The organism is Variovorax sp. dw_954 (genome assembly GCF_018449755.1).
In the GTDB taxonomy this organism is placed as follows: Bacteria; Pseudomonadota; Gammaproteobacteria; order Burkholderiales; family Burkholderiaceae_C; genus Variovorax.
The window spans coordinates 224,064-338,607 of the sequence record NZ_JAAVVD010000002.1 but is presented as its reverse complement, the minus strand read 5'-3'; the positions used below and the strand labels follow the sequence as shown (position 1 = coordinate 338,607).

At 66.7% G+C, this 114,544-nt stretch carries 104 protein-coding genes and 2 riboswitches (2 of these 106 only partly in view); of the genes, 44 read left to right on the top strand and 60 right to left on the bottom strand.

What is annotated here, in order from left to right:
- Positions 1-305: the 5' end (the start) of an SDR family oxidoreductase gene (locus HB681_RS04710; protein ID WP_213953609.1), read on the bottom strand. The gene continues 460 nt to the left of window position 1, outside the view; 305 of the gene's 765 nt are visible here — the first part of the coding sequence; it begins with the start codon at positions 303-305; its stop codon lies beyond the left edge, outside the window.
- Between the two features lie 123 nt (positions 306-428).
- Here HB681_RS04710 and HB681_RS04705 point away from each other — a divergent pair, with 123 nt between their 5' ends.
- Positions 429-1,328 carry a LysR family transcriptional regulator gene (locus tag HB681_RS04705; protein ID WP_213953608.1) on the top strand — a complete coding sequence of 300 codons (900 nt, stop codon included), beginning with the start codon at positions 429-431 and terminating at the stop codon, positions 1,326-1,328.
- A 42-nt stretch (positions 1,329-1,370) separates the two neighbouring features.
- Here HB681_RS04705 and HB681_RS04700 read toward each other — a convergent pair whose 3' ends face one another.
- On the bottom strand, positions 1,371-2,312 hold the full coding sequence (locus tag HB681_RS04700) for a LysR substrate-binding domain-containing protein (protein WP_213953607.1): 942 nt from the start codon (positions 2,310-2,312) through the stop codon (positions 1,371-1,373).
- Positions 2,313-2,443: 131 nt separating this feature from the next.
- Between HB681_RS04700 and HB681_RS04695 the strand changes: the two genes are divergently transcribed.
- The gene (locus tag HB681_RS04695; protein ID WP_213953606.1) at positions 2,444-3,208 is read left to right on the top strand and encodes an SDR family oxidoreductase; all 765 of its coding nucleotides are present in this window, start codon (positions 2,444-2,446) and stop codon (positions 3,206-3,208) included.
- A 32-nt stretch (positions 3,209-3,240) separates the two neighbouring features.
- Positions 3,241-3,636 (top strand): nuclear transport factor 2 family protein, encoded by a 396-nt coding sequence (locus tag HB681_RS04690; RefSeq protein ID WP_213953605.1) that lies wholly within the window; start codon positions 3,241-3,243, stop codon positions 3,634-3,636.
- A gap of 89 nt (positions 3,637-3,725) precedes the next feature.
- Here the strand turns inward: HB681_RS04690 and HB681_RS04685 are convergent, their stop codons facing one another.
- Genes HB681_RS04685 through HB681_RS04675 form a run of 3 tightly spaced genes read right to left on the bottom strand, consistent with a single transcriptional unit; the run spans position 3,726 to position 5,832 of the window.
- Positions 3,726-4,154 (bottom strand): acyl-CoA thioesterase, encoded by a 429-nt coding sequence (locus HB681_RS04685; protein WP_213953604.1) that lies wholly within the window; start codon positions 4,152-4,154, stop codon positions 3,726-3,728.
- Positions 4,151-5,029: a DMT family transporter gene (locus HB681_RS04680; protein WP_345944631.1), complete on the bottom strand. Its 879-nt coding sequence runs from the start codon at positions 5,027-5,029 to the stop codon at positions 4,151-4,153. Before HB681_RS04680 ends, HB681_RS04685 begins: the two co-directional genes overlap by 4 nt.
- A 20-nt stretch (positions 5,030-5,049) precedes the next feature.
- Positions 5,050-5,832 (bottom strand): SDR family oxidoreductase, encoded by a 783-nt coding sequence (locus HB681_RS04675; RefSeq protein WP_213953603.1) that lies wholly within the window; start codon positions 5,830-5,832, stop codon positions 5,050-5,052.
- 138 nt (positions 5,833-5,970) lie between these two features.
- Here HB681_RS04675 and HB681_RS04670 point away from each other — a divergent pair, with 138 nt between their 5' ends.
- The 6 genes from HB681_RS04670 to HB681_RS04645 all read left to right on the top strand — a co-directional run bounded on the left by HB681_RS04670 (position 5,971) and on the right by HB681_RS04645 (position 14,497).
- The gene (locus HB681_RS04670; RefSeq protein WP_213953602.1) at positions 5,971-7,671 is read left to right on the top strand and encodes an electron transfer flavoprotein-ubiquinone oxidoreductase; all 1,701 of its coding nucleotides are present in this window, start codon (positions 5,971-5,973) and stop codon (positions 7,669-7,671) included.
- Between the two features lie 143 nt (positions 7,672-7,814).
- Positions 7,815-8,825, top strand: a complete 1,011-nt coding sequence (gene denD / locus HB681_RS04665) for a D-erythronate dehydrogenase (protein WP_213953601.1) — start codon at positions 7,815-7,817, stop codon at positions 8,823-8,825.
- A gap of 8 nt (positions 8,826-8,833) precedes the next feature.
- Positions 8,834-8,934: riboswitch (glycine riboswitch) on the top strand.
- 12 nt (positions 8,935-8,946) lie between these two features.
- A riboswitch (glycine riboswitch) is annotated at positions 8,947-9,049 on the top strand.
- A 47-nt stretch (positions 9,050-9,096) separates the two neighbouring features.
- Complete coding sequence (gene gcvT / locus HB681_RS04660) at positions 9,097-10,266, top strand: glycine cleavage system aminomethyltransferase GcvT (RefSeq protein WP_213953600.1); 1,170 nt, start codon at positions 9,097-9,099, stop codon at positions 10,264-10,266.
- Positions 10,267-10,308: 42 nt separating this feature from the next.
- A complete protein-coding gene (gene gcvH / locus HB681_RS04655) occupies positions 10,309-10,683 on the top strand; it encodes a glycine cleavage system protein GcvH (RefSeq protein WP_213953599.1) in 375 nt (124 codons plus the stop codon).
- Positions 10,684-10,886: 203 nt separating this feature from the next.
- Complete coding sequence (gene gcvP / locus HB681_RS04650) at positions 10,887-13,784, top strand: aminomethyl-transferring glycine dehydrogenase (protein ID WP_213953598.1); 2,898 nt, start codon at positions 10,887-10,889, stop codon at positions 13,782-13,784.
- Positions 13,785-13,900: 116 nt separating this feature from the next.
- Positions 13,901-14,497, top strand: coding sequence for an ORF6N domain-containing protein (locus HB681_RS04645; protein WP_213953597.1), 597 nt, complete (start codon positions 13,901-13,903; stop codon positions 14,495-14,497).
- 59 nt (positions 14,498-14,556) lie between these two features.
- Here HB681_RS04645 and HB681_RS04640 read toward each other — a convergent pair whose 3' ends face one another.
- Positions 14,557-15,447: a DUF3014 domain-containing protein gene (locus HB681_RS04640; protein WP_213953596.1), complete on the bottom strand. Its 891-nt coding sequence runs from the start codon at positions 15,445-15,447 to the stop codon at positions 14,557-14,559.
- A 103-nt stretch (positions 15,448-15,550) separates the two neighbouring features.
- On the opposite strand from HB681_RS04640, the gene HB681_RS04635 reads away from it, so the two are divergent.
- Positions 15,551-16,180, top strand: a complete 630-nt coding sequence (locus HB681_RS04635; protein WP_213953595.1) for a flavin reductase family protein — start codon at positions 15,551-15,553, stop codon at positions 16,178-16,180.
- Here HB681_RS04635 and HB681_RS04630 read toward each other — a convergent pair.
- From HB681_RS04630 to HB681_RS04595, 8 genes are all read right to left on the bottom strand, one after another.
- Positions 16,177-16,869: a dienelactone hydrolase family protein gene (locus tag HB681_RS04630; protein ID WP_213953594.1), complete on the bottom strand. Its 693-nt coding sequence runs from the start codon at positions 16,867-16,869 to the stop codon at positions 16,177-16,179. The genes HB681_RS04635 and HB681_RS04630 overlap by 4 nt on opposite strands.
- 9 nt (positions 16,870-16,878) lie before the next feature.
- Positions 16,879-18,087 carry a DUF1501 domain-containing protein gene (locus HB681_RS04625; RefSeq protein WP_213953593.1) on the bottom strand — a complete coding sequence of 403 codons (1,209 nt, stop codon included), beginning with the start codon at positions 18,085-18,087 and terminating at the stop codon, positions 16,879-16,881.
- 9 nt (positions 18,088-18,096) lie between these two features.
- Positions 18,097-19,665 carry a DUF1800 domain-containing protein gene (locus tag HB681_RS04620; protein ID WP_213953592.1) on the bottom strand — a complete coding sequence of 523 codons (1,569 nt, stop codon included), beginning with the start codon at positions 19,663-19,665 and terminating at the stop codon, positions 18,097-18,099.
- A gap of 112 nt (positions 19,666-19,777) precedes the next feature.
- Positions 19,778-20,452 carry a DsbA family oxidoreductase gene (locus HB681_RS04615; protein ID WP_213953591.1) on the bottom strand — a complete coding sequence of 225 codons (675 nt, stop codon included), beginning with the start codon at positions 20,450-20,452 and terminating at the stop codon, positions 19,778-19,780.
- A 99-nt stretch (positions 20,453-20,551) separates the two neighbouring features.
- Positions 20,552-21,322 carry an alpha/beta fold hydrolase gene (locus HB681_RS04610; RefSeq protein ID WP_213953590.1) on the bottom strand — a complete coding sequence of 257 codons (771 nt, stop codon included), beginning with the start codon at positions 21,320-21,322 and terminating at the stop codon, positions 20,552-20,554.
- A 9-nt stretch (positions 21,323-21,331) separates the two neighbouring features.
- Positions 21,332-21,769 (bottom strand): carboxymuconolactone decarboxylase family protein, encoded by a 438-nt coding sequence (locus HB681_RS04605; RefSeq protein WP_213953589.1) that lies wholly within the window; start codon positions 21,767-21,769, stop codon positions 21,332-21,334.
- Positions 21,769-22,980, bottom strand: a complete 1,212-nt coding sequence (gene pcaB, locus HB681_RS04600) for a 3-carboxy-cis,cis-muconate cycloisomerase (RefSeq protein ID WP_213953588.1) — start codon at positions 22,978-22,980, stop codon at positions 21,769-21,771. Before pcaB ends, HB681_RS04605 begins: the two co-directional genes overlap by 1 nt.
- A gap of 18 nt (positions 22,981-22,998) precedes the next feature.
- Entirely contained in the window at positions 22,999-23,919 is a 921-nt protein-coding gene (locus tag HB681_RS04595; protein ID WP_213953587.1) for a shikimate dehydrogenase, read from the bottom strand.
- A gap of 165 nt (positions 23,920-24,084) precedes the next feature.
- On the opposite strand from HB681_RS04595, the gene HB681_RS04590 reads away from it, so the two are divergent.
- Complete coding sequence (locus HB681_RS04590; RefSeq protein ID WP_213953586.1) at positions 24,085-24,870, top strand: IclR family transcriptional regulator C-terminal domain-containing protein; 786 nt, start codon at positions 24,085-24,087, stop codon at positions 24,868-24,870.
- Positions 24,871-24,886: 16 nt separating this feature from the next.
- Here HB681_RS04590 and HB681_RS04585 read toward each other — a convergent pair whose 3' ends face one another.
- The 3 genes from HB681_RS04585 to aroC form a co-directional block, all read right to left on the bottom strand.
- Positions 24,887-25,711 carry a phytochelatin synthase family protein gene (locus tag HB681_RS04585; protein WP_213953585.1) on the bottom strand — a complete coding sequence of 275 codons (825 nt, stop codon included), beginning with the start codon at positions 25,709-25,711 and terminating at the stop codon, positions 24,887-24,889.
- An 89-nt stretch (positions 25,712-25,800) separates the two neighbouring features.
- Positions 25,801-26,991: an MFS transporter gene (locus HB681_RS04580; RefSeq protein ID WP_213953584.1), complete on the bottom strand. Its 1,191-nt coding sequence runs from the start codon at positions 26,989-26,991 to the stop codon at positions 25,801-25,803.
- A 6-nt stretch (positions 26,992-26,997) separates the two neighbouring features.
- Complete coding sequence (gene aroC / locus HB681_RS04575) at positions 26,998-28,116, bottom strand: chorismate synthase (protein ID WP_213953583.1); 1,119 nt, start codon at positions 28,114-28,116, stop codon at positions 26,998-27,000.
- 383 nt (positions 28,117-28,499) lie between these two features.
- Here aroC and HB681_RS04570 point away from each other — a divergent pair, with 383 nt between their 5' ends.
- The 5 genes from HB681_RS04570 (at position 28,500) to HB681_RS04550 (ending at position 31,406) form a co-directional block, all read left to right on the top strand.
- Positions 28,500-28,694 carry a hypothetical protein gene (locus HB681_RS04570; protein WP_213953582.1) on the top strand — a complete coding sequence of 65 codons (195 nt, stop codon included), beginning with the start codon at positions 28,500-28,502 and terminating at the stop codon, positions 28,692-28,694.
- Positions 28,695-28,810: 116 nt separating this feature from the next.
- Entirely contained in the window at positions 28,811-29,122 is a 312-nt protein-coding gene (locus HB681_RS04565; RefSeq protein ID WP_213953581.1) for a hypothetical protein, read from the top strand.
- An 82-nt stretch (positions 29,123-29,204) separates the two neighbouring features.
- The gene (locus HB681_RS04560) at positions 29,205-29,627 is read left to right on the top strand and encodes a cupin domain-containing protein (RefSeq protein ID WP_213953580.1); all 423 of its coding nucleotides are present in this window, start codon (positions 29,205-29,207) and stop codon (positions 29,625-29,627) included.
- 164 nt (positions 29,628-29,791) lie between these two features.
- Positions 29,792-30,682 (top strand): DUF2167 domain-containing protein, encoded by an 891-nt coding sequence (locus tag HB681_RS04555; RefSeq protein WP_213953579.1) that lies wholly within the window; start codon positions 29,792-29,794, stop codon positions 30,680-30,682.
- Positions 30,683-30,689: 7 nt separating this feature from the next.
- Positions 30,690-31,406: a site-2 protease family protein gene (locus tag HB681_RS04550; RefSeq protein WP_213953578.1), complete on the top strand. Its 717-nt coding sequence runs from the start codon at positions 30,690-30,692 to the stop codon at positions 31,404-31,406.
- A 90-nt stretch (positions 31,407-31,496) separates the two neighbouring features.
- On the opposite strand, the gene HB681_RS04545 is transcribed toward HB681_RS04550, so the two are convergent.
- Entirely contained in the window at positions 31,497-32,771 is a 1,275-nt protein-coding gene (locus tag HB681_RS04545; protein WP_213953577.1) for a porin, read from the bottom strand.
- Between the two features lie 373 nt (positions 32,772-33,144).
- Here HB681_RS04545 and HB681_RS04540 point away from each other — a divergent pair, with 373 nt between their 5' ends.
- Positions 33,145-35,055, top strand: coding sequence for an adenylate/guanylate cyclase domain-containing protein (locus HB681_RS04540; protein WP_213953576.1), 1,911 nt, complete (start codon positions 33,145-33,147; stop codon positions 35,053-35,055).
- On the top strand, positions 35,052-36,077 hold the full coding sequence (locus HB681_RS04535; protein WP_213953575.1) for a dienelactone hydrolase family protein: 1,026 nt from the start codon (positions 35,052-35,054) through the stop codon (positions 36,075-36,077). Before HB681_RS04540 ends, HB681_RS04535 begins: the two co-directional genes overlap by 4 nt.
- A 50-nt stretch (positions 36,078-36,127) precedes the next feature.
- Here the strand turns inward: HB681_RS04535 and cydX are convergent, their stop codons facing one another.
- The 12 genes from cydX to HB681_RS04475 all read right to left on the bottom strand — a co-directional run bounded on the left by cydX (position 36,128) and on the right by HB681_RS04475 (position 50,892).
- Positions 36,128-36,274 carry a cytochrome bd-I oxidase subunit CydX gene (gene cydX / locus HB681_RS04530; RefSeq protein ID WP_213953574.1) on the bottom strand — a complete coding sequence of 49 codons (147 nt, stop codon included), beginning with the start codon at positions 36,272-36,274 and terminating at the stop codon, positions 36,128-36,130.
- An 18-nt stretch (positions 36,275-36,292) separates the two neighbouring features.
- Positions 36,293-37,447, bottom strand: coding sequence for a cytochrome d ubiquinol oxidase subunit II (gene cydB, locus HB681_RS04525; RefSeq protein ID WP_213953573.1), 1,155 nt, complete (start codon positions 37,445-37,447; stop codon positions 36,293-36,295).
- A gap of 3 nt (positions 37,448-37,450) precedes the next feature.
- Entirely contained in the window at positions 37,451-39,052 is a 1,602-nt protein-coding gene (locus tag HB681_RS04520) for a cytochrome ubiquinol oxidase subunit I (RefSeq protein ID WP_213953572.1), read from the bottom strand.
- Positions 39,053-39,091: 39 nt separating this feature from the next.
- On the bottom strand, positions 39,092-40,789 hold the full coding sequence (locus HB681_RS04515) for an ATP-binding cassette domain-containing protein (protein WP_213953571.1): 1,698 nt from the start codon (positions 40,787-40,789) through the stop codon (positions 39,092-39,094).
- Positions 40,786-42,510, bottom strand: coding sequence for a thiol reductant ABC exporter subunit CydD (cydD, locus tag HB681_RS04510; RefSeq protein WP_256734813.1), 1,725 nt, complete (start codon positions 42,508-42,510; stop codon positions 40,786-40,788). The genes HB681_RS04515 and cydD overlap by 4 nt, the downstream gene beginning before the upstream one ends.
- 161 nt (positions 42,511-42,671) lie before the next feature.
- Positions 42,672-43,817 (bottom strand): acyltransferase, encoded by a 1,146-nt coding sequence (locus HB681_RS04505; protein WP_345944619.1) that lies wholly within the window; start codon positions 43,815-43,817, stop codon positions 42,672-42,674.
- A 14-nt stretch (positions 43,818-43,831) separates the two neighbouring features.
- The gene (locus HB681_RS04500) at positions 43,832-44,794 is read right to left on the bottom strand and encodes a nitronate monooxygenase family protein (protein ID WP_213953569.1); all 963 of its coding nucleotides are present in this window, start codon (positions 44,792-44,794) and stop codon (positions 43,832-43,834) included.
- A gap of 167 nt (positions 44,795-44,961) precedes the next feature.
- Positions 44,962-46,752 carry an acyl-CoA dehydrogenase gene (locus HB681_RS04495; RefSeq protein WP_213953568.1) on the bottom strand — a complete coding sequence of 597 codons (1,791 nt, stop codon included), beginning with the start codon at positions 46,750-46,752 and terminating at the stop codon, positions 44,962-44,964.
- A 75-nt stretch (positions 46,753-46,827) separates the two neighbouring features.
- Positions 46,828-47,760 (bottom strand): FAD-binding protein, encoded by a 933-nt coding sequence (locus tag HB681_RS04490; protein ID WP_213953567.1) that lies wholly within the window; start codon positions 47,758-47,760, stop codon positions 46,828-46,830.
- 14 nt (positions 47,761-47,774) lie between these two features.
- Positions 47,775-48,524: an electron transfer flavoprotein subunit beta/FixA family protein gene (locus tag HB681_RS04485; RefSeq protein ID WP_213953566.1), complete on the bottom strand. Its 750-nt coding sequence runs from the start codon at positions 48,522-48,524 to the stop codon at positions 47,775-47,777.
- Positions 48,525-48,636: 112 nt separating this feature from the next.
- A complete protein-coding gene (locus HB681_RS04480; protein ID WP_213953565.1) occupies positions 48,637-49,911 on the bottom strand; it encodes a mechanosensitive ion channel domain-containing protein in 1,275 nt (424 codons plus the stop codon).
- A gap of 27 nt (positions 49,912-49,938) precedes the next feature.
- Positions 49,939-50,892: a histone deacetylase family protein gene (locus tag HB681_RS04475; RefSeq protein ID WP_213953564.1), complete on the bottom strand. Its 954-nt coding sequence runs from the start codon at positions 50,890-50,892 to the stop codon at positions 49,939-49,941.
- Positions 50,893-50,960: 68 nt separating this feature from the next.
- On the opposite strand from HB681_RS04475, the gene HB681_RS04470 reads away from it, so the two are divergent.
- From HB681_RS04470 to mltB, 4 genes are read left to right on the top strand one after another with little or no spacing between them, the layout of a single operon-like run.
- Positions 50,961-51,881: a MoxR family ATPase gene (locus tag HB681_RS04470; RefSeq protein WP_213953563.1), complete on the top strand. Its 921-nt coding sequence runs from the start codon at positions 50,961-50,963 to the stop codon at positions 51,879-51,881.
- A gap of 10 nt (positions 51,882-51,891) precedes the next feature.
- On the top strand, positions 51,892-52,866 hold the full coding sequence (locus HB681_RS04465; RefSeq protein ID WP_213953562.1) for a DUF58 domain-containing protein: 975 nt from the start codon (positions 51,892-51,894) through the stop codon (positions 52,864-52,866).
- Positions 52,860-54,848, top strand: coding sequence for a DUF3488 and transglutaminase-like domain-containing protein (locus HB681_RS04460; protein WP_213953561.1), 1,989 nt, complete (start codon positions 52,860-52,862; stop codon positions 54,846-54,848). The genes HB681_RS04465 and HB681_RS04460 overlap by 7 nt, the downstream gene beginning before the upstream one ends.
- Positions 54,849-54,905: 57 nt before the next feature.
- Positions 54,906-56,015, top strand: a complete 1,110-nt coding sequence (gene mltB / locus HB681_RS04455) for a lytic murein transglycosylase B (RefSeq protein WP_213953560.1) — start codon at positions 54,906-54,908, stop codon at positions 56,013-56,015.
- Here the strand turns inward: mltB and HB681_RS04450 are convergent.
- Positions 55,993-56,922: a DMT family transporter gene (locus tag HB681_RS04450; RefSeq protein ID WP_213953559.1), complete on the bottom strand. Its 930-nt coding sequence runs from the start codon at positions 56,920-56,922 to the stop codon at positions 55,993-55,995. The genes mltB and HB681_RS04450 overlap by 23 nt on opposite strands.
- 85 nt (positions 56,923-57,007) lie before the next feature.
- Here HB681_RS04450 and HB681_RS04445 point away from each other — a divergent pair, with 85 nt between their 5' ends.
- Complete coding sequence (locus HB681_RS04445; protein WP_213953558.1) at positions 57,008-57,955, top strand: LysR family transcriptional regulator; 948 nt, start codon at positions 57,008-57,010, stop codon at positions 57,953-57,955.
- Complete coding sequence (locus HB681_RS04440) at positions 57,948-59,225, top strand: tetratricopeptide repeat protein (protein WP_213953557.1); 1,278 nt, start codon at positions 57,948-57,950, stop codon at positions 59,223-59,225. The genes HB681_RS04445 and HB681_RS04440 overlap by 8 nt, the downstream gene beginning before the upstream one ends.
- Positions 59,226-59,229: 4 nt before the next feature.
- On the opposite strand, the gene HB681_RS04435 is transcribed toward HB681_RS04440, so the two are convergent.
- The 8 genes from HB681_RS04435 to glpD form a co-directional block, all read right to left on the bottom strand.
- Positions 59,230-59,934, bottom strand: coding sequence for a hypothetical protein (locus HB681_RS04435; RefSeq protein WP_213953556.1), 705 nt, complete (start codon positions 59,932-59,934; stop codon positions 59,230-59,232).
- Positions 59,935-60,012: 78 nt separating this feature from the next.
- Positions 60,013-61,743 carry an ABC transporter substrate-binding protein gene (locus HB681_RS04430; protein WP_213953555.1) on the bottom strand — a complete coding sequence of 577 codons (1,731 nt, stop codon included), beginning with the start codon at positions 61,741-61,743 and terminating at the stop codon, positions 60,013-60,015.
- Positions 61,744-61,831: 88 nt separating this feature from the next.
- On the bottom strand, positions 61,832-62,140 hold the full coding sequence (locus HB681_RS04425) for a DUF2160 domain-containing protein (RefSeq protein ID WP_213953554.1): 309 nt from the start codon (positions 62,138-62,140) through the stop codon (positions 61,832-61,834).
- Between the two features lie 11 nt (positions 62,141-62,151).
- A complete protein-coding gene (locus HB681_RS04420; protein WP_213953553.1) occupies positions 62,152-62,964 on the bottom strand; it encodes a carbohydrate ABC transporter permease in 813 nt (270 codons plus the stop codon).
- Between the two features lie 382 nt (positions 62,965-63,346).
- Entirely contained in the window at positions 63,347-64,237 is an 891-nt protein-coding gene (locus HB681_RS04415) for a sugar ABC transporter permease (RefSeq protein WP_213953552.1), read from the bottom strand.
- 10 nt (positions 64,238-64,247) lie between these two features.
- Positions 64,248-65,318, bottom strand: a complete 1,071-nt coding sequence (locus HB681_RS04410) for an ABC transporter ATP-binding protein (protein WP_213953551.1) — start codon at positions 65,316-65,318, stop codon at positions 64,248-64,250.
- 13 nt (positions 65,319-65,331) lie between these two features.
- Positions 65,332-66,414, bottom strand: a complete 1,083-nt coding sequence (locus tag HB681_RS04405) for an ABC transporter ATP-binding protein (RefSeq protein WP_213953550.1) — start codon at positions 66,412-66,414, stop codon at positions 65,332-65,334.
- Positions 66,405-68,006, bottom strand: a complete 1,602-nt coding sequence (glpD, locus tag HB681_RS04400) for a glycerol-3-phosphate dehydrogenase (protein ID WP_213953549.1) — start codon at positions 68,004-68,006, stop codon at positions 66,405-66,407. Before glpD ends, HB681_RS04405 begins: the two co-directional genes overlap by 10 nt.
- A gap of 109 nt (positions 68,007-68,115) precedes the next feature.
- Between glpD and HB681_RS04395 the strand changes: the two genes are divergently transcribed.
- The gene (locus tag HB681_RS04395) at positions 68,116-68,883 is read left to right on the top strand and encodes a DeoR/GlpR family DNA-binding transcription regulator (RefSeq protein ID WP_213953548.1); all 768 of its coding nucleotides are present in this window, start codon (positions 68,116-68,118) and stop codon (positions 68,881-68,883) included.
- Entirely contained in the window at positions 68,880-70,376 is a 1,497-nt protein-coding gene (gene glpK / locus HB681_RS04390; RefSeq protein WP_213953547.1) for a glycerol kinase GlpK, read from the top strand. The genes HB681_RS04395 and glpK overlap by 4 nt, the downstream gene beginning before the upstream one ends.
- Before the next feature lie 184 nt (positions 70,377-70,560).
- Here the strand turns inward: glpK and HB681_RS04385 are convergent, their stop codons facing one another.
- The 3 genes from HB681_RS04385 to HB681_RS04375 all read right to left on the bottom strand — a co-directional run bounded on the left by HB681_RS04385 (position 70,561) and on the right by HB681_RS04375 (position 75,578).
- The gene (locus HB681_RS04385; RefSeq protein WP_213953546.1) at positions 70,561-71,514 is read right to left on the bottom strand and encodes an alpha-E domain-containing protein; all 954 of its coding nucleotides are present in this window, start codon (positions 71,512-71,514) and stop codon (positions 70,561-70,563) included.
- A gap of 21 nt (positions 71,515-71,535) precedes the next feature.
- Complete coding sequence (locus HB681_RS04380; protein ID WP_213953545.1) at positions 71,536-73,038, bottom strand: circularly permuted type 2 ATP-grasp protein; 1,503 nt, start codon at positions 73,036-73,038, stop codon at positions 71,536-71,538.
- A gap of 77 nt (positions 73,039-73,115) precedes the next feature.
- Positions 73,116-75,578, bottom strand: coding sequence for a DNA internalization-related competence protein ComEC/Rec2 (locus HB681_RS04375; protein WP_256734812.1), 2,463 nt, complete (start codon positions 75,576-75,578; stop codon positions 73,116-73,118).
- A 117-nt stretch (positions 75,579-75,695) separates the two neighbouring features.
- Between HB681_RS04375 and HB681_RS04370 the strand changes: the two genes are divergently transcribed.
- Positions 75,696-79,274, top strand: coding sequence for a transglutaminase family protein (locus HB681_RS04370; protein ID WP_213953544.1), 3,579 nt, complete (start codon positions 75,696-75,698; stop codon positions 79,272-79,274).
- A gap of 72 nt (positions 79,275-79,346) precedes the next feature.
- Complete coding sequence (locus HB681_RS04365) at positions 79,347-82,037, top strand: circularly permuted type 2 ATP-grasp protein (protein WP_213953543.1); 2,691 nt, start codon at positions 79,347-79,349, stop codon at positions 82,035-82,037.
- Here the strand turns inward: HB681_RS04365 and HB681_RS04360 are convergent, their stop codons facing one another.
- The gene (locus HB681_RS04360) at positions 82,038-82,199 is read right to left on the bottom strand and encodes a hypothetical protein (protein WP_213953542.1); all 162 of its coding nucleotides are present in this window, start codon (positions 82,197-82,199) and stop codon (positions 82,038-82,040) included.
- Positions 82,200-82,517: 318 nt separating this feature from the next.
- Between HB681_RS04360 and HB681_RS04355 the strand changes: the two genes are divergently transcribed.
- From HB681_RS04355 to HB681_RS04340, 4 genes are all read left to right on the top strand, one after another.
- On the top strand, positions 82,518-83,522 hold the full coding sequence (locus tag HB681_RS04355) for a transglutaminase family protein (RefSeq protein ID WP_213953541.1): 1,005 nt from the start codon (positions 82,518-82,520) through the stop codon (positions 83,520-83,522).
- A 77-nt stretch (positions 83,523-83,599) separates the two neighbouring features.
- Entirely contained in the window at positions 83,600-84,058 is a 459-nt protein-coding gene (locus HB681_RS04350) for a RidA family protein (protein ID WP_213953540.1), read from the top strand.
- A gap of 329 nt (positions 84,059-84,387) precedes the next feature.
- Positions 84,388-86,037 carry a hypothetical protein gene (locus tag HB681_RS04345; RefSeq protein WP_213953539.1) on the top strand — a complete coding sequence of 550 codons (1,650 nt, stop codon included), beginning with the start codon at positions 84,388-84,390 and terminating at the stop codon, positions 86,035-86,037.
- Between the two features lie 198 nt (positions 86,038-86,235).
- Positions 86,236-87,039, top strand: a complete 804-nt coding sequence (locus HB681_RS04340; protein WP_213953538.1) for a methyltransferase domain-containing protein — start codon at positions 86,236-86,238, stop codon at positions 87,037-87,039.
- 21 nt (positions 87,040-87,060) lie between these two features.
- Here the strand turns inward: HB681_RS04340 and HB681_RS04335 are convergent, their stop codons facing one another.
- The 10 genes from HB681_RS04335 to HB681_RS04290 all read right to left on the bottom strand — a co-directional run bounded on the left by HB681_RS04335 (position 87,061) and on the right by HB681_RS04290 (position 95,742).
- Positions 87,061-88,278, bottom strand: coding sequence for an ROK family transcriptional regulator (locus tag HB681_RS04335; protein WP_213953537.1), 1,218 nt, complete (start codon positions 88,276-88,278; stop codon positions 87,061-87,063).
- Complete coding sequence (locus HB681_RS04330) at positions 88,275-88,730, bottom strand: RbsD/FucU domain-containing protein (RefSeq protein WP_213953536.1); 456 nt, start codon at positions 88,728-88,730, stop codon at positions 88,275-88,277. Before HB681_RS04330 ends, HB681_RS04335 begins: the two co-directional genes overlap by 4 nt.
- Positions 88,731-88,755: 25 nt before the next feature.
- Positions 88,756-89,559, bottom strand: coding sequence for an ATP-binding cassette domain-containing protein (locus tag HB681_RS04325; RefSeq protein ID WP_213953535.1), 804 nt, complete (start codon positions 89,557-89,559; stop codon positions 88,756-88,758).
- Between the two features lie 2 nt (positions 89,560-89,561).
- Positions 89,562-90,524, bottom strand: coding sequence for an ABC transporter permease (locus tag HB681_RS04320; protein ID WP_213953534.1), 963 nt, complete (start codon positions 90,522-90,524; stop codon positions 89,562-89,564).
- Positions 90,525-90,575: 51 nt separating this feature from the next.
- The gene (locus tag HB681_RS04315; RefSeq protein ID WP_213953533.1) at positions 90,576-91,583 is read right to left on the bottom strand and encodes a sugar ABC transporter substrate-binding protein; all 1,008 of its coding nucleotides are present in this window, start codon (positions 91,581-91,583) and stop codon (positions 90,576-90,578) included.
- A 397-nt stretch (positions 91,584-91,980) separates the two neighbouring features.
- Positions 91,981-92,643, bottom strand: a complete 663-nt coding sequence (locus tag HB681_RS04310; protein WP_213953532.1) for a zinc ribbon domain-containing protein — start codon at positions 92,641-92,643, stop codon at positions 91,981-91,983.
- 8 nt (positions 92,644-92,651) lie between these two features.
- Positions 92,652-93,464 carry a hypothetical protein gene (locus HB681_RS04305; RefSeq protein ID WP_213953531.1) on the bottom strand — a complete coding sequence of 271 codons (813 nt, stop codon included), beginning with the start codon at positions 93,462-93,464 and terminating at the stop codon, positions 92,652-92,654.
- Positions 93,465-93,661: 197 nt separating this feature from the next.
- Positions 93,662-94,321: a UdgX family uracil-DNA binding protein gene (locus HB681_RS04300; RefSeq protein ID WP_213953530.1), complete on the bottom strand. Its 660-nt coding sequence runs from the start codon at positions 94,319-94,321 to the stop codon at positions 93,662-93,664.
- A 29-nt stretch (positions 94,322-94,350) separates the two neighbouring features.
- On the bottom strand, positions 94,351-94,599 hold the full coding sequence (locus tag HB681_RS04295) for a hypothetical protein (protein WP_213953529.1): 249 nt from the start codon (positions 94,597-94,599) through the stop codon (positions 94,351-94,353).
- A 123-nt stretch (positions 94,600-94,722) separates the two neighbouring features.
- Positions 94,723-95,742: a tripartite tricarboxylate transporter substrate-binding protein gene (locus HB681_RS04290; RefSeq protein ID WP_213953528.1), complete on the bottom strand. Its 1,020-nt coding sequence runs from the start codon at positions 95,740-95,742 to the stop codon at positions 94,723-94,725.
- Positions 95,743-95,845: 103 nt separating this feature from the next.
- Here HB681_RS04290 and HB681_RS04285 point away from each other — a divergent pair, with 103 nt between their 5' ends.
- A complete protein-coding gene (locus HB681_RS04285; RefSeq protein WP_213953527.1) occupies positions 95,846-96,739 on the top strand; it encodes a LysR family transcriptional regulator in 894 nt (297 codons plus the stop codon).
- A gap of 15 nt (positions 96,740-96,754) precedes the next feature.
- On the opposite strand, the gene HB681_RS04280 is transcribed toward HB681_RS04285, so the two are convergent.
- Genes HB681_RS04280 through HB681_RS04265 form a run of 4 tightly spaced genes read right to left on the bottom strand, consistent with a single transcriptional unit; the run spans position 96,755 to position 101,224 of the window.
- On the bottom strand, positions 96,755-97,741 hold the full coding sequence (locus HB681_RS04280) for an ABC transporter permease (protein ID WP_213953526.1): 987 nt from the start codon (positions 97,739-97,741) through the stop codon (positions 96,755-96,757).
- Entirely contained in the window at positions 97,741-98,742 is a 1,002-nt protein-coding gene (locus tag HB681_RS04275) for an ABC transporter permease (RefSeq protein ID WP_213953525.1), read from the bottom strand. Before HB681_RS04275 ends, HB681_RS04280 begins: the two co-directional genes overlap by 1 nt.
- A complete protein-coding gene (locus HB681_RS04270; RefSeq protein WP_213953524.1) occupies positions 98,735-100,219 on the bottom strand; it encodes a sugar ABC transporter ATP-binding protein in 1,485 nt (494 codons plus the stop codon). The genes HB681_RS04275 and HB681_RS04270 overlap by 8 nt, the downstream gene beginning before the upstream one ends.
- 3 nt (positions 100,220-100,222) lie before the next feature.
- Entirely contained in the window at positions 100,223-101,224 is a 1,002-nt protein-coding gene (locus tag HB681_RS04265) for an autoinducer 2 ABC transporter substrate-binding protein (RefSeq protein ID WP_345944618.1), read from the bottom strand.
- Positions 101,225-101,502: 278 nt separating this feature from the next.
- On the opposite strand from HB681_RS04265, the gene HB681_RS04260 reads away from it, so the two are divergent.
- Together HB681_RS04260 and HB681_RS04255 are read left to right on the top strand one after the other, a co-directional pair.
- Complete coding sequence (locus HB681_RS04260) at positions 101,503-101,931, top strand: acetylacetone-cleaving protein (protein ID WP_213953523.1); 429 nt, start codon at positions 101,503-101,505, stop codon at positions 101,929-101,931.
- A gap of 148 nt (positions 101,932-102,079) precedes the next feature.
- The gene (locus tag HB681_RS04255) at positions 102,080-102,982 is read left to right on the top strand and encodes an ABC transporter substrate-binding protein (RefSeq protein WP_213953522.1); all 903 of its coding nucleotides are present in this window, start codon (positions 102,080-102,082) and stop codon (positions 102,980-102,982) included.
- Between the two features lie 3 nt (positions 102,983-102,985).
- Here the strand turns inward: HB681_RS04255 and HB681_RS04250 are convergent, their stop codons facing one another.
- Positions 102,986-104,017, bottom strand: coding sequence for an aldo/keto reductase (locus tag HB681_RS04250; RefSeq protein WP_213953521.1), 1,032 nt, complete (start codon positions 104,015-104,017; stop codon positions 102,986-102,988).
- A 140-nt stretch (positions 104,018-104,157) separates the two neighbouring features.
- On the opposite strand from HB681_RS04250, the gene HB681_RS04245 reads away from it, so the two are divergent.
- The 9 genes from HB681_RS04245 to HB681_RS04205 all read left to right on the top strand — a co-directional run bounded on the left by HB681_RS04245 (position 104,158) and on the right by HB681_RS04205 (position 112,156).
- Positions 104,158-104,496: a c-type cytochrome gene (locus HB681_RS04245; protein ID WP_256354116.1), complete on the top strand. Its 339-nt coding sequence runs from the start codon at positions 104,158-104,160 to the stop codon at positions 104,494-104,496.
- A 117-nt stretch (positions 104,497-104,613) separates the two neighbouring features.
- Complete coding sequence (locus tag HB681_RS04240) at positions 104,614-105,237, top strand: twin-arginine translocation signal domain-containing protein (protein ID WP_213953520.1); 624 nt, start codon at positions 104,614-104,616, stop codon at positions 105,235-105,237.
- A gap of 51 nt (positions 105,238-105,288) precedes the next feature.
- Positions 105,289-106,857, top strand: a complete 1,569-nt coding sequence (locus HB681_RS04235; RefSeq protein WP_213953519.1) for a GMC family oxidoreductase — start codon at positions 105,289-105,291, stop codon at positions 106,855-106,857.
- A 41-nt stretch (positions 106,858-106,898) separates the two neighbouring features.
- Entirely contained in the window at positions 106,899-107,246 is a 348-nt protein-coding gene (locus HB681_RS04230; protein ID WP_213953518.1) for a ribbon-helix-helix domain-containing protein, read from the top strand.
- On the top strand, positions 107,243-107,779 hold the full coding sequence (gloA, locus tag HB681_RS04225; protein WP_213953517.1) for a lactoylglutathione lyase: 537 nt from the start codon (positions 107,243-107,245) through the stop codon (positions 107,777-107,779). The genes HB681_RS04230 and gloA overlap by 4 nt, the downstream gene beginning before the upstream one ends.
- A 50-nt stretch (positions 107,780-107,829) precedes the next feature.
- A complete protein-coding gene (locus HB681_RS04220; protein WP_213953516.1) occupies positions 107,830-109,341 on the top strand; it encodes an FGGY family carbohydrate kinase in 1,512 nt (503 codons plus the stop codon).
- 42 nt (positions 109,342-109,383) lie between these two features.
- Entirely contained in the window at positions 109,384-110,271 is an 888-nt protein-coding gene (locus tag HB681_RS04215; protein ID WP_213953515.1) for a sugar phosphate isomerase/epimerase family protein, read from the top strand.
- Positions 110,272-110,363: 92 nt separating this feature from the next.
- Positions 110,364-111,116, top strand: a complete 753-nt coding sequence (locus tag HB681_RS04210; RefSeq protein ID WP_213953514.1) for a carbonic anhydrase family protein — start codon at positions 110,364-110,366, stop codon at positions 111,114-111,116.
- 68 nt (positions 111,117-111,184) lie between these two features.
- Entirely contained in the window at positions 111,185-112,156 is a 972-nt protein-coding gene (locus HB681_RS04205) for a hypothetical protein (protein WP_213953513.1), read from the top strand.
- 315 nt (positions 112,157-112,471) lie between these two features.
- Here the strand turns inward: HB681_RS04205 and HB681_RS04200 are convergent, their stop codons facing one another.
- Entirely contained in the window at positions 112,472-114,469 is a 1,998-nt protein-coding gene (locus tag HB681_RS04200; RefSeq protein WP_213953512.1) for a hypothetical protein, read from the bottom strand.
- Between the two features lie 44 nt (positions 114,470-114,513).
- Positions 114,514-114,544, bottom strand: the 3' end of a protein-coding gene (locus HB681_RS04195; protein ID WP_213953511.1) for an SDR family oxidoreductase. 731 nt of this gene lie beyond the right edge of the window; the window shows 31 of its 762 coding nt (coding positions 732-762); the start codon falls outside the window, past its right edge; the stop codon is at positions 114,514-114,516.

Here is a 114,544-nt window from a genome sequence, read left to right as displayed (position 1 = left end):
TCGGTGCTCGCCCCGCCCTCACCCAGGGTGCCAGCATTGTTGAAGGCGATATCGAGCCGCCCGAAGCGCTGCACAGCCAGTTCGACCAGGGCCTTGGCATAGTCCTCCGAGCGCACGTCGCCAGCCAGCGCAGTGGCTTCGCCGCCGCCGCGCTGGATCTCGTCGACCAGATCGTTCAGCTCGCCCTGACGCCGCGCGCCGACGACCACCTTGGCGCCTTCGGCCGCGAAGAGCTTGGCGGTGGCATGGCCGATGCCCGAGCTCGCGCCGGTGACGACAGCAACTTTTCCAGATAAACGTCCCATGATTGACTCCGATTGGATGGTCCGGCGAACGGTGTCCGCCTTCAGACATGACTCAGTGTGGAGACGAGGGACTGTTCGCAGTAGATTGCAAACATCTGATCTACCTTCCGGGAAAGTCGAACAATGCTCAAGCTAGACGGCATCGCCAGCTTTGCGGCCATCGCGGAATCGGGCTCGATCAGCGAGGCAGCACGGCGCCTGCACCTGTCCAAATCGATCGTCAGCGAGCGCCTCGCCGACCTGGAGCGCAGCCTCGGCGCCGCGCTGCTGCACCGCACGACGCGCAAGCTGAGCCTGACCGAGGACGGCAACGCCTTTCTGGAGCGCGCGACGCGCATCCTGCGCGAGGTCGAGGACGCAGCCTCGGACATGGCCGAGCGCCGCGGCAGCCTGGCCGGCCCGCTGCGCATCGCGGCGCCGGTGACCTTCGGCCGCATGCATCTGGGCCCGGCGCTCTACCCCTTCCTGGCGCAGCACCCAAGGCTGGCGCTGACGCTGGATCTCGATGACCGGCGTGTCGATGCCGCTGCAGATGGCTTTGACGCCGTGGTCCGCCACGGACCGCTGGAAGACTCCCGGCTGGTGGCCTGGCAGTTGGCCCCGAGCCGCCGCCTGCTGGTGGCCTCACCCGCCTACCTGGAGCGTCATGGCAGGCCCGATTCATTGGAGGCGTTGCAACGGCATCGTGGGATCTTCTATACCAACCGCGGCGTGGCCGACTGGCGTTTTCAGGGGCCGGACGGCGCCGTCGCGATCCGCGCCACCGTGGGTTTGCGCGTCAACAACGGCGACCTGATGCGGGATGCGGTTGCCGCCGGATTGGGCATCGCCCTGTTGCCGACCTTCATCGCCGGCCCGTCGATCCAGACGGGTGCCTTGCAGGTGCTCGACCTTGGCTTGCAGGCGGCGCCGGAGTCCGTCTATGTGGCGCATGCCGACGGGCGGCGCGTGTCAGCCAAGCTCCGGGCCTTTGTGCAGTGCCTCAGGGATGCGTTTGGGGATCCGCCGTATTGGGATCGGTGATATCCGACGCATACGCCAGTCCACTCCGGCCTTCGCATCTCTTCAACGATCATCGAACGGCGCAAACACCTCGGCCACCCAGTCCGCGAAGACCCGGGTCTTCGCGCTCAGATGCCGGCTGCTGGGATAGACCAGATGCAGCGGGTGCCGAGGCCGCGTCCATTCGCCCAGCACCGTGCGCAGATGCCCTGCGGCAAGATGAGGCGCGACCGCGAACTTGAATGTCTGTCCGATGCCGGCACCCGCGAGCAACGCGCTCAGATGCGCCGTGCTCTCGTTGACGGCCACGACTGGCTGCCCTTGCACCAGCAGGTGCTCCTCTCCCTTGCGGAACTCGAGAGGAAAGGCCCTGCCGGTAAGCGAAGAGAAATAGCCCGCGATGGCATGGCCTGGTACACGGGTCTTGTCCCCCGACGCGGGCTCGCTGGCTACGAGTTCCAACGGATGCCTGGGAGTGCCGCGCGCGCCCAGGTAGACGGGGCTGGCGCAGGTGACCCAATCGAGATCCGCAATGCGCCGGGCCACCATCGACGTGTCGGCCAGCTCGCCGCCGCGTATGACGCAATCGACGCCCTCGCCGATGAGATCCAGCGGGCGATCGCTGACGCCGAGATCGACATGCAGCTCGGGGTGGCGCGCCCGAAAGCCTGGCAGGGCCGGAATCAGGATCATGTTTGCCAGCACGGAGCCGACATCGACGCGAATGCGACCGCGGGGTTGGGCGCGCGCTCGCGTGGCACTTTCGTCCATGTCGTCGAGCTCGGCGATGAGACGCGTGGCGCGCTCGTAGTAGGCCGCGCCCTCCGGCGTCACGCTGACTTGCCGTGTCGTGCGCTGCAGCAGTTTGGCGCCCAGGTGGCGCTCGAGATCCTGGACGAGCTTGGTCACCGTCGGGCGCGGAATGTTCATCGAGTCGGCAGCCTTGGAAAACGCACCGGTCTCGGCGATTCGCGCGAACACGCGCAGGGCAAGCAGTTGGTCCATGGCTGGAGGGTTCGTGGTTTGGCTGGCCTCCATTATTCACAACCATGAAATAATAAATACTAATCCGCCCATTTATTCATTGACCTGAATTATCTAAGCTTCGCTCACCCTTTCATTCAACGGAGCGAAACATGGCCAACAAACTCACCGGCAAGGTCGCCGTCATCACTGGCGGCACGACGGGCATCGGCCTCGCAGCAGCGAAGGCCTTCGCGTCGGAAGGCGCGTTCGTCTACATCACCGGCCGCCGACAGGCCGAGCTGGATGCGGCCGTGGCGGCCAACGGCCCGAATGCAAGCGGGGTACGGGCCGACTCCACTCGCCTCGCCGACATCGACCGCCTCTACGACGCCGTCAAGGCCGGGCACGGGCGCATCGACGTGCTCTATGCCAATGCCGGCGGCGGCGCCATGCTGCCGCTCGGCGCCATCACCGAGGAACACTTCGACGAGACCTTCGACCGCAACGTCAAAGGCGTCGTGTTCACCGTGCAGAAGGCCCTGCCTCTGCTCGACAAGGCATTGAACGGCGCGTCGGTGATCCTCGCCGGCTCGACAACCGGCAGCACAGGCACCGCGAACTTCAGCATCTACAGCGCGACCAAGGCGGCCGTTCGCAATCTGGCGCGCAGCTGGGTCCTGGATCTGAAGGGGCACGCGATCCGCGTCAACACGCTGTCTCCGGGGCCAGTGCACACGCCAGGCCTGGTTGAACTCGCCGGTCCCGACGCGGTGAACCAGCAGGGCCTGCTCGACTACCTGACCTCGCAGGTCCCCATCGGTCGAATCGGACAGCCCGCAGACATTGCCAAGGCCGCCGTATTCCTGGCTTCCGAGGATTCATCCTTCGTCACGGGCGTCGAACTGTTCGTCGACGGTGGCAGCGCGCAAGTTTGAGCCAAGCCCCCCAGCACCCACAGCGAGGACCCATGAAAACAGCGACTGAACTACTCCAGGCTTATCTGGACCAGATCAGGGATCCGGCCGCGGCCGCCGCCCTGTTTGCCGAAGATGGCGTTATCGAACTTCCCTGGGTGAAGGTCCGCGCGCAGGGGCCCGCAGCGATCGAGAAGCTGATCGCGGGAATCCTCGTGAAGATGCCCGACTTCCGCTTCAAGAACATCAAGCTCTGGATCCAGACGCCTGACAAGGTTTTCGGTGAGTACGAGGTTGAGGCTGCCGTCGTCGATACGGGCAAGATCTACGCCCAGACCTACGCCGGCGTGCTGCTGGCGGAGGGCGGAAAGATCAAACTGCTCCGCGAAGCCCTTGATACCGCGGTCGCCGCCCGAGCCTTTGGCAAAGACTGCATGAACCACCCGTGAGCCGCGTGCCGAGCGTGGAGCCGCCCGGCAGATGAATGGCTCGACCCGGCGCAGGCGCCCACCCAAAAGCAAGGTCAGGACAGCCGCAGTCAGCCCTCGTCACTGACGAGCTTGCGCACCCAATCCGGCAACCCGATGGCCTTCTGCTTCGCATAGTCGACCCAGATCGCGGTCGCGCCTCCTGCCGCGCAGATGACATCTGGCGCCTCGGTCCGCGCCATCGTCGTCCAGGTCTCGAAGGTGGTGCGGCCCGGATCGCTGACGTGCACGCGCGTCAGCACCGTGCCCGGATATTCGAGCTGACGATAGAAGTTGCAGAAGGCATTGGCGATGACCATGCCTTCGCCGTTCGGATCGCTCGACGCGCCGAGCGAGTGATACCAGTCGATGCGCGCCGTCTCCATGAAGCGGAAGTAGCTGGCGTTGTTGAGATGGCGCATCGCGTCCATGTCGCCCCAGCGGATCGGGATGGTCATTTCGTAGACGAGCTTTTTCTTCTCGGGAATTTCGATCTTCATCGGTGTGCCTTGATGGACGCGAGGATGCCAAGGACGAACAATACCGCCGCCGCCCATTCGGCCACGTGCGGCCAGCGGCCGTCCCAGGCAAAGGAGTAGAGCAACGCGAACAGCGTTTCGCTCACGATCAGCTGGCCGCAGAGGCTGGCCGACAGGCGCTGGCTGGCCACGTTCCACAGCACCGTGGCCAGCCACGAGGAGCCCACGCCACCGGCCAGCGCGATGAGCCAGAACATCAGCACGTTGGGCTGCGCGCTGAACGCCGCCACGCCGGAACCGGCCACCCACCAGAGCAGCAGCGAGCCGAGCCCCGTGGCGATGCCGAGCCAGTTGGCCCAGTCGGCCGCCGCCACGTCGGAGTGCCTCCCCAGCCATGCGGCATTGAGCAAGCCGAAGGCCGTCCAGCTTGCCATGGCCAGCACCGCAAGCAGCAGGCCCGCGCCGAAGGACGGCGCACCCGCGCCGGATTCCGGCCAGGCAGTCGCCACCATCAGCGCGATGCCGGCCGCGGTCAGCGCCAGGCCGGGCAACAACGTCCGCAGGCGCAGGCCAGGGGGGCGCCCGAGCAGCATCATCCAGACCGGGATGGTGCCGATGACCAGGCTCGGCACCGCCGTGCCGGCCTGCTGGATGGCAAAGGCCAGCAACACGTAGTAGCCCGTGAAGCCCAGTACGCTGAGGGCCAGCGCCGCCCAGCCCTGGCGCATCGTGGGCCAGCGCTGCGCAGGCGGTCGTGTGAACACCATCAGCACCGAAGCCGCGCCAAACACCACGAAGCGCGCCGCCGCGATGTCGACCATGCCGAAGTTGCCGACCATGCGCGGCGCCACGAACACCAGGCCCCACAGCGCACCTGCCGCCAGGCCAGCGGCGATGCCGGGGAACGCGGGCGATTTCAGAGTGCGAACCCGTCGTCGGCCGCGATGACGGCGCCGTTCACGAAATGGCTCTGCGCGCTCGACAGCAGAACCACCAGCCCATCCAGGTCCTCGGGCTTGCCCACGCGCTTGCGCGGCAGCATGCCGACCAGCTTCTGGCCGCCGTCGGTGTCCCAGTGGTGCTGGTTGATCTCGGTCTCGATGTAGCCGGGGCATAGCGCGTTCACGTTGATGCCGAAGCGGCCCCACTCCAGCGCCATGGCCTTCGTCATCTGGACCACCGCCGCCTTGCTCATGCAGTACACGCCGATCTGCGGCAGCACCTTCAGCCCCGCCATCGATGCGATGTTGATGATGCGGCCACCCGTGTAGGTGCCCGGCGCGGCGCCGCGGGCGCGCTGGATCATGCGGCGCGCCACCTCCTGTGCCACGAAGAACGAGCCCTTGGCATTGGTGTCGAAGATGAAGTCGTAGTCGTCCTCGTCCACGTCGAGCAGGCGCTGCGTGGTGCTGACGCCCGAGTTGTTGACGAGGATGTCGATGGAACCGACCTCGGTCTCGGCGCGCGCCACGGCCGCCTTGATGCTCTGGCGATCGGTCACGTCCAGCTCCACCACATGCGCATCGCCACCCTCGCCTTCGATGCGGGCACGCAGCTCCTTGAGCTTGTCGATCCGGCGGCTGGCCAGCACCACGGCGGCGCCGGCGCGGGAGAGCGTTCGGGCGAATTGCGCGCCGAGCCCGCTCGACGCCCCCGTGACAAAGGCCACCCGGCCCGCGAGATCGATGCTGTATGTCATGGCGGGAGTCCCTCGTGCGTTGCGCGGGGCGACGCCACAGGCGGCATCGCCGAATGACAGGGGATGAGACCACGCGCCGCATAAAATGCCGTGCATCCCCGCTCCCCTGCAACCAAAAAACATTATCGGCCAGACCCCATGACCCACGACGAAATCCTCGCCCAGTTCGGCCCCCGCGAAGCCATGGAGTACGACGTCGTCGTAGTCGGTGGCGGCCCCGCGGGCCTGTCCACCGCGATCCGCCTGAAGCAGCTGGCGGCCAAGAACAACACCGAAGTCTCCGTCGTCGTGCTGGAAAAGGGCTCCGAGCCCGGCGCGCATATCCTCTCCGGCGCCATCATGGACCCGCGCGCGCTCAACGAGCTGCTGCCCGACTGGGCCGAACTTGGCGCCCCGTTGAACCAGCCCGTCACCGACGACGCCATGGTGTTCCTCAGCGAGAAGACCGGCTACCGCACGCCCAACTTCTTCCTGCCGGACTGCTTCCAGAACCACGGCAACTACATCATCAGCCTGGGCAACTTCACCAAGTGGCTGGCCCAGCAGGCCGAGAACCTCGGCGTCGAGATTTTCCCCGGCTTCCCCGCGGCGGAAGTGCTCTACAACGACGACGGCTCGGTGCGCGGCGTCGCTACCGGCAACATGGGCGTCGGCAAGGACGGCGAACCCACCGACAACTTCCAGCTCGGCATGGGACTGCACGGCAAGTACACGATCTTCGCGGAAGGTGCACGTGGCCACCTCGGCCGCCAGCTCATCAGCAAGTTCAAGCTCGACGCCGGCAAGGACCCGCAGGCCTATGGCCTCGGCGTGAAGGAAGTCTGGGAGATCGACCCCAAGCGGCACCAGCCCGGCTTCGTGCTGCACACGGCCGGCTGGCCGATGAAGAGCGACACCTACGGCGGCGCCTTCCTCTATCACATGGAGGACAACAAGGTCACGCTGGGCTTCATCACCGGGCTCGACTACAGCAACCCCTACCTCAGCCCCTTCGAGGAGATGCAGCGCTGGAAGACGCACCCGAACATCCGCTGGTACCTCGAAGGCGACGAGGCCCACGGCATCAAGCCGGCCAAGCGCATCGGCTACGGCGCACGCGCCATCACGGCCGGCGGCCTGATGTCGCTGCCGAAGACGGTGTTCCCGGGCGGCGCCCTGGTGGGTTGCGAGGCCGGCTACCTCAACGTGAGCCGCATCAAGGGCAGCCACGCGGCCATCAAGACCGGCATGCTGGCCGCCGAAGCGGCCTACGCCGCGCTGCAAGCGGGCCGCCAGCACGACGAACTCACGGCCTACCCTGCCGCGTTCGAGAAGAGTTGGCTCTACAAGGAGCTGTACAAGGCGCGCAACTTCAAGAGCTGGTTCAAGAAGGGCCTGGGTGTCGCAACGCTGATGAACGGCGTCGAGCAGTTCCTCCTGAAGGGCCACGTGCCATGGACCCTGCACCGCGACAAGCCCGATCACCTCGCGCTCAAGCCGGCTGCCGAGTGCGAGCCCATCGTCTACCCGAAGCCCGACGGCAAGCTCACCTTCGACCGCCTCTCCAGCGTGTTCATCAGCAACACCAACCACGAGGAGCACCAGCCGGCCCACCTGACGCTGAAGGACGCGTCAGTGCCGGTCAACGTCAATCTGGCCAAGTTCGCCGGCCCCGAGTCGCGCTACTGCCCCGCCGGCGTCTACGAGTTCGTGCCCGACGGTGACGCCGGCAAGCAGCGCCTGCAGATCAATGCGCAGAACTGCGTGCACTGCAAGACCTGCGACATCAAGGATCCGACCCAGAACATCGTCTGGGTCACGCCGGAAGGCGGCGGCGGACCCAACTACGTCGGCATGTAGTAGCTACCCCTCGCTCTCCCGCCAGAACGCGCCCGCACGGCGCGTTTTTTGTTTACATTTTGTATCGGCGTGTTTCCTGCTTCACAGAAGGGAGGCGATGCGCTATGACATCGTTTTAAGCTGGCAGGACAGGAGAACTACCGATGCAAATCGTGATCACCGGCGGCGCGGGCTTCCTCGGGGCGCGACTGGCGCGCAAGCTGCTGGCCAGGGGCTCCCTTGGCGTCGGCGGCGGCAAGGAGCATCGCCTCGGCACGCTCACGCTGGTCGACCGGGTGCAGCCACCGGACGACCTGGCGAGCCATCCCCGGGTGAACGTGATCGTCGGCGACCTGTGCGAGCTGCTGGCCCCGGACAGTCCGCAGCGCGCCCTTCCGCCGGAGACGGCGGTGGTGTTCCACCTGGCCGCCGCCGTGAGCGGCGAGTCCGAGGCCGACTTCGAACTCGGCATGCGCAGCAATTTCCTGGCGACCTATGCCCTGCTGGAGGCCTGCCGGGCCCAGCACACGCGGCCGCTGCTCGTGTACGCGAGTTCCCTGGCCGTGTACGGCGCGCCCCTGCCCCATGTGATCGAGGACGACACGCTGCCCACGCCGCAGACCAGCTACGGCACGCAGAAGTTCATCGGCGAGCAGCTCGTGGCCGACTACGGGCGCAAGGGCTACGTCCACGCGCGCAGCGTGCGCCTCATGACCGTGGCGGTGCGGCCGGGCGAGCCCAACGGCGCCGCGTCGGGCTTCCTCAGCGGCATGTTCCGCGAGCCGCTGGCCGGGCTGCCCTCGCGCTGCCCCGTGCCGCCGGAAACGATGGTGGCGCTCTCGTCGCCCGCACGCACCATCGAGGGGCTGATCTGCGCCGCGACCGCACCACACGCCAAATGGGGGCCACGCACCGCCGTCAACCTCCCATCCTTGTGCGTCAGCGTCGACGAGATGGTCCAGGCGCTGCACCGCATCGGCGGCGCCGCCGCCACCGACCTGCTGGACATGCGGCTCGACCGCACCATCACCGAGATCATCAGCGGCTGGCCGGGCCGCTTCGAATGGGTGCGCGCGCGCGACCTGGGCCTGTATGCCGACGAGAGCATCGACGCCATCCTGCGCGACTACGTCCGTGAAAATCCCGACGCGGTGATCCTGCCCGTGGCGGCCTGACAGTAGAATTCCGCCGGTCAGGAGAGCGCCCCGGCAACGGGACCGCCGAAGGCGCAGGCCCCCTAAAGAATGGGTCCGAACGCTCAGGCAAAAGGACTGACAAGGCGCCCGCTCCAACGGGCGTTTTCTTGCTGGAGAGAGACCGCGCAACCAGGCGGTCCACCGAAGGAGCAAACCCCGATCGTGGGGCGAATCTCTCAGGTAAAGCGGACAGCAGGAGTGCCCGTGGCATTTGCCATGGAACTCGACTGCCCCACCGGAACCAAGCCTCATGGCCACTCCATCCGACACCTCCGCTGAACTTCTCAAGACACCGCTGAACGACCTCCACGTCGAGCTTGGCGGGCGCATGGTGCCCTTCGCGGGCTACTCGATGCCGGTTCAATACCCGGCCGGCCTCATGGCCGAACACAAGCACACGCGCGAAGCCGCCGGCCTCTTCGACATCTCGCACATGGGGCAATTGCGGCTCGTCGGCCCGGACGCGGCGGCCGCCTTCGAGACGCTGATGCCGGTCGACGTGATCGGCCTGGCGCCGGGTAAGCAGCGCTACGGCCTGCTGCTCGACGACAACGGCGGAATCCTCGACGACCTGATGTTCTTCAACGAAGGCATGGACTCGCTCTTCGTGATCGTGAACGGGGCCTGCAAGGCAGCCGACATCGCGCACATCACGGCAAGGATCGGCGGGCGCTGCTCGGTGCAGCCGCTGCCCGACCACGCGCTGCTCGCGCTGCAAGGCCCGCAGGCCGCCGCCACGCTGGCGCGGCTGTCGCCGGGTGTCGAGCGCTACGTCTTCATGACCGGCGGCGCCGTGCAGATCGGCTCGATCCCGGCTTTCGTGACGCGCAGCGGCTACACCGGGGAAGACGGCTTCGAGATCTCGGTGGCCGCAAGCGACGCCGACGCACTCGCCCGCCTGTTGCTGGCGCAACCCGAGGTCAAGCCCATCGGCCTCGGCGCCCGCAATTCGCTGCGCCTCGAAGCCGGCCTGTGCCTCTACGGGAATGACATCGACACCACCACCACGCCGGTCGAGGCCTCGCTCAACTGGGCGATGCAGAAGGTGCGCCGCGCCGGGGGCACGCGCGAAGGCGGCTTTCCGGGAGCAGAGAAGATCCTCGCGCAGTTGGCCGTGGCCAGCGACCTGGCCGGCCACGTCGACCAGAAGACGCTCACGCGCAAGCGCGTCGGCCTGGTGGCGCTGGAGCGCGTACCGGTGCGCGACGGCACCGAGCTGCAATCCTTCGAAGGCCATCTCATCGGCAAGGTGACCAGCGGCCTGCTCGGCCCGACGGCCGACCGTCCGATCGCCATGGCCTACGTGGCCACGGCCTTTTCCGAGCCCGGCACCCGCATCCAGGCCATCGTGCGCGGCAAGCCCGTGCCGATGGAAGTGACCACCATGCCCTTCGTGCCGACGCGCTATTTCCGCGGCTGATTTCCCCAAGGTTCGCCAGATTTTTTTGCAGGAGCTTTCTTCATGACCGTCAAGTACACCCAGGACCATGAGTGGGTCCAATCCACCGGCGGCGATGCCGTCACCGTCGGCATCACCGTGCACGCGCAGGACGCGCTCGGCGACGTGGTGTTCGTCGACCTGCCCGAAGTTGGCAAGACCTTTGCGCAAGGCGAAGTGGCCGGCGTGGTCGAGTCGGTCAAGGCCGCTGCCGACGTGTTCATGCCCGTGTCGGGCGAGATCACCGAAGTCAACGAAGCCCTGCGCGCCGACCCGTCGCTCGCCAACACCGATCCGCTCGCGGCCGGCTGGTTCTTCAAGGTCAAGCTGAGCGATTCCTTGCAGCTGGATGCGCTTATGGATTCGACCGCCTACGACAAGTTTGCGGCGGAGGCTTGATCTACCGCCGCTGAATGCGGACGGCCGGACGCGAAAGACCCAACGCGGACAGCCGAACGCAGAAGTCGCAAAGGTTTCGCAAAGGTCGCAAAAGAAGACAGAGATTTTCCTGGAAGTCCTCTTGCGACTTCTGCGAAACCTTCGCGACCTCTGCGTTCGGTTCCCGTTCCCGCATTCCCCCGCCCCCTGACAAGAACACGCCAATGCCCAACGCCCTGCCCTCCCTGCGCCAACTCGAGAACGCCGAAGAGTTCGTCGCGCGCCACATCGGCATCGAAGCCGCCGACGAGGCGCGCATGCTGCCCGTCATCGGCCATGCCACGCGCGAGGAATTGATCGACGGCATCGTGCCGCCGGCCATCCGCCGCTCGGCGCCGATGGACCTGCCGCCCGCCATCACCGAGGCCGCCGCGCTGGCCGAACTCAAGGCCATGGCGTCGAAGAACAAGGTCGCACGCAACTTCATCGGGCAGGGCTACTACGGCACGCACACGCCGGGCGTGATCCTGCGCAACATCCTCGAGAACCCGGCCTGGTACACCGCCTATACGCCCTACCAGGCCGAAATCTCGCAGGGTCGCATGGAAGCGCTGCTGAACTTCCAGACCATGGTCTGCGACCTCACCGGCATGGCCATCGCCAATGCGTCGATGCTCGACGAAGCCACCGCCGCGGCCGAGGCCATGACGCTGGCCAAGCGCAGCGTCAGGAGCAAGAGCAACGTGTTCCTGGTGGCGGGTGACTGCCATCCGCAGACCATCGAGGTCATCAGGACGCGCGCCGCGCCGCTGGGCATCGAGATCAAGATCAGCACCGCGACCGAAACCCTGCCGCACCTGATGGCGAGCGGCGACTTCTTCGGTGTGCTGGCGCAATATCCCGGCACCACCGGCCAGGTGCATGACCTGCGCCCGCTGGCCGGCCACGCGCATGCCAACAATGCCGCGCTGTGCGTCGCGGCCGACCTGCTCGCGCTCACGCTGCTCGCGCCCCCCGGCGAATGGGATGCCGACATCGTCTGCGGCACCACGCAGCGCTTCGGCATGCCGATGTGCAACGGCGGCCCGCACGCGGCCTACCTGGCCTGCCGCGACGAATTCAAGCGCTCGCTGCCGGGCCGGCTGGTCGGCGTCAGCGTCGATGTGCATGGCGCGCCCGCCTACCGCCTCGCGCTGCAGACGCGCGAACAACACATCCGCCGTGAGAAGGCCACGTCGAACATCTGCACCGCGCAGGTGTTGCCGGCCGTGATCGCGAGCATGTACGCGGTCTACCACGGGCCCCAGGGCCTCATCCGCATCGCACAGCGCGTGGCCGCGTTGACGGCCGTGCTCGCCGAGGGCCTCGAAGAGATGGGCCGCGTGGTGGCCAACGCCACCGCCTTCGATTCGCTGACCATCCAGACCGGCGACGACACCCAGGCCATCCTCGACCGCGCCACTGCCGCCAACATCAACCTGCGCTGCCGGCTGCAGGGCCACCTCGGCATTTCGCTCGACGAGACCAGCACCTATGCCGACGTCGAAGACCTGTGGGCGCTCTTCGCGCCGAAGGACGCGCACCTGCCGCATTTCGAATTGCTGGCCGAAGGCGTCGCGCCGCGCATCCCCGAGGAGCTGCGCCGCACCAGCGACTTCCTCACGCACCCGGTGTTCAACACGCACAAGAGCGAGACCGGCATGCTGCGCTACATCCGCAGCCTGAGCGACAAGGACCTCGCGCTCGACCGCAGCATGATCCCGCTGGGCAGCTGCACGATGAAGCTCAACGCCACGAGCGAGATGATCCCGATCACCTGGCCAGAATTCGCCAACATCCACCCGTTCGCGCCGGCTGAGCAGCGCCAAGGCTATGCCGAGCTGGACCAGCAACTGCGCGACTGGCTCTGCGAAGCCACCGGCTATGCCGGCATCAGCCTGCAACCCAATGCCGGCTCGCAGGGCGAATACGCCGGCCTGCTGGCCATCAAGGCCTTCCATGCATCACGCGGCGAGGGCCAGCGCAACATCTGCCTGATTCCGTCATCGGCCCATGGCACCAATCCGGCCAGCGCACAGATGGTCGGCATGCAGGTCGTCGTGACGGCCTGCGACGCGCAGGGCAACGTCGACCTCGACGACCTCAAGCGTGCGTGCGAGAAGCACAGCGCCAACCTGGCCGCCGTGATGATCACCTACCCCAGCACGCACGGCGTGTTCGAAACCGGCGTGAAGGCGCTGTGCGAACTCGTGCATTCGCACGGCGGGCGCGTGTATGTCGACGGCGCCAACATGAACGCGCTGGTCGGCGTGGCTGCGCCGGGCGACTTCGGCGGCGACGTGAGCCACCTGAACCTGCACAAGACCTTCTGCATTCCGCACGGCGGCGGCGGACCGGGCGTGGGCCCGGTGTGCGTGGTGGAGGATCTGGTGCCCTTCCTGCCGGGCCATGCGACCGCAGGCATCGCGTCGCAAGGCCCCGGCGCGGTGTCCGCCGCGCCACTGGGCAATGCGGCCGTGCTGCCAATCAGCTGGATGTACTGCCGCATGATGGGCGCCGATGGCCTGAAGGCCGCCACGGAGGTCGCGATCCTCAGCGCCAACTACATCAGCTCGCGCCTGAAGGACCACTACCCCACGCTCTACGCCAGCCCCAACGGCCATGTCGCGCACGAATGCATCCTGGACCTGCGACCGCTCAAGGACACCAGCGGCGTCACCGCCGAAGACGTTGCCAAGCGCCTGATCGACTACGGCTTCCACGCGCCGACGCTGAGTTTCCCGGTGCCGGGCACGCTGATGGTCGAGCCGACCGAGAGCGAGCCGCTGGCCGAGCTGGACCGCTTCGTCGACGCGATGATCGCGATCCGAGGCGAGATCCGCCGCATCGAGGAAGGCGTCTGGCCGAAGGACGACAACCCGCTCAAGCATGCGCCGCACACGGCAGCGAGCCTGATGTCGGCTGAATGGGCCCACCCCTATTCGCGCGAACTCGGTGCCTTCCCGCTGGCGGCGCTCAAGCAGAACAAGTATTGGTCGCCGGTCGGCCGCGTCGACAACGTGTACGGCGACCGCAACCTGTTCTGCAGCTGCGTGCCGGTGGGCGAGTACGAGGAAGCGTAGGGGCCTCGCCGGGGCCGCGCGCGGAAGGCTCGCGGACAAGCCGGGGATCACGGTCTATCGGAAGAATCTCGGAGCTGGAGCCGGCAGGCGACTCTTGAGGAAGGGGAGGGAGAGATATGACGACAACAACCAGCAACGCGCTACTGCCACGCATCGAGGGGCGCATCCAGATCCTTCGCGGCATCAAGGTCATGATCGATGCGGATCTGGCGGAGTTTTACGGGGTGCCGACAAAGGCGCTGAACCAGGCAGTGAAGCGGAACCCCACGCGCTTTCCATCCGACTTCATGTTCCAGCTCACGGCGGCCGAGAAAGCCGAGGTGGTCTCAAACTGTGACCACCTCGCCAAGCTCAAATTCTCCAGAACACTGCCCTACGCCTTCACCGAGCACGGGGCCATCCAGGCCGCCAATGTGCTGGCTTCGCCGCAGGCCGTGGAAATGGGCATCTACGTCGTGCGCGTCTTCGTCCAATTGCGCCAAGCCAGCGCGCTGCATTCGGACCTGGCCAAGCGCCTGACCGATCTTGAAGAGAAAGTGGAGCGGCTCGAAATGCGCCACGACAACTTCGCCGAGAACACCCGCACTCAACTTCGGCAGATTTTCGACGTGCTGCGCGAACTCACGATGCCGCCCGACCCGCCCAAGCGGCCCATCGGCTTCGTCACGCCAGAGGAGAAGAAGCCGTCAAGGGCCAAGTCGCCCCGAAAGTGACTTGCGACGGGTCTGGATGCCCGCGGCCATGCCCACGGCCCCCTCAACCCCCCAACCCTTCAACCTTTCGGCACGACGCCCGCCGCCACGCCCTTGCGGAACTCCGCCAGCTTCGCCTTCAGCCGCTTCTCGTTGGCAGCCCCCATGCGGACCATCATCTTCTGCCCCGCCGACAGCGATTCGAGCTGCGGATCCGCGAACTCGTAGCGCGTCCAGGGCTGTGCGGACGGGTACTCGCCCTTCACTTCCGTGAGCTTCACCTGCGGCGGCGCAGCGGGTTCCGGCGCCTGCAGCAGATGGTCGAGCACCGCGACCAGCCGGTCGTTGAAATAGCCCTTCGGATAGCCCAGTTCCTCATAGGCCTGCTGGAAGCGCGGGTAGAGCTTGACGTACAGCGCCACGGCCTTGCGAGTATCGAGCGTCTCGGCAAATGCCACGAAGGGGGCATAGCGCTTCGCATTGTCCGCCGCGATGTGCTGCGATCCGCCCTCACCCGCGACCGAGAAGTGCTGCGGCGTCGGTTGCACCGGCCACATGCGCGTGGTGGCCTGCTCGCGCGTCAGGTTGTCGACCGTGGCGACCACCCGCCGCGTGAAACCGTCGACCTGCAGGAACGACGACACCGCCTGCTGGCCGAGCAACGCGTTCAGCAACTGGGTCATCTGCGCGTCGGGGTCGGCCGGCGGCGCCGCCTCGGCGGGCTGCGGCTCGATCGGGAACAGGGGGCCTGTCGCCACCTGCGCGGGAGGCTGCGCGGGCTCATCCTCCACCGGCGCCGCGGTGACGGCCGGCGTCGCGGCCACCGGGGCGGGCTGCTGCTGCCGCTGCGTGCTGTACCACCACCAGCCACCGGCTCCGATCGCCGCCGCGATCAGCACCCCCACGATGATGCGAGCGGCCGGCGATTCACGCTGGACTGGCCTGAAATCTGCTGTGTCCCATTCGGGCATCGACTTCTCTCCTTGTTGCACCTTGAATACATCGCTCATTGGAAACCCGTGATACAGCTTTCGGGGTAACGTACTGTGAGCCAACCCCGCACTTTCATCCCCCATGGACATCGATTTCGCCGCACTTACCGAGCACCAACGCTACAAACTGATGGCAAGCCTGATCGTGCCACGCCCGATCGCGCTGGTCACTACGCTCGGACCCGATGGCGTGGTCAACGCCGCGCCCTTCAGCATGTTCAACATGCTCGGCGAAGAGCCTCCCATCGTCATGATCAGCGTCAACCGACTGCAGGACGGCGTGCTGAAGGACACGGCCGCCAACATCGTTCGCACCGGCGAGTTCGTGGTGCACCTGCCCGACGAAGACACCGCCGAGCAGATGCACCGCTGCGGCGACCGCCATCCGCCCCATGTGAGCGAACTCGATGTGGTCGGCTTCACCGCCCTGCCCAGCAATGCCGTCAAGCCGCCGCGCATCGCGGAAGCCCCCGTCGCCTTCGAATGCACGCTGTGGGAGAAGCTGGAAACCACCAGCCGCCAGATCTTCATCGGCCAGGTGCGCTGGATGCACGCGCGCGACGAGCTGATCGACACCGAGACCTGGCGAGTGCGGTTGCAGAACTACTACCCCATCGGCCGCTTCGGCGCGAGCTTCTACGTGAAGACGCGCGAGCGTTATTCGCTCGCCGCGCAGGGGGCGACGCGCAGCACGTCGATCGACGAGATCTAGGCCGGCGGACCTTCCTGCGCGGCGAGGCCTGCCAGCCAGGCCACGGACTGTTCCAGTTCCGCCGGCCGGATCTCGTGGCCGCCCGGGAAGTCGGCGCCGGACAGTGCGACCGGCAACGTCGCGACAAACTCGCGGGCATGCTGCGCCGCCGCCGGCGGAATCACGTTGTCGGCCGTGCCGTGGCTGATCCACAGCGCCTTGCCGGCAATCGCCTCGGCGGGTGCCAGGTCGGGCTGCACCTCGGGCAGCAGGCGGCTGTGCCACACCATCGCGGCACGCAGTCTGGCTGGCTGGGTCAGCAGCAAGGACAGCGACATGATCCCGCCCTGGCTGAAACCGCCCACCACCGTGCGCCCGGGCGGGATGCCAAGCTGCTCGCACGCTGTCGCGACCAACTCGCCGACGACGAAGCGGCTTTCGCGCTCCTGCACCTTGTCGATGGTGCGCCGCCCATCGGCTGCGACATGGAACTGGAACCAGGCATAGGCATCCGGCGCCAGCACGTTGGGTGCGCGCAGGCTGACCACATGGAACTGCGGCGGCATCATCGGCGCCAATCCGAACAGGTCGCCCTCGTTGCTGCCGACGCCGTGCAGCAGCACCAGCAGCCAGGGTTCGCGAACGTCGTCGCGGGCCGGGCGTTCGAGGAACTTGAGCGGGAGGTGGAGTCTGGTCGTGGGCTGCGTCATCGCCGCATGCTAGACCAGCTGCAGATCTCGCGGCGTCACGCCGGCGAACACGCGGTCGAGCTGACTCGGCGACAGGCCGTACATCCGCGCGAAGAGCCCGGCGAACACCGCCCGGTATTCGTTGAGCACCGGCCAGTCGCGGTTCTGGAACAGCGCGGGCTGCGACACATCGACCTGCTCGCCGATGACGTGGCCACCGGCTTGCGCCGACAGGCTGCCGCCGAGCACCCAGTACACCGTGCCGTGCCCGTGGTCGGTGCCGCCGGTGCCGTTCTCGCGGAAGGTCCGGCCGAACTCGCTGATCACCACGACGACGGTGTTGCGCCAGGTGTCGTCGCCGATCTCCTGCGCAAAGCCGGCCACGCCGCGGCCCAGTTCCTCCAGGCGGCTGGCCAGGTAGCCGGTGCCTGCGCCCTGCCCCACATGCGTGTCCCAGCCGCCGACGTCCACGAAGGCGATGTCGAAGCGCTCCCGCATCAACCGCGCCATGCGACGCGCCACCAGCTCGAAGCCCTTGGCGGTCAGGGCATTGCGGCTGGCATCATCCATCTCCGCCTTGATCGAGCGCGCGATGGCGTCGCGCACTTCGAAGCCCTCGACCACTGCAGGGCCCAGCGGGGTGTCGCGGTACATCGCCTGGATGACCTTGCTCTGCCGGTCGTCGATCGCCGGCCGGCCGGCCGCATTGAGGGTCACGTTGGCGGCCTTCGCGTCGCCGCGCAGCACGATCGGCATCTGGCTGGTGAAGGCAATGGCTTCGGGCGTCGACCGGCCGTCATTCAACACCGTGGCGAGCCGGTTGAGGAAGCCGGAGCGGTAGTCCCGCCTGCCGAAAGGCGCCTGGCCGAATTCGATGGTGTCCTGCGTCTCGAAGTGGCTGCGGCTCAGGTCATCCGTGCCGGCAAAGGGCAGGAACGCCAGTTGCCCCTTCGCGTAGAGCGGCATCATGCTGTCAGCGAGCGCGGGATGCAGGCCCCAGCGTGCGTCCAGCGGCAGCGCGCCGTTGGGCGCGCCCGGCTTGGGCACGGCAATGCGGGGCCGAGCCTCGTAATAGAACGAGCTGGTATGCGGCACGAGCAGGCTGGCGCCGTCGTAGCCGCCGCGCAGGAAGACCAGCAGCAGCTTGTTGCCCTGCGCCGCAGGCGCCGCCATCAGTTGCCCGGCGGCGCCGGCCAGCGAGGCGGCGGCCAGGTGCTTCAGAAGTTCGCGGCGTTGCATGACGGCCCTCTATCGGTTCATGAATTCAGGCGACGCCAGCAGGTAGGTGTTCCAGTCCTGTGGCGACTTGGCATCGGCCAATGCCGCGCGCGTCGGCGCGCCGAAACGGCGCTCCAGCACCGCCACCACCTGCGACGCCGCCAGCGCCGGAAAGGCGGCCCCCGCCGGCTTCGAACGGTCGTCGCCGCGGAACAGGGTCCCGCCGCTGGCGCCCAGGGTGCGGGCGATTTCGAAGCGCGTGACCATCTGCCCGGGGCCCGACCAGGCCGCACGCGTCAACGAATAGCCATCCGGCGTTTCATGCCCGTACAGCGGCTCGCCCATGCGGTCGATCCAGCCAAGCACCGGATCGACGGTGCTCACCACGCGATCGTCATAGGCCAGCCGGACCCCGGCCACGACGTAGTGCAGCGGGTCGCGAAACTGGTGGCCGAGCGAGGCGGCAAACTCGGGCGTGGCGAACAGGGTCGCGAGCGTCGAGGCGATGTCGCCGTCGCTGCGCGTGAACGCCGCGGCCATGCGGGCGACCAGCGCGTCGGAAGGCTCGTCGGACACGAAGAACACCGCCAGCTTGCGCGAGATGAAGCGGGCCGTGGCCGGTGCGCGCGCCAGGCGGTCAAGCGCCTCGTCGATCTCAGCCAGCCCGCGTTTCGTGATCGGCTGGCCGAGCAGGGTCTTCGCGCCGTAGTCGTGCCGTATCGGGTTGAACTCGAACAGCCCTTGCCGTACATAGTCGGCGGCCAGCGCCGGCTTCAGGTTGGCGGGCGGACCAGGCTCGGGGCGCAGCGTGATGCCCACGCCGGTGAGCACCCGCGCCAGTTCCTGCACGTCGGCCTGCGTATAGCCACCATCGACGCCGAGCGTGTGCAGTTCCATCAGCTCGCGCGCGTAGTTTTCGTTGAGGCGGTTGCCGGCGTTCTGCGCGTTGTCGAGATAGCGCTGCATCGCCGGATGCCGCAGCGTCGCGCCCAGCAGTTCGCGGAACTTGCCGAGCGCATGCGGGCGAACCGCGTTCTCCTCATAGTCCGCGATTGCGCCGCGCAGATTGACCTTGCGGCTGCTGACGTTGAAGTGATTCATCCAGAACCAGGTCATCTGCTCCTGCAACTGGTTCGGCGAATACAGCGCGCGCAGTATGAAGCGCTGTTGCGTCTCGCGCGCCATGCGCGCTGAATCCTGCTGGTAGGGCAGCGTCGCCGCCCGCTTCTGCTCCGGGTCGGGCGCGGCGTCCTGGGCCTTGCGCTGCGCGTCCAGCGCCGCGGCGACCTGTTCGAGCGGCACGTTGGAGATCGTCATCGCATCGATCTGCGCCTGCGCCGCGGCCGGCAGCTTCGCCGGGCGCGCATTCAACTGCTGTTGCAGCCATGGCTCCAGCCCCAGCTTCGTCAACTCGGCCTGGCTGCTGGCGCTGGCGCCCCAGGTCAGCCGGTCGAGCCAGGCGAGCTGGGTATTCGGATCTTGCGCGGTCCGCTTCAGCACCGCGAGTTCGGGCCGCGGCACAGGCTGTACGCATCCCGCGAGCCAGAGAACGGTCGCTGGGAAGATTGCCACGAGACAGCGGCGACGGAAGACGTTCATGGGGTGGTCATTCAACCCACGCGCCCGGCGCGCGGTTGACGCATTTCAAACCCCACGAGTAAAGCTGGCGTGTCGGCGCTTGTAAATTGGCCGAGTGGCGCGCCGGGCCGCTTCAGGCCGTCGCCGTGGCCGACGGCTGCGCGCCGGCAATCTGCCGCAGCGCGCGCTCGAACACCTCGACCGGCTGGCCGCCCGAGATCAGGTGCTGGTTGTTGATGATGATCGCCGGCACCGAGTGGATGCCGGCATCCGTGTAGAGCTTTTCCCGCGAGCGCGTTTCGGCCGCGAATTCATTGCTGGCAAGGATCTCGCGGGCGCGCGTCACGTCGAGACCGACCTCGCCGACGACGCGCAGCAGCAATTCGTGGTCCGATGGGTTCTCGCCCTTCGTGAAGTAGGCCTCCAGCAGCGCCTTCTTCAGCGCGCGTTGTTTTGCTGCGCCTTCAAGTTCGGCCCAGTGCAGCAGGCGGTGCGCGTCGAAGGTGTTGTAGATGCGCTTGCGCAGCCCGACGCCGAATTCGAAGCCGACCGCCTCGCCGCGCTGGCGGATCATTTCGCGCATCTGCGCCTGTTGCTCGGGCGAGGAGCCGTACTTCTCGCGGATGTGCTCCTCGATGTCCTGGCCCTCGGGCACCATCCTCGGGTTCAACTCGAAGGGCTGGAAGCGCAATTCGGCCCGCACATCCGGCGCCACGCGGGCCAGCGCCGCCTCGAGCGCACCCAGCCCGATGGCGCACCAGGGGCAGGACACGTCGGACACGAAATCGATCTGGAGTTGGGCTGTCATTGCAGGGGTCTACCGGGATGAGTGAAAGAAGAAAACGACATTCTTCACTGTGGTGGCGACCCTCGGCGTTTCAAGGTCTTGGGGCTGGCGGGCTTTCGCTCAGAGGCTGCGCCAGAAGTCGATGAGCAGATTCGCGAAATCAGCCGGCCTCTCCACCGCGCTCAAGTGCGCCGCATTGATGGTGACGAGCCGCGCACGCGGAATCGCATCGGCCATCTCCTTCGACATCGCCAGGGGCGTGGCCTCGTCCTGCAGGCCGCCGATGACCAGCGTGGGCACCGCGATGCGCGGGTTGCTCTGCCGGAAGTCGATCGCCGCGACGGCATTGCAGCTGGCGATGTAGCCCGCCGCATCGGTCTTCTCCAGGGTGTCCTGCAGGGCCCGCGCGGCGGCCTCGCCTTCGAAGGTCGAGACCCATTCCGGCGTGAGCCAGCGAGACACCGCGCCCGGCGCAATCGCCGCGACGCCTTGCGATGCCACCGTCTGCACGCGCGCAGCCCACGGGGATTGGTCCGGGTAGAAGGCGGACGAGTTGGCGATGACCACGCTGCGCAGCAGGTCGGGCCGGCGGGCGGCCAGCGCCTGGGCCGTCATGCCGCCCATGGACAGGCCCACGAAATGGACCGTCTCGCCGACCGCCTCACGCTCGATCAGCCCAATCACGTCGTCGGCCAGCGTCTCGATGCCGAAGGCTTCGGTCGACTTTGCCGAGCCGCCATGGTTGCGGTGGTCGTAGCGCACCACGGTGTGCGCGCGAGCGAGCAGCGCGGCCACGCCGTCCCACATGTGCAGGTCGCAACCGAGCGCATGGCTCAGCACGACGATGGGGCCTTCGCCCTCGCGAACGACGTTCAACTGGATATTGCTCATGGTCTCTCCTTAGGCGGCCGGCGTCGCGGCGGGCAGCAGGCCCTTCTCGCGCAGAATCCCGGTCGCGATGCCGAAGGCGTGGTTGGCCACCGGCACGCCGCAATAGATGGCCGACATCATGATCACTTCCTTGATCTCGTCGGGCGTGAGCCGCGAATCGGCCGGCCCGTCCAGCGCGGCGCGTACGTGCATGGCGAACTCCTCGTAGGCATGCACGCCCAGCATCATCGACAGCACCATCAAGCGGCGCGTCTTGTCGCCCAATGCGGGCCGGCCCCAGATGTCGTTCCACGCATGGCGCGTGATCATTTCCTGGAACTCGCTGTTGAAGGCGTTGCGGTTGGCCAGCGCGCGGTCGACCCAGGCGTCGCCGAGCACGCGGCGGCGGTGCACCAGGCCTTGCGTGTAGTCGGCGTGGGGGGCCGCGGTGTCGTTGTCGTTGCTCATCAGATGCTTTCCTTGATCGGTGCGTCGATACCGCGCAGGCGCTCGACCTGCGCCAGCGCGAGGCGTCCGGCGTTCTGCGCCAGCGCGGGGTTGAACCATTCGTCGGCCGCTTCCTGCGGCAATTCGGCGCGCAGGCGGTCGATGTTGGCGCGCATGCGGGTCGCGTCGACCTGGAGTCCAGGCAAGGCGGTGGCCAGCGCGCGCACGCTGCCGTGCGCCGACATCAGCAGCTGCGGCCATTCGGCCAGTTCGGCCTGCCAGGCGCCGAGTGCGCGCTCATGCTCTTGCGGCATGGCGCCCAGCAAGGCGGCCACGCGTTGCGGCGCACGCTGGGCCGCCGCGAGCGCGACCATCGATGCGACCGGATTGCGCTTGTGCGGCATGGCCGAAGACCCGCCGCGGCCCGGCTCGGTCGGCTCCATGACCTCGGCCACCTCGTACTGGCCGAGCAGCGAGATGTCGAGCGCGATCTTGCCGAGCGCACCCACCATCAGCCCCAGCTCGCAGCCCAGCGCGACCCATTCGTCGCGTTGCGTGTGCCAGGTGGCGCCCGCATTGCCCAGTTCGAGTTCCCCGGCCATGCGCTGCATCACCTCGCCGCCCTTGCCGCCCATCTGCGCCAGCGTGCCGACCGCGCCACCGAGCTGGACCTTCAGCGCGTTGTCCTTCGCCACGCGCAGGCGGTGGCGGCTGCGCACCAGCGGCGCGACCCAGCCCGCGCACTTGAAGCCGAAACTGGTGACGGATGCCGGCTGCATCAGCGTGCGCGCCAGCATCGGCGTCGTCGCATGCTGGACCGCATGTTCCAGCAGCGCGTCGATGGCACGCGACAGATCGGCCTCGACCAGCGCCATCGCATTGCGCGTGACCTGCGCCATCGCGGTGTCGATCACGTCCTGGCTGGTGCTGCCGAAGTGCGTGTACGCGACCGCGTCGGCATTGAACAGGCCCACCGCCTCCTTCAAGGCCTTGACCAGCGGGATCGCCACGCTGCCGGCGCGGCCGCTGTCGCGCACGATGCGGGCCACGTCGAACAGCTCGACCTTGCAACTGTTGACGATCGAGTTCGCCGCCGATTCAGGGATCAGCCCGACCGCGGCCTGCGCGCGCGCCAGCGCGGCCTCGAAGCGCAGCATCGCGTCGACGAAGCTGCGGTCGTCGAACGCAGCCAGGGTCTCGGGGGTGGAAAGAAAACCTTCGAAGATGCTCATGGAATGGACCCTGTTGAACTAGGCCACGCTGGCCGAGTGATAGCGCAGCGGGGCGGAAATCTCGTCGCGCATGGCCTCGGGGTAGATCTGGTCGCGCAGGAAGCGCATGTCGTGCCGCACGGCGTTGGCGGCCGCGCCATAGCCGAAATAGTCCAGGTAGTTGGGCATCTGCTGGATCAGCATCTCGAAGCCTGCCTGCGCATTGAGCCCGCGCGCACGCACGGCCTGCACCAGGGGGGTCGGTTGCCCGCGCAGCAGGATGTCGAACAGCGCTGCTTGCGGCTCCATGCGCGACACGTCGCAGGCCAGCGGATCGCCGGGCTGCAGGCCGGCCTGAGAGGCGTTCACCACCAGGTCGTAGCCGGCCGGATCACTGGAATCGACCGACACCGCGGTGGCATCGAAGAAGGAATCCAGTTGCGTCGCCAGGCCGATGGCCTTGCCCGCCACCGGGTCGTAGAAGGCGATGTGCTCGGCGCCATCGACGGTGCCGCCTTCGGCCAGCGCCACGCCGATGGCCGCGGCACTCACGCCCGCGCCCAGCACCAGCACGCGCTTTCCGCGGAACGGGATGTTGTAGTAGTCGAGCGCATGCGCCAGACCTTCGCCGTCGAACAGGTCGCCTTCGAGCTCGCCGTTGTCCAGGCGCCGCACGATGTTCACGGAGCCCGCCACGCGCCCGAACAGGCCGCAGCCGTCCAGCAGGCTCACGATGAGCGGCTTGTGCGGCGGCGCGATCACCATGCCCTTGAGGTTCCTGGCCAGGAAGCTGGCCTTCAGGAACACCGCCAGGTCGCGCGCGGCGACCCGCGTGGGCACCATCACCGCATCGATGCCGAAACGCTCGAACACCGCATTGAACATGCGCGGCACGCGGACGTTGGCGATGGGGTCGCCCGGGATCAGGTAGAGGTCTGTGGTGCCGTTGATGGCCTGCATGTCACGCTTTCCGTTTTCGGGCATCGCTCGCGCCGCGAGGGGGTCTGCCCGGACTTTAACGGCTGGAAAGCGATGGTCATCCACTTTTCAATCCGTTCGTGCGATCATCGATCCGCCCTACGCGATCATCATCCGCTTGCCGGGGTTTCACCGAGGAGACGCTCGATGGCAAAAGAAGAAGACCAAGCCCCCGCCGGCCTCGAAAAACGCGACTGGATCGCCGGCCTCGAACGCGGCATCAGCGTGATCGAAGCCTTCGACGACGCCAACCCACGCCTCACCGCCAGCCAGGCCGGCCAGCGCACGGGCATGACCCGCACTGCCGCTCGCCGCTACCTGCTCACGCTGCAATACATGGGCTACGTGGCCAGCGACGGCAAGCTGTTCTGGCTCACGCCACGCGTGCTGCGGCTGGGCCAGTCGTACCTGGAATCGGCCCGCCTGCCCCGCATCGTGCAGCCCTTCCTGCAGCGCATTTCGGCCGGCACGCACGAGGTCGTCTACCTGAGCGTGATGGACGGCGACGAGGTGGTCTACATCGCCCGCAACGGGCCCAACCGCAACATGAGCACAGGCTATGTGCTGGGCGCACGCGTGCCGGCGCAGGTGACAGCCTCGGGCATGCTGATGCTGGCCTTGCGCAGCGACGCCGAGCTGGACAGCTGGCTTGCCACGCATGAACTGGCGGTGTTCACTTCGCACACCATCGCGAGCAAGGAGCGCATGCGGCTGGAACTGATGCGCATCCGGGCGCAGGGCTGGTCGCTGTCGGAGCAGCAGCTCGACCTCAACTCGCGCGGCATCGCGGTGCCGCTGCGCGACCGACGCGGCGACCTGGTCGGCGCGCTGAACATCACGATGCCGATGGGCCACGAGGGCAGCGAGGATGCGGTGAAGCGGGTGCTGCCGGTGCTGCGGGAGACAGCGCAGGCGATGCGGAACCTGATTTAGTGGCCTGCGGACAGTTTCAGGGCCCGTTGACCACCACGTAGCCGCGGTTCTCCACCGTATCGAAGGTGCGCATGGCCTTGACCAGCGTCGCCGTCGGTATCCAGGCCCAGCCCGCCGCGGCCGGATTGACATCGAGAACGAGGAAGGAATCCGACGCGGCGTCGTAGGCGCCCAGCGGCGAGATGTGGCCTCCGCCCTTCTGGCCCACGGCTTCGCGCCGGTAGTTCACGATCACATAGTCGCCGCTGCGCGCGAGGTTGCCGGCCATGTCGGCGCGGATGGACTGCTCTGGCAGCGAGTCGTCGACGACGACGGCCCGGGTGACGAGGCCGTTCCCGCGCAGCATCGCGTCGAACTGGCGCAGTTGGTAGCCGAAATCGCGCACCTCCTTGCCGCCCACCGTGACGGGCTCGCCGAGCACTTGCGCGCGCGTCTTCGAGCCCTTGTCGATCACGAGATCCTGCGTGAAGCGCGGCACGATCGGATCGGCGCCGGGCGGCATGAACTGCACATCGTCCTTGCGCAGGCGGGTGTGGTCCCGAGGCACATCGGCGCCGCGGCCGTTCACCGTGTTGAGCACGATCGCGGCCGAGGTGGGCCCGCAGAACGCGCTGTTGTACTGGGCTTCGAACTGGTTGGCGAGCGCCGCGAAATCCGCCTTGGCGCGCGAGCGGGCCAGTCGCGCCACGCCTTCGTCGGAGGCGAAGAGGACCAGCGCAGGTGATGCATTCGCCGAAGCACTCGTCGCGGCCGCGTTCGTCGCGACATCCGTGGCACAGGCCGACAGCAGCGCCGCGACGGAGAGCAATGCAGCACTGACGAGGGTTCTGATCCGGGACACGGCGGACTCCATGGTTTTGGGGCGGGCGGCCCATTGTCATGGACTGCGTCGCAGCGCGCACGAGCGGGGTGAATGCAGCCCGACGCCGGTCAGGCAAGCGCAGGGCTCGCCGACCGACGCTCGATGCGCTCCAATTGCCAGGCGCAGCCGGTGGCCAGCACGCACAGCAAGGTCGCGGCGCCGAACATCGCGTCAAAGCCGAACCGGCTCGCGATCGCGCCTCCCAGCAGCACCCCCGCCACGCCACCGATGCCGTAACCCACCACGGTGAACAGCGCCTGCCCCCGCCCGCGCAGCCGGCCAGGGAAAAAGTGCGTGACCATCGCGATGCAACTGGTGTGGTGCGCCGCAAAGCTCAGCGCATGCAGGGCCTGCGCCAGCGCGATGGCCCACAGCCACTGGCCGCCCGCACCGGTAATGGCCATGCGCAGCGCGCCCACGAAGCCGCAGACCACCAGCCAGCGCGCCATCGGCATGCGCGAAATGAACCGCCCCTGGCAGAAGAACCATGCGATCTCCCCCACCACCGACATGGCCCACAAGAGCCCGATCATGGCCTTGCTGTAGCCCAGCGAATCCAGGTACAGCGACAGGAAGCCATAGACCCCGAAGTGCGCCATGACATGCAGGCACAGCGAGGCCAGGAACCAGCGCACTGCCGGCTGCCGCAACACCGGCCCGATCGGCGGGCGCGCCTCGTGCGAGGCGGCCGGCGGCTCGCGCATGTCCGGCAGGCGCCAGGCCGACAGCAGCACCAGCGCCAGCGTCACCCCCGCCCATGCCGGAAAGTGCCGCATGCCGAAGCGCTCGAACCATTCGCCCGCGATGAACACCGTCACCAGGAATCCGGCCGAGCCCCACAGGCGGATGCGCCCGTAGCGCCCCCAATCGCCGGCCACCAGGTGCGCCATCGCCGCCTCGGTGAGCCCCATCATCGAACTGGTGTGCGTGAACAGCAGCAACAGCACCAGCGCGATCCACCATGCATTGCCCTGGAACCAGAGCCCGAAAGACACCGCCAGCGCGATCGCCGCGCTGATGCGCAGCAGCCGCACCCGTTCGCCCGTGTGGTCCGACAGCGCCCCCCATGCATACGGCGCGAACACCCGTGTGAACGACTGCACCGCCGCCAGCAGGCTGATCGTGAAGATCGGCAGCCCCTGATCCTTCAACCACAGCGGCAGATAGGGGTTGAAGAAGCCGATGTGCGCGAAATAGCTGGCCGACAAGGCCGCGAACGCCAGCAACTGGCCGCGGCTCGCGCCGCCCGGCGCCGTCACCGCCGCCTACAGGAGCGAGGATTGCGGCGCGGTCGCTTCGCTGGTCGCGGGCCTGTCGCTCGCGCCCACGTCGCCGTTCTGCGCGCGATTGCGCAGCGCATGCTCCATCACGACCAGCGCCAGCATGGCCTCGGCAATCGGCGTCGCACGGATGCCGACGCACGGGTCGTGCCGGCCCTTGGTGACGACTTCGACCGGCTGGTTGTTCACGTCGATGGACTTGCGCGGGCTGATGATCGAGCTGGTCGGCTTGATGGCGATGCTCACTTCGAGATCCTGCCCAGTGCTGATGCCGCCGAGCGTGCCGCCCGCGTTGTTGCTGTCGAAGCCCTCCGGCGTGATCGAGTCGCCGTGAACGGTGCCGCGCTGCGTCACGCTCCCGAAGCCGGCGCCGATCTCGACGCCCTTCACCGCGTTGATGCCCATCATGGCGTAGGCGATGTCGGCATCCATCTTGTCGAACAGCGGCTCGCCCAGTCCGACCGGCACCTTCGATGCGGTCACGCGGATGCGGGCACCGCAGGAGTCGCCGGCCTTGCGCAGCGCGTCCATGTAGGCCTCCAGTTGCGACACATCGGCAACGGGCGCGAAGAACGGGTTGTCGGGCACGTGCTCCCAGCTCTCGAACGGGATCACGATGTCGCCGATCTGGGCCATGCAGCCGCGAAACACGGTGCCGTACTTCTCGGCCAGCCACTTCTTGGCGACCGCGCCGGCCGCGACCATCGGCGCCGTGAGCCGTGCCGAGGAACGCCCGCCACCGCGGGGGTCGCGGATGCCGTACTTCTTCCAGTAGGTGAAGTCGGCGTGGCCGGGGCGGAACTGCTGGGCGATGTTGCCGTAGTCCTTGCTGCGCTGGTCGGTGTTCTGGATCAGCAATGCGATCGGCGTGCCGGTGGTCTTGCCTTCGTAGACGCCGGAGAGGATCTGCACCGCATCGGGCTCGTTGCGCTGCGTGACATGGCGGCTGGTGCCTGGGCGGCGGCGGTCCAGGTCGCCCTGGATGTCGGCCTCGCTCAGCGACATGCCGGGCGGGCAGCCATCGATGACGCACCCGATCGCAGGGCCATGGGATTCACCGAAATTGGTGACTGCGAAAAGGGTGCCGAAGGTGTTGCCGCTCATGGCGCGGGATTATCCCAACAAACGCCCTGCGCCCTCCTTCGACCGCGCGGCGGACCGCGAGCAGTCGCCGATGCAGCTTTCGCGCAACACAATTGCAAACCAAATAGTTAACAAAGAGTAACATCGCGTACTACTTTCAGTGCAATGGCGATGTAGGCGAATCGGCCGATCGAGGCATTGAAAGATGGCGGATCCCACCATAGGACGTTGAGACAAAGCACCCGGGCCCCCCCGGCAATCGAAGCGAAGTTGCCCGGCTCGAGCGACTCAAAACGTACGGATCAGTTGTTTAAAGTAGGTATCGCAGGGAGGCTCTGAGGCTGACAGAACCAGCAAATGGACGGCCAGCTAACGCCGCGAAGGCGGAAACGGATTGCTACGAAATGATGAGCGCTACCAGCGACATGGGCATTGCCTTCAGTCAATGGCAGGAATTGACGGATGCCTATGCCAGGCAGATCGACGCCCTGGCGCGCCGGATGCCCGGCGCAGCGGCGGAAGTTGCGCGGCTGGCCCAGGCCATGAAGCAGCACGAACTCGCGTTCCGCGAGTCGCCGTGGGCCCTGCTGCCCGCATAGAACGGCGCCAGTACGCTTGATCTAGGTGCGTGGCCATACGGCGTATGGACACGAATTCACCCCATGAATACCTTTGATATCGGTCGAATGACGACCGTCCTCGAAGGTATTCATTCATGCAACCCCATCTCCAGATCCGCTGCATTCGTCCCCAGGTCTATGCGTACAGCCTGAGCGCCAGCGCCGATTCGTTCCTGCACACCGAGACCACGCTCGAATCGCTCGAACGATGCCTCTGGGATGCTTGCGATGCGTTGGGCCACTACTTCTCCAGTGTGCAGATCAGCCTCGAAGGACAGCCGCTGGGCAGCTACGGTGTGGCATTGGTGCAGCGCAATGCACCCGCGCTGGCGCGACAGTTGCGCGAGCGCTTCGTCATGGCGCGCGAGCGCCAGGCCCGCCCTCTTTCGATCGTCGGCCAGGCATAGGCGCCCTCGATTCGGGCGTCCTCTCGGGAATGGTTTTTGCATGCTGCGGCGCAGCATCAACCATCTCCCAGAGGAGTGCCCCATGCTGGACCGAACCGCCACCAAGTTCTCGCACGTCAAGCCCGGTGACACGCAATTCGTCTCCGGCGGCTTGCGCGACTTCTTCCTGTACCGCGACCTCGGCGTGGCCGAGGCCACCAACGGCCAGGTCATCGCGCACCTGGTGAAGGCCAACATGCCACCGGAAGGCGGCACCGGTTGGCACCGACACGAGGCGGACTTCCAGATCGTCATCATGATCAAGGGCTGGGCGCGCTTCATGTACGAGGACAAGGAAACGCTGGTCGAGGCGGGCGACGTGGTGCACCAGCGTCCCGGCATCCGGCATTTCCTGTTCGACTACTCGCCGGACATGGAATACCTGGAGATCGTCTCGCCTGCGGATTTCAAGAGCATCGACGTCGAGCCTGCAGCCGCGGTGCCACCGTCGACGCCGTGGAAGTGACGCTTATTTTGCTATCAGTTTGATAGCTGTCTACCATTGTGTGACGGACTTCGCGGTCTTAATTCACGATCTAATGACAACGTATTCCCAAGGCTGATCCAGCCGCGGCGCAGGCCCCTAGACTCGGTGGCTGACACAACAACCGAGCACTCCGAGGGAACATCATGCGTCTGCACCCGACCCGCCTCGCCGCGGGTTTTCTTTTGACCTGCGCGGGCATCGCCTATGCCGCCGCCCCTGCCGCGAACACCAGCCCCGAGGCTGAACAAGAGGCTGCCTATGCCGCCGCCAAGGCGTCCAGGCAACTGGGCCCGGCCAACATCGGCGTGAGCAACCAGGCGCACCTCCAACTGCCTGCGGGCTACGTGTGGGTGCCGGTGCCGGCCGCCGCGCAACTGATGCGCAGCATGGGCAACCGCGTCGACGACAGCTTCCAGGGCCTGGTGTTTCCGGCCGAGCAGAGCGGATGGTTCGCCAGCGTGCGCTTCGTCAAGGAGGGCTACATCAAGGACGATGACGCGAAGGAATGGAACGCGGCCGACCTGCTCAAGAGCCTCAAGGAAGGCACCGAGGCAAGCAACGAGGACCGCGTGAAGCGCGGCATCACGCCGATGGAAGTCGTCGGCTGGGCGCAAGAGCCGAAATACGACGCAGGCACGCACCGCCTGGTGTGGTCCGCCCTGACCCGTGACAAGGGCGGCAGCACGCAGGACCAGGGTGTGAACTACAACACCTATGCGCTCGGCCGCGAGGGCTACATCAGCCTCAACCTTGTCACCGACGCGCGCGACATCGAAAAGCACAAGCCGGAGGCGAACAAGTTGCTGGGCGCGCTGCAATACGACGACGGCAAGAAATACGCCGACTTCAACGGCTCGACCGACAAGGTCGCGGCCTACGGCCTGGCCGCACTGGTCGCCGGCGCAGCGGCCAAGAAGCTCGGCTTGCTGGCGGTGCTCGCGGCCTTCGCAGCGAAGTTCGCCAAGGTCATCTTCGTGGCCGGCGGCGCCGCGCTCTGGGGCTTCACCAAGATGTTCCGCAAGAAGGAAGGCTGAGACAGTCGTGCTGAAGCTGCTGTTCCTGCTGCTGTCGGCCGGCAAGCTCAGCAAGGTGCTGCTCACCGGCGGCTCGATGCTGGTGTCTGTCATCGCCTATGCCTTCGTGTTCGGCTGGCGCTATGCGGCGGGCTTCGTCGGCCTGATCTTCGTGCACGAGATGGGCCACTACCTCGCGGCGCGCCAGCGCGGGCTCGAGGTGAGTGCGCCGACCTTCATTCCGTTCGTCGGCGCATGGATCGAGTTGAAGGACCAGCCGCATGATGTCGAGACCGAGGCATGGGTCGGCTTTGCCGGCCCGCTGCTCGGCAGCCTGGCCGCGCTGGGCTGCTACTTCGCGGCGCGCGAGACGGGCAGCCAGTTGCTGCTCGCCCTCGCCTATGCAGGCTTCTTCCTGAACCTGTTCAACCTGATCCCCCTGTCACCCTTCGATGGCGGACGCATCACCGCGGTGCTCACGCCGCGCGTGTGGCTGGTCGGCGTGCCGGTACTGGTCGCGATGTTCTTCTGGCGTCCGAGTCCGATGCTGATCCTGATTGCCGTGTTGGCCGCGTCGCAGGTGATGAAGGCCTGGAAGTACGACCCGAAAGACCCGGCCAACCAGCAGTACTACGGCGTCAGCACCGAGACCCGCCTGACCTACGGCCTCTACTACCTCGGCCTGCTGACCTTTCTGGCCATCATGGCGCACGACACCCACGACATGCTGGGCGCCATCCGTTGAGTTGATGCGCCGTCCGCGTGGGCGCTGATGGATTGGAGCTTCCGCGTGGAGATACGCTTCGAATTTCAGCGGGCGTTGGCCCGCGCAGGTTCAGAAGGCGTGACGGATACCGAAGTCGTAGCCCATCACGTGATCGGCCTTGTACCCGGAACCCGTGGTGAAGTAGTTGTTGGTGAAGAGAGGAAAAGAGTTGCCGACGGGAATGATGAACGCAGCACCGTTCTTTTCCTTGACATAGGCACCCGTCACGTAGAGTGCCGTGCGCAGCGACAGGTTGTGCACATAGCCGATCGCGAACTTGCCAGCCGCTGGGTCCGAACCAGTCGCGGCCAGGATCGCGGTGGTACCCGTCGGCGGCGACGTGAAGTTCAGCTTGACGTGCGAGTAGGCCACGCGGATAAGGCCAACGCCGACCGGCATGGTTGCGCCGAGCAGGTAGCCGTCGCCCTTGTAGTCGCCCGTTCCGACGGGCGGCGGGAACACGTACTCGTTCTTGTTCTGGGTGCGAGAAATCTCACCGAAGAGCTTGACGACGCCGAAGTCCCATGAAGCGCCGAGGTTGGTGGTCACTACATCGGTGGTGAGGCCCTGGTTGTAGTTGTCCCCGGTGGTGCTCTCGCTATAGGAGGCAGCCACGTCCAGCGGGCCGTAGCCATAGCCGAAGCGGCCGCCGACGTAGCGGCCAGCGCGTTGGGTGTTGGCCGCCGCAGGGGTCGTGTTGCCGGGGTCGTACTTGACGGCCTCGTTGAACGCGTACATCGCCTGGCCGTAGAAACCGCCGAGGTCCGGCGGCAGGAAGTAGCCGATGCTGTTCGACGCACGAGTGGCGTTGGGGTTGCCGAACAGGCCGCGGTTCAAGCCACCGAAAGAGACGGTGCGGGGACCGTTGTTCATCACGTAGACCTGACTGGCGCCAACGCCATTGGTGCCGAACGGACTGAACACATCGTCGTTCCAGAACGTGGGCACGTAGTCGCGGCCGAGGCGGATCTCTCCGAAGCTGCTGCTCAACAAGCTCACGGTCGAACGACGATTGAAGGCTGCAAGCCCGATAGCGCCATCGTCATTTGTCATGCCGGCTTCGAGCCAGAAGCCTATGGCGACGCCACCTCCGAGGTCTTCCGTCCCACGGAACCCGAGGCGGCTCGCGTTGTAGCCGCTGCTGGTCATGGACCACTGGCTCTGATGCTGGTCGGGCGCGCCAACGAAGTTGAGACCGGGCGTACCGGGAATGCCAACGAACGAACTCGTCGTCTGGATGTAGGTGACGGCCGTGTCGACCACACCGAACATGGTCAGGGACGACTGAGCCGAAGCGACTCCGGCAGCAGCCAGGGCGGCCAGGGACACCAGGGATTTTTTCATCGCAATCTCCTCCATGGTCAAACACAGCGCTCCGGCGCAAGGGGCTCAGCGTGACGCACCTCTTTTCTTGCGCTCCCCCGGACCTCGGGTCAACCTCCTCTTGGGGAGTTGCCGCTATTGCACCAGACGCGCCGCGTCAGGGCAAAAGATTTCGCGCCAAGTCGCCTGCTGTCCGGACGTTCTGTTGCCACATTGAAACCCTCTCGCGGAATCCATCCCTCGACGGCGTTTTGCGGCCAAGAGGGAGGCGCGCATATCCGCTCGCAGATTTCAGGTTTCCTCCCACGTTCTGGGGAGGAAAAGGCCACAGATTCCGGTCCATCGGTTGACAATGGCCCGCTAGTCCCTGGAGTTTGCCCGCCCGCGATCAGACATGCAGACCGACATCCGACATCGACTGTTGGCCATCCTGGCCGCGGATGCGGCCGGCTATTCGCGGTCGATGGCACTCGACGCGATGGGCACGCTGACCGCATTGGACGAGGCCCGCCAGGTCTTTCGCACGCATGTCGCGCTGATGGGCGGGCGCGTCGTGGACACCTCCGGCGATTCGGTGCTGGCCGTGTTCGACACGGCAGTGGGCGCGGTCCGCGCCGCCATCGCCGTCCAGGATGAACTCGCTTCCCGATCGAGCAGCCCGCCTGCGCAGCTCCAGCTGCAGTTCCGCATCGGCATCCACGTCGGCGACGTGATCGAGAAGCCCGACGGCACGGTCTACGGGGATGGCGTCAACATCGCGTCGCGCCTGCAGGCGCTGGCAGAACCCGGCGGGCTGGTCGTGTCGCACGCCGTCGAGGAACTCTCGTCCGACCAGACGCGCGCCAACTTCGAGGATATCGGCCTGCAGCAGGTGAAGAACATCACCAAGCCCGTGGGTGCATTTCGACTGGTGCATGCCACCGCGCCAGCGTCCAGCGCACCCGCAGCGCTGGCCACGCCGCGTCCGCGCGCTCCACGGCGCCACTGGCGCTGGATCGTCACCGGCATCGTGGTGGCCTGCGCCATCGGTGGCGCCACTGCAACGTGGCAATGGCAGCGGCATGCCATTCCGCCGATGAACATCGACGAAGAGGTCATCAACCGGCGCGCGCTCGCCGTGCTGGCCTTCAACGACCGGCGCGGCAAGACTGCCGGCTCCACGCTGGCTGACGACATGGCGGACGCCATTGGCGCTCAACTGGAGCGCGCGGGCGTGCGGGTCATCGAACGCGGCGCCACCCTGCAGCAGGATCCCGCTGCGCCGGAATTCGAGCGCATCGGCCGGGAGCAGTCGGTGCGGTTCGTGCTGGGCGGCCGTGTCGTGCGCGATGGCAGCACCGTTCGGGTGGCTGCCAACCTGACCGAAATCGCCACTGGCGCCGTCTACCGCCTGTACGAAGCCGAGTTCAAGAGCGATGAAGAAGCCGTGCGTTCTCCCTATGGGCGGGACGTCGCCAACGCGCTGACGGCGCGCTACTACGAGATCGAAGGCGTGCGGGCCAGGCTGCCCGGCCATGAGAAGGATCCCGTCGATGCCATCGTGCTGGCCTGGCACGACCTCGACCGCGGCAACACCGCCGAGGACCTGGAACGCGCGCGCGAGCGCTTCGAGTTCGCCGCGCGGGTCGACCCGAACTCCGTCGACGCCTGGATCGGCCTTGGCGTGACGCACCTCGTGGGCTTCTATAACTTCTTCAGCAAGTCCCCGCGCGACGAACTCGATATCACCGAAAAGGTACTCAAGCGGGCACTGGACCTCGGTCCGGCCAACTCCCAGAACCTGTCGGCGTGGGCCGAGATGCTGTCTCTGCGGCAGCGCCCCGACGAGGCGTTCTGGATCTGGCAACGCAGCTTCGAGGTCAGCCCCGACGACCCGGGTGCCCACCTGCGCATGGCCATCGCGCTGGTGCGGCAAGGCCGCTTCGCCGAAGCGCAGGAACACATGGCCAGGGCGTCCAGCCTCCAGGCCTACCAGACGCGGGCGAAGCAATGGCTCATCCAGTGCCGGGCCGACGCAGCCTTCGCACAGCAGCATGACGACGAAGCCTACGAGATCCTGCGCAACTGGGCGGCCGAGTTCCCCAACAACGGCCGACCCTATCTCATGCTCGCGGCGATCGATGCCTTGCATGGGCGCAAGGCATCGGCCGCAGCCAACATGTCAAGGCACCGCCAGTTGCAACCACTGAGCAATATCGCTTACGTGGTTCTCACCTATCCGTCGACGGACCCCGGCTTTCTCGCACAACGTGCGCGGCTGGTGGAGGGTCTTCGAATGGCAGGACTCCCGGAGGGCAGCAAATGACTCGGCTCCGTTCGACACTGCGCCATGCGGCAGCGCTGGCCATTGCGGCGCTCTTCTGCGTCGCGGCCTGCGCGCAACAAGAGCCGTTGGCGACTCCGCCGGGTCGACCCTCGCGCGCGTGGATGCAACTTCCGATGCCCTATGCGCAGCCACAAGGCGGCACCCTGGTCAGCTTCAAGTCCCCGCGCGCGGGCGGGCAGGAACTGGAGATCAAGGCCGTGGTCTTCAAGCCGCCTGGCGAAGCCAAGGCGGCAGTGGTCATCGTCAATGCCGCGGACGGCTGGAGCGACGTGCGCGAGGGCCACTACGCCCGGTCCATCAGTTCCGCCGGCTATACGGTGCTGGTGATCGACACCTACGGCGCGCGGAGCGTGAAGTCCACATCGAATGACAACACCGCCATCAGCCTCTACGAACAGATGCGCGACGCCTTCGCTGCCAAGCGCTACCTCGTCTCGCAGGGCTACCCCGCCGACCGGATGGCGCTCATGGGATCCGGTCGCGGTGGAACCGTGGCCTTGCTTGTCGCCGACCGAACATTCCTTCCTTCGGAAAAAGCCGACCGCTTTGCGCTCGTGATGGCCGTCGGGGCCACATGCTTTCTCCACCCGCGGCAGCCCAAGCCAAGCGCCCAGGTGTTCATCGCGATCGGTGACAAGGACGACGTGACAGGCGTCAAGCCATGCGAAACGCTCGGGAGCGAATACACGGCGGCAGGTGGCAGCAGCCTGGTCAAGGTCTACTCCGGTGCAACCACGGCATTCGACGGCGACCCGAAAGACCGCGTCATGTACCGCAACCCGACCATCGAAAGCCTGGCCAACTGCAACGTGGTGGTGGAACCCGACGGTCGCTTCAACTATGACGGCAAGACCTTTGCCGAAACCGACCCGGCCGTGCTGTTCCCCGAGATGCGAAAGAGCTGCATCAAGCCCGGCGCCTCGATCTACACCAACGTCACCCAGAAGGCCAACGTCACGCTCGACCTGATCGACTTTCTCGACGCCAATTTCCGCCACTGAACGGCCGCGTCAATTGCTGCCGTTGCGCTCAGCTCATTGCTTGCAGTCGACTACAGCCGCTCCTGCCCCTGCGGGCCTTCGGGCTCCAGCGTCGCCTTGCGGATCGCCTCGTCGTCCATCAACTCGTACCACATGGCATTGAGCACCGCGAAGGCCGCCGCCAGCGGCAGCCCGAGCATCCACGAGAAGTACCACATCAATCGTCCTTTCAGGGTTCAGTAGGCATGACCGCGCTCTTCGCGGATCGCATCCTCGTCCACCTTGCCCCACAGCACGTGATAGACCCAGCTCGTGTAGGCCAGGATGATCGGCAGGAAGATGCAGGTGGCCACCAGCATGATGAACAGCGTCAAGTGGCTCGATGAGGCGTCGAACACCATCAGGCTGGCGCGCGGCTCCAGGCTCGACGGCAGGATGAACGGAAACATCGACGCGCCCACGCTGAGGATGATGCCCGCGATGCCGAGCCCCGAGCACAGCAGCGCCAGCCCGCCGCGCCGCGCCATCAACGCGAGCAGCGAGCCGATGGCCCCCACGAAACCGAGCACCGGCGCGACCAGCGCCCAGGGGTGGGCCGCATAGTTCGCGAACCAGGCGCCGGCCTGCACCTGCGCCGTCTTGAGCATCGGGTTCGACGGCCCGAGCATGTCGACGGCGCTGGTGACGCGATAGCCGGTCATCACCGTCAGCAGCAGCACGCCGGCCAGCGCATACAGCGCCACCGTGAGCAGCGCGGCCAGCATGCCCAGCGAACGTGCGCGCTCGGCCACCGCGCCATCGGTCTTGAACACGATCCAGCCGGCGGCATGCATGGCCAGCATCGCGACCGACACCAGGCCGCACAGCAAGGCGAACGGATTGAGCAACGCGAAGAACGTGCCTTCGTAGAGGATGTGCATGTCGGCCGTGAACCGGAACGGCACGCCCTGCAGCACATTGCCGATGGCGACGCCGAAGATCAGCGAAGGCACCAGCCCGCAATAGAAAAGCACCCAGTCCCAGCGCGTGCGCCATGCGGGGTCGTCGCGCTTGCTGCGGAACTTGAAGGCCACCGGCCGCAGGATCAGCGCCGTGAGGATCACGAACATCGCCAGGTAGAAGCCCGAGAACGACACCGCGTAGAGCTGTGGCCAGGCCGCGAAGATGGCGCCGCCGCCCAGCACCAGCCACACCTGGTTGCCTTCCCACACCGGCCCCACGCTGTTGATGATCACGCGGCGCTCGATGTCGTCGCGCCCGGCGAAGGGCAACAGGATGCCCGTGCCCAGGTCGAAGCCGTCCGTCACCGCGAAGCCGACCAGCAGGATGCCCAGCAGCAACCACCAGATCATGCGCAGCGTGTCGTAGGCCAGGAGTTCGTGAAGGATCATGATTCAGCTCCCTGCGGCGAAAGGCCTGGACGGGTTGCGGCCGAAGCCGCGCATCACATCCCCCGCCAACGGCGGATGCTCGTCGAGCGGCCCCTTGCGGATCGCCTTGAACATCAGCTTCAACTCGATGACCAGCAGCACGGTGTAGATCGCGACGAAGCCCAGCAGCGTGATGAGCAGCGTCACGGCCCCGAGGTTCGATACCGCCAGGGCCGTCGGCAACACGCCTTCGATGATCCACGGCTGCCGCCCGAACTCGGCCACCATCCAGCCCGCCTCGGCGGCAATCCAGGGCAGCGGGATCGACCACAGCGCCACCTTGAGCAGCCATGCGTGCCGGTCCAGCCGCCGGCGCGCCGACAGCACGAAGAAGGTCGCCGTCAGCAGGATCAGGAACATGCCGATCCCGACCATCACGCGGAAGGTCCAGAACAGCGGCGCGACCTGCGGCACGGTGTCCCAGGCTGCCTGGCGGATCTGCTCGGGCGTGGCCTGGCGCGGGTCGTCGACGTAGCGCTTGAGCAGCAGCGCGTAGCCCATGTCCGGCCCGTTGAATTCGAATGCGTCGCGCACGCCCTGTGTCACCGCCGTCGTGCTGCCGGCGTCGCGGATCTGCTGCAGCGCCTCGTAGGCCTTGAGGCCCGCCGTGATGCGCACCTCGGCCCGCTTCACCAGTTCGTCGATGCCAGGAATCACGGTCGTGAGCGAGCGCGTGCCGATCAGGCCCATCACCGCCGGAATGTGCACCGCATAGTGCGTTTCGCGGGCCTCCTGGTCGGGGAAGCCGAAGGCGGTGAAATGCGCCGGCGCAGGCACGGTCGTCCACATCGCCTCGATGGCCGCGAGCTTCATCTTCTGGTGCTCGCTCGACTGGTAGCCGCTCTCGTCGCCCAGCAGCACCACCGACAGCGAGGCCGCGAGGCCGAAGGACGCGGCCACCGTCATCGAACGCTTCGCGATCTCCACATGCCGGTTGTGCACCAGGTACCAGGCCGACACACCCAGCACGAAGATCGACGCGCAGGCATAGCCCGCCGACACCGTGTGCACGAACTTGGCTTGCGCCACGGTGTTGGTCAGGATCTCGTAGAAGTCGCTGACCTCCATGCGCATCGTCTTCGGGTTGAACACCGCCCCGACCGGGTTCTGCATCCAGCCGTTGGCAATCAGGATCCACAACGCCGACAGGTTGGTGCCCATGGCCACCGCCCAGGTCGTGACCAGGTGGCCGACCTTCGACAGCTTGTCCCAGCCAAAGAAGAAGAGCCCGACGAAGGTCGCTTCCAGGAAGAAGGCCATCAAGCCTTCGATGGCCAGCGGCGCGCCGAAGATGTCGCCGACATAGTGGCTGTAGTAGCTCCAGTTCATGCCGAACTGGAACTCCATCACCACGCCCGTGGCCACGCCCATCGCGAAGTTGATGCCGAACAGCGTGCCCCAGAACTTGGTGATGTCGCGCCAGATCACGCGGCCCGTCATGACGTAGACCGTCTCCATGATGGCCAGCAGGATCGACAGGCCGATGGTCAGCGGCACGAACAGGAAGTGATAGAGCGCCGTGGCGCCGAACTGCAATCGCGAGAGTGCGACGATGTCCATGTCCATGGGACGCTCCTCGTTGACTTGTTGTTTGCCATTCGTCGATCAGTCGGGGCGCAACGCGTGAAGCGCAACGTCGAAGGCGTCCGTGCCGCGCATCAGGTCGGCAACGACGCAACCCTCCCTCAGGCAGAGCAGCCGATCCGCCAGCTCTGCCTCTCGACGCAGATGGGTGGCGATCAACAGGCTCTTGCCTGCGACATGGCCGGACAACCTGTTCAGCACGTCGCGTGCAGTGGCAGTGTCCAGCGCTTCGGTGGGTTCATCGAGAACCCACAGGGGCGTATTACGCAAGAAGAGTCGCGCGAGCGCAAGTCGTCTGGACTGGCCGCCAGACAGGCCTAGACCACCCTCGCCCAATGTGGTATCGAGCCCCGCGGACAGGGCCCTTACCTCGTCACCGAGACCCGCCGCATCGAGCGCGGACCACAGCTGCGCATCGCCGGCGCAAGGGTCTGCCAGCCGCAGGTTGTCGCGCAGGCTGTCGTGGAACAGTTCGGTGCGCTGGGTCAGCAGACACGCAGGTTGCCGTGCGACCGTGCCGGAGAAAGCCGTCATCTCGCCCGTGGCGAGCGCCAGCACCGTCGACTTGCCTGCACCGCTGGGGCCGACCAGCGCCACGCGCTCGCCTGCGGCCATGGCAAGGGACAAGTGGGCGAGCACGTGATCCTGCCCATCGGCATAGCGCGCGGACACATCGTCAAGCCGCAACGCAAGGGAGCTTGCAGGATCGATCGATGGCGCGGGCGCCTCCTCGTCGGCGACGGCCATCCGCGGGCCCAGGCGCTTCACCGCGAGCCAGGTACGCCCGGCATCGAGCGCGCCGCGCCGCAATGCGGCAAAGGGTTCGATCGCCGTCATCGCGATGAGCAATGCCAGCGCCGCTGCGGGCGCGCCAATGGCGCCCTCGCCCACCAGCCAGCCCACCGCCAACAGCGTTCCGACCAGGCTCAATGTGCCGGCCGCGCCATGGCCGAAAGCGGCAGCGGTCTCGAGCCGGTTCAGCGCGAGATCGGCCTTGGCAAGGCGCGCATCCGCAGCGGCGAGCGCATCGCGTTGCGCATCGAGGCGACCTGCCATCACGAGATCCGTCTGGCCCGCCACGAGATCGACCGCACGCGCACGCAAGGCCTCGATCGCGTGTCCACGCAGCACCGCGGGACGACGCGCACGACTCGCGATGGCCAATGCCATGCCCCACCCGCACACCACGAGCCAAAGTCCGAGCGCAAGGCCCACGCCCACGTGCATGAAGCCGACCGCGACGCCTGCCAGCATTGCCGCACCCCATGCCGCAGCCGCCGGCACCAGCAGGCGCAGGTAGAGCGACTCCAGTGCGTCGATGTCGGAAGTGAGGCGGAACAGCAGCCGTGACGGCTGCACCAACAGCGCCCGCGCGGCCCCGGCCCGCGCCCAGCCACGGAACAGCTGCACACGCAGCGCGGCCAGCACGCCGAAGGTCGCATCGTGCGTGACCAGCCGCTCTGCATAGCGCGAGGCCGTGCGCCCCAGCGCCAGCAAGCGGATGCCGGCGGACGGCGTGAACACGTCGAACACCATCGCCGTGGCGGCGCTCAAACCCGCCAGCGAAGCCGCCGTGATGAACCAGCCCGACAAGCCCAGCAAGGCCATGCCCGTCCATACCGTGAGCACGGCCATCACCGCTCCCCACAGCAGGGCCCGCGGCTGCGCGGCGAGAAAGGGCCGCAGCACGAGGCGGAGATCGCGCCAGGCGCGGGTCATTGGAGAACCTCCGCGCTGCGCGCCGGGTTGCGAGCGCCTTCGGGCGGCCGGGCGGCACGCTCCATCGCCCCGGCGTCCAGATCGACCACACGGCCGATGCGCGCAGCCAGCACCGGGTCGTGCGTGGCAACGATCAAGGTCTTGCCGCGGGCCAGCGCCAACAGCGCGTCGGCCACGTGCGCGGCGGTTTCGGTGTCGAGGTGCGCAGTGGGTTCGTCGGCCAGCAACAGGTCGGCGCCCGCGTGGGCGGCCATGCGCGCCAGCGCGAGCCTTGCCGCCTCGCCACCGGAAAGGCCCACGCCGCCTTCGCCCAATGCCACACCCGGATGCGCCTGCGCGACCGCCTCCAGCCGGGCCAGGCGCATTGCCGATGCCACCTCCGGCGCGCCGATGCCGGCCCGGCCCAAGGCGACGTTGGACGCCACCGAGCCCGCGAACACATGCGGCTTCTGCCCCATCCAGCCCATGCGCCCACGCAGTGCCGTGGCGTTGCGATCGGACATCGGCACGCCGTCGATCTCGATCTGGCCGCTCGCGGCGGGCAGCAAGCCCGCCAGCAGCGACAACAGCGCGGTCTTGCCCGACCCGCTCGCGCCCAGCAGCGCGACATGCTCGCCGGCTGCGATCCGAAGCTCGAGGCCGTCGAAAAGCGGCGACTCCCCGGGGTGCGCGAAGCGCAACTCGCGCACGATCACGGACGGGGCGGCGTGCGGGTGCGGTTGCGGTTGCGGCTGCGCGGCCACGGTGCCGACGACGGCGGGGCGCCCGCCCGGCAACGCAACCCCATGGCGTTCCATCTGCCCAAGCGCATTCAGGGCCGCCTCCCCGGCAGCACGGTCATGCCAGACCGCGGCCATGTCCCGCAACGGCTCGAAGAACGCCGGCGCCAGCAGCAGGATGAACAGGCCCTCGCCGAGGCTCAGGCGATTGCCCCAGGCGCCGAATGCCAGCGTCCCAAGCAGATGGAATCCCACATACGCCGCCACCATCGCAACGCCGAGCGCGGAGAACAGTTCCAGCACCGCGGACGACAGGAACGCGATGCGCAACACGGCCATCGTGCGCCGTCGCAAGGACTGCGCGGAATCACCCAGGCGCTGCGCGGTCGCGTCCACCGCATCCAGCGCACGCAAGGTGGCAAGTCCGCGCAGACGGTCCAGCAGGAAGGCATTCATGCTGCCCATCTCCAGCATCTGCGCCTTGCTCGCGGCCTGCGCCCGCATCCCGACGATGACCATGAACACCGGAATCAGCGGCGCCGCGACCAGCAGCACCAGCGCCGCGATCCATGAAAGGCAAGCCACCACGGCCGCGATGGCGAGCGGAACCACCATCACGCGCCAACGCGCCGGCTGATACCGCACCAGGTAGGGCACCACCGCTTCGGCCTGCTCGGCCAGCACACTGGCCGCCAGGCCCGAAGGCACCCGCGTGCGATCCGACGGCGAGCCCGCCGCCAGTGCCGCCACCGCATGCGCCCGCAAGGCCGTCAGGTGGGCGCGGGCCTGCAGGAAGACACGGCGCGCGCCCCAGGCTTCGCAAGCACTGCGCAGCAGGCCCAGCAGCAGGATCCCCCCGGCCGGCCATCCCACGGCCGCCAAGCCGCGGCCCGACGCGAGGCCGTCCACCGCCCAGGCCAGCAGCGCGGCCTGCGGCAGCCACAGCAAGGCCGCGACGCCCTGCACCACGCTGCCTAGGCCTTGCGCCGGGAGCGATTGCAAGTGTGGACGCTGCGATGGAGGCGGTGTCATCCGTCTGTGGGTTTGTTCACACCTCCGCAGCGTGCGCCCTCCGGACGGCGGGCGCAACAGGCCGTTCGCCCGGTTGCGCGAATCGCCCTGGATGCCCCAGGGCGCGACCTCACGGAGATCTCACGGAAACCTCACGGCGCTGTGAGCATCCCGCACACCACCAGGGCGCCGAACAGGAACAACAGCGCGCGCCACGTCGTCGGACGCAGCTCGACCTGGGCGTGAAGCACCGTCGCGGCCCCCAGCGACAACAGCACCGCCCCGGCCAGTCCGAGCGCGTCGCCCCAAGGCGTGCGCGGCGCCCACTGGCTGACCAGCGCATTGACCGCGAGGATCACCGAAAAGTGAATCAGGAACAGCGAGTAGGAGATCCGCCCCAATCGCAGGAGCGGCATCGCCATCGTGGGCCAGTGTTTCGGAGCCAGCCAGCCACGGCGGTCCGCCAGCACGATGGCGAGCGCCGTCACCAGGGCCACCACGATGCGGCTGCGCCATTCGACGGCCAGGGCCACCAGGCCCACCGTGCCCAGCAAGGCCACCGCGCTGCTCCAGGCGATACCGCGCGTCGCCCGGCCGAGCCAGAAGCCGAGCATCCCCAGCCCGTAGGCGCCGAAGAAATAGATGGCCGTGATGTCCAGCGAGGCTTGTCGGTTGAACACCAGCAGCGAGCCGACGACCAGGCCCCCGACAAGTACCGCGCCCACCCACCGCGCAGTGGCGGGCGACAGGCGCCCATGCCGCTGCATCGGCCCTGCGAGCCCGACCACCACGATGGCCAGTGCGAACAGCTGGAAGTCGATGGCCACATACCAGACGCCTGCCGACAGGGCGTCGTAGCCCAGCAGGTCCTGCAGCAGCAACCCATGCGCGATCAGTTGCGGCAGGCTCGGTGCACCCGGTACGGCTTCGTCGTGGAGCCAGGGCCTGACCGCCGCCGCCACCAGCACCGTGCATGTGAGCGCCGCCAGATAAGGCATGACCAGGCGCCCGTAGCGCTGGTAGAGGGCGCGCATGGCAGGCCGGTCGCTTCGCAGCAGGCCCGCGGGCGCAAGGCTTGCCGCCGCCAGGAAGCCGGCGATCACCAGGAAGACCTGCACCGCCAGCCGGCCATCCTCCGAGAGCCATTCGAACAGCCACGGCGCGAGTGGCGCCGCACCGTCGGCCAGCGGCCCATAGCGAACCAGGTGGTGCCCGACGATCAGCAGGCAGGCCACCCCCTTGGTGGCATCCAGAAGTGGCATCCGCCCGGCCGCGGACTGCTGCGGCAAGGCGGCCACTGCGCGCTTTTCCGTCAGAGCGCGAGGCGCTTGCGGGCGGCGAAGTATTCCGCCTTGAGTTTCTCGATGAAGGACGCGGCGCTCGACACTTCGGTCACGGCGCCGATGCCCTGGCCCGAGCCCCAGATGTCCTTCCAGGCCTTGGTCTTGGCGCCATCGCCACCGCCGAAGTTCATGGTCTTCAGGTCGCCCTCCGGCAGGTTGGCCGGATCCATGCCGGCCGCGATGATCGATGGCGCCAGGTAGTTGCCGTGCACGCCGGTGAACAGGTTCGAATAGACGATGTCGTCCGAGCTGCCCGCCACCACGGCCTGCTTGTACTCTTCGCTGGCGCGCGCTTCCTCGGTGGCGATGAAGGCAGTCCCGATGTAGGCGAAGTCGGCGCCCATCGCTTGCGCGGCCAGCACCGCGTCCCCGGTGGCGATGGAGCCCGACAGCGCGATCGGGCCGTCGAACCACTGGCGGATCTCCTGGACCAGCGCGAAGGGGCTCTTCACGCCCGCATGGCCGCCGGCACCGGCCGCCACGGCGATGATGCCGTCGGCGCCCTTCTCGATGGCCTTGCGCGCGAACTTGTTGTCGATCACGTCATGCAGCGTCACGCCGCCATAGCTGTGCACGGCCTCGTTCACATCGACGCGTGCACCGAGCGAAGTGATGACGATCGGCACCTTGTACTTCACGACCATCTCCATGTCGTGGTCGAGCCGGTCATTGCTCTTGTGCACGATCTGGTTGATGGCAAACGGCGCGGCGGGCTTGTCGGGATTGGCCTTGTTGTAGGCGGCCAGTTCCTCGGTGATCTCGGCCAGCCAGTCCTCGAGTTGCGCTGCGGGGCGTGCGTTGAGCGCGGGCATCGAACCGACGACCCCGGCCTTGCATTGGGCAATCACCAATTTCGGATTGCTGATGATGAACAGCGGCGAGCCGATGATCGGCAGCGGCAGCTTGGCGAGGACGGCGGGGAGCTTCGACATGGTCAGGGTGTCTCTTGATGCGGGTTGAATGCGGGATCGGACAGCCGAACGCAGAAGAAATACAAAAACTACGCAGAGGTCGCAAAGGAACTCATCTGGAATTTCCTTCTGCGACTTCTGCGCAATCTTTGCGACCTCTGCGTTCGGCTGCCCGCTTTCGGACTGCCTCAGTAGGCTTCGAGCGCCATCGCCGTGACGCTCTCTGCGCCCTCGACGATGCTGTCGCGGATGCCGGGCGCCTTGTTGAGGATGTGCTCCGCGTAGAAGCGCGCGGTCGCGACCTTGGCCGTCATGAAGGCGACGTCGTTGTTCTGCGAGGCGAGGTCTTCCGCGATGATCAACGAGCGCGCGAGTTGCCAGCCGGCGACCACATTGCCGGCGAGCATCAGGTACGGCACGCTGCCGGCGAACACGGCATTAGGCGAGCCCTTGGCCTGGCTCACGACGAAATCGACCACGTCGAGCAAGGCCTCGCGGCCGGCCTTGAGGCGCTTCAGCATCGATGCCGAAGCGGCGCTGCTGCGCTTGGCCAGTTCGGCCTCGGTCTTCTCGATCTGCGCAGCCATCGCCTTCGCGGTTGCGCCACCGTCGCGCATGGTCTTGCGACCCACCAGGTCGTTGGCCTGGATCGCCGTCGTGCCTTCGTAGATCGTCAGGATCTTGGCATCGCGCATGTATTGCGCCACGCCGGTTTCCTCGATGAAGCCCATGCCGCCGTGCACCTGAACGCCCAGCGAAGCCACTTCGAGGCTCATCTCGGTGCTGTAGCCCTTGACCAGCGGCACGAGGAAGTCATAGACCGCCTCGTTCTGCTTGCGTGCATCGGCGTCCGGATGCTTGTGCGCGGCATCGTAGGCGGCCGCTGCGACGCTGGCCATTGCGCGGCAGCCTTCGACGTAGGCACGCATCGTCATCAGCATGCGCTTGACGTCCGGGTGATGGATGATCGCCGCGCTGGCCTTGATGGAGCCATCGACCGGACGGCTCTGCACGCGTTCCTTCGCATAGGCCACTGCAGCCTGATAGGCCATCTCCGCCACCGCGATGCCCTGGACGCCGACGCCATAGCGCGCCACGTTCATCATGATGAACATGTACTCGAGGCCGCGGTTTTCCTCGCCGACGAGGTACCCCACCGCGCCGCCGTTGTCGCCGTACTGCAGCACCGCCGTCGGCGACGCCTTGATGCCCAGCTTGTGCTCGATGCTCACGCAGTGCACGTCGTTGCGATCGCCCAGCGAGCCGTCCTTGTTCACCATGAACTTGGGCACGATGAACAGGCTGATGCCCTTGACGCCTTCGGGCGCCCCGGTCACGCGCGCCAGCACCAGGTGGACGATGTTCTCGGCCATGTCGTGCTCGCCGTAGGTGATGAAGATCTTCGTGCCGAAGACCTTGTAGGTGCCGTCGGGCTGGGGCTCGGCGCGGCTGCGCACCAGCGCGAGATCGCTGCCGGCCTGCGGTTCGGTCAGGTTCATCGTGCCGGTCCATTCGCCTGCGATGAGTTTCTCGAGGTAGGTGGCCTTGAGTTCGTCGGAGCCGGCCATCAGCAGCGCTTCCGTGGCGCCATCACTCAGCAGCGGGCACAGCGCAAAGCTGATGTTGGCCGAATTGATCATCTCGGTGCAGGCCGCGCCGATGGTCTTGGGCAGGCCCTGGCCACCGAAGTCGGTGGGGTGCTGGATGCCTTGCCAACCGCCCGCGGCGTATTGCGCGTAGGCCTCCTTGAAGCCGGCAGTGGTCGTGACCTTGCCATCCTTGAACGTCGACGGGGCGCGGTCGCCCTCGACGTTCAATGGCGCGATCACGTCCTGGTTGAAGCGCGCGCACTCTTCGAGCACGGCTTGCGCGGTTTCGAGGCCTGCGTCTTCAAAGCCCGGTAGCTTGGCGACCTCGGCGATATCGGCCAGGTGCTCGATGTCGAACAGCATGTCCTTGAGGGGTGCGATGTAGCTCATGTTCTTGTCTCCATGCGAAAGATGTGAAAAGGGCATCGCGAACGATGCCCTGGGTGGCCAATCGGCGGTGGGGGCTCAGAGCGCCTTCACCAGTTCCGGCACGGCCGTGAACAGGTCGGCCACGAGGCCGTAGTCAGCCACCGAGAAGATCGGGGCTTCTTCGTCCTTGTTGATCGCGACGATCACCTTGGAGTCCTTCATGCCGGCCAGATGCTGGATGGCGCCCGAGATGCCCGCGGCGATGTAGAGCTGCGGGGCCACGATCTTGCCGGTCTGGCCCACTTGCCAGTCGTTCGGGGCGTAGCCCGCGTCGACGGCGGCGCGGCTGGCGCCCAGGCCTGCGTTGAGCTTGTCGGCCAGCGGCGCCATCACTTCCTGGAACTTCTCGGCGCTGCCCAGCGCACGGCCACCGGAGACGATGATCTTGGCGGCGGTCAGTTCGGGGCGTTCGCTCTTCGTGACTTCACGGCCGACGAAGCTCGACTTGCCGCTGTCAGCCACGCCTTCGGCGTTCTCGACCGTGGCGCTGCCACCCGTGGCGGCCGCGGCATCGAAGCCCGTGGTGCGCACGGTGATGACCTTGGTCGCATCGCTGCTCTGCACGGTGGCGATCGCGTTGCCGGCGTAGATCGGGCGCTCGAAGGTGTCGGCGCTCACGACCTTGGTGATGTCGGAGATCTGCGCCACGTCGAGCTTGGCGGCCACGCGCGGGGCGACGTTCTTGCCGTTGGCGGTCGAGGGGAACAGGATGTGGCTGTAGTTGCCGGCGATGGCCAGCACCTGGGCTGCAACGTTTTCAGCGAGGTTCTCGGCGAGCGACGGGCTGTCGGCGGCGATGACCTTGGAGACGCCGGCGATCTTGGCGGCAGCGGCAGCGGCTTCGGCGGCATTGGCGCCGGCCACCAGCACGTGGACATCGCCACCGCAAGCGAGCGCGGCGGTCACGGTGTTGAGGGTCGCCGGCTTGACGGTGGCGTGGTCGTGTTCGGCAATGACGAGTGCGGTCATGTTCTTGTGTCTCCTCAGATAACCTTGGCTTCGTTCTTGAGCTTGTCCACCAGCGTGGCGACGTCGGGCACCTTGATGCCGGCGCCGCGCTTGGGCGGCTCGCTGACCTTCAGGGTCTTCAGGCGCGGCTTGACGTCGACGCCGAGGTCTTCGGGCTTGAAGATGTCGAGTTGCTTCTTCTTGGCCTTCATGATGTTGGGCAGCGTGACGTAGCGCGGCTCGTTCAGGCGCAGGTCGGTCGTGATGACTGCAGGCAGGCTTACCGAGATGGTTTCGAGACCGCCGTCGACTTCACGCGTCACGTTGAGCTTGTCGCCGGCCAGTTCGACCTTCGATGCGAAGGTGGCTTGCGGCAGGTCTGCCAGTGCGGCCAGCATCTGGCCGGTCTGGTTGGCGTCGTCATCGATGGCTTGCTTGCCCAGGATGATCATCGAAGGCTGTTCCTTGTCGACCAGCGCCTTCAGCAGCTTGGCCACGGCCAGGGGTTGCAGCTCTTCGGTGGTCTCGACCAGGATGCCGCGATCTGCACCGATGGCCATGGCGGTGCGCAGGGTTTCCTGGCACTTGGCGTCGCCGCAGGAGACGGCGATGACTTCCGTCACGACGCCCTTCTCCTTCAAACGCACAGCCTCTTCGACGGCGATTTCGTCGAAGGGGTTCATGCTCATCTTGACGTTGGCGATATCGACGCCGGAACCATCGGACTTGACGCGGACCTTGACGTTGTAGTCAACGACCCGCTTGACCGCTACGAGAACCTTCATTGGACTGACCTCCAGGGGATTTGCGAAACCGGGGATTTACGGAGCAACCGCGCATTCTAGGCGGCTCGCTCTCAACAATCTTGTAAAAAAGAACGATCGTGCTTTTTAGTGATTATAGGCGAGTGTCTCCCGTTGGGGAAGCGTTATTTGGCAAGTTCTCGACGCGCAGTACACGCTGCCGTTGCGCGATCTCGATGCCTGCATTGCGCAGGCCGTCGAGGATCGCGATGTTGATCGCCGAGCGCAGGTTGTCCTTGCCCTTGTCCGGATCGGCGATCCAGAAGTTCAGCATGAACTCCAGTCCGTCCGGCGTGAAGTTCATGAGGAAGGCCACGGGCGCCGGGTCGCCGAGCACGCGCGCCTGCGCCGCGGCAGCACCCGTCATGATCGCCTGCACCTGCGACACATCGCTCTCATGACCCACGACGACGGTGGTCGTGAGATTGAAGCGGCGATCCGCCTGCGAGAGGTTCTCGACGCGGCTGGTAATGAGCGTTTCGTTCGGCACGATCGCTTCGCGGCCATTGCCCGCGCGCACCAGCGTATAGCGGGTCTTGATGTCGGTGATGCGGCCTTCGAAGTTGTCGACCTTGACGTTGTCGCCGATGCGGATCGAGCGCTCCAGCAGGATCACGAATCCGCTCACATAGTTGGCGGCCAGCTTCTGCAGGCCGAGACCGAGACCCACGCCAAGCGCCCCTCCCAGCACCGACAGCGCCGTCAAGTCCACGCCCACGGCCGACAGCGCAATCAGCAGGCCGATCAGCAAAAGGAACGCGCGAATCGCGTTCGAGGCGACCTTGCGCATCGACAGGTCGGTGACGGCTTCCTGCAGGATCCGCTTCTCGATGGTGGCCGCGATCCACAGCGAGATGACGAGCACGACGGATGCAGACAAGACGCCCTCGAAGATGGTTCGCACGCTCACGTGCGTCTTGCCGAAGGACAGGGTGATCTGGTCGAGTTCAGCCAGCACCGGCGGCAGCAGCCCGACGATCCACAGCGCCGCCCCGACCCAGGCAAGCCAGGAGATGGTGCGCTCGATCAGGCTGACCAGCGCGGACTGCGGAAACACCGTCTTGAGCACGCGCGCAAACAGGCGGATGGCCACCAACGACAGCAGCACCGGCACGGCGATTCGCAGCAGCACGGGCTGGAAACCGATCGCGGCGCGGCGTGCCAGGTCGGAGAACAGCAGCGCGAGCAGCGGGAACATCAGGCCGTCGACGGTGTGACTGCCAAACCAGATCGAATTCTTGGGCTGGTCGCGACCGAACCAGCGGCAAATGGCCCAGGCCAGCGCCAGGCAAGCGGCCAAGGCCGCGAGTTCTACCGAGACCGTGCGAAGGTGGACTTCGCTCAGCAACTGACTGAGGTCGCCGGACATCTACTGGAAACCAGGCCTGTTCACAGGCTAGAGATCAGCGAGCGTCCGCACATGCGCTTCCACGCTGCGCGCCAGTGCATCGAGGTTGTAGCCGCCCTCCAGCAGGGAAACGATGCGGCCGTCTGCATGCTGGCGCGCCACGGCGCGCACGCGGCTGGTGATCCAGGCGTAGTCGTTCTCGTTGAGGCGCAACTGGCCAAGGTCATCCTCGTAGTGCGCGTCGAAGCCCGCACTGAAGAAGATCATCTGCGGCTTGAACGACTCCAGGCGCGGTATCCACAGCATCTCGACCACTTCTCGAATGTCCATGCCCTTGGTGTAGGCCGGCACCGGGATGTTCAGCATGTTCGACGCCGGATGGTCGGCGCCGCTGAACGGGTAGAACGGGTGCTGGAAGAAGCTCACCATCAACACGCGCGGGTCGTTGGAGAGGATGTCTTCAGTGCCGTTGCCGTGGTGCACATCGAAATCGACGATGGCCACGCGCTCCAGGCCGTATGCCTCCAGCGCATGGCGGGCCGCGATGGCAACATTGTTGAAGAAACAGAAGCCCATGGCCTGGTCGCGACAGGCGTGATGGCCGGGAGGGCGCACCGCGCAGAAGGCGTTCTCGACCTCGCCGCGCATCACCGCATCGACCGCAGCAACGGCCGCACCCGCTGCACGGCGCGCGGCGAGCAAGGTGAACTTCATGAGCGAGGTGTCGGGATCGATCTGCGCATGGTCGGGCCCGGCGGCCGGTGCGTCGGCGACGAGCCGCTGGCTCAGTTCCTCGAGGTGTTCGAGATGCTCGACACTGTGCGCCAGCGTGATCTGCTGCAGCGTGGCAATGGGGACATCGATGCGCTGGAGCGCGTCGCCGACGCCCGAGAGCAGCAGGCGGTCCTCGATGGCGTCGAGGCGCGCGGGGCATTCCGGGTGCCCTTCGCCCATTTCATGCTTCCAGAAATCGCGATGTATCAGGTAACCGGTCTTGGCCATGTCTCTCGTCGACCTTTTACAGCCAAGGGCTGCCAGCCTTACGGTATGGTTTGCATATGGATACAAAAATGGACGTCGCAGCGAAGCTCGCCAGTTTGCTCGGTCAGCTTAACACGGTCATCGTCGGGAAAGAGGCGCAAGTACGCGATTGCGTGGCCTGTCTTCTGGCTGGTGGACACCTGCTGATCGAGGATGTGCCGGGGGTCGGAAAGACCACGCTGGCGCATGCGCTTTCGCACACCTTCGGGCTGCAGTTTTCACGGGTGCAATTCACCGCCGACCTGATGCCGGGAGATCTCTCCGGCGTGGCCATCTACGACCGCGGCCAGCAGGCGTTCGTGTTCCACCCCGGACCTATCTTTGCGCAGGTGCTGCTGGCCGACGAAATCAATCGCGCCAGTCCCAAGACCCAGAGCGCGCTGCTGGAGGCCATGGAGGAGAAGCAGGTGACCATCGAAGGCGAGACGCGGCCCTTGCCCACGCCTTTCTTCGTGATCGCCACGCAGAACCCGCACGACCAGCTGGGCACCTTCGCGCTGCCCGAATCGCAACTCGACCGCTTCCTGATGCGCATCTCGCTGGGCTATCCCGATCGCGCGGCCGAGCGCGAACTGCTGGCCGGAGCCGATCGGCGCGAGCTGCTCGCCACGCTTCCCGCCCTGTTGAGCGCCGAGGAACTGACCGCGCTGCAGCAGCGCGTGCAGCAGGTGCATGCGGCCGATCCGCTGCTCAACTACGTGCAGGACCTGGTCGCCGCCACGCGCAATGGCCGCTGGTTCCTGCAGGGCCTTTCGCCGCGCGCCGGCATCGCAGTGTTACGCGCGGCCAAGGCGCAGGCGCTGCTGGCAAACCGCGACTATGTGGCGCCCGATGACGTGCAGGCCGTGCTGCCGCAGACCGTGGCGCACCGCATGACACCGGTGGGCGATGCGGGCCGAGGCGCGGTCGAGCAGGTGCGCGCGATGATCGCGGCTGTGCCGATTCCCTGATCGGGCGACGATGAATCCCGCAGCGGCCCTGCGACGGCGCATCGACGGCTGGTTCCTCTCGCGCCGGCCGCCGTCGGACACGGTCGAACTCACGCAGCGCAACGTCTACATCGTGCCGTCGCGCGCGGGCTGGATGCTCGCCGCCACCTTGCTGGTGCTGCTGATCGGCTCAATCAACTACCAGCTCAACCTGGGCTACCTGCTGACCTTCTTGCTGGCCGGCAGCGTGGCTGTTGGCATGCATGTCTGCCATGCCACCCTGCGCGGGCTGGCGATGCACCTGATCGCGCCGGATCCCCAGTACGCGGGCGCTGCGGCGGTGTTTCGCGTGGTGCTGCACAACGCGCGGCGCGGCGTGCGCTACGGCATCGGGCTCAGCGTGCGCGGCAGCGGGCAATGGGCCTGGGCCGATGTGCCATCGCAAGGCAGCGAGACGGTCGAAGTGGCTTTCAAGCCGACGACGCGGGGACTGCACGCGGTACCGCCGCTCACCGCGGAGACGCGCTTTCCGCTCGGCACCTTTCGCGTGTGGACCGTCTGGCGTCCCGCCGCGAAGGTGCTGGTGTACCCGGCGCCAGAGTTGCATCCGCCACCGCTGCCGCCGGGCGAGCCGATCGCGGGCCAGGCGGCGTCGGCCGTCGTGGTGGCGCAGTTGGCCGGCGAATACGACGGGGTGCGAGCCTACAGGCGCGGCGATCCGTTGAAGCTGGTGGTCTGGAAGAAGGCCGCGCGCGCACAGGCCGCAGGCTCCAACGAACTGGTGAGCCGCGACACGCAGCAGGCGCAGCGGCAGGAACTGTGGCTCGACGTGCAAGCCGCCGCGCTGCCGGACACCGAGGCGCGCATGTCGCGGCTGTGCGCCTGGGTGCTGATGGCGGACCGGCTCGGCCTCGACTACGGCCTGCGTGTCGGTTCGCTCAGCGTGAAGCCCGCGCAGGGCGAGGCGCATCGACGGCGTTGCCTGGAGGTGCTGGCCACATGCTGAAGCCACTCCAACAACTGCGGGCCCTGCCCCGCGATGCACGCGACACGCTGTTCCTGCTGGCGGTGATCGCGCTGATCGTGCTGCCGCAAGTCGGCAACCTGCCGCTCTGGTGCAGCGGGCTGACGGCCGTGGTGCTGGTCTGGCGTGCAAGCCTTGCCGTGCAGGCCACGCCGTTGCCCAATCGTTGGTGGATCGGCACGCTGCTGGCCGTGACGCTGGCGGCGACCTTCGCGACGCACCGCACGCTTTTGGGGCGCGACGCCGGTGTGACGATGGTGGTGATCCTGCTGGCCCTCAAGACCCTGGAACTGCGCGCGAGACGCGATGCCTTCGTCGTCTTCTTCCTGGGCTTCTTCGCGATGCTCACCAACTTTTTCTATTCGCAATCATTGCTGACGGCGCTCGCGATGCTGCTCGCCTTGCTCGGCCTGCTGACCGCGCTGGTCAATGCCCACATGCCGGTCGGTCGGCCGCCGCTGCTCCAGGCAGCCCGCACCGCAGGTTGGATGGCGCTGCTCGGTGCACCAATCATGCTCGCGCTTTTCATGTTGTTCCCCCGGTTTGCACCGCTGTGGGGCACGCCGGGCGATGCGATGGCGGGACGCAGCGGGCTCTCTGCGTCGATGCGCGTGGGCACCATCGCGCAGTTGGCGCTCGATGATTCCATCGCGGCGCGGATCCGGTTCGAAGGCCCGCCACCGGCGCAGCGGGACATGTATTTCCGCGGGCCGGTGCTCGGTCGCTTCGACGGCCGCGAGTGGAGCGTGCTGGAACCCTGGGCACGAGGCTCGGTGCCTGCAAACCTGCGCGTGGAAGGCACGCCCGTGCGCTACGAGGTGACGCTGGAGGTCAGCAACAAGCCCTGGCTGCTGACGCTCGATGCCGTGCAAGCCAAGCCGGATGTGCCCGGCTACGAGGCCTTCAGCATGCCGGACTTGCAATGGTTGTTGAACCGGCCGGTCAACGACCTGTTGCGCTATCGCGCGGAGAGCTACACGCAGTACCGGAGCGGGCCGCTGCGGCGATCGGCAGGCTTGCAAACCTATCTCGGCCTGCCGCCCGGCTCCAATCCGCGGACTGTTGCACTGGCCGCAAACATGCGCAGCGAGATGCCCGGCGCCGACACGCGCGCCTTCGTCGAGGCCGCGCTGCAGCGTCTGCGCACCGGCGGCTACACCTACACCCTGGAACCTGGCATCTTCGGGGACAACACGGCCGACGAATTCTGGTTCGACCGCAAGGAAGGCTTCTGCGAACACATCGCGTCGTCCTTCGTGGTGCTGATGCGGGCGCTGGGCGTTCCCGCGCGCATCGTCACCGGTTACCAGGGCGGCGAAGCCAACCAGGTCGACAACTACTGGGTGATTCGCCAGAGCGACGCCCATGCCTGGGCCGAGGTGTGGCAGGAAGGCACGGGCTGGGTGCGCGTCGATCCCACGGGGGCGGTGTCGCCGGGCCGCATCGGTTCGCTCAACCGGCTGGCGCAGCAGCCGGGGTTCTTTGCGGGTGCTATCGGCACGATGAGCCCGACGCTGGTGCAGAACATCCGCGCCGCATGGGAAGCCATGAACAACGGCTGGAACCAGTGGGTGCTCAACTACACCCAGAGCCGGCAGCTCGCGCTGCTGAAGAACATCGGCTTCGACGCGCCAAGCCTGCAGGACCTGGCCACCGTGCTGATCTGGCTGCTCGTCATCGTGAGCATCGCCGGCGCCGGCTGGACGCTCTGGGAGCGCAGCCAGCATGACCCGTGGTTGCGCCTGCTCGGCAAGGCCCGCGCGCGCTTGAGGAAAGCCGGACTCGACCTGCCCGACGCTACGCCGCCGCGCCAGATGGCCGCTCGCGTGAGCGAGCGATTCGGTCCGGCCGGACAGGCAGTGCGCGACTGGCTGCTGCGACTCGAAGCGCAGCGCTACGCGAAGACGCCCATCACCGAGTTGTCGCGACTGCGCGCCGAATTTCGCCAGTTGGCATGGCCGTGACGAAACTAACGGCGACGGTCGTTGAGGAGAGCCGCCGCGCCCTCACAATCCTGCCTCATGCGACGACTGATCTCCCTTGCCCTGCCGACCGCTGTCTGCCTGGCCGTGGCCTGTGCCGCCCTCCCCGCGGTCGCCTCTCCCAAAGCCAAAGCCAGGGCCAACGCCAAGACCGCCGCCACTGAAAAGCAGTCGACCGCCGCGCGCGGTGGCCCGACCTACGCAACACGCGACGACGCGATGCAGTTCGCCGACGAAGTGGCCGCACGCCGCAAGCTCGACCCCGACTGGGTGCGCACCACCATCGGCGGCGCACGCATGCTGACGAACGTGCCGCGCCTGATGCTGCCGGCGCCCAAGGGCTCGCCGAAGAACTGGGCCGCGTACCGCGCGCGCTTCATCGACCCTGTGCGGATCGCAGCGGGCGTGCGCTTCTGGCGCAACAACGCCGACACGCTGGCGCGCGCCGAGGCGGACTTCGGCGTGCCGGCCGAGATCGTCGTCGGCATCATCGGCGTGGAAACGATCTATGGCCGCAACATGGGCAGCTTCCGCGTGATCGATGCGCTGTCGACACTGGCCTTCGACTTCCCGCAAGCCCATCCGCGGGCGGCGGAACGGCAGGCCTTCTTTCGCGATGAACTCGAAAGCTTCCTGAGCACCGAGAGCCGCACGCACGAAGACCCGATGCGCCCGCTCGGCAGCTACGCCGGCGCCATGGGCATGCCGCAGTTCATGCCGAGCAGCCTTGCCAAATACGCGGTGGACTACGACGGCGACGGCAGGATCGACCTGGTCAACAACCCAGTCGACGTGATCGGCTCGGTCGCCAACTACTTCAAGGCCTTCGGCTGGAAACGCGGCATGCCGTCGACCTTCCCGGTGCGCTTCGATGAGGCACGGCTGCAGAAGGCGACCCTGCTCGCACCGGACATCGTGCCGACCTTCGGCGCCGACAGCTTTGTCGCGGCGGGCGCGGTGCTCGACGGGGACGCCGCCAGCTACAAGGGCCTGCTCGCGCTGATCGAATTGCAGAACGGCGCCGATGCGCCGAACTACGTGGCCGGCACGCAAAACTTCTACGTGATCACGCGCTACAACTGGAGCAGCTACTACGCGATGTCGGTGCTCGACCTGGGCCGCGAGGTCAAGGCGGCGATGGAACAGTAGCGGCTGGCATCGGCCCGCGCTGCGGCAGCGTGACCCACCAGGCCGCGGCCACGATCAGCAGGCCGCCCACCCAGCCCAGCGGCCGGATGTCTTCCCCGAGCCAATGGACAGCCACCAGCGCGCCGAAGACGGGCTCGCTGCCCATGAGCAGGGAGACGCGGCTCGGGCTGGTTCGGGCCGCCGCATGGTTCTGCGCGAAGAAGGCGAAGACGGTGCAGAACATGACGAGGTACGCCATCGCCCACCAGAAGCCGGCGCCGCTCGGCAACGAGGCCAGCGCGCCCTTCGACCGCACGAGCGCAAGCACGAATGCGCCGATGGCGATCACGCCAGATTGCACGGCCGTCAACGTGAGCGCGGGCACGGCATGCCGCCTGGCCAGCCGCCTCGTGAGGCAGACCATCACGGCGCGCAGGAACGCGGCGAGCAGCATGAGCCCGTCGCCCCATCCCACGGACAGTTCGGCTGGCGACGTCAGCGACAGCATCGCGGCGCCGGACGCGGAGATGGCGGCCGCGCCGAACACCCGCTGTTGCGGTCGCTCGCCCAGCAGCCACCATTCGACCAGCGGCGTGAGGGCCACGCAAAGGCTGATGAGGAAAGCCGCGTTGCTTGCCGTGGTCAGCGACACGCCGAAGGTCTCGCACAGGAAGACGGCCAGGAGGTTCGCGCCGAGCATCCCGCCGACGGCCAGGCCGCTGCGCCCCTGGGCAGTGAACAAAGTCTTCAATGCGGGCAGCAACACGATGAAGGTCAGGCCGAACCGCAACGCGAGAAACTCCAGCACTGGCAACTGTTGCGTGGCCTGCTTGGCCACCGCATAGCTGCTCCCCCACACCGCGGCGACCATCAGGAGCATCAGCTCCCCGCTGCCGATGCCGCGCAACGGCGACTTCGCGAATCCCATTCGATGCCTTTCAGAATTGGAGATCGATTCTTCCGGGCAGGTCATTCGCTGAATAGACTGTGCGTCCGAACAAGACTTGTGCGCCATGGGAACGAATGATTTCTTGAGAGTGCTGCCGGAGATGGTGACCTTCGTGCGCGTGGCCGAGTTGGGAAGCTTCTCAGCGGCGTCCGGCATGCTGGGACTGACACCGTCCGCCGTGAGCCGCCAGGTCACGCGACTGGAGAAGGCGCTGCAGGTGCAATTGATCGTGCGCACGACGCGCCAGCTGCGTCTCACCGAACCGGGCATCGAAGCCTTCGCACGCTGCAGCGACCTGGTCAAGGCGGCGCAGGACACGATGGACATGGCGCAGCAGTACGCCAGCGCGCCGCGCGGCCTGGTGCGCATCAGCGCGCCCAAGGCCTTTGCCCGGCATGTGCTGCATCCGCACCTGCTGAACTTTCTCCATCACCACCCCGACGTCGACGTGCAGCTCATCGTCTCCGACCGCGATGTCGATCCGGTCCGCGAAGGCGTGGACCTGGTGGTGCGGCTGACCCAGGATCCGCCGCAAGGCCTGGCCTCCCGGCCGTTGATGGATGTGCAGACCATCCTCTGCGCCACGCCCGCCTACCTCGCGCGCGGCGAGGCGATCGGGCATCCGCACGACCTGGTCTCGCACAGCTGCCTGTCGCTCGGCGAACACGAGCGCGACAACCATTGGCGCTTCCGCAGGGGCGACGAAGACGCGGAGGTCGTCGTCCACGGGCGCTACGTCGCCAACCACAGCGAGATTCGCCTCGAAGGCGTGCTGGCGGGCCTGGGCATCGGCTGCCTGCCGGACTTCATGGCGCGACAGGCGCTGGACGAAGGTACTGTCGTGCGCGTGCTGCCCGAGTGGGCCTTCCAGTCGACCTACCAGGGACGGGCCTGCGTGCTCTATCCGCCGAATCGCTTCATGGTGCCGAAGTGCCGGGTCCTGATCGATCACCTGGCGGAGGCGCTTGCCGCGCCGCACCTTGCCGACGGAAGGAGACCAGGCCATGGATGAAGGCACCTTGCACGGACTGTGGATCGATGCGCTGGCCGAGGTCGGCGTCCCTGCCACGCCGCACACCGACGGGCTGTTTTCCGCGCTGGTCGCACGCTATCGCGAGGCGCATCGCGGGTATCACACGCTGCAGCACCTTGCCGAATGCCTGTCGCTGCTTGGCCTTCACCAGGCCGAAGCCGAACGCTCCGGCGAGGTGGCCCTCGCGCTGTGGTTCCATGACGCCATTTACGACGTGCGTGGCCATGACAACGAGCAGAAGAGCGCCGACTGGGCACGCGACGCGCTGGCCTCGGCAGGCTTGTCGCAAGACGCGGCCCTACGGGTGCACGCGCTGGTCATGGCGACGCGCCACGGCGCCGTGCCCGAGGGCAAGGACGCCCGCTTGCTGGTGGACATCGACCTGGCCATCCTCGGCGCGCCGGCGGCTCGTTTCTCCGAATACGAACGCCACATCCGCGTCGAATATGCGCACGTCCCGCCGGTGCTGTTCGAGCCGCGCCGGCATGCCATTCTTTCGGGTTTCCTTGCGCGCGAGCCGCTGTATCTGACGCAAGCGATCCGGGCCGAACGCGAGGCACAGGCACGCATCAACCTTCAAGCCGCCATCGACGCGACGGCAAGGACCACCGTGCCATCCGTCGAGGAATTGCTCGCGCTTGCCATCCAGCAGGTCAATGCCCGCGAGCGGGCACAGGCCAAAGCCCTCTGCGAGATCGCGCTGGCAGCGCATCCACCGCATCCCGCTGCCCACCAACTGTCGGCCTGGCTGCTCTTGCAACAGGGCGATGCGGTGGCAGCAAGGGAACAGGTCGAACACAGCCTCGCACTGCGGCCACAGCACGAGCAGACGCTGGTGCTTGCCGGCGAGATTGCACGTGCGTCCGCGCAGCCGGCAGTGGCCTTGCGCTACTTCGAGCGCGCGCACGGACTGGAGCCCGAGCGCCCGGAGCGTCGGCAACTCGTCGCCACGGTGTGGTTCGAACTCGCGCTCCAGCACCACGACGCCGGCGACCTTCAAGGCGCGGCCAGGGCATTGCGCGAGGCCTTGCGACTGATGCCGCGCTATGTCGAGGCAGAGGTGAACCTGGGCATCGTGCTGCAGGAAGCCGGCGACATGGACGGCGCCTTGCAAGCCTACGGCCGGGCCTATCGACTGCGCGACGACACCTTCGGCCGCATCGCGCACGCGCTGTCGACGCCGCGCAGCGGTCGCCTGTGGCTGAACCTGGACGAGCTGCGCGCCATGCTCGCCGCAACACCCGCCTGATCGATCACCCGATGCCGCGCCTGCGGTAGCCCTTGCGATAGACACCCGGCCCCGCCATGATCTTCGTGGCGACCGCTTCGTAATCCTTCACCTCGGCAGGCGACATCGGCGCGCAGGTCAGCGACAGCGGCTCGCGCACGACCGGATAGCACTGCGCCACCGGCGTGCCGCGCGGCAGGATGCCTTCAAAGGAAGGATCGACCCAGACCGCCGGGAAGTTGATGCCGACGTCATGGAAGCGATCCGCATCGACGAGGCCGGTCACGAGCCTGAACGGCAGGTCGTCGCGATGGACCGGGTGCACCGCCATCAGCGACCAGCCGGCCTCCAGTTCGATCGTCCAGAAGCTGTTGAACTTGATGGCCGACTGGCGGCCATGCGCCAGCGGCGAGCCCGCGATCTGCTCCGGCACATGAAAGCTCAGCGGCGCACGAGGATGCCCCGGCATCGCCAGGGCGGGCAGCGGCCAATCCCAGCTGAACTGCCCCGCCTTCACCGTCACGTCGCAGGGCAGGAGCACCATGAAGCCGTGCGTCATCGCGTCGACAAAGGGCGGGCATTGCTTGACCGTGCGGATGCTGCGCTGGTGCACGGTCGAAGGCACGCGCGGCGCCATTGCGCGCAACCAGTCCGGGAGCATGGCCCGGGCAGGCACGGGCCGCGGCAGCAGGTCGAAGAGCGAAGGGTCGCAACGAAAGATGATGTTCATGCAAATGACGAAGCGCCGGGGCAGGTCCTCGCGGAGTCTGCCACGGCGCTTCGTTCCAGGGCGCAGGGTTTCAACCTGTCAGCGCACGCGCCCTTCCTTCCAGGCGCCGACCAGCTTGTCGTAGTTGATGGTCTCGCCCTTCGGCTTTTCGTTGGCCAGCTTCTTCCATGGCGCGCCCTTGTCGCTCAGCCACTTGTCGGGCGAACTCTTCGGGTTGAGCTTGGGTGCGCAGTGCGCCATGCCGGCACGTTGCAGCCGCGCCATCACGTCGTCCATCTCGTTGGCCAGGTTGTCCATGGCCTGCTGCGGCGTCTTCTCGCCCGTCACGGCGACGGCCACGTTCTTCCACCAGAGCTGCGCGAGCTTCGGGTAGTCGGGCACGTTGTTGCCGGTCGGCGTCCACGCCACGCGCGCGGGGCTGCGATAGAACTCGATCAGGCCGCCGTACTTGGCCGCGTTCTGCGTAAAGAAGTCCGAGCGGATGTCGCTGTCGCGGATGAAAGTCAGGCCGACGATGGATTTCTTCAGCGACGTGGTCTTCGCCGTCACGAACTGTGCATAGAGCCACGCTGCCGTCGCGCGGTTCGGATCGTTCGACTTGAGGAAGGTCCAGGAGCCCACGTCCTGGTAGCCGTTCTGCATGCCCTGCTTCCAGTACGGGCCGTTCGGGCCCGGCGCCATGCGCCACTTCGGCGTGCCGTCCGCGTTCACGACCGGGAGGCCGGTCTTGATCATGTCGGCGGTAAAGGCCGTGTACCAGAAGATCTGCTGCGCGATCTGGCCCTGCGCCGGCACGGGACCCGACTCGCCGAAGGTCATGCCCATGGCTTCCTTGGGCGCGTACTTCTTCATCCAGTCGATGTACTTGGTCAAGGCGAAGACCGCCGCGGGCGAATTGGTGGCACCGCCACGCTCGACCGCTGCGCCCACCGGCGTGCACTTGTCGTCCGCCACGCGAATGCCCCATTCGTCCACCGGCAACCCGTTGGGAATGCCGATGTCCGCCTCGCCCGCCATCGACAGCCATGCGTCGGTGAAGCGCCAGCCGAGCGATGGGTCCTTCTTGCCGTAGTCCATGTGTCCGTAGATGGGCTTGCCATCGAGCGTCTTCACGTCTTCGCTGAAGAAGGCGGCGATGTCTTCATAGGCGCTCCAGTTGAGCGGCACGCCGAGGTCGTAGCCGTACTTGGCCTTGAACTTGTCCTGCAGGTCCTTGCGGGCGAACAGGTCGGCGCGGAACCAGTAGAGGTTGGCGAACTGCTGGTCGGGCAGCTGGTAGAGCTTGCCGTCCGGCGCCGTGGTGAAGCTGGTGCCGATGAAGTCCTTCAGGTCGAGGCCGGGGTTGGTGTATTCCTTCCACGGGCCGGCCATCTGGTCGGTGAGCGAGAGTGCCGTGCCGTAGCGGTAGTGCGTGCCGATGTGATCGGAGTCGTTGATCCAGCCGTCGTAGATCGACTTGCCCGACTGCATCGACGTCTGGAGCTTCTCGACGACGTCGCCTTCCTGGATGATGTCGTGCTTGACCTTGATGCCGGTGATTTCCTCGAAGGCCTTGGCCAGCGTCTTCGATTCGTATTCATGCGTGGTCAGCGTCTCGGAGACCACCGAGATCTCCTTGACGCCCTTGTCCTGCAGCTTCTTGGCGGCGTCGATGAACCACTTCATCTCGGCCATCTGCTGGTCCTTGTTGAGCGTCGACGGCTGGAACTCGCTGTCGATCCACTTCCTGGCCTCTGCTTCTCCGGCCCAGGCGCTCTGCATGGCGAGAGTCGCCGCTGCCAGTGCCAACGCTGTGTAGCGCATCTTCATGGTTGTCTCCTCGATGGAACTTCCCTGGTGTGTGCAGATGCCGGCTCCGGGAAGAGAAGAGCCGGCCGTTGTCGAACACAAACTGCGGTCAGCCCTTTCGCATGACCAATGCGAGCACGAGCATCGAGAGCACGAAGCTGATCCAGATCGATGGCTCTGCCTCGAGCTGCATCCACTCCTGGAACTTGCCGGCCAGGCCGATGAAGGCGAGGTTGATGTAGGCGGCGATGAGGAGGCCCATGAAGAGCCTGTCGCCGCGCGTGGTTTCCATCGGCAGCCAGCCCTTGCGCATGACGGTGGGCGACTTGAGCTCCCACACGGTCATGCCGACCAGCATCAGCGCGATGCAGCTGAAGAAAACGGCCACCGGGGTGGTCCAGACCATCCACTCGAACATTTGCCAGCCTCCTAGACTCTGCCCATCGCAAAGCCTTTTGCGATGTAGTGCCGCACGAACCAGATCACGATTGCCCCAGGCACGATGGTCAGCACGCCGGCTGCGGCCAGCGTCGCCCAGTCCATGCCCGCGGCGCTCACGGTGCGGGTCATGGTGGCCACGATGGGCTTGGCGTTCACGCTGGTGAGCGTGCGCGCCAGCAGGAGCTCGACCCAGCTGAACATGAAGCAGAAGAACGCCGCCACGCCCACGCCGGCCTTGATCAGCGGCAGGAAGATCGTGATGAAGAAGCGCGGGAACGAATAGCCGTCGATGTAGGCCGTCTCGTCGATTTCACGCGGGATGCCGCTCATGAAGCCCTCCAGGATCCAGACTGCGAGCGGCACGTTGAACAGCAGGTGTGCGAGCGCGACGCCGATGTGCGTGTCCATCAGGCCGACGGTGCTGTAGAGCTGGAAGAACGGCAGCAGGAACACGGCCGGCGGCGTCATGCGGTTGGTCAGCAGCCAGAAGAACACATGCTTGTCGCCGAGGAACGAATAGCGCGAGAACGCATAGGCCGCCGGCAGCGCCACGGTCAGCGAGATCACCGTGTTGATGCCCACGTAGATCAGGCTGTTGATGTAGCCGGAGTACCACGATTCGTCAGCGAAGATGCGAACGTAGTTGGCCCAGGTGAAGTGCTGCGGGAAGAACGAGAAGCTCGACAGGATCTCCTCGTTCGTCTTGAAGCTCATGTTGATCATCCAGTAGATGGGCAACAGCGCGAAGGCGACGTAGAGCAGCAGGAAGATGCTGCGCTTCCGGGACGTCTTTTCGGTCATGTCGCTTGCTCCTTCGTGTGCTGTGACGCTGGTGCTGCGTTGAGGCGCAAGTGAGACCGGGATGCGCGTCGTCTCAGGGCGTGTATCGACGGTGCGGGTATCCGGGCTGCAGGGATCCGGGGTGCGTGCCGGAGACACCGGGTATCTCCCTCCGCGAATGTCCCCCGGCCTGCGGCCTCCTCCTTTATTTCGCTGCGGGAGACACCCGATGTCCCCGGCACGTGGAACGGTCCGCGTTGGCACCGGTCGAGCGACCACTGCGCATCTGGATCACGTCGATGGTGTGCTCCACGCAGCGAAATGAAGGAGGAGGCCGCAGGCCGGGGGACATTCGCGGAGTGGAGTACGCCGTCGGCGTGATCACCCCCACAAAGGTAGCAAGTCATTTCTCGACCTCCACTTCCTGCGTCCCCACCCGCTGCATCCAGTTGTAGAGCACGAAGCACAGCAACAGGATGATCAGGAAGTAGATCAACGAGAAAGCAGCCGCCGGACCCAGGTCGAACTGCCCCACGGCCTTCTGCGTCAGGTACTGGCTGAGGAAGGTGGTCGCATTGCCAGGCCCGCCGCCCGTGAGCACGAAGGGCTCCGTGTAGATCATGAAGCTGTCCATGAAGCGCAACAGCACCGCGATCATCAGCACGCCGCGCATCTTCGGAAGCTGGATGTAGCGGAACACGGCGAACTTGCTCGCGCCGTCGATGCGCGCAGCCTGGTAGTAGGCATCGGGGATGGATCGCAGGCCCGCGTAGCACAGCAGCGCGACCAGCGGCGTCCAGTGCCACACGTCCATCAACAGCACCGTCAGCCACGCGTGCGTCGCGTTGCCGGTGTAGTTGTAGTCGACGCCCAGCCATTGCAGCGCGTAGCCAAAGAGGCCGATGTCCGCGCGGCCGAAGATCTGCCAGATGGTGCCAACGACGTTCCACGGGATCAGCAGTGACAGCGCGACGATCACCAGCACCGCGGAAGCTTTCCAGCCCGCGGCCGGCATCGACAGCGCCAGGCAGATGCCGAACGGGATCTCGATGGCCAGCACCGCAAACGAGAAACCGAGTTGCCGCAGCAGCGCTTCATGCAATTCACTGTCGCGCATCACCGAGGCAAACCATTCGGTGCCCACGAACACGCGGCGCTCGGGCGAGATGATGTCCTGCACCGAATAGTTCACCACCGTCATCAGCGGCACGATGGCCGAGAAGGCCACGCAGATCAGCACCGGCAGCACCAGCAGCCATGCTTTCTGGTTGATGGGTTTGGTGGTCGTGCTCATGTGCTTCCCCTTATGCGACCAGTTCTTCGTTCTGGTAGTAGCAGGTATGGTCGTCGACCACTTGCAGCCACGTGGTCTCGCCCACGGCCGGTGCCGGCGCATCGGAATGCAGGCGCACCTTGAGCAGCACCCCGCCTGCCTCGGCGGTCAGCATCAGGTGCGTGCCGACGTCCTGCACCAGCGTCACCCTGGCCGGCACGGCGCCGGGCGCTTGAGACGCCGCGAGCTTGACGTACTCCGGCCGGATGCCGACCTTGAGCGGACCGTCCGGCAGCTGGCGTGGCGCGCGCAAGCGCGTGCCTGCGACTTCGAGCAGGCCGGCCGCGCTGTGCGCCGCCAGGAAGTTCATGCCCGGCGAGCCGATGAAATGGCCGACGAAGGTATGCGCCGGCCGCTCGAACAAGGCCTCGGCGCTGCCGACCTGCACCGCCTTGCCGCGCGTCATCACCACCACTTCTTCGGCGAAGGTCAGCGCCTCCACCTGGTCGTGCGTGACGTAGATGAGCGTGAGTTTCAACTCGCGGTGGATCTGCTTGAGCTTGCGCCGCAGCTGCCACTTGAGGTGCGGATCGATCACGGTGAGCGGCTCGTCGAACAGCACTGCCGAGACATCGCTGCGCACCAGGCCGCGCCCCAGGGAGATCTTTTGCTTGGCATCCGCCGCGAGCCCTGCCGCGCGTTGGTTCAGCTGCCCGCTCATCTCCAGCATCTCCGCGATCTCGCCGACGCGCTTTTTGATCTGGTCTTCCGGCACCTTGCGGTTGCGCAGCGGAAAGGCCAGGTTCTGCGCCACGGTCATCGTGTCGTAGATCACCGGGAACTGGAACACCTGCGCGATGTTGCGGTCTTGCGGCGTGGCGTTGGTGACGTCACGGCCATCGAATGTCACCGTGCCCTGCGAGGGCTTGAGCAGGCCCGAGATGATGTTGAGCATCGTGGTCTTGCCGCAGCCGGAGGGGCCGAGCAGCGCATAGGCGCCGCCGTCGCGGAAGCTCATCTTCAGCGGCAGCAGCGCGTAGTCACTCTCTTGCCGGGGGTTGGGCCGGTAGGCGTGGGCGAGGTCTAGGTCGATGCGGGACATGGCTGCGTCTACCTCACTGCGCCCTGCGCCATGCAGGCGCCACGGACAGCTTGCCGGACCCGTCGAACACGTAGGCCTGGTTCGCGGTGAAATAGAGCGTGATCGCTTCGTTGAGGTCGAGCTTGTGCACGCCGGTGAGTTGCGCGACAAGCTCGCCGACCACGGTATGCACGTGGACGAAGGTGTCCGAGCCCGAGATCTCCGCCAGTTCCACCTTGCCCGACAGCGAGATGTCGCCCTCGCCCGCGTTCACGTTCAATGCGCTGGCGCGCAAGCCCACGGTGACTGTGCCCTCGCTACCCTCGGGTCGTGCGGGCAGCGTCAGCGGCAGCAAGGGCCCGCCTTCGAGCTGCACACCACCGCCCACCACGCGCCCTGCGAGCAGATTCATCGGCGGGTCGCTGAAGGCACGCGCCACGCGCAAGGACTGAGGCGCATGGAAGACTTCAGCGGTCGGTCCGTACTGGAGCAGTTCGCCGGCATCGAGCACGGCGGTGTAGCCGCCCAGCAGCAGTGCCTCGCCGGGTTCGGTGGTGGCATAGATCACGGTCGAGTCGCCGCTCGCGAAAAGCTGGGCGAGTTCTTCTCGCAGCCCCTCGCGCAGTTTGTAGTCGAGGTTGACCAGCGGTTCGTCGAGCAGCATCAGGGGCGCGTTCTTGGCGAGCGCGCGGGCCAGCGCCACGCGCTGCTGCTGCCCGCCCGACAGCTCCTGCGGGTAGCGGTCGAGGAACATGCCGATGTGCAGCTTGTCGGCCAGAGCCTTCACGCGCGTGAGGATGTCTTTTTCGCCGCGCAGCCTCAGCGGCGACGCGATGTTGTCGGCCACCGTAAGCGACGGATAGTTGATGAACTGCTGGTAGACCATGGCCACGTTGCGCTGGCGTACCGGCATGCCGGTCACGTCCGCGCCGTTGACAGTCACCTTGCCTTGGGTCGGCGCGTCGAGGCCCGCCATCAGGCGCATCAGGCTGGTCTTGCCCGATTGCGTGGCGCCCAACAGGACCGTGACGGCGCCCGTGGTCGGCGCAATGCTCTGCTCATAGAGCCATGTCTGTGCGCCGACCTTCTTGGTGACACGCTCCAGCTTCAGTTGCATGCGTTGATCCCCTCGGTTTTTATTCTGTCGAACCAGGCCTCGACCGAAGCGCGCTCCGCGGGGCTGTAATGCAGGCCCAGCTTGGACCGGCGCCACAGCACGTCCTGGGCAGTTGTCGCCCATTCGCTGGATTGCAGGTACCGCAGCTCGCGCTCATGAAGCCCCGGCGCCACTTCGGCGCCCATGTCGGACATCGACATCGCATCGCCCAGCACGAGAGCGAGGCGTGCACCATAAGCGCGGGCGAGCCGCCGGGCAAGCGCTGCCGGCAGCCATGCACGCTTCTGCTGCACCGCCGCCACGAATCGCTCGAAATCCGTATCTGGCTTCTCGGCTTTGCCGATCCATGACGAGAGATCGCCACCCGCGAGGAATGCGCCGTCGGTCCACGCCGGGCGCGCATCGCCCAGCATGCGGCTGACCTCGTCGGCAGCGTCTTCGGCCAGCTTGCGGAAGGTCGTGATCTTGCCGCCCCATACCGACATCAGCGGCGCCGCTTCGCTGTTGGGTTCCAGCAGGTAGTCGCGCGTCACGGCTGACGGGTCGCCGGAGTCGTCGTCGAGCAGCGGGCGCACGCCGGAGTAGCTCCAGGCCACATCGGCCGGCTCGATCGGCTTCTCGAAATAGCGGCTGGCCTGCGTGCACAGGTAGGCGATCTCGTCCTCGGTGATGTGCGCGCCGGCGGGGTCGTCGCCTTCGATCTCGATGTCGGTGGTGCCGATCAGCGTGAAGTCGCGCTCGTAGGGAATCGCGAAGATGATCCGCTTGTCGGGGTTCTGGAAGATGTAGGCATGGTCATGCGTGAACACGCGCGGCACCACGATGTGGCTGCCCTTCACCAGGCGCAGGCTCTTGGTGGCCAGCGTTTCGCCGCGCGCCGAATGGGCCACGCTGCGCAAGAACGATTCGGCCCACGGGCCGGCCGCGTTGACCACGGCCCTCGCCCGCACGGTACGCGAGCCATCGGCGCCTTCGAGCGTCGCGACCCAGCCGTCGCTGCCGCGCTGCGCCGCCACGCAACGCGTTCGCGTGAACACCTGCGCGCCGCGCTCCCGCGCATCGAGCGCGTTGAGCACCACCAGGCGCGCGTCGTCCACCCAGCCGTCGGAGTAGACGAAGCCGCGCTTGTAGCCCTTCTTCAGCGGCGCACCGGCCGCGTGCTGACGCAGCTGGATCGTGCGCGAGCCGGGCAGAACTTCACGTCTGGCAAGGTGGTCGTACATGAACAACCCGATCCGGATCATCCAGGCCGGTCGCATCGACGGATCGTGCGGCATGACGAAGCGCAGCGGCCACATGATGTGCGGCGCGCTCTTGAGCAGCACCTCGCGCTCTTGCAATGCCTTGCGCACAAGAGAAAACTCGTAGTACTCGAGATATCGCAGGCCGCCATGGATCAGCTTGGTGGAGGACGATGATGTGTGCGAGGCCAGGTCGTCTTTCTCGCAGAGGACCACGCGCCAGCCCCGGCCCGCCAGGTCCCGCGCAATGCCGCAACCATTGATGCCGCCGCCCACGATCAGCACGTCGCAATCGATGTCGCGACCCGGCTCGGATGAAGGATTGACGCTCACGGCTGGGGTGCATTGCATTTGCGAATTTGTTCATTCTTATTCCTTAATGCTCGCTTTTCGTGGGAGTTTTCCCTTAGAGGCATTCGTTTCTTTTCGTTTTATAAAGTTTTCACCCCACGCCAGCCACATGTCGTCCAACACCAACCCCCGGCAAATCCACCTCCTCGACACGGTGCGCGAGCGCGGTTCGGTCACGGTCGACGAGTTGGCGGAGATGCTCGACGTCACGCTGCAGACGGTGCGCCGCGACGTGCAGCGGCTGGCCGACGACGGCCTGCTGACGCGCTTCCACGGCGGCGTGCGCGTCCCGAGTTCGACCACCGAGAACATCGGCTACCAGCAGCGCGAGACGCTGCATGCGGACGGCAAGGCGCGCATCGCGCGCGCCGTCGCCGGCCAGGTGCCGAACAACTGCTCGCTGATCCTGAACATCGGCACCACGACGGAAGCCATCGCCAAGGCGCTGCTGCGCCACACCGGGCTGCGCGTGATCACCAACAACCTCAACGTGGCGGCCATCCTCAGCGACAACCCGCAGTGCGAGGTGATCGTGGCCGGCGGCTCGGTACGGCCGCGCGACCGCGCCATCGTGGGCGAAGCCACGGTCGATTTCATTCGCCAGTTCAAGGTCGACATCGCGCTGATCGGCGTGTCGAGCATCGAGTCCGACGGGTCGCTCCGCGACTTCGACCTGCGCGAGGTGAAGGTCGCGCAGACCATCATTGCGCAGGCGCGCGAGGTCTGGCTTGCCACCGATGTCAGCAAGTTCAACCGACCGGCGATGATCCAGCTGGGGCACCTCTCGCAGATCGACCGCCTGTTCACCGACGCGCCACCGCCAACGCCCTACCCCGACCTGCTGGCGCGCGCGCAAGTCCGCCTGGAAATCGCATGACCGCCTACTTGTTGGCCCTTGACCAGGGCACCTCCAGCTCACGCAGCATCGTGTTCGACCGCATCGGCCGCATCGTCTCGATGGCCCAGCGCGAACTGACGCAGATCTACCCCCAGCCCGGCTGGGTGGAGCACGACCCCAAGGAAATCTGGGAAAGCCAGGTCGCCACCGCGCGCGAGGCACTGCTCAAGGGCGGCTTGACGGCGAGGGACATCCATGCCGCCGGCATCACCAACCAGCGCGAAACCACTCTGCTGTGGAACCGCAAGACCGGCGAGCCGGCGCACAACGCCATCGTCTGGCAGGACCGCCGCGCCGAGCCCATGTGCGCGCGCCTGCGCGAGGAAGGCCTGACGGAGACCATCCGCGACAAGACCGGCCTCGTCATCGACGCCTACTTCTCCGGCACGAAGTTGCGCTGGCTGCTGGACAACGTTCCGGATGCGCGCGCGGCGGCCGATCGCGGCGACCTGGCTTTCGGCACCGTCGACAGCTGGCTCATCTGGCAGCTCACCGGCGGCAAGGTGCATGTCACCGACGTGAGCAACGCCTCGCGCACGATGCTCTTCAACGTGCACACCAACACCTGGGACGCCGAACTGCTCAAGGCGCTCGACATCCCCGAATCGCTGATGCCCGAGGTGAAGCCCTCAAGCGCCCATTTCGCCGATGTGGAGGTCGCGTCGCTGGGCCGCCCCATCCCGATCGGCGGCGTCGCCGGCGACCAGCAGAGCGCACTCTTCGGCCAAGCCTGCTTCGAGGCCGGCATGGCCAAGAACACCTATGGCACCGGCTGCTTCATGCTGATGCATACCGGCGCGGAGTTCCAGCCTTCGCACAACGGCCTGCTCGTGACCAGCGCCGCGCAGACCGGCACGACGCCGCAGTACGCGATGGAGGGCAGCGTGTTCGTGGGCGGCGCGGTGGTGCAATGGCTGCGCGACGGGCTCAAGGCCATCGAAGGCAGCGCACAGGTGCAAGCGCTGGCCGAAAGCGTGCCCGACGCGGGCGGCGTGATGATGGTGCCAGCCTTCACCGGCCTCGGTGCGCCCTACTGGAACGCGGACGCGCGCGGCACGATCACCGGCCTCACGCGCGGCACCACGCTCGGCCATGTGGCGCGCGCCGCGCTGGAAAGCATCGCCTACCAGAGCGCTGCACTGCTGCAGGCCATGAGCCGCGATGCGGTCGCGGCCGGCGGCATGCCGGTGGCCGAACTGCGCGTGGACGGCGGGGCCAGCGTCAACGATCTGCTGATGCAGTTCCAGGCGGACCTGCTGGGGATTCCGGTCGTGCGGCCGGAGATGACCGAGACGACGGCCCTGGGTGCCGCGTACCTTGCCGGCTTGTCGACCGGCATCTACAGCGACGTGTCGCAGCTCTCGAACCTGTGGAAGGTGGAGCGGCGCTTCCTGCCGACCTGGAGCCGCGCGCAAGCTGATGCGGCGATGGCACGGTGGGAGCACGCGGTGCGGCAGACGGTTGCACCGTGAACGACCGGCAATGAGTCCATGTTGGACACGACTGACAACGACGCGGCAGATGACGCGCGCAGAAGGTGTGAAGATTTCGTAGCGAGGGCGCCGAGGCCGGGTCAAGCACCGCAGCCGTACTTTGGTACGGCGAGGAGCGCAGGCCCGAGATCGGTGGCCGCAGTAGAAAGATTCACGCCTTCGGTCAGTGCGTCGGCACCAGGAAATCCTGGCTGATCCGCCACCCCAGCTCATTTACCCGATCCAGGAACTGCGTCAGGTACGCATGCAACCCCGTCGCCAGGATCTCGTCCACCCGCGCGTACTGCAAATCGGCCAGCAGCTTGCCCGCACGCCGCTGCGTCTCCGCACTTTGGTCGTTCGCCACCTTCGCCAGGTTCGCCACCACCTCCGCCAGGCTCGCATGCAATGAACGGGGCATGTCGGCGCGCAGGATCAGCAACTCGGCCACGCGCTCCGGCTTGATCACGTCACGGTACACCTTGCGGTACACCTCGAAGGCCGAGACGCTGCGCAGGATCGCGCTCCAGTGATAGAAGTCGTACTCCTGGTCGCTGGCGCCCTGGCCGAAGAACTCGCTGTTCATTGCATGGAACTTCACGTCGACCAGGCGCGCCGTGTTGTCGGCACGCTCCAGGAAGGTGCCCAGGCGCGAGAAGTAGAAGGCCTCGTCCTGCAGCATCGTGCCGAGCGTGACGCCGCGCGACAGGTGCGAGCGGAACTTGACCCATTCGAAGAACTGGCCCGGGTCGCGTTCGAAATCGCCCGCGCGCAGCATGCGGTTCACTTCCAGCCAGGTCGTGTTCTGCGTTTCCCAGGCTTCGGTGGTCAGCGCACCGCGCACGGCGCGCGCGTTCTCGCGGGCGGCGCGCAGGCAGGACAGGATCGACGACGGGTTGTCCTCGTCCTTGACCATGAACTCCATGACCTGTTGCGGAACGATCTGCTCGTGCGTCTTGCGATACGAAGGCAGCAGTTCGCTGATGGAGAGCAGGCCTTGCCAACCGTGCTGCGCGACTTCGGCCGACTGCGGCAGCAGCGAGGTCTGGTAGTTGACATCGAGCATGCGCGCGGTGTTCTCCGCGCGCTCGGTGTAGCGCGACATCCAGTAGAGGTGATCGGCGGTGCGAGACAGCATCTGTGAGCTTTCCGTTTGTCGTTATGCCGATTGCTTTTGCGATTGCGAAGGCGCCGCGGGCGCTGCGGCCGGGCGCCGGTCCGCTTCGAGCACCCAGGTGTCCTTGGTGCCGCCGCCCTGCGAGGAGTTGACCACCAGCGAGCCTTCCTTCAGCGCCACCCGGGTGAGGCCGCCCGGCACCATCTGCACTTCCTTGCCCGACAGCACGAAGGGCCGCAGGTCGATGTGGCGCGGCGCGATGCCGGCGTCGACGAAGGTGGGGGAACTGGAAAGGCTCAGCGTGGGCTGCGCGATGTAGCCGTCGGGCTTGGCCAGCACGGCCTTCTTGAAGTCCTCTATCTCGGCCTGCGTCGCGGCCGGGCCGATCAGCATGCCGTAACCGCCAGCGCCGTGCACTTCCTTCACGACCAGGTCCTTCATGTTCGAGATGACGTACTCCAGTTCGTCCTTGTTGCGGCACATGTAGGTGGGCACGTTCTTGAGGATCGGCTTTTCGTTCAGGTAGAACTCGATCATCTTCGGCACGTAGGGATAGATCGACTTGTCGTCGGCCACGCCGGTGCCCACGGCATTGGAGATGGCGACATTGCCGGCGCGGTAGGCGCGCATCAGGCCGGCGCAACCGAGCGTGGACGTGGGGCGGAACACCTCGGGGTCGAGGAAGTCGTCGTCGACGCGGCGGTAGATCACGTCGACCCGCCTCGGCCCCCGCGTGGTCCGCATGTAGACGAAGTCGTCCTTGACGAACAGGTCCTGTCCCTCGACCAGTTCCACGCCCATCTGCTGGGCCAGGAAGGCATGCTCGAAGTAGGCGCTGTTGTACATGCCGGGCGTGAGCACCACCACCGTGGGCTCGGGCGTGGCCGGCGGGGCGATGGCGCGCAGGGTTTCCAGCAGCAGGTCGGGGTAGTGCGCGACAGGCGCGACGCGGTTCTGGTTGAACAGCTCGGGGAAGAGCCGCATCATCATCTTGCGGTTCTCGAGCATGTAGCTCACGCCGCTGGGTACGCGCAGGTTGTCTTCGAGCACGTAGTACTCGCCGCTGCCGTTGGCGTCCGGGGCCCGCACGATGTCGATGCCGGCGATGCTCGAATAGACGTCGTGCGGCACATGCACGCCCATCATCTCGGGGCGGAATTGCGCGTTGTCCTTGATCTGCTCGGCGGGGATGATGCCGGCCTTGATGATTTCCTGGTCGTGGTAGACGTCGTGGATGAAGCGGTTGAGCGCATTGACGCGCTGCACCAGCCCCTTTTCCATCTCGGCCCATTCGTCGGCCGGGATGATGCGCGGCAGCAGGTCGAACGGGATCAGCCGCTCGGTGCCGGCGCCATCCTCGTCCTTGGCGCCATACACCGCGAAGGTGATGCCGACCCGGCGAAAAATCATCTCCGCCTCTTCGCGCCGCGAGCGCATCACCTCGCCCGGTTGCTTCGCCAGCCATTGGTCGTAGCGCTGGTAGTGGCTTCGGATCGCAGCGCCTGCGTAAGGCTGCGACTCGTACATCTCGTCAAATTTGTGCATAGAGCGACCAATCTCCTTCGCACATAGCTTAGCAAGTTCGAGGCCAATTGCCTGCCTTTGTCAACCCGATTGCGCGATCACCGCGGCACGTGCCGCCAATAGCGCCGGGCGACCGCGCGCTCGCACTCCCAGGCCGCGGGCGACGTGCTTTGCCAGGCGATCGCGCCGCAATGTGGCGAATCGACCACCGCGATGCCGCGCGCCTCGTAGCGCTTCGTCACCTCGTCGGCGGGATGGCCGAAGCGGTTGCGGTAGCCGGCCTGCACGAGTGCGATGCGCGGTTTCAGCGTATCGAGCAGCAACGCGCTCGACGAGGTCTTGCTGCCGTGGTGCGGCGCCAGCAGCACGTCGGCACGCAAGCCGGGATCGCGCTTCACCAGGGCGCTTTCCTGGTCGCGCTCGATGTCGCCGGCCAGCAGCGCGCTGGCGCGCCCGTTGTCGATGCGCAGCACGCACGAGATCGCGTTCGGCTTGGTGGCGCTTTCATAGTCGGCAGCCACCGGATGCAGGAACTCGAAGCGGACGCCGTCCCATTCCCAATGCTGGCCTGCCACGCACTTGTCCGAACGACGCAATTCCTGCAGGGGGTGCATTTCCTCGATCGAACTGCGCAGCGCCGCCTGCGGCTGCGTGGCCAGCACGGCCGGTGCACCGCCTGTGTGATCGGCATCGCGATGGCTCAGCACCACCGTGTCGAGGCGCACGTCCAGGGCCCGCAGCAAGGGCACCAGCACCCGCTGGCCGGCGTCGCTCTCCAGGCTGTAGCGGGGGCCGGTGTCGTACAGCAGGGCATGGTGCGCGGTGCGCACCAGCACGGCGTTGCCCTGGCCGATGTCCGCCGCCAACAGGTCGAACTCGCCAGGCTCGGGACGTCCCGGCTGCCAGAGCAAGGCCGACAACAGCAGCGGCAGTCCGAGCGCACGCATCGCCAATGGCAGCCGCATGGCCAACAGCACCCCGCCCGCAACCCCGCAGAGCGCCAGCCATGCGGGCGGCGCCCCGGTGGAAACGGTGGCCAGCGGCCAAGCTGCCAGCCATTGCAGGAAGTCGCCCAGGCCCTGCACGGTCCAGGCGGCGACATCCCACAAAGGTGGGATGGCCACGCCCAGCATCGCCAGCGGCGTCACCACCAGCGTCACCCATGGGATCGCGAAGGTGTTGGCCAGCAGCCCGACCAGCGAGACTTGCTGGAACAGCAGCAAGGTCAGCGGCGCCAGCGCGAGCGTGACCACCCATTGCTCGCGCAGCATGCGCAGTAGGCGCGCCACGAAGCTCGTCCTGCCGGCCGGCGACTCACCCGCATCGGTCGCGAACAGCACCCCCACCGCGACGAAGCTGAGCCAGAAGCCGGCCTGCGTCAAGGCCCAGGGGTCGAGCGCGACCACCACCGCGCAGGTGCAGAGCCACAGGTTCGGCGCCGGCCACCGCCGGCCGGTGAGGCGCAGCAGCGCCAGCGTCGCCAGCATGCTCACCGTGCGTTGCGACGGCACGCCCCAGCCGCTGAACAGCGCATACAGCGCGGCCAGCAGCACGCCGCCGACCAGCGCAACCTGCGGCGCGGGCCATAGCAGCATGCAGCGCGTGCTGCGCCGCCACAGCGCTCCCACCAGCGCCGCGGCCAGCCAGGCGAACATGGTGATGTGGAGTCCCGAGATGCTCATCAAGTGCGCCACGCCCGTCGCGCGGAAGATGTCCCAGTCGGCGCGGTCGATCGCGCTCTGGTCGCCGGTGATGAGCGCGGCGATGACGCCGGCCGATCGCTTGTCGGCCACCCGCTCGAAGACCGCGTCGCGCACCCACTCGCGGGCGCGTTCTACCGGGTGCTGCCACGTCATGCCCAGGCGCATGGGCGGCGCGTCGTTGCTGCCGGCACGCACATAGCCGGCGGCGCGAACGCCCTGCTCCCACATCAGCAACTCGTAGTCGAAGCCGTGCGGGTTGAGGTTGCCGTGCGGTGCACGCAGTCGAACCGTCATGCGCCAGCGTTCGCCCGCGTGCAGTTCAGCCGGCATCGAGGGCGCCGGGGCCTGGTTCTCGTCTCGCACGGGCCGGCCCCACAGGCCCGTGTTCTCGGCGTACCAGCCGAGCGCAAGTTTCGTGGGCCATCCAGCAGGCCCGGTCGAAGGCGCCTCCCTGCCCACCCAGCGTGCCGATTCGACATCGAGCCGAAAACGCAAGGCGCCCTCGCCCCGCTGCGGCATCTGCGCGACGACCCCGACCACTTCCACGTCGCGCCCCTCGATGTCCGGATCCAGCGCCCCATCGGCATACAGCACGGCTCGCGTACCGGCCAGGCCAAAGGCCAGGGCGGCCCCCAAGAGCAGCGCGAGCAGCCCGGTCGCACGGGCACCCCGATGGCGCAGGCGTTGCAAGACCCACAAGGCAAACAACGCTGCCAATGCCATCGCCGCATAAACCGCGAGCGCCCACAGTTCCCGCTGCTGCAGTTGCAGCGCGGCGCCCAGCACCGACCCGGCCATCGCGGCAAAGGCCCACGGGCGGCGCTGGCCGGTGTCTTGTTCCTCCCCGACGGCCTCCATCAACGTCTCTTCCGCCCCACGTTTCCCACTCCGTCCCTTCGCGCTTTGGCGCGTTAATTGCTTGCTTGTGGGCTAGTATGCGTGCGCCACTGGCGCCCCTTCACGACACTTCAAAACATGTCCATTCACGCCGCGCTCCACCACGTCACCCACTACAAATACGACCGCCCCGTGCAATTGGGGCCGCAGGTTGTGCGACTGCGGCCCGCGCCGCATTGCCGCAGCAACGTCATCTCGTATTCGCTGCAAGTCGAGCCAGCCGATCATTTCGTCAACTGGATGCAGGACCCGTTCGCCAACTACCAGGCACGGCTGGTCTTCCCGGAAAAGACGCGCGAGTTCAAGGTTACCGTCGACCTCGTCGTCGAGATGGCGGTCTACAACCCGTTCGACTTCTTTCTGGAGCCGCAAGCGGAAAACTTCCCGTTCAAGTACACGGAATCGCAGGCAGAAGAGCTCGCGCCTTACCTCGTCAAGGACGAACCCACGCCGCTGTTCAAGGCCTACCTCGCCAAGGTCGACCGCAAGGAACAGCGCACCATCGACTTCCTGGTCGGCATCAACCAGCAGGTCCAGAAGGACATCAACTACCTGATCCGCATGGAGCCCGGCGTGCAGACGCCGGAAGAAACGCTGACCAATGCCAGCGGCTCCTGCCGCGACTCCGGCTGGCTGCTGGTGCAACTGTTGCGCCATTGCGGCCTGGCCGCGCGCTTCGTCTCCGGCTACCTGATCCAGCTCACGCCGGACGTGAAGGCGCTCGACGGCCCCAGCGGCACCACCGTCGACTTCACCGATCTGCACGCCTGGTGCGAAGTATTCCTGCCGGGCGCCGGCTGGATCGGCCTCGACGCCACCTCCGGCCTGCTGGCCGGCGAAGGCCACATCCCTCTCGCCTGCACGCCCACACCATCGAGCGCCGCGCCCATCGAAGGCGTGGTCGACGATGCCGAGGTCGACTTCGGCCACGAGATGAAGGTCACGCGCATCTACGAATCGCCGCGCGTCACCCTGCCCTACACCGACGAGCAATGGGCCGATGTGCTCAAGCTCGGCGAGGCGGTCGACAAGCGCCTGGTCGACGGCGACGTGCGCCTGACCATGGGCGGCGAGCCCACCTACGTGGCCACCAGCGACCGCGACGCGCCCGAGTGGAACACCGACGCGCTCGGCCCCACGAAGCGCGGCTATGCCACCGAACTCGTGCACAAGCTGCGCGCCGAATACGGCGACGGCGGCTTCCTGCACTTCGGCCAGGGCAAGTGGTACCCGGGCGAGCAATTGCCGCGCTGGGCCCTGTCGATCTTCTGGCGCACCGACGGCCAGCGCCTGTGGCACGACCCCGAACTGTTCGCCGACGAGCGCGTGCCCACGCACTACACCAGCGAAGACGCACGCCGCTTCACCACCGTGCTGGCCCACAAGCTGGGCCTGACCGAGCGCTTCATCCAGCCCGGCTACGAAGACGTCTACTACTACCTCTGGCGCGAACGTCGCCTGCCGGTCAACGTCGACGTGTTCGAGTCCAAGCTCGAAGACGAGATGGAACGCGTGCGCCTGCGCCGCGTGTTCACGCAGAAGCTCGACGCGGTCATCGGCTACATGCTGCCGATCGAACCAGCCAGCGCGGAAAGCGATGCACCGCCGCTCGAAGGCCCCGGCTGGAAGACCGGCCCCTGGTTCCTGCGCGACGACCGCCTGTTCCTCATTCCGGGCGACTCGCCGATGGGCTACCGCCTGCCGCTCGATTCGCAACCGTGGGCGAGCAAGGGCGACTACCCCTACCTGGTCGACCGCGACCCGACCGCACCCCGCGCCGCATTGCCGACGGCGGCCCAGTACCAGGCACGCTATGCCGCCACCGCGACCGCACCCGCGAGCGGCGCAGGCCTCGGCACGGCATACGCATCCGCCAATGGGGCAGGCCGCGGCACGGCCTATGCACCGGCCACCACGCCCGGCAGTGGAACCGGCGACCTGGCGTCCGTTCCTTATGCCTTCGGCACGCCGCCCGCAGCGGGCACGGCACTGAAGATGCAGGGCTCCGGCAAGCCCTCGCCCTTCGATGCCAGCATCGCGGACGGAACCCGCCAGCCACGTCGAGGCGAGTCGGCCCACTGGGTCACGCGCACCGCACTGTGCGTGGAAGTTCGCGACCCGCGCCGCGCCAACGGCCCGGCTGCGGAAAAGGTCGGCGCTGCCTCCGGCGTGCTCTACATCTTCATGCCGCCGCTGGCCCGCCTGGAGGACTACCTCGACCTGGTCGCGGCCGTCGAGGCCACGGCCACGCAGCTTGGCGTGAAGATCGTCATGGAGGGCTATCCGCCGCCGCGCGATCCACGCCTGAAGGTGCTGGCCGTCACGCCCGACCCCGGCGTGATCGAGGTCAACATCCACCCGGCCAACAACTGGAAGGAACTGGTCGACCACACCGAGTTCCTCTACAACGCGGCCTTCGAGACGCGCCTTTCGGCCGAGAAGTTCATGACCGACGGGCGCCACACCGGCACCGGCGGCGGCAACCACTTCGTGATGGGCGGCGCCACGCCGGCGGACAGCCCCTTCCTGCGCCGGCCCGAACTGCTCGCCAGCCTGCTGCTGTACTGGCACAACCATCCGTCGCTGTCGTACCTGTTCTCGGGCATGTTCATCGGCCCGACGAGCCAGGCGCCGCGCGTGGACGAGGCCCGCAACGACCAGGTCTACGAACTGGAGATCGCGCTCAAGGAAATCGCGAAGAACCGCGAGATCTACGGACAGAACATGCCGGCCTGGCTGGTCGACCGCACACTGCGCAACATCCTGATCGACGTGTCGGGCAACACGCACCGCAGCGAGTTCTGCATCGACAAGCTCTACTCGCCGGATTCGAGTACCGGCCGCCTCGGACTGCTGGAGCTGCGTGCCTTCGAAATGCCACCCCACGCGCGCATGAGCATCGCGCAGCAGTTGCTGATCCGCGCGCTGGTAGCCCGCTTCTGGGACGCGCCCTGCAAGGCGCCGATGACGCGCTGGGGCACCGAGCTGCATGACCGCTTCCTGCTGCCGACCTTCGTCAAGATGGACTTCGACGATGTCATCGCCGAGATGAAGCAGGCCGGCTTCGCCTTCGATGTCGACTGGTTCGCGCCGCACTTCGAGTTCCGCTTCCCGCTCGTGGGCCAGGTGCAGGCGATGGGTGTGGAGCTTTCGCTGCGCAACGCGCTGGAACCATGGCATGTGATGGGCGAGGAAGGCTCGGCCGGCGGCACCGTGCGCTACGTCGACTCGTCGCTGGAGCGCATCGAGGTGCGCGTCACCGGTCTCAACGAAAGCCGACACGTGATCACCGTCAATGGCAAGGTGCTGCCGCTGCAGCCGACCGGCACCGTGGGCGAGTTCGTGGCCGGGGTGCGCTACAAGGCCTGGAACCCGCCGTCTGCGCTGCACCCGAGCATCCCCGCGCATGCGCCGCTGACCTTCGACATCGTCGATACCTGGATGAAGCGGTCGCTGGGCGGTTGCCAGTACTTCGTCGCGCACCCGGGTGGCCGCAACTACGAGACCTTCCCGGTCAATGCCTACGAGGCCGAGAGCCGCCGCCATTCACGCTTTGCACGCATGGGCCACACGCCCGGCCTGCTGAGCACGCCCCCGGCGACCATCGAGTTGGCGGGCAGCCGCGAGTTCCCGTTCACGCTCGACCTGCGACGTTAGGCACATGTTTCCACCGGGGCCGCTGCCCAATGCCCATGACGGCAATGTGACAATCGGCCCACTGTGGAACCCATGAACGACTCCCTCTTCGGCAACGCCTCGCTGGAGGCGCCCGCCGCCTTGGCCTCGGCGCTCGCACCGCCCGCGCACGCCGGCCATTTCGACGAACTGAGGGGCGCGGCAACGCCGCTGAACGCACCGCGCAACAGCCTGCCTTCGCAACCGGTCGCACCCTTGCACGACGCCGCGCAGGCGCCGCCCGTGCCGCAGCCCGAAGCGTCGCCCTCGCCGACGCGCCCACCGTTGACGTCCGGCTGGTCGCAGTTCTTCGACGAGCTCGGATCGGGCGGCTTCGGCGACCTGCCGCGCCGCGCCGTCAGCCTGGCGCGCCAGATCCGCGACAACGGCGTCACCTACAACGTCTATGCCGACGGCGACGGCCCGCAACGCCCGTGGTCGCTGGACCTGTTCCCCTTGATCATCTCGCCCGAGAGCTGGGCCCAGATAGAGGCCGGCGTGCAGCAGCGCGTGCGCGTGCTCGACCGCGTGCTGGCCGATGTCTATGGCCCGCAGCAGTTGCTGGCCGAGGGCCTGCTGCCGGCCGCGCTGGTGCGTGGGCATCCCGGCTACCTGCGGGCGATGCATGGCGTCAAGCCGCCGGGCGACACCTGGCTGCACATCGCAGGCTTCGACCTGGCGCGCGGACCGGACGGCAACTGGTGGGTGGTCTCGCAACGCACGCAGGCGCCTTCGGGCCTCGGCTACCTGCTGGAGAACCGCCTGGCCATCTCGCGCCAGTTCCCGCAGGCCTTCGAGGCGCTCCACGTGCAGCGCCTGGCCGCCACCTACAGCGCACTGATGGAAGGCCTGCAGAAGATCTGCCCGGCCGGCGCCCCGCCCCACATCGCGCTGCTGACGCCCGGCCCCTACAACGAAACCTATTTCGAGCATGCCTACCTGGCGCGCTACCTCGGCATCACGCTGGTCGAGGGCAATGACCTCACCGTGCGCGACCAGCGCCTCTACCTCAAGACCTTGCAGGGCCTGCGCCCGGTGCACGGCCTGATCAAGCGGCTGGACGACCAGTACCTCGATCCGCTCGAACTCAAGCCCGATTCCACGCTCGGCGTACCCGGCCTGCTGCAGGCCATTCGCGCCGGCAACGTGCTGGTGGCCAACATGCCGGGCTCCGCCTTCCTCGAATCGCCCGCGTTGCTCGGCTTTCTCCCCGCGCTGGCGCGCCACCTGATCGGCGAACGGCTGCAGTTGCCTGCGTTGCCGACCTGGTGGTGCGGCGAGCGTGCCGCCCTGGAAGCAGTGCTGCCGCAGCTCGGCGACTGCGCCATCAAGCCGACCTACACCGGCTCGGCTTCGCACGACACCTTCGAGCCGGTGCTCGGCAGCCGATTGAGCCGCCGCGAACTGGACGAATGGGCGGGCCGGATCGTGCGCGGCGGCGATGCGCACACCGTGCAAAGCTACCTGCCGCTGTCGCAGATGCCCACCTGGGCGCAGGACTTCGGTCCCGGCCACATCGCACCGCGCGCGGTCCTGCTGCGCGTGTTCGCGGTGAGCGATGGCGCGCAGTCCTGGCGCGTGCTGCCGGGCGGGCTGGCGCGGCTGGCCGGCGCGGACGCGCAGATCGCGTCGATGCAGCGCGGCGGCAGCAGCGCCGACGTCTGGGTGCAGACCAACGGCCACGTCGACCGCACCTCGCTGCTGCATCCGCAGTCGACGCCCGCCTCCCTGGCCCGCCATCGCGCGCCGGTGACCAGCCGTGCCGCGGAGAACATGTTCTGGCTCGGCCGCTACACCGAGCGCGCCGAAAACGCCGTGCGCCTGGCGCGGCTCACGCTCGACTTGCTGGGTGGCGAAGACCAGTCCTCGCGCCAGTTGCTCGGCTGGCTGCATCGGCTCGCCTTGCGCAACGCCCTGGTGCCGCCCGAGGTGCCCGGCGGGCCGAAATCACGGCGCGTGTTCGAGCGCGTGTTGATTGCCGAACTGGGCGACGTGGAACGCGGTGGCAGTGTCGGCTTCAGCCTGCGCTGCGTGCGCGAGGCGGCGGCGGCCGTGCGCGAGCGTCTGTCGCAGGACCATTGGACCCAGATCGTGCGGGCCGAAGCGGAGTTCCTGCGCCGCACCGCCGAGCAGGCCGGCGAAGCGGGCGAAGGCAGCTATGCGATCGGCGCCGCGCTGCGTTCGCTCGAAGGCGCCAGCGCCGCGCTGGCCGCGATGACCGGCGCGCAGACCGACCGCATGACGCGCGACGATGCATGGCGGCTGCTGTCGATCGGGCGGCACATCGAACGGCTGGCCTTCCTTTCAAGCGCGCTGGCCGCCGGCTTCCAGAACGGCGCGGTGCATGAGGTCGCGGGATTCGAAGCGATGGTTGCGCTATTCGACAGCACCATCACCTTCCACGCGCGCTACCAGCAACGCCGCGATGTCGCGACCATGGTGGACCTGCTGGTGCTCGACGGGGACAACCCACGCTCGCTCGCCTGGGTGACGCAGACGCTGCGCGGGCGCATCGCACGGCTCGCGGGCAGCGCGCCAGGCAAGCTGACCGCCCTCTCCTACGAGCTGCCCGACCCGTCCACGTGGACGCTCGAAAAGCTCTGCGAGCCGGGCCCCGACACGCAATACCCGGCGCTGGTGCACCTCTTCGAAAACTGCGAATCAGCCGCCTACCACGTGTCCGACGCGATCGGCACGCGCTACTTCACGCTGACTTCGGAATCGTTGCGCTCCGTGGGGGCCTGATTACTTACCGCTCGCCCGGAAGGCGAGGCCGAACAGTGCGCAGAGGATGACGCCGCCAAACCAGATGAACTGCGCCGTGAACGGCAAGGCGCTGACATCGACGAACCACGCGGGTGCGCTCATCCCGGCGGCGATCAGGAGGAACAACTTGCTTTTCGGCATGGTTCTTCCCCCGTCGCTCTGCCCTTGAGCCAGCCCGCCAGCTCATCGTCGAGCAGGTGGGGATGATCGATTGCGACGATCCTTGCGATCGCAGCCCGGTCGATCCCGCCCGGCAGCCTCGGTTGATTCATATGTTGTTCTCTCCCTGTCCTTATGTCTTGGGCGTGACGCTTGCCCGGTTCCATTGCCCGGGCGATTGTCTCAGGCTGTCTCGGCCTCCGGCGAGCGACTCGGGCAATTTGATGCGTGCGAAGTCCAGCTTTCAGGCGGTCCTCATCCAACCGGCAACTTCGCCCGTCATGAGCGCAAAATCCGGCCATGCTGCTCCACGTCACCCACGAAACCCGCTACGACTACACGCCCCCGGTGGAAACCGCGCAGCACCTGGCGCACCTGAAGCCGCTTGTCACCGCATCGCAACGCCTGGTGAGCCACCAATTGACGATCACGCCGGAGCCCGCCCAGCGCAGCGCGTCGCCCGACATCTACGGCAACGCTCGCGCGTTCTTCGCGCTGGACACGACGCATCAGAAGCTGGTGGTCACGGCCGAAAGCGTGGTGGAAACCTCGAACCCGGTGCTCGGTCCCGCCGCAGCGCGCACACTGCCCTGGGAGCAGGTGCGCGAGCGTTTTCAATACCGCAAGGGCGCGCCCTACGACGCGGCCTCGGACTTCGCCTATCCCTCGCCCTACGTGCCGCGCCACGATGACTTCGCGTCCTACGCGCGGCCCAGTTTCGCTCCGGGCCGGGCGACCTTCGATGTCGCGATGGACCTGTGCCTGCGCATCTACAGCGAGTTCGACTACGACCCCGAAAGCACCGAAGTCAACACGCCCGCGGTCGAGGCGCTGGCCCAGCGGGGCGGCGTCTGCCAGGACTTCGCCCACATCATGATCGGATGCTTCCGCACCATGGGACTGCCCGCGCGCTATGTCAGCGGCTACCTGCTGACCCAACCGCCGCCCGGCAAGCCCCGCCTGGTGGGCGCCGATGCCTCGCATGCATGGGTGTCCGTCTACCTGCCGGGCATCGACGGGGCCGGCGACTGGGCCGACTTCGATCCGACCAATGGCCGGCAGCCGGGCGAGGACTACGTGACGCTGGCCATCGGCCGTGACTATTCCGACGTGTCGCCGATGCGCGGCGTGCTGCATGGCGGCTCGCGCCACACGCTCAAGGTGGGCGTGACGGTGATGCCGATCGACGAACTCGGCGACGAAGCACGCATGCTGGCGGAGGAAGCGGTGCGCAATGCGGGACTGTCTCAGTCGCAGTCGCAGTCACAGTCACGATCGCAGTCGCAATCACAATCGCAGTCCTGAAGCCGGGGCCGCCTCTGCGTCGAAGTGCGCGGCGGCCCGTACTCTTTTTCAATCATCGATCTTCCGGAGATGACCTCATGAGCGTTTACGACAAGCTGTCCCAACTCGGCATCACCCTGCCCCCGGTCTCGGTGCCGGCCGCGGCCTATGTGCCCTTTGTTCGCACCGGCAACCTGGTGTTCCTTTCCGGGCACCTGGCCAAGAAGGACGGCAAGGTCTGGGTCGGCCAACTCGGCGTGAACATCGAGACGGCCGAAGGCAAGCAGGCCGCCCGCGCCGTCGCCATCGACCTGCTCGGCACGCTGCATGCGGCAGTGGGCGACCTGAACAAGGTCACGCGAATCGTCAAGCTCATGAGCCTCGTCAATTCGACCGGCAGCTTCACCGAACAGCACCTGGTGACCAACGGTGCCAGCGAGTTGATCGCGGAAGTCTTCGGCAGCGAGAAAGGCGCGCATGCGCGCAGCGCGTTCGGCGTGGCGCAGGTGCCGATGGGCGCCTGCGTGGAAATCGAGATGATTGCAGAGGTCGGTTGAGAAGGCGCGGCGCGGCCGATCGCATCGGTCGGCTGCGCGGGCGTGGTCAGGCAGGGCCGATCAAGGGCGCCCGGTCGGTCTCGTCGAAGCCATGCTGGCGTGCCAGCGGTCGACGAGCACCGCGGGCGTGCCGCGCAACGCGGACGCATCGGGCGCCACCGGGGCCCTGCGTGCTGAGGATGAAGCCGTTCACCTCGTAGCCAGCCAGCGCATCGATGGCCTCGCGCTGACGGCCCGTGGCAATGAGAGGGGGCTTGATTTCATGAAGTCGGTTTCACAGTTGGCCAAGGGAATACCCTTGACACAACCACCCTTCATAAACTGAGGCCATGTCACACATCACCTCGCCGCCCCACGTGCAGCAGTTCCGCCAGATCCTGCTCTGGCCACTGCGCCTCATGCCCACCCCTGACACGCCCGGCGGACACCCCAGCCCCTGGCAAGTGCTGCGCCAGCTCGGCGCCGATTCGCCCTGGAGGGAAGAGGTGGACGAGTACACCGGCGACAGCAGCCGCTTCCACGAACGCCACTACAACGAGTTCGTGAGCTTCCTGCCGTATGTGCAGCGCTTCCTCTACGGCGAGGGCCGGGCGCGCGAAGGCGGCGGCAAGGATGGCGACTCGCCGATGCGCGTGTTCCGCCGCCACGACATCGCAGCCGTGCGCCTTGTCACCCGACCCGGCGAGGCGCCGATCACGTTGCAGGTGATCCACGCGGACCTGTACTTCTTCTTCGACGTCGACGTGGTGATGCTCAACATCGAGGTGGGCGCGGACAACCTCAGCCTGGCGCAGGCGCAGGAGGTGCTGTATCGCTTCGGCCGCGCCTACCCGGCCGGCTGGGACGCCGACGGCTCGCCTTCGCATTGTCTGCACAGCGTCGAATGGCTGGCGCCCGACGGAACAGTGTTGTCGCGCTCCGACGCGCAGAACCGAGAGGCCTTCCTGCAGCACGTGGCCGAGCACCGTGCGCCGCGCTTCTCGGCGCACTGGGCCTTCGTGATGCAACCGCTGGTCAGCGACCATTCCACCGAGCCCGGCGCGTTGCGCTACCGCCAGATCGAGTACTACCGCATGCCGACGATGGCGTACGTCTCGCTCGACGATCCGACCCGGCTCACGCGCAGCGACTACGTGCGGCTCGGCTTGGTCACCGGCGTTGGCGAGAGCGAAGCCACCCTGCCCTACGCCGAGGCGCACCTCGAGGACTTCGAGCGGAAGTACTGCTACGACCGCTTCTGGGTCGATGCGGGGAGTGCACCCAACACGCGCTACATGTGCAGCGGCTATTCGCTGGTGGTGGTCGGCGATGCGCGCTCCGAGTTCTTCTGCTGCCGCGACCGCGGCGTGCTGGCGCAGTTCAGGCACCAGCACTTCCTGGTCTTCCTGATCTCGCATTTCCAGAAGGCGTCGTTGCTGCTTTTTTCCGACCAGCTCGTGGAGGCATTGAGCAAGCTCGACGTGCACCATGCGTCGAGCGTGAAGAAGTTCAAGCGGGCCATCCGCCACAACTTCGAGCGCTTCCTGCGCTTCACACACCGCTATTGGTTCCACGAGATATCCGAGCAGGCGCAGGTGCGCGCGCTCTCGCACATGTGCCACGCGCACCTCGGCCTCGACCCGCTCTACGAGGAGGTCAGGGAACGCATCGCCGAGATGAACACCTACCTCGACGCCGACAGCCTGCGGCGCCAGGCCAATACCGTGGTGCGGCTGACCGTGGTCACGCTGTTCGGCCTGATCGGCACCATCACCACCGGCTTCCTCGGGATGAACCTGCTGGCCGAGGCGGACTCGCCGCTGATGACCAAGCTGATCTGGTTCTTCGTGGTGTTCGGCTTCACGACCTGGCTCACCGTCTACACGATGGTGAAGTCGCAGCGGCTGTCGGACTTCATCGATGCGCTGTCGAATGACCGGCTGACTTTCCGCGGGAAGATGAAGGCGCTGGTGCAGGTTTGGCGGCCCGGCGCGGATTGAAATGAACGGATGGCGGCGGCGTTGGTTTAGCCCGTGCTGCCTCGCTGCTTGATCCCAGCGCGGGCCTGCGCCCGGGCATCGCGCTCTCGCGAGGCGCAACGATTGATACTGGTGCAAATCGGCAACTGGCCTTGCCATTTCCCCGCCCCCGCGTAAAGTCCCGACGCGCCCGCATCCCGCGATCGCGCCGGAGGCCCGATGACCCAGGACCCCTTCACCGACCTGAAGCAGCGCCAACGCGAGATGTGGGCATCGTTCGCCCCCACAGCCACCTTCACCACGCCCACCGCTGCGCACCTCGTCAGGTTCGCACAGATCCAGCCAGGTGAAACGGTGCTCGACGTGGCAACAGGCACGGGCGTCGTCGCCATCACCGCCGCGCGCGCCGGCGCCAAGGTCTGCGCACTCGACCTCACACCCGAGCTGCTCGACGTCGCGCGCGACAACGCCGCCATCGCCGGCCTTGAGGAGATCGGCTGGACCGAGGGCGATGCCGAGCAACTGCCCTACCCTGACGCGTCCTTCGACGTCGTGCTCAGCCAGTTCGGCCACATGTTCGCGCCGCGCCCTGGCGTCACCGTCGCGGAGATGCGGCGCGTGCTGAAGCCGGGCGGCCGGGTGGCCTTCGCGACCTGGCCGCCGGAACACCTCGTTGGCCAGATGTTCATCCTGATCGGCCGCCATTCGCCGCCGCTGCCGGCCGGGGCGTCACCGCCGCCCCAGTGGGGCAACCCGGCCATCGTCGCGGAGCGGCTGGGTGCACACTTTGGTGAGGCCACCTTCGAGCGCGGCACCAAGGTGTTTCCAGCGCTCAGTCCCCAGCACTACCGCGTGAGCATGGAGCGCGGGGTCGGGCCGGTGCAGAAGCTCATGGACGGCCTCGCCGCCGATCCGGCAAAGCTCGCGAGCCTGCGCGCCGAGTTCGACGCGCTGATCACGCCCTGCTTCCGCGACAACCTCGTTCACGAGGAGTACCTGCTGACCCGCGCCCAGGCACGCTGAGGCGGGCCGGGCTGGAGAACGCTACCGCTCCACCTTCAGGAACAGGTCGCGGTCAGGCGCGAAGTTGCCATACAGCGGCAGCAGCGCCCCGCCGATGGCCCGCGCATCGGCGCCGATCGCGCCGGCCAGGATCTGCGGCCGCGTCACGCCTTCCCAGCTGTAGTGGTCGAAGGCCTCCGCGACCTGCGCCATCAACGCGGCCAGCATCTCGCGGCTGAAGGACCCGTCGATGATCACGCCGTCGAGATCGAGCAGCGCGGCCGCGCTGTCGATGGCCAGCGCGATGGCCAGGGCGGACTCGCGCATCCATGCCTGCGTGACCTGCAGCCAGGGCGCCTGCAGCGCACGCTCGTCGGCAAAGGCGCTGGCATCGAGCCCCTCCTTCGCGTACATCGCCTCCAGCGTGAACAGCGAGGCCACGCTCAGCAACTGGCGCGGCGGCGCACCGTCGGCACCGCCGAGGCCCAGCGGCATCGAGCCCACCGCGCCGGCATTGCCGGTGACGCCGTGGCGCAGGTGGCTGTCGATGACCAGCCCGCCGCCGATGAAGGTGTCGATGTAGATGTAGAGAAAGCTGCGGATGCTGCGCCCGCGCCCGGCCACCAGTTCTGCCACGCAAGCGGCAGAGGTGTCCTTGACGACTTCCACCGGCAGCGAGGTCATGGCCGCGACCTTGGCCCGGATGTCGATGCGGCTCCACTTGCCGGCCCGCTCGGGCGCGACGCCGAGCAAGGATTGCCAGCCGCCGAGCGACAGCGGCGCCGCGATGCCGATGCCGTGCAGCAGCTGCGCGCGCTTGGGGCCGAGCGACTTGCGCAGCGCGGCGAGGCGGCTGCGTATCTCGTCGAACAGCGTATCGGGGTCGGGGAACTCGTAGTCGAGCGTGAGGCGTTCTCGCACCTGCGCGTTGAAGTCGACCAGCAGCACGTCCAGGCTGCGCCGGCCGATCTTGATGCCGATGGAGTAAGCGCCGTCGGGGTTCAGCGCCATCGGGATGGAGGGCTGGCCGATCTTGCCGCGCACCGGTGCATGCTTGAGCACCAGGCCATCGGCTTCGAGGCGCGCGATGATGATCTGCACGGTCTGCGCAGTAAGGTGCGTGACCCGCGCGATCTCGGCCTTGGGCAGCGCGCCGTGCAGGCGGATCGCCTGCAGCACCACGCGCTCGTTGAACTGGCGCATGCCGACCTGGTTGGAACCGCGCGGGCGCAATCGCGGTGATGCCTCCAGGGTGGTCATGACACGAGGGCATGCGCAATGACGCCCTTCTTGAAAACGAAATTCGAAAACGCTTGCATCTCGCCAGTTTGCACGATGGCAAATGCGCGCTCGACACGCTCGTAGAACGCGAAGCGCTCCACCGCCTCGCACTGCGACTCCTGCGCATCGCCACGCGCGCACATCTGGCCGATCACGTCGCGCTGCAGGGCGGAGCGATAGCCTTGCGGCGTATCGCCCACCTGCATGAACGTCACCGGCTGCGCCACGGCAGCGTCGAGCGGCAGCACCGACAGCACTGCCGCGCAGGCCTCGCGCATCCCCACGCCAGGCAGCCGGATGACCGGCTTGCCGCGGCCCAGGGAATGCGCGGTGAAGTTGGCGTCTGCCACAACGATCTCGTCACCGTGGCCCATCTCGCACAGCACCTTCAGCAGTTCAGGTGCGAGCAACGGGTCGATGTTCTTGAGCATGGTTCGCTTCGACTGCGCGCCCGGTTCAGGCCAGCGCCTGCTGCGGCAGGTCCTCGGCGCGCATGGCGCCGGTCATCACCGCGACCGTGTCGCTCATGCTGATGTTCTTCGGGTTGACGATGCAGGCCCGCTTGCCCAGTCGGGCGATGTGGATGCGGTCGGCAATCTCGAAGACGTGCGGCATGTTGTGGCTGATGAGGATGACCGGCAGGCCCTTGTCGCGCACCCGGCGGATGAGTTCGAGCACCATGTTGCCCTCCTTCACCCCGAGTGCCGCCGTGGGTTCGTCCAGGATCACGACGTGCCTTGCGAAGGCCGCGCTGCGCGCCACCGCCACGCACTGCCGCTGTCCGCCGGAGAGCGTCTCGACCGCCTGCGTCATCGAGCGGATGCCCACCTTCAGGTCGTTCATGCGGGCGATGCTTTCGTCGAGCATCTTCTTCTTGTCGATGATGCGGAACAGCCTGGAGAAGAAGCCTTCCTTGATGATCTCGCGGCCGAGGAAGAGGTTTTCGGAGATGGTCATCGCAGGGGCGACGGCCAGGTCTTGATAGACCGTCTCGATGCCTTCGCGGCGTGCGTCCATCGGCGACTTGAAGTGGATCACCTTGCCGTCGAGCTTGACCTCGCCCTCGTCGGGAATGGTCGCGCCGGAGAGCGCCTTGATCAGCGATGACTTGCCGGCGCCGTTGTCGCCGATCACCGCCATGATCTCGCCGGCGCGCAGTTCGAAGTCCGCGCCGTCCAGCGCCGTGACGTTGCCGTAGCGCTTGACCAGGCCCTTGGCCTCCATGACGAGCGGTCCGTGGGAATGTACTGGCGTGGTCATGATCAGCGAGCTCCCTTGCGAGAAAGTTGGTCGGTGGCGACGGCCAGGATGACGAGCACGCCGGTGATCAGCACCTGGTAGACAGAGGCGACGCCCATCAGCGTGAGGCCGTTGCGGAACACGCCCACGATGACCGCCCCCAGCAGGGTGCCCAGGATGATCCCGCGGCCACCGAAGAGGCTGGTGCCGCCGAGCACCACCGCAGTGATCGCGTCGAGGTTCTCGGTCTGCCCGGCGTTCGGATCGCCGACACCGGTGCGGGCCACCGACAGCAGCGAGGCAATGCCGTAGAAGAGGCCGGCGGTGACGTACACCATCAGCAGCACCTTGTCGGTCGGGATACCGGTGAGGCGCGTGGCTTCGGGGTTGTTGCCCACCGCGTACACATGGCGACCGGGCTGCGTGTCGCGCAGACCCCACCACATGAAGATGTAGAGCAGGATCATGAAGATCGTGCCGTAGTTGAGCGCCGCGCCGCCGAGCGAGATGGTGTTGCCGAAGAAGGTCATGGCGGGCGGCAGGTCGGTGACGGTCTGCGCACCCGAGTAGAGCTGCGTGATGGCGAAGGCGATGTTCATGGTGCCCAGCGTCACGATGAACGGGGGCAGCTTGATCCGCGTGACCAGCAGCCCGTTGACCAGGCCGAAGGCCATGCATGCGAGCAGCCCGCACAGGATGGCCAGGTACTCGTTCATGCCGCTGGTCACTGCCAGCTTGGTCATCACGATGCCGCCGAGCGACATCACCATGCCGCAGCTCAGGTCGATGCCGGCCGTGAGGATGACCAGCGTCTGGCCGATCGCGATCGTGCCCACCACCATCACTTGCTGCAGGATCAGCGAGAAGTTCTGCACCGACAGGAATCGGTCGCTCTGCGTCGAGAAGAAGATCACCGCGATCAACAGCGCGATCACCGGACCGAGCGTCGAGATGGGTGGCAGCTTCGATGTCTTGCCGGTTGTCATGACAGCTCCCGTTGCTTTGGGTGTGGCGGAGGTGGACACGATGTGGCCGCCTTACTTGTTGCCCCAGCAAAGGTCGGTGCCAACCTTCGTATCCTTGCTCTCCACGCCGGCCATCGGCTTGTCGGTGATCAGCGTGACGCCGGTGTCGGTGTAGCCCTTGGCCTTGGTGCCGTTCTTGGCATAGGCCACGCCGGCCTCGACACCCATCGATGCCATCTTGAGCGGGTATTGCTGCGAGGTGGCGGCGATCATGCCGGCCTTCACGTTCTTGATGCCGGTGCAGCCGCCATCGACGGAAACGATCATCACGCCCTTCTCCTTGCCTGCGTTCTTCAGCGCCTGGAAGGCACCGGCGGCGGCGGGTTCGTTGATGGTGTAGACGAGGTTGATGTCGGGGTTCTTCTGCAGGCAGTTCTCCATGGCGGTCTGGCCCTTGGCCTGGTCGCCGAAGCTGTCTGCCATGCAGACCACCGCGCCGTCCTTTGCCAGTTCGTTGCTCTTGGCGTCAAGCGACTTCAGGCCGTAGCCGTTCATGAAGCCGTTGTGGCGCTGCGCACCCACCGGGTGCCCCGGGAACAGGTCGAGCGTGGCGATCTTGGCGGGCTTGCCGGCCATGGCTGCCTTGGCGTATTTGCCGATCAGTTCGCCGGCCGTGTAGTTGTTGGTGGCGAACAGCGCGTCGGCGGCCTCGGCCGGGTCGGTCGGGCTGTCGAGCGCGATGAACATCACGCCCTGCGCCTGCGCCTTCTTGATGGCGGGCACGATGGCCTTGGAATCGTTGGGCGTGATCAGGATGGTCTTGGCGCCACCGGCAATCATGTTCTCGATGGCCGTGACCTGGCCGGCGTTGTCGCCGTCCTGCTTGCCCGCGGCGCTCAGCAACTTGGCGCCCTGCGCGGTGGCCGCCGCCTGGGCGCCCTCCTTCATCTTCACGAAGAAGGGATTGGTGTCCGTCTTGGTGATGAGGCCGACCACCGGCTGGTCCGCCGCGACAGCGAAGCCTGCGGCGCAGAGGCCGGCAGTGATGGTGAGGGCGATGCGGATCGAGGTCTTCGGCATGAGTGTCTCCGTTGGTGTCGTTGGTGCGGTCGGCGGGCGACTGCATTGGGGTGGTGAGGGACTGCGCCTGCCGGGTTGCATGCCCTGGCGGCGTGGAGGGATTGTGGGCGTGCCGACTAACTAAATCAATTAGATTTATTAAGTAGTTTCCCGGATATGGAGGGTTGCGCTGCGCGATGGCTGAGGGTTCAGGAAGGGGGACTTCCGGACGCAGAGGACGCGAAGGTTTCGCGAAGGACGCGAAAGAACAACCAAAAATTCCTGGCCGTTCTTTCGCGTCCTTCGGCGACCGTTGGCGTCCTTTACGGCCGCCAAGCCCGCGTTTAGTCCGCGTTTCAGCGGCTCTCAGCGAGGTCGCTCGGAGAGGCCGGCGGCGTTCACGCGCCGCTGCAGCGGGTCATTGCCGGCGGTAACGCCCCGACCAGGTTCTGTACGGGTACCCACCCTGCGTGCAGAGCACTTCGCCATAGGGGTTGTAGCGATCGCAAGCCGCGCGGGCGCCTGACGTGGCGGCTACGACGGGTATCAGGCGACGGTTTTCCTTGCGGGGCTTGGCGCCGCTCGTGGTGGCCACCCGGGCGGGTCGTGACTTCACGCCCTGGTCTGGCGTGAGCGCCTGGAGGGGGATCGGCTGGCTTGCCCCCTGCTTGTCGTCCCATGTTGCTTCGGGCTTGGGCACCAGATGCGCGGCCGTCAACACCTCGCGCTCTTCCTCCGTGCGCATGCGAGGCGGCGGTGCGACCGCAGCCTGTACCTGCGGCAGGACAGAGGGCGCCTGCATGTGCGGCACGCGCGCCGAAGTCGCGGCCCAGACCACCAGGGCCGAGACGCCAACGAGCAACAACACGCCCAGGAAGACCATCCAGGATGCAACGGCCTGCGCGCCCGCGGGCCCTCCCCCACGTGGTCGCGGGCGGGGCGCATCCGCAGGCGACGCCCGGATGGACTCCAGCATCGAAGGCGCCGTGGGCGCGAAGGCCGGCAGCTTGGCCAGGCAGCCGCGGCAGAACATCGCGCTGTCACGGTTGTCGGTTCCGCAGGTGGGGCAGGCGGCGGGCATGCTCCGGCTCATCCGACCAGCGTCGGGTTGCGCCGCGCTTCGTCCAGGCGGCGTTGGCGGATCGGCTGCGCGCAGGAGGTCGCGCGGGCCGCGGAAGGCTGCGCGCAGGTGCGGTTGACGCACATCGCCCGGGCGAAGAAGTTCATCTCGTCGCACCGGGCCAACTGCGCCGATGCGCTTTGCGTACCCGGCACGTGCTGCGGTGGCGACACCGCCTGCCGTCGGACCATGGCGGCCTTCCTCGAGGGACGCTCCACCGGACTGTCGGCGATCGTCTCGTCCTCTTCTTCGGCAGCGGAGAACGCCGGCTCCGGCACCGCCTCGATGGCGGCAGCGTGGGTCGTGGGCTCAGGCTGCACCGTCACGGGCACCGCGACCTGGTCCTGCAACGCGACGGGGGCGAGAGGCTGAAGCACCGCACGCTCCGCCGACGCATCAGTGGGCGAGGATTCGATCAACGGGAGACCCGCAATGGCTGCCACGGCGATCAGGAATGCCCCCATGCAGCCCGACGCCAGCGGCCTGCGCCGCGCCTGCGTGGGCGTCGCTACCAGACCGTGTCTGGCCGCTTGCTGCAACGCGGCGTTTTCACTCGTCGCGTAGTACGCAGGCAGCCTGCCGGTGCAACCCTTGCAGTAGCGCCGCGACCCCAGGTTGATGGTCTGGCATGCCTCGCACACGCTGCGGGGGGATCGGCTGCGCCATCGCGCAAGGTCCAGCACGTCGCCGAAGGCAATGGCCGGAGCAGAAGTCCTCGACGGGGACGACATCGCGGCGGCCATCATCGACCACGCGATCCGGGGCCCGCGACGCAGATCCATTCGACACGGCGGTTGAACAACATGCTGGGCTCCTGGCTCGACGAGCAATGACAATAACCTTGCGGGATGCAAGATGCAACGGCGCAGCAGTGCCACTTGTAAGACATCGGCTGATCCGGCTGTCGATGGCGATACAGGCCGCGCTACAACTCGCCGACTGGCGCTACAACTGGATACGCGACCCACGCGCGAACGCCTCAGCGGGACGTAGGTGCATGCTCGCCGCGGCGCGGCGTGGCCAAGGCCAGGTCGCTGGCCAACGCAAGGTCGGCGAGCCAGGCGGCATAGGCCTCGTGCTGCTGTGAAGGGTCGCCACGCAGCAACGCGGAGGGATGCAATGTCACCAGCACCCGTTCGCCGCGCCGGCCTTCATGCCACTGGCCGCGCTCCTTCATCACCGCCACGGGTCGGCCCAGCAAAGCGCGGGCCGCGGTCGCGCCCAGCGCCACCAAGGCCCGTGGCCTGACCTGGGCGATTTCGCTTTCGAGCCAGTGCAGGCAGGCCGCGGCCTCCTGCTGGCTCGGCGTCTTGTGGATGCGTCGCTTGCCGCGCAGTTCGAACTTGAAATGCTTCACGGCATTGCTGACCCAGATGCTGTCGCGCGGCCAGCCGAGGTCGGCGCAGGCGCGGTCGAACAGCTTGCCGGCCGGCCCGACGAAGGGACGGCCACGCAGGTCTTCCTGGTCGCCGGGCTGCTCGCCGACAACCATCAACGCGGCGTGCACAGGGCCTTCGCCGAACACCGATTGCGTCGCGTGCTCGCCGATCGGGCATTCACGGCAGCGGTCGGTGGCGGCCTTGAGTTGAGCCAGCGCCCGCGTCGGGTCGGGCGAGAGGTGGAGATGTGAAGCGGACATGGGTGGCTCCTGATGCCGACCCGATCGGCTCAGAGCGGGCGCGCGCGTCCGGCGAGCAGTTGCCCGAGCCGCGCCACGCCACCGGTGCCGCTCGCGGCGCGGCCCACCAGCGCGGTGCCCAGGGCGCCGGCCAGCGTGCGCCCGATGAACGAACGACCGGTGGCGGCCTTCCACAACAGCAGCGCCCCGACGCCGAGCACGATGACATGCTCGCCGGGGAAGTCGGGGCGTTGCTGGTCGTACTGCTTCAGTTGGTCGATCACCGATTCGCGTTGCATGTGAGGGCTCCTTCATTCGATCGCCCCCGTGATACGTCGTGCGCCGCCCTCGCGGTGTAGGCATGAAGGCACGGCGCTCGTCAGGCCTCCGGTTCGGGCGCAGCGAGTTCAGGCGCAGCGTGTTCAGGCGTCGCCGCGGATGCCGGCGCTGACCAGCAGGGGCGCCCAGGCTAGACGATCCGCCTCGACCCTTGCGGCCAACTGCGCCGGAGTACCTTGCACGGCGACCATGGCCGAGTCCTCCAGCTTGTGCGCCAACTCATCATTGCGGGTCGCAACGGCATGCACCGCCCGGGAGGCCTCTTCGGCAACACCGGCCGAAGCCCCACCCGGCAGGAAAAACGCAAACCACTCGCGCATCACCGACCGCGCGAATCCCTGTTCTGCGAGCGTCGGAACACCCGGCGAGAACCGGCTGCGCTCCAGGGCGGAGGTGCCAAGCATCCGCAGCCGCCCGCCGGCGAGTTGCGGCAGCAGCAGGCCTTCCGGCAGCGCGAGCACCGCCACCTGGCCGCCCAGCAACGCCACCATCGCCGGCGGGCCACCGGGGTATGGCACATGGCGCCAATTCAGGCCGGCCTGGTCGAAGACCATGACTTCGAGGATGTGCGGCAGCGTGCCGGTGCCCGGCGAAGCAGCGTTGGCGGCATCGGGCGTGCGTCGCATCCACTTCATCAGTGCATCCATGTCGCCTACCTCGGCGGGCACCGCCGGGCCGACGACCACGCCGAGGTTCATTTCGGCCGCGAGCGACACCGGTCGCAGGTCGCGCGCGGGTTCGTAGCCGAGCTTCTCGTACAGCGTCGGATAGAGGCTTGCGATTGCACCCTGGCCCAGCAGCCAGGTCGCTCCATCGGCCGGCGCCGACTTGAGCGCCTGCACTGCGATCTGCCCCGCCGCACCCGGCCGGTTGTCGACGACGACCTGCCGCGCGTACACGCCGGCAAGCGCTTCGCCATAGCGGCGCGCCACGATGTCGGGGACGCTTCCGGCCGGGCCGGTGCAGATGATGCGCAGCCGCTCGCGCCCTGGTGCCGACGGAGCCTGCGCGAGGCTGGCGGAGTTGCAGATCGCGGCGGCCATCCCGGCGACCAGCATGCGGCGACGTGCGATGCCGCCAGGCGTTGGATGGGGTGTCGTCATGGCGCTGTCCTCGTTTGCGATGGGAAAGCCAGCGTAGGCTCGCCCCCAGGCCGCCACAAGGCGCGGACTTGCGGAACGGGGCCGCAATAGTGCATAACGAGCGATGCTCGACTGGAACGACCTGAAGTACTTCGTCGCGGTGGCCCGGCACGGCAGCACGCTGGCCGCGGGCCGTGCGCTGGGAGTCGACCAATCCACCGTGCAGCGACGGCTGACCGCGCTGGAACGCCACATCGGACGCGCGCTGGTGCAACGCCACACCAGCGGCTATCGACTCACGGACTTCGGCACGGAGATGCTGCAGGCCGCGCAGCAGGTCGAGCACGCCGCCGTCGCCTTCGAACAAGCGCTGGCCGAATCGAGGCGCAATGCCGCCGGCGTGATCCGGCTGACCTGCCCCGAGCCGCTGGTCAACCGGCTGACCAAATCGGGGCTGCTCGATCGCTTCCATGTGCAGCATCCCGCGCTGCACGTCGAGTTCGTGATGAGCGACAAGTACATCGACCTGCGCACCGGCGAGGCCGACGTCGCCTTGCGCTCAGGCGACACCGACGATGGCGTGCTGGTGGGCCGGAAGGTCGGAGACTCGCTGTGGGCCGTCTATGCGAGCAAGGACTATGTGGCGCGGCATGACATGCCCTCATCGGTCGAGGAACTCGGTGGGCACCCGCTGGCCGGGTTCGAGGAAAGCATGTCGGCGCATCGCGCGAGCCAGTGGCTGCGCGACGTGGCGCCGGACGCCGCCATCGTGGCGCGCTGTGGCAGCGTGCTCGGCCTCCTGCTGTCGGCGAAGGCGGGCGTCGGCATCGCGCCGCTACCTACGGCGCTGGGCGATTCGGAGCCGGAGCTGGTGCGTGTGCTCGGACCCGTCGCCGCACTGTCGCGGGACTGGCGGCTGCTGGCCATGCCCGAGATACGCAAGACGGCGCGCGTGAGCGCCTTCTTCGACTTCATGGTGTCCGAGATCGAGGCCCTGAAGCCGATCATCACGGGTTAGCGCGGGACAGGGCTCTCAGCCGCGCGAGCCGCGGAATCCTTCAAGCCTCGCCCCCACCGCCGTCACCGCGATGATCAGCGCGCCCCAGATCGCCAGCGTGAGGAACGGACTGAAGCCGAGCAGGTTGAACGCCGACGAAATCAACTGCAGCAGCACCAGCGCCATCACCAGCCCGCCCACCTTGCCGAAGCCGCCAAACGGGTCGACGCCGCCGAGCACCGCGGCGAGGATGGTCACCAGCAGGTAGCTCTCCCCATACGAGGCATTGGCCGAGTTGAAGCGCGCCATCATGACCAGCGCCGCGACCACCGCCAGCAGGCTCGACAGCACATACACCCCGAGCAGCACGCGCCGCGTGTCGACGCCCGAATAGCGCGTCGCCTTCTCGCTCGACCCGATCATGTAGACCTTGTGGCCGAACGGGCTCTTGTTGAGCAGCACCGCCATCGGCACGCACAGCGCCAGGAAGATCATGAGCGCCACCGGAACGCCTGCGAGCGTGCCGTTGCCCAGGAACACGATCGGCTCCGGAAAGCCGGAGATCACGTTGCCGCGCGTGAGCCCGATCGACAGGCCCTTGCACAGCGTCATCGTGCCCAGCGTCGCGAGGATCGGCGACACGCCCAGGTAGGCGATGACGTAGCCGTTGATGAGCCCCACCACCAGCGCCACGCCCACGCCGGCGAGGATCGCGACGAGTTGCCAGCCGCCCCACATGAAGCCCTGCGCGCCCGGCACCTGCGTGGTGAGCACCCAGCCCATCGTGAGCGCGCAGAGATTGGCCGTGGCGATGATCGACAGGTTGAGTCCGCCCGAGAGCAGCGTCACCATCATCGCCAGCGAAAGGATGCCGAGTTCCGGCAACTGGAAAGCCATCGACTGCAGCGAGCCGACGCTGAAGAAGCGCTCGCCGAGCAGCAGCCCGAACACCGCCAGCAGCGCCACCAGCACCAGCGACAACATCGGCACCGTGCCGCCGCGCAGGACGCTTGCGAGCGCCATCAGTTGATCGCCTTCGTGGCGCGGCGGCGGCGCTCCGACCAGGCCGTCATCGACACGGCCACGAGGATGGTCAGGCCGACGAACCACTGGTTCCAGTACGAGGACACGCCGATCAGCACCAGCCCGTTCTGCAGGATCGCCAGCAACGCCACGCCGAGGATCGCGCCCATCACCGTGCCCACGCCGCCGGTCAGGCTCGCGCCGCCCAGCACCACGGCCGCCAGCACGTCGAGTTCCTTGCCGACCAGCACGGTGGGCGTCACCGACTGCGCCAATTGCGCCTGCACCAGCGAGGCCACGCCGGCCACGAAGCCCAGGTAGCCATACACCAGCACGTTGAGCCGGAACACATGGAAGCCCAGGCGCTGCGCCGCGTCCTTGTTGCCGCCCATCGCATAGATCTGCCGGCCGACATTGGTGCGGTTCAGCAGCAGCCAGGCCGCCAGGAAGGACAGCACCAGCACGATGATCTGCAGGTTCAACGCATACGGCACGCCACTTGCGTCCTCTTGCTCGAACCACCAGATGCCGTCGCGGAAGAACTTGGGCAGCGAGGTGATGTACTTGCCGCCGGTCGAGAAGATCAGCAGGCCGTAGAAGATGTTGAGCGTCGCGATCGACACGATGATCGACGAGATGCGCAGCTTGGTGATGAACACCGCATTGATCACGCCGCACAGCACACCGACCGCCGCCGCGATCGCGAACAGCGACAGCCAGCCGAGCCCGTGCTGAATGCCGAGCGTCAGCGCGATGTACTGCGCAATCGACGCTGTGGCAGTGAACGAAATGTCGATGCCGCCCGAGATCAGCACCACCAGCAGGCCCGAGGCCAGGATGCCGATGAAGGCGTTCGAGGTCAGCAGGTCGTAGAGGTTCTGGATGGTGAGGAAGCTGTCGGTCGCCAGTGACAGCGCGACCGACATGACCAGGATGACGGCCAGCAGCCAGAACTCGTGGCTGCGGCGGAAACGCTGGAGCGCGGACGTGGGGCTATGCATCGACCATCGCCTGCAATTCCTCTTCGCTCGAATCATGCGGCACGCGCTCGCCGGCCAGCTTGCCGCCGCGCATCACCAGCACTCGATGCGCGTGATAGAAGACCTCCGGAATCTCGTCCGAGATCAACAGGATCGCGACCCCCTTGGCCGCCAGCGCGCGCACCACTTCGTAGATGCCGTCCTTGGCAGCAATGTCGACGCCGACGGTCGGGCTGTCCAGGATCAGCAGCTTGGGCGCGGTCGCCATCCACTTGGCCAGCACCACGCGCTGCTGGTTGCCGCCGGACAGCGTGCGCACCGCGTTGTCGGCATTCGGCGCCTTGATGGCCAACTCCTTGATCCAGTGCTGCGCCGTCGCCTGGCGCGTTTGCTCGGGCACCAGCCCGATGCCGTTCGTCAGCTTGTCGAGCACCGTCACCAGGATGTTCGAGGAGATCGGCTGCTCCAGCACCAGCCCCAGGTTGAGCCGGTCTTCCGAGACATACGCGATGCCCTCCTCGATCGCCTGCGCGTTGGTCTTGAGCGCGAGCGGCTTGCCGTTCAGGCGGATCTCGCCCGAGCTTGGCCGGTTCATGCCGAACAGCGACAGCGCGAACTCGGTGCGCCCGGAACCCAGCAGCCCCGTCAGCCCGACGATCTCGCCGGCGCGGATGTCCATGCTGATGTCCTCGTACTGGCCGGTGCGCGTGAGGTGGCTCACCTGCAGCACCACGTCGGCTGTCGTCCAGTCGGTCAACGAGGTCTTGTACGCAAAGGACTTCCCGGTCATCAGGGTCGCGAGCTTCTTGTCGTCCATCTCGCGCGCCGGAAACTCGCCGACCTTCGCGCCGTCGCGCAGCACCGTCACGCGCTCGGCGATCTCCATGACCTCGTCGAGCCGGTGCGACACGAACACGATGCAGATGCCATGCCGCTTGAGATCGGCGACGAGGCGGATCAGCGCATCGACCTCGTGCCGCGACAGCGACGCGGTCGGCTCGTCCATGATCACCAGCTTGGCGTCGGCCGCCATCGCGCGACAGATCGCGACGAGTTGCCGGTTGGCGATCGACAGGTCTTCCACCCGCTCGTCCGGATCAAGCAATGCGCCGATGCGCGCCATGGCCGCCGCGGCGGTCGCGCGCAGCCGCTTCCAGTTCACCACCTGCGGCCGGCCCAGGTGACTGGCGATCGAAATGTTCTCCGCCACCGTGAGGTTGGGGAACAGCGACAGGTCCTGGTAGATCACCTGGATGCCGCAGGCGGTGGACTGCACCGGGTCGAGGTGCGGATACTCCCGCCCTTCGATCACGATGCGCCCGCCCGGCTCGGGCGCGAGCACGCCCGAGATGATCTTGATCAGCGTCGACTTGCCCGAGCCGTTTTCACCGACCAGGCAATGCACCTCGCCGGCTGCCAACGCCAGGTCGACGTTGCGCAGCGCGACGACGCCGCCGAAGCGCTTGGAGATCGACTGCAGCTCGAGAAAGTTGCTCAACCCTCAAAGCCCGCCTGCGATGAGTCCCGCGATCGTCTGGTTGTTGATCGCCATGATCTTGTCGACCTTGATCAGCTTGCCGGGCACGTCGACCGACGCCTTGCCCAGGCCCGGGATCTCCACGCCGTCCTTGATCGGCTTGCCGTCGAGCATCAACCGCGCGACCGCGACCATCGCATAGCCCGCATCGGTCGGGTTCCACAGGAAGCCTTCGCGGATGATGCCGTCGGCGATCAGGTCCTTGGCCTGCGACGGCAGCACCGTGCCGACGATCGCGATCTTCTTGCCCAGCCGCTTCTCGCGCACCGCATTGCCCGCGCCGATCGGCCCGTTGGAGCCGAAGCCGAGGATGCCCTTGAGATTGGGATACGCCTTGATCACGTCGAGCGTGGTCTTGTACGAGGTGTCGATCTCGTCGGCGCCGGGGAAGCGGTCGGCCGCGAGCTTCATCTTCGGGTAGTTCTTCTTCTGGTAGGCGATGGCGGCGTCGGCCCACTTGTTGTGCAGCGGCGTGGTCAGCGTGCCGACGTACACCACGTATTCGCCCGACTCGCCCATGTCCTTGGCGATGCGCTGCATCTGCACCTCGCCGAACTTCACCGAGTCGATGAGTTCCACGTTCCAGTCGCGCCCCTCCTGCTCCGGCCCCTCGTGCGTGATGACCTTGATGCCCGCCGCCTGCGCCCGCTTGAGCACTGGCTCGCAGACCTTCACGTCCAGCGGCACCAGGCCGATGACGGTCACCTTCTTGGCGATCTGGTCCTCGAGCAGCTTGACCTGCTGCGCCGGGTCGACATTGGCCGGGCCGACCATGGTGGCGTCGATGTTGAAGTCCTTGGCGCCCTTCACGATGCCCTTCTCGACCGCGTTGAACCACGGGATGCCCGCGATCTTGACCACGGTCACCATCGACGGATTCGCCGCGAAGGCGAGCCGGCTGGCGAGCCCCGATGCGCCGGCCATGGCCGCGCTTCCCAATGTCTTGAGAGTCTTGCGTCTATTCACTGGTTGTCTCCATGTTGTCCCGCGTTTTCGGCGAGCCTTGTTGCCCTCCCAGGGTGCGAACGCGAAGCTGCACTCATGCTAGTACCGCCGCCGTTGCTTGACAACGGGGCGGTGGCGCGGCTTACCCTGATATCGCCGCATGGGCGGTGCGCGCGGCCGGGCGCGCGGGCGGGATTTGCAGTTCAATGGCGCCGGGGCGATCCTTCATTCGGCATCGCCCGATCGTCGCGCTGGAGCGGGTCTCCACGCGCGTTCCACTCACCCACGATGGAGACGACATGAAGACGAAGTCAAGCGAAGAATATGTGCAGATCGACGAGGTGCAATGGCAGCCGTTCCCGGACGCCTTTTCCACGGGCGGCATTCGCTGGAAGCTGCTGAACGTATCGCCGGGCCAAGGCTCCTGGACGGCGATCTTCGACTGCCCCGCGGGCTCCTCGTTCGCACCGCATATCCATGCCGGGCCGGGCGAATACCTGCTGACCAGGGGCAAGATGGACGTGCGCGGCGGCAAGGCCGCGGGCGGCGCAACGGCCGTTGCGCCAGGCTATGGATTCGAATCCTCGGGCGCACGCCATGACAAGACGAACTTCCCCGAAGACAGCGAGTTCTACATGACCTTCCTCGGCCCGCTGACCTTCATCAAGCCGGACGGCAGCCCCATCGCCGTGATCGGCTGGGAAGAGGCGCAGGGCGCCTGGGGCTGAGTGGGCGGCTCGACCCAATGGCCAACGGCCCGCCTCCCTGTCCGGAAAGGCCACGTGCATGATGGACAGGCGACGTTTTGTCGGAAGCATCGCGGGCGGGTGTCTCGCCCTCCCGCTGTCTGCGCGCGCGCAGCGGCTGGCATCGCCCATGCCGGTCATCGGCTACCTCAGCGGGGCGTCGGCCATGCAATTCCCGCTTCTGCTCGCCGCGTTTCGTGCCGGGCTCGTCGAAGCAGGCTTTGAAGCAGGCACGAACGTGGCGCTGGACTACCGCTTCGTCGACGGCCACTACGAGCAACTGCCGGCGCTTGCCGCCGATCTGGTCAACCGGCACGTGTCGATCATCGTGGCGACTTCGGGCACGCCGACCGTCAATGCCGCCAAGGCGGCGACCTCGACCATTCCCATCGTCTTCGTGATGGGCGGCGACCCGGTGATGTTCGGCATCGTCGCCAGCCTCGGACGACCCGGCGGCAATATCACAGGCATCACGCTGCTGGGCGCGGAACTCGCGGCCAAGCGGCTGGACCTTCTGCTGAAGCTGGTGCCGACGGCGATGGTCGTGGGGACACTGGTCAATCCGAACAACCCGATCAGCGCGCCCCAAGTGCGAGATCTGCAGGATGCGGCACGCGCGCTCGACCGGCGCCTCGTCGTTCTGAATGCCAGTGCCGACGCAGACTTCGATGCCGCCTTTGCCACCATTGCACCGCAGCGGATCGACGCACTGCTGGTGGCGGCGGATCCTTTTTTCGACAATCGGCGCGCGCAGATCATTTCGCTCGCCGCAAGACACGCCGTGCCCACGTCCTATATCCGCCGCGACTTCGTGAACGAGGGCGGGCTCATGAGCTACGGCCCCGACAACGCAGACGCATTCCGGCAGGCCGGCATCTACGCCGGCCGCATCCTCAAGGGCAAGAAACCTGCCGATCTTCCCGTGATGGAACCGACCAGGTTCGAAATGGCGTTCAACCTCCGGACGGCGACGGCGCTCGGCCTGTCGATCCCCCAATCGATGTTGCTGGGCGCCGACGAAGTGATTCAGTGATGTTCAGCCGACCGGTGCGGCCGGGTCGAGCAAGCCGGCGGACTTCAGGTCGCTCCAAAGCGCGGCCGGCACGGCGGCTTCCGCATCGGCCGCGTTGGCCTCGATTTCCTCGGGCTTGACGCCGCCGAGCACCACAGTGACCACGGCCGGATGCGCCATCGCGAACTGAAGCGCGGCGCGCCGGATCGAGGTGTTGTGCGCCGCACAGATCTTCTCGATCTTGCGCACGCGCTCCATGATGTCTTCCGGCGCCGGCCCATATTCGAATTTGGCGCCCGGCCGCGCGCCGGTGGCCAGGATGCCGGAGTTGAAGACGCCTGCCAGCATCACGCCGATGTTCTTCTGCAGCGCCAGCGGCAGGAACTCGGCCAGCCCGTTCTGGATGAGCAGCGAGTAGCGCCCCGCCAGCATCGCCACGTCGAAGTCGCCGGCCTTGGCGAACTTGACGCTGACGTCGGACTCGTTGATGCCGAAGCCGATGGCGGCCACCACCTTCTCGCTGCGCAGCTTGTCGAGCGCCTTGTAGGCGCCGTCCATCGCCTCCTTGAAGTAGCGCTCCGCATCGACACGGCCGTGCGTCCACACGTCGCAGTCATGGATGAGCAGCACGTCGATGCGGCTCAGGCCGGTGCGCAGAAGCGACTGCTCGACCGAGCGCATCGTTCCGTCATAGGTGTAGTCGAAGCGCGGCGCATGCGGGTAGCCGCCGGCGAATCCGGGCGAGAAGACGTCGGGGTTCTTGGGCGGCGGACTGGTGAAGGCGTCCATCACGCGGCCGATCTTGGTCGAGACGATGACCTCGTCGCGCGGCACATGCCGCAGGCCCGCGCCCACGCGGGACTCGGCCAGCCCGTTGCCGTAGTGCGGCGAGCTGTCGAACACCCTCACCCCGCTGGCGTACGCCCGCTCGATGGTGGCGATGGACGTCTTCTCGTCCAGCAGCTCGTAGAGGTCGCCCATGGGCGCGGTGCCCAGTCCGATGGCGGAGAACGCCAGGTTCGTGCCGTTGCGCGTCTGGAAGTTGCGTGACTTCATTGCGAATGTCTCCTCGTTGGTGCCGCGCGAGCTTAGCGCGGCTTTCGATTTTTCGTGCGGCGCGTAGGTAGCGTGCTACCACCCGCGCCGGCCCATCCCGCCGAATAATCGCCTCGCCCCACAACACGAAGAGACAGCCCATGAAGCCCACCCGCATGCGCCGCAGCCCGCGCACCGCCCCAATCGCGCTGGCGCTCCTGCTCGGCGCCGCCACCGCGCCGGCCCTCGCCAACCAGGCGCTCGCCAGCAAGTACAGCTGCCTCGCCTGCCACGCAGCCGCGACCAAGCTCGTCGGCCCTGCCTACAAGGACGTCGCGGCCAAGTACAAGGACGACAACGATGCCGTCGCCACGCTCGTCAAGAGCATCCGCAACGGCGGCAGCGGCCGCTGGGGCGACATGGCGATGCCGCCGCAACCGCAGGTGTCCGAGGCCGATGCGAAGAAGCTGGCCGAGTGGATCCTCGGCGGCGCGAAGTGACTGCCAAGGGCTTTCCCTTGTATGTAGCCAGCTAAAACCCGGCGCGCCAAGGCGGGTGCAACACTGCAATCACAGGGCCGCACCGAGCCCGTCGACGATGAAAACAGGAGACATGACATGCGTGTGATACCCATCGCACCGTTGACGCTCGACAGCGCCGATGCGTGCAGCGACGAAAGCTACGGCTACGTTCCCAAGCTTTCCCTGCCGCTCGCGCGGCGCGAGTTCCTCAAGGGCTCCGGCATCCTCATGGGCACCATCGCCGCGGGCTCCGTGCTGGCCGCGCTGGCGCCCTCGCCGGTCTGGGCGGTGGAGCTGAAGCAACTCAGCGAGAGCGAGGGCACGACGCTCATGGCCATGGGCCGCGTGCTCTACCCGCACAAGAAACTGCCTGACGCCGTTTATGCGCTGCTGGCCAAGGACCTCGACGGCAAGGCCGATGCGCTGCCCGTGGTGAAGGCCGGCGTCGCGAGCCTCGACCAGGCGACCGGCGGCAGCTTCGTGAAAGCCTCTCCAGCGAAGAAGCTGGCCGCCGTGAAAGCCATCGAAGGCACGCCCTTCTTCAACACCGTGCGCGGCCAGTGCGTGACCTCGCTCTACGACAACGACATGGCCTTCGCCGCGTTGGGCTACCCCGGTTCCGCCTGGGAAAAAGGGGGCTACATCACGCGCGGCTTCCAGGACCTGAAGTGGCTGCCGGCGCCATCGCAAGTCGCCAGCCCGCCGCCGTTCTTCGGCTGATTCCGACCCCGCCAGCGACGTAGCGCACACACAGCAAGCAGGAGACAGAAAATGGCGAAGTTCGACAACACGGACGACTCGGTGGTCGTCATCATCGGTTCGGGCGCCGGCGGCGGCACCCTGGCCAACGAACTGGCCCAGAAGGGCATCAAGGTCGTAGTGCTGGAAGCCGGCGCGACGCAGTCCAGCGCCAAATTCATCAACGACGAATGGAAGTCCTTCGGCCAACTGGCCTGGCTGGACAACCGCACCACCTCCGGCAACTGGCGGGTGGCCAAGGACTTTCCGAACCTGCCGGCCTGGACCTGCAAGACTGTCGGCGGCACCACCACCCACTGGGCCGGCGCATCACTGCGGCTGGAGGAGCACGAGTTCAAGGCGCGCACCACCTACGGCGAGATCAAGGGCGCGAACCTGATGGACTGGCCCGTCACGCTGAAGGAACTGGAGCCCTACTACGATCGCGCCGAGGACAAGATGGGCGTGACCCGCACCCACGGCATCCCCGGCCTGCCCGGCAACAACAACTTCAAGGTGATGTACGCAGGCGCCACGAAGCTCGGCTACAAGCAGGTGCACACCGGCAACATGGCGATCAACAGCCAGCCGCGTGACGACCGCGGCCGCTGCATGCAACTGGGCTTCTGCTTCCAGGGCTGCAAGAGCGGCGCCAAGTGGAGCACGCTCTACACCGAGCTGCCCAAGGCCGAGAAGACCGGCAACATGGACCTGCGCCCCGAAAGTCACGTCACCCGCATCGAGCACAACGACGCCGGCAAGGTGACGGGCGTCGTCTACTTCGACAAGGACGGCAAGGAGCAGCGGCAGAAGGCGCGCGTCGTCTGCGTGGCCGCCAACTCGATCGAGACAGCGCGCCTGCTGTTGCTCTCCGCCTCCAACACCTTCAAGGACGGCCTGGCCAACAGCTCCGGCCAGGTCGGGCGCAACTACATGCGCCACCTGACGGGGTCGGTGTATGGCCTCTTCAAGCAACCGGTGAACATGTACCGCGGCACCACCATGGCCGGCATCATCCGCGACGAGGCCAAGCCGAACACGAAGCGCGGCTTCGTCGGCGGCTACGAGATGGAAACGCTGTCCCTGGGCGTGCCCTTCATGGCCGCCTTCCTCGACCCGGGCGGCTGGGGCAGCGGCTTCACCGAGTACATGGAGAACTACACCAACCTCGCCGGCATGTGGATCGTGGGCGAGGACATGCCGCAGGAGAACAACCGTGTGACGCTGCATGCCAGCCTCAAGGACAAGTGGGGCAGCCCCGTTCCCAACGTGCACTTCGACGACCACGCGAACGACCTCGCCATGCGCGAGCATGCCTTCCGCCAGGGCCAGCGCGTCTATGCGGCGGCCGGCGCCATCAAGTCCTTCCGCACGCCGCCGTATCCGAGCACGCACAACCTCGGCACCTGCCGCATGGGCGCCGATGCGAAGACCAGCGTCTGCAACGCCCACGGCCAGACCCACGACATCCCCAACCTGTTCATCAGCGACGGCAGCCAGTTCACCAGCGGCGGCGCGGAAAACCCCACGCTCACCATCGTCACCCTCGCCATCCGGCAAGCGGAGTACATTGCCAGCGCGATGACCGCCCGCACGGTCTAGTCACGGTCCAGTCACTGCGGGCTCCAGACAAGGAGGCAGCCATGTGTGAGTTCTTCGTCAAGGCCGATCCGATCCAGTACGAGCAGCGGTCCCGCACCGTGCGCATCCACGGCGTGCTGACCAGCCTGCGGCTGGAGAACATGATGTGGGACACGCTCGCCGAGATGGCCGAGGAAGAAGGCCGCACCACCAACGCGCTGATCGCCCTCTTCCACGACGAGATCATGGCGCACCGTGGCGAGGTGCCCAACTTCGCGTCCTTCCTGCGCGTGACCTGCATGCGCTACCTGCGAAGACGGCTGCTCACTGCCGAGCAGGCGCCGCGCACGCTGGCCGCCGCCCCCAAGCTGGCCCCCATTCACCCTTTGGCAGTAGCGCACGCACGATGAGTTTCGACACGGAAAACCACCCGGGCGTGTGCGCCCAACCCAGCGACGCATCGCAGGGCTTCGTCTTCAACCACAGCATGCTGCGCGTGAAGGACCCGGCCATTGCGCTGGACTTCTACACCCGCATCTTCGGCATGCGCGTGCTGCGCAAGCTCGACTTCCCGGAGATGAAGTTCTCGCTCTACTTCCTGCACCGGCCCGCGGCGGACAAGCCGCCACCGGAGGACGTCGGCGAGCGCACCGCCTGGACCTTCAGCCAGACCGGCGTCCTCGAATTCACCCACAACTGGGGCACCGAGAGCGATCCGGCCTTCAAGTACCACGACGGCAATGCACAGCCGCAGGGCTTCGGCCACATCTGCTTCTCCGTGCCTGACCTCGATGCCGCCATCCGATGGTTCGACAGCAACGATGTCCCCTACGTCAAGCGCCCCGAGCAAGGGAAAATGAAGGACGTCGCCTTCATCAAGGACCCGGACGGCTACTGGATCGAGATCGTGGAGCCTGCACGGCTCATGAAGCTCGGTCGCTGACATCGCGGCAGTTGTGCTGAAGGCTGGGCCGCGGTAGAAACGCGGACTTCATGCGTTCACTCCTGCTCGGCATCGACATCGGCACCTTCAGCAGCAAGGCCGCGCTGGTCACGCTCGCGGGCGAGGTGCTGAAGACAGCGGTGGTGCCGCACGGCATCTCCACACCCGCGCCCGGCCATGTGGAGCAGGATGCCGACGGCGTCTGGTGGCACGACCTGTGCGCGCTCTGCCAACAGTTGCTCGACGGCTCGCCCTTCAGCGGCCAGGATGTCGCGTCGGTCGCCGTGAGCGCCATCGGGCCGTGCCTGCTGCCATTGGACGAAGCCGGCCGCCCGCTGCGCCCCGGCATCCTCTACGGCGTGGACGTTCGCGCAGCAGAACAGATCGCCGAGCTCGACGCGCTGATCGGCCGCGAGCAGATCCGCGAGTTCTCGCTGATGGGCCTGACCAGCCAGGCGATCGGCCCCAAGATCCGCTGGCTGCGCCAGCGTGAGCCCGCTGTGTGGCGCCAGACGCGGCGGCTCACCACGGCCAGCGCGTACCTCGTCTGGCGGCTGACCGGCGAACACCGCATCGACCGCCACACCGCCAGCCATTTCATGCCGCTGTACGACCCTCGCACCGGCGAATGGGGCGAGCGCCATGCCGCACATGTGGCGCCCACGTCGATGCTGCCCGCTCCGGGATGGAGCGATGAAGTCGCAGGGGCCGTCACGCAAGCGGCAGCGCAAGCGACGGGTCTCACGCCCGGCACGCCGGTGGCCGTGGGCGCCGTCGATGCGCTGAGCGAGGCCATCAGCGTGGGCGTGGTCCAGCCCGGCGACCTGATGGTGATGTACGGCAGCACCACCTTCTTCATCCTCGTGCAGTCGACGCCGACGCCCGACGAGCGCGTGTGGACCGTGGCCGGCGCGTACCCCGCGCAGTTCAACCTGGCGGCCGGCATGAGCACCACCGGCAGCCTCACGCGCTGGTTCCAGGACCAGTTCGCGCGCGAGTTGCCGGAGGGCGAGGCGGCGGCGCTCTTCGACGCGGCGGCGCGCGTGGCGCCGGGCGCGGGCGGGCTGGTCTTCCTGCCCTACTTCAGCGGCGAGCGCACGCCCTTGAACGACCCGCTGGCCCGCGGCGTGATTGCCGGCCTGAGCCTGGCCCACACGCGCGAGCAGCTCTTTCGCGCGATCCTCGAAGGCGTGGCCTGCGGCGTGCGGCACAACGTCGAGACGCTGGCGCAGCTCGGCGCGCAGACCCGCCGTGTGGTGGCCGTCGGCGGCGGTGCGCAGACCGACACCTGGCTGCAGATCGTGTCCGATGTATCGGGCCTGCGGCAGGAGGTGCCGAGCCTCACGCTCGGCGCCTGCTACGGCGATGCATTCCTCGCGGGCTGCGCAGCCGGCCTGCTGCGGCGCGAGCAGATCACCGAATGGGTGAAGCCGGGGCGCATCATCGAACCCGCCGCCGCGCTGCGCCCGACCTACGACGCGCTGTACCGCGACTACCTAGACCTGTACCAGGATTCGCGCCGCGTGGTGCATCGGCTGGCGGGCCGGCAAGTTTCGGCGTGAAAGCCGGGTCGGCTCTCTCGAATCAATGAAGGAGCAACGAACATGAAGAACAAGCTCGGAGTCCACGCGCTGGTCTGGGTCGGCGGCTGGAGCCATGACGAATGCGAGCGCGCGATGGCGCAGACGGCGGAGATCGGCTTCGACCTGATCGAGATACCCGCGCTCGACCCGTCCTCCATCGACAGCGCCTTCACGCGCAAGATGCTCGACCGCTACAAGCTCGGCACCACGATGTCGCTCGGCCTCGACGATTCCACCGACATATCGAGCGGCGACCCCGAGAAGCAGAAGCGCGGCGAGGCGCGCCTGATGCAGGTGCTGGACGTGGCGCGCGACATCGGCGCCACGCATGTCTGCGGCATCCTGTACTCCGCGTTCCAGAAGTACTTCGAGCCGCCGACGGAGGCCGGCATCGCGGGCTCGGTCGAGGTGATGCGGCGCATCGGGGAACACGCGGCCAGGGACGGCATCACCATCGGCCTGGAAGTCGTCAACCGCTACGAAAGCAACGTGCTCAACACCGCGGCGCAAGCGGTCGCGTATGCCAGGCGCGTGGGCCTGGCGAACGTGACGGTGCACCTCGACACCTATCACATGAACATCGAGGAAGCCGACCTCGAATCGGCGCTGATCGACACGGGCACGATGATGGGCTACTTCCATATCGGCGAGTCGGGGCGGGGCTACCTCGGCGCGGGCAACATCGACTTCGACCGCGTGTTCCGCGGGCTGGCCAAGGCGGGCTACGAAGGACCGATCACCTTCGAATCCTTCTCGTCGGCGGTCGTCAACAAGCAGCTGCAAGGCATCCTCGGCATCTGGCGCAACCTGTGGGAAGACGGCGCGGATCTTGCGCGGCATGCCAAAGGGTTCATCGAGCATGGGATGAAGGCGGCGCGGGAAGCGCATGCGCGGCAGTCGTCCATATAGCGCCTGCCGACAGGCCCTGGCTGAAAGGAGGTCCGCAAATCGTGTCCGTGATCTCGAACTGATTCCATCCTGACATCCAGAGAAGGACTTTCATGAAACCAGTGAATGAATGCTGCGGACCAGACCGCAACGTGGCCACCAACGGACGCCGCGCATGGCTCAAGGCCGGCGCCGGCGGGGCGGCAGTGATCGCCGGGCTCGGACTTCGAACGGACGATGCCGAGGCGGCAGCGCTGAGCAAGTCGCAGCGCGACGCCATGACACCCGACCAGGTCATCGAGATGATGAAGAAGGGAAACGCGCGGTTCCGCACCGGAAAGATGCTTCCGCACGACTACCGCGCGCAAAAGCGATCCAGCGCCGCGGGACAGTTCCCGGCGGCGGTCATCCTGAGCTGCATCGACTCGCGCGCGCCGGCCGAGATCGTCATGGACATGGGCATCGGCGACACCTTCAATGCGCGCATCGCCGGCAACATCGCGAACAAGGACGTGCTGGGCAGCCTCGAGTTCGCCTGCGCCGTCATGGGCGCGAAGGTGGTGCTGGTAATGGGGCACACGTCGTGCGGCGCCATCAAGGGCGCCATCGACAAGGTCGAACTCGGCAACCTCACCGGGCTGCTCGAAACGATCAAGCCCGCTGTCGAGGCCACGCAGTACACCGGTGAGCGCACCAGCAAGAACTACCCGTTCGTCGACATGGTCGCTCGAACGAACGTGAAGATGACGGTCGATGCCATACGCAGCGGCAGTCCGATCCTGGCCGACCTGGAGAAGAAGGGCAGCATCAAGATCGTGGGGGCGATGTACGACCTGTCGAACGGGATGGTGAGCTTCCTGGGCTGACCATCGAGCGTATTCTGTTCAGAAGGCATTGCCGTTGTGTCTTCAACTGACAAATTGGGGGAAGCAACATGTCACTTACATTTTTAGGCATTGAAAATCCATTGGGCGTGCTCGGTCCAAAAGTGAGGGGCGTTCTTCAAACCGAGGAAGATTTGAAGCCGATCATGAACGTGGAGGCAAATACGGATGCCTCGCAATACGCCACCACTCTGGTCCCGAAGTACAAATATCGATCAGAAAGCTTGACAGAAAAAAGCGCCGGCATTGGCAAATTGATGGTCGAAGACACGATCGACAATCGCAAATACGTCCTGAAACTGCTCAACAATCGCGCTGCCCATCCCGACTTGCGACTGGCAATGTGCAGCTCGTTGAATTCAATGCTGAAGTACCTGCTCGCGTCCTGGACCGCAGGCCAGCCCCAGTTTGAATCCGTCGTCGTATATGGCCATGGGCTTCCAGGAAGCATCAATATGGGATTGGGGAAAATCGGCATCGGTCAACCACGAACTTTTGACCACCCGCAATACAAGGAGCGAAAGGAAATTCGACTTGCGTTCGGACTTGACGAAAAGAGTGATGGCGAGAAGCCGGAAGCGCGACGCATCCGCGACCTTGGGACAAAGAATATCAATATCTGGACGGCTGCGTTCAACGGAATCCTGCCGGCATTGACGGTGAGTGACGATTCGGAGTATTTTCATCTTTTCCTGATGGGTTGTTCCGTCGGCGGAGAAAAGATCTCCAAGGCCGGTGACACGACCTTGCTTCATGAAGCCGCGGTGGCAGCGCTCAGCGCTGCATTGGGAGGTATGCGTGTGTGCATTTCAGCCCCGACTGCTCCAATTGACGACGACCATCTGGACTACCTTCTGACTCGACTGTCGAATATCCGCCAGAAAATTGGAGTGCACGCAGACGTATACCTGAAGGGGGCGGAGAAGGATGAGGATGAGGGTAAGAGCAGGAACAAGAACAGGAACAAGAAAAAGGTCAGGGACACAGTCAAGCTGTTGAGTGCATTCAGCCATCCTTATTGACAAAAATGACAAAAAAATTCACTCAGGCCTCGCCGCAGGTCCTTCTGGACGGCAGAGTGAGGTGTGAGGCGAATTGCAGGCAGCGCTGGAGCCTGCGCAGCCCACCGCTTGAATTGCTCTCCACCCACAAGACGAGCCAAAACCGCGACGACGCCTTTTGAGGTTTCCCGACATCGCTCACCACGGCGCATCGGGGTGCCGTTGCCGCCGCAACACCGCACGGAAAGCAAATGACGAAGCGAACCCTGGCCGCACCCGCCCTCCTGCCTCAAATGCGCCTGCGCGTTCAGGCGACTGGACTGAGGCGCCTGGTCGTCAGCGATCGTTGATGCAGACCAGCGCCACGGCATAGGCGCTCAACGCAAGCTTGCGGGTGTCGATCGGCTTCACCTCCGACTCGAAGCTCGCCGGCTGCGTGGTGGCCTCGTCAAAGCTGGCCTCGTCGAGCACGATGCCGAAGGGTTCCTCGCCGTGATGCGACACGCTCACCAGCTGGTCCTTCGCGGTCATGTTGGCCAGCCACAGCAAGGTCGCGCCCTTCGCCCGGTAGGCGAGGCATCGCACGCGCGCATCGTCGGACGACCTGGCTTCCACCAACGCGGCGCCGGCTGCGCGCGTGAGCCCAGCCACGACGTGATACGCCGGATACACCGCGCCAGGACCCAGCGCATCGAAGTACGGCACCGTGGATTCGCCCGCACGATGGATGATCCCCAGCGGCCCGGTCGGCGCGCCGAAGCACACGGTCTCCACGCCCGTCGCGGCCAGGCTAGCGACATAGCCCAGCGTCCACGCCGCGCCGAACAAGCCGCGTTGCCTGGGGTCGCTGTTGACCAGGCAGAGGCGTTCGTTGGCGGGATTGGGCGTGAAGGTCTTGCCATGCGGGTTGTCGCGGCAACCGATGGCGCTGGGGCCGATGCGGTAGCCGCTGTCGCCGATGAAGCTGCGCGCGGTCTGCACCTGGAAAGGCAGCGCCTCCAGCGTTTCCATCACCGAGCGGTCGTCGGCTGCGTGCACGATCGGGCAGGTGCCGTTGTGCGTGAAGTCGAGCCACTCGGCGGGCGGCCGCTTGCGGTTGAGTTCGGTGAAGAACGAAAACATGCCGCCTCCCAGCCGCACGTCCGGAAAGGCCTTGCGCGCGGCGCGATACAGGTCGCCCAGGGGCGGCGCCGGCGGCCGGACGCCACCGGGGAGCACGGACTTCAGGTCGCCGACCGGGCAGATGGCCACGGCCGACAGCTTGAGTCCCGCATCGCGGACCCAGGTCGCGACATTCGCCAGCTCGACGTCGAAGGCATAGAGGCTCTCGACCACGATCTCCAGTTCGCACGCCGCGCCGGTCTCCTCGCACAAGCGCCGATACGCTTTCAGCTGCTTGAAGCCATGGCCCGCGCGCCGGTCGAACTGGCAGATGAGCAGGCGCGGCGCCGCCCGCTTGAGCAGGTCCATCGAAGCCAAGGCCGCATCGATCTCCTGCGCCGGCATGCCCAGGCCGATGGCGGGCATGCGATGGCGCTGCTGCTCCTTGCCCAGCGTGATCTCGACGGCCCCTCCGGCGGCTGCCTTGCCCGCCTTGGGCGCGGCCCCGACGAGCGTCATGCTGACCGACTGCCGCACCACCTCCCCGGCCTTCAGCGTGTAGGGCCACGGCCGGGCCAGCGGCCGCACATAGGTCTTGAACGACGCATCGGTCCAGTTGCGGTGATCCTCCATCTCGAAGGTGTCGCCCTCCATGCGCACGACGGCCTTCAGGCCGGGCATGACCTCGTGCGTCAGCGCGCGCAGGTCCAGGAAGGGTTGCACCGGGTCGACCAGCGCGGGGAAAGTCGACGTGAGCACCCGGCCATCCACATGCTCCACCTCAAGCGCATGGCCCGCGACGCCCTTCAACGGATGCAGCACCACGAAGCCGGTGCGTGCGGTGAGGAAGTCGGTCCGGGGCGTGGCCGCGCCGGTGAATTCGAGGCTGCCGTCGCTGCGCCCCTCGATGCGCGCCTCGTAGCTGAGCGACTGGCTGCCGCGCTTGCAGTCCGCGCGATAGCGCACGCTGAAGCTGTCCTTGCGCTGCTCGACGACCAGGTCGCGCAGCGTCGGCACATAGGTTCCCCAGTTCTCGTCGCGCACCAGGAAGGCCAGCCCGCGCAACACCTCGACGCCCGCGACGCGCAGGTAGCGCAGGTTGCCGTTGTCCAGCTCGACCGTGAGCGGCCCCGCGCTCAGCAGGCGCCCCGCACCATCGGGCTGCTCGGTGCCGCAGAGCTTGACCGCACGGGAAACGCGCGGCGCGCGCGAGGGACCACTGCCTGACTTCATCGTTTCGCCTTCCAGAGAAATTTCCGAAGGCGAAACATTGCCAGCTATTGCGCCAGAAATCCACCGTCCACAGGC

Coding starts and splice junctions, on each gene's coding strand:
- HB681_RS04705 (WP_213953608.1), top strand. CDS start 429: ATGCTCAAGCTAGACGGCATCGCCAGCTTTGCGGCCATCGCGGAATCG.
- HB681_RS04700 (WP_213953607.1), bottom strand. CDS start 2,312: ATGGACCAACTGCTTGCCCTGCGCGTGTTCGCGCGAATCGCCGAGACC.
- HB681_RS04695 (WP_213953606.1), top strand. CDS start 2,444: ATGGCCAACAAACTCACCGGCAAGGTCGCCGTCATCACTGGCGGCACG.
- HB681_RS04690 (WP_213953605.1), top strand. CDS start 3,241: ATGAAAACAGCGACTGAACTACTCCAGGCTTATCTGGACCAGATCAGG.
- HB681_RS04685 (WP_213953604.1), bottom strand. CDS start 4,154: ATGAAGATCGAAATTCCCGAGAAGAAAAAGCTCGTCTACGAAATGACC.
- HB681_RS04675 (WP_213953603.1), bottom strand. CDS start 5,832: ATGACATACAGCATCGATCTCGCGGGCCGGGTGGCCTTTGTCACGGGG.
- HB681_RS04670 (WP_213953602.1), top strand. CDS start 5,971: ATGACCCACGACGAAATCCTCGCCCAGTTCGGCCCCCGCGAAGCCATG.
- denD (WP_213953601.1), top strand. CDS start 7,815: ATGCAAATCGTGATCACCGGCGGCGCGGGCTTCCTCGGGGCGCGACTG.
- gcvT (WP_213953600.1), top strand. CDS start 9,097: ATGGCCACTCCATCCGACACCTCCGCTGAACTTCTCAAGACACCGCTG.
- gcvH (WP_213953599.1), top strand. CDS start 10,309: ATGACCGTCAAGTACACCCAGGACCATGAGTGGGTCCAATCCACCGGC.
- gcvP (WP_213953598.1), top strand. CDS start 10,887: ATGCCCAACGCCCTGCCCTCCCTGCGCCAACTCGAGAACGCCGAAGAG.
- HB681_RS04645 (WP_213953597.1), top strand. CDS start 13,901: ATGACGACAACAACCAGCAACGCGCTACTGCCACGCATCGAGGGGCGC.
- HB681_RS04640 (WP_213953596.1), bottom strand. CDS start 15,447: ATGCCCGAATGGGACACAGCAGATTTCAGGCCAGTCCAGCGTGAATCG.
- HB681_RS04635 (WP_213953595.1), top strand. CDS start 15,551: ATGGACATCGATTTCGCCGCACTTACCGAGCACCAACGCTACAAACTG.
- HB681_RS04630 (WP_213953594.1), bottom strand. CDS start 16,869: ATGACGCAGCCCACGACCAGACTCCACCTCCCGCTCAAGTTCCTCGAA.
- HB681_RS04625 (WP_213953593.1), bottom strand. CDS start 18,087: ATGCAACGCCGCGAACTTCTGAAGCACCTGGCCGCCGCCTCGCTGGCC.
- HB681_RS04620 (WP_213953592.1), bottom strand. CDS start 19,665: ATGAACGTCTTCCGTCGCCGCTGTCTCGTGGCAATCTTCCCAGCGACC.
- HB681_RS04615 (WP_213953591.1), bottom strand. CDS start 20,452: ATGACAGCCCAACTCCAGATCGATTTCGTGTCCGACGTGTCCTGCCCC.
- HB681_RS04610 (WP_213953590.1), bottom strand. CDS start 21,322: ATGAGCAATATCCAGTTGAACGTCGTTCGCGAGGGCGAAGGCCCCATC.
- HB681_RS04605 (WP_213953589.1), bottom strand. CDS start 21,769: ATGAGCAACGACAACGACACCGCGGCCCCCCACGCCGACTACACGCAA.
- pcaB (WP_213953588.1), bottom strand. CDS start 22,980: ATGAGCATCTTCGAAGGTTTTCTTTCCACCCCCGAGACCCTGGCTGCG.
- HB681_RS04595 (WP_213953587.1), bottom strand. CDS start 23,919: ATGCAGGCCATCAACGGCACCACAGACCTCTACCTGATCCCGGGCGAC.
- HB681_RS04590 (WP_213953586.1), top strand. CDS start 24,085: ATGGCAAAAGAAGAAGACCAAGCCCCCGCCGGCCTCGAAAAACGCGAC.
- aroC (WP_213953583.1), bottom strand. CDS start 28,116: ATGAGCGGCAACACCTTCGGCACCCTTTTCGCAGTCACCAATTTCGGT.
- HB681_RS04570 (WP_213953582.1), top strand. CDS start 28,500: ATGATGAGCGCTACCAGCGACATGGGCATTGCCTTCAGTCAATGGCAG.
- HB681_RS04565 (WP_213953581.1), top strand. CDS start 28,811: ATGCAACCCCATCTCCAGATCCGCTGCATTCGTCCCCAGGTCTATGCG.
- HB681_RS04560 (WP_213953580.1), top strand. CDS start 29,205: ATGCTGGACCGAACCGCCACCAAGTTCTCGCACGTCAAGCCCGGTGAC.
- HB681_RS04555 (WP_213953579.1), top strand. CDS start 29,792: ATGCGTCTGCACCCGACCCGCCTCGCCGCGGGTTTTCTTTTGACCTGC.
- HB681_RS04545 (WP_213953577.1), bottom strand. CDS start 32,771: ATGAAAAAATCCCTGGTGTCCCTGGCCGCCCTGGCTGCTGCCGGAGTC.
- HB681_RS04540 (WP_213953576.1), top strand. CDS start 33,145: ATGCAGACCGACATCCGACATCGACTGTTGGCCATCCTGGCCGCGGAT.
- HB681_RS04535 (WP_213953575.1), top strand. CDS start 35,052: ATGACTCGGCTCCGTTCGACACTGCGCCATGCGGCAGCGCTGGCCATT.
- cydX (WP_213953574.1), bottom strand. CDS start 36,274: ATGTGGTACTTCTCGTGGATGCTCGGGCTGCCGCTGGCGGCGGCCTTC.
- cydB (WP_213953573.1), bottom strand. CDS start 37,447: ATGATCCTTCACGAACTCCTGGCCTACGACACGCTGCGCATGATCTGG.
- HB681_RS04520 (WP_213953572.1), bottom strand. CDS start 39,052: ATGGACATGGACATCGTCGCACTCTCGCGATTGCAGTTCGGCGCCACG.
- HB681_RS04515 (WP_213953571.1), bottom strand. CDS start 40,789: ATGACCCGCGCCTGGCGCGATCTCCGCCTCGTGCTGCGGCCCTTTCTC.
- HB681_RS04500 (WP_213953569.1), bottom strand. CDS start 44,794: ATGTCGAAGCTCCCCGCCGTCCTCGCCAAGCTGCCGCTGCCGATCATC.
- HB681_RS04495 (WP_213953568.1), bottom strand. CDS start 46,752: ATGAGCTACATCGCACCCCTCAAGGACATGCTGTTCGACATCGAGCAC.
- HB681_RS04490 (WP_213953567.1), bottom strand. CDS start 47,760: ATGACCGCACTCGTCATTGCCGAACACGACCACGCCACCGTCAAGCCG.
- HB681_RS04485 (WP_213953566.1), bottom strand. CDS start 48,524: ATGAAGGTTCTCGTAGCGGTCAAGCGGGTCGTTGACTACAACGTCAAG.
- HB681_RS04480 (WP_213953565.1), bottom strand. CDS start 49,911: ATGTCCGGCGACCTCAGTCAGTTGCTGAGCGAAGTCCACCTTCGCACG.
- HB681_RS04475 (WP_213953564.1), bottom strand. CDS start 50,892: ATGGCCAAGACCGGTTACCTGATACATCGCGATTTCTGGAAGCATGAA.
- HB681_RS04470 (WP_213953563.1), top strand. CDS start 50,961: ATGGACGTCGCAGCGAAGCTCGCCAGTTTGCTCGGTCAGCTTAACACG.
- HB681_RS04465 (WP_213953562.1), top strand. CDS start 51,892: ATGAATCCCGCAGCGGCCCTGCGACGGCGCATCGACGGCTGGTTCCTC.
- HB681_RS04460 (WP_213953561.1), top strand. CDS start 52,860: ATGCTGAAGCCACTCCAACAACTGCGGGCCCTGCCCCGCGATGCACGC.
- mltB (WP_213953560.1), top strand. CDS start 54,906: ATGCGACGACTGATCTCCCTTGCCCTGCCGACCGCTGTCTGCCTGGCC.
- HB681_RS04450 (WP_213953559.1), bottom strand. CDS start 56,922: ATGGGATTCGCGAAGTCGCCGTTGCGCGGCATCGGCAGCGGGGAGCTG.
- HB681_RS04445 (WP_213953558.1), top strand. CDS start 57,008: ATGGGAACGAATGATTTCTTGAGAGTGCTGCCGGAGATGGTGACCTTC.
- HB681_RS04440 (WP_213953557.1), top strand. CDS start 57,948: ATGGATGAAGGCACCTTGCACGGACTGTGGATCGATGCGCTGGCCGAG.
- HB681_RS04435 (WP_213953556.1), bottom strand. CDS start 59,934: ATGAACATCATCTTTCGTTGCGACCCTTCGCTCTTCGACCTGCTGCCG.
- HB681_RS04430 (WP_213953555.1), bottom strand. CDS start 61,743: ATGAAGATGCGCTACACAGCGTTGGCACTGGCAGCGGCGACTCTCGCC.
- HB681_RS04425 (WP_213953554.1), bottom strand. CDS start 62,140: ATGTTCGAGTGGATGGTCTGGACCACCCCGGTGGCCGTTTTCTTCAGC.
- HB681_RS04420 (WP_213953553.1), bottom strand. CDS start 62,964: ATGACCGAAAAGACGTCCCGGAAGCGCAGCATCTTCCTGCTGCTCTAC.
- HB681_RS04415 (WP_213953552.1), bottom strand. CDS start 64,237: ATGAGCACGACCACCAAACCCATCAACCAGAAAGCATGGCTGCTGGTG.
- HB681_RS04410 (WP_213953551.1), bottom strand. CDS start 65,318: ATGTCCCGCATCGACCTAGACCTCGCCCACGCCTACCGGCCCAACCCC.
- HB681_RS04405 (WP_213953550.1), bottom strand. CDS start 66,414: ATGCAACTGAAGCTGGAGCGTGTCACCAAGAAGGTCGGCGCACAGACA.
- glpD (WP_213953549.1), bottom strand. CDS start 68,006: ATGCAATGCACCCCAGCCGTGAGCGTCAATCCTTCATCCGAGCCGGGT.
- HB681_RS04395 (WP_213953548.1), top strand. CDS start 68,116: ATGTCGTCCAACACCAACCCCCGGCAAATCCACCTCCTCGACACGGTG.
- glpK (WP_213953547.1), top strand. CDS start 68,880: ATGACCGCCTACTTGTTGGCCCTTGACCAGGGCACCTCCAGCTCACGC.
- HB681_RS04385 (WP_213953546.1), bottom strand. CDS start 71,514: ATGCTGTCTCGCACCGCCGATCACCTCTACTGGATGTCGCGCTACACC.
- HB681_RS04380 (WP_213953545.1), bottom strand. CDS start 73,038: ATGCACAAATTTGACGAGATGTACGAGTCGCAGCCTTACGCAGGCGCT.
- HB681_RS04375 (WP_256734812.1), bottom strand. CDS start 75,578: ATGGAGGCCGTCGGGGAGGAACAAGACACCGGCCAGCGCCGCCCGTGG.
- HB681_RS04370 (WP_213953544.1), top strand. CDS start 75,696: ATGTCCATTCACGCCGCGCTCCACCACGTCACCCACTACAAATACGAC.
- HB681_RS04365 (WP_213953543.1), top strand. CDS start 79,347: ATGAACGACTCCCTCTTCGGCAACGCCTCGCTGGAGGCGCCCGCCGCC.
- HB681_RS04360 (WP_213953542.1), bottom strand. CDS start 82,199: ATGCCGAAAAGCAAGTTGTTCCTCCTGATCGCCGCCGGGATGAGCGCA.
- HB681_RS04355 (WP_213953541.1), top strand. CDS start 82,518: ATGCTGCTCCACGTCACCCACGAAACCCGCTACGACTACACGCCCCCG.
- HB681_RS04350 (WP_213953540.1), top strand. CDS start 83,600: ATGAGCGTTTACGACAAGCTGTCCCAACTCGGCATCACCCTGCCCCCG.
- HB681_RS04345 (WP_213953539.1), top strand. CDS start 84,388: ATGTCACACATCACCTCGCCGCCCCACGTGCAGCAGTTCCGCCAGATC.
- HB681_RS04340 (WP_213953538.1), top strand. CDS start 86,236: ATGACCCAGGACCCCTTCACCGACCTGAAGCAGCGCCAACGCGAGATG.
- HB681_RS04335 (WP_213953537.1), bottom strand. CDS start 88,278: ATGACCACCCTGGAGGCATCACCGCGATTGCGCCCGCGCGGTTCCAAC.
- HB681_RS04330 (WP_213953536.1), bottom strand. CDS start 88,730: ATGCTCAAGAACATCGACCCGTTGCTCGCACCTGAACTGCTGAAGGTG.
- HB681_RS04325 (WP_213953535.1), bottom strand. CDS start 89,559: ATGACCACGCCAGTACATTCCCACGGACCGCTCGTCATGGAGGCCAAG.
- HB681_RS04320 (WP_213953534.1), bottom strand. CDS start 90,524: ATGACAACCGGCAAGACATCGAAGCTGCCACCCATCTCGACGCTCGGT.
- HB681_RS04315 (WP_213953533.1), bottom strand. CDS start 91,583: ATGCCGAAGACCTCGATCCGCATCGCCCTCACCATCACTGCCGGCCTC.
- HB681_RS04310 (WP_213953532.1), bottom strand. CDS start 92,643: ATGCCCGCCGCCTGCCCCACCTGCGGAACCGACAACCGTGACAGCGCG.
- HB681_RS04305 (WP_213953531.1), bottom strand. CDS start 93,464: ATGGATCTGCGTCGCGGGCCCCGGATCGCGTGGTCGATGATGGCCGCC.
- HB681_RS04300 (WP_213953530.1), bottom strand. CDS start 94,321: ATGTCCGCTTCACATCTCCACCTCTCGCCCGACCCGACGCGGGCGCTG.
- HB681_RS04295 (WP_213953529.1), bottom strand. CDS start 94,599: ATGCAACGCGAATCGGTGATCGACCAACTGAAGCAGTACGACCAGCAA.
- HB681_RS04290 (WP_213953528.1), bottom strand. CDS start 95,742: ATGACGACACCCCATCCAACGCCTGGCGGCATCGCACGTCGCCGCATG.
- HB681_RS04285 (WP_213953527.1), top strand. CDS start 95,846: ATGCTCGACTGGAACGACCTGAAGTACTTCGTCGCGGTGGCCCGGCAC.
- HB681_RS04280 (WP_213953526.1), bottom strand. CDS start 97,741: ATGGCGCTCGCAAGCGTCCTGCGCGGCGGCACGGTGCCGATGTTGTCG.
- HB681_RS04275 (WP_213953525.1), bottom strand. CDS start 98,742: ATGCATAGCCCCACGTCCGCGCTCCAGCGTTTCCGCCGCAGCCACGAG.
- HB681_RS04260 (WP_213953523.1), top strand. CDS start 101,503: ATGAAGACGAAGTCAAGCGAAGAATATGTGCAGATCGACGAGGTGCAA.
- HB681_RS04255 (WP_213953522.1), top strand. CDS start 102,080: ATGCCGGTCATCGGCTACCTCAGCGGGGCGTCGGCCATGCAATTCCCG.
- HB681_RS04250 (WP_213953521.1), bottom strand. CDS start 104,017: ATGAAGTCACGCAACTTCCAGACGCGCAACGGCACGAACCTGGCGTTC.
- HB681_RS04245 (WP_256354116.1), top strand. CDS start 104,158: ATGAAGCCCACCCGCATGCGCCGCAGCCCGCGCACCGCCCCAATCGCG.
- HB681_RS04240 (WP_213953520.1), top strand. CDS start 104,614: ATGCGTGTGATACCCATCGCACCGTTGACGCTCGACAGCGCCGATGCG.
- HB681_RS04235 (WP_213953519.1), top strand. CDS start 105,289: ATGGCGAAGTTCGACAACACGGACGACTCGGTGGTCGTCATCATCGGT.
- HB681_RS04230 (WP_213953518.1), top strand. CDS start 106,899: ATGTGTGAGTTCTTCGTCAAGGCCGATCCGATCCAGTACGAGCAGCGG.
- gloA (WP_213953517.1), top strand. CDS start 107,243: ATGAGTTTCGACACGGAAAACCACCCGGGCGTGTGCGCCCAACCCAGC.
- HB681_RS04220 (WP_213953516.1), top strand. CDS start 107,830: ATGCGTTCACTCCTGCTCGGCATCGACATCGGCACCTTCAGCAGCAAG.
- HB681_RS04215 (WP_213953515.1), top strand. CDS start 109,384: ATGAAGAACAAGCTCGGAGTCCACGCGCTGGTCTGGGTCGGCGGCTGG.
- HB681_RS04210 (WP_213953514.1), top strand. CDS start 110,364: ATGAAACCAGTGAATGAATGCTGCGGACCAGACCGCAACGTGGCCACC.
- HB681_RS04205 (WP_213953513.1), top strand. CDS start 111,185: ATGTCACTTACATTTTTAGGCATTGAAAATCCATTGGGCGTGCTCGGT.
- HB681_RS04200 (WP_213953512.1), bottom strand. CDS start 114,469: ATGAAGTCAGGCAGTGGTCCCTCGCGCGCGCCGCGCGTTTCCCGTGCG.